The sequence below is a fragment of the Staphylococcus sp. TCBT05 genome (genome assembly GCF_055179755.1).
In genome coordinates this window covers 519043-634385 of the sequence record NZ_JBUQDQ010000038.1, presented here as the reverse complement: position 1 = coordinate 634385, position 115343 = coordinate 519043, and the positions used below count along the sequence as shown (strand labels likewise).

Here is a 115343-nt window from a genome sequence, read left to right as displayed (position 1 = left end):
TTATATAAATTGATATGGGAAAGGTTTGTAGCTAGTCAAATGGCACCTGCCATTTTAGATACAGTAGCTTTGGATTTAACACAAAATAATATTAAGTTCAGAGCTAATGGACAGACGATTAAGTTCAAAGGTTTTATGACATTATATGTCGAAGCTAAAGATGACGAAGAGAATGGTAAAGAAAATAAATTGCCGAATATTGATGAAGGTGAGAAAGTAACAGCAACAAATATTGAACCTTCTCAACATTTTACCCAACCACCACCACGTTATACTGAAGCACGTCTTGTTAAAACATTAGAAGAATTAAAAATAGGTAGACCATCCACATATGCACCAACAATTGACACAATTCAAAAAAGAAATTACGTCAAAAATGAAAGTAAGCGATTTGTACCAACTGAATTAGGTGAAATTGTGCATGAACAAGTCAAAGATTATTTCCCTGAAATTATTGATGTCGATTTCACTGTAAACATGGAAACTTTACTTGATAAAGTAGCAGAAGGTGACATTGCATGGAAAAAGGTTATATCTGATTTTTACAATAGCTTTAAACAAGATGTTGAACGTGCAGAAGAAGAAATGGAAAAAATAGAAATTAAAGATGAGCCTGCTGGTGAAGATTGTGAAGTATGCGGTTCACCAATGGTAATTAAAATGGGACGTTATGGTAAATTTATGGCGTGTTCAAATTTCCCAGATTGTCGTAATACCAAAGCAATCATTAAGTCAATCGGCGTGAAATGCCCAAAATGTAATGAAGGGGACGTCGTGGAAAGAAAGTCTAAGAAAAACAGACTGTTTTATGGTTGTTCTAAATATCCAGAATGTGACTTCATAAGTTGGGATAAACCAGTTGGACGTGCATGTCCAAAATGTGAACACTATCTTGTTGAGAAGAAACAAGGTAGAAAGAGTCAGGTTGTCTGCTCAAACTGTGATTACAAAGAAGAAGAACAAAAGTAAAAGTAATTAAATTAGTATGTTCATAATAGCGCCTTATTAGCGCAAAATAAAAATTATAATAACAGCAACTTACGGCACATATTTTAAAAAGTGGTAATCAGTTTTTATAATATATGATATACGTGTCGTAGTTGCTATTTTAATGTATTGGAGGATTTATCATGACTCAAACGGTAAATGTAGTTGGAGCAGGGTTAGCAGGATCAGAGGCAGCATACCAACTCGCACAAAGAGGTATTAAAGTGAATTTAATAGAGATGAGACCGGTTAAACAAACACCTGCACATCACACGGATAAATTTGCAGAATTAGTTTGTTCCAATTCACTGCGAGGTAATGCCTTAACAAATGCTGTGGGCGTTTTAAAGGAAGAGATGAGAAGATTAGATTCGTTAATCATCAGTGCTGCCGATAAAGCGCGAGTACCTGCAGGTGGTGCATTAGCGGTTGATAGACATGACTTTGCAGGTTATGTTACAGAAACTTTAAAAAATCATCCTAATGTGACTGTATTGAATGAAGAGGTTGATGGTATACCTGATGGCTACACAATTATTGCTACTGGACCACTAACTACGAGTAATCTAGCACAAGAAATTGTAGATGTTACTGGTAAAGATCAACTTTATTTCTATGATGCAGCAGCACCGATAATCGAAAAAGATAGTATCGATATGAATAAAGTCTATTTAAAATCACGTTATGATAAAGGAGAGGCGGCATACCTTAATTGTCCAATGACAGAAGAAGAATTTGATAGATTTTATGAAGCGGTATTGGCAGCTGAAGTTGCTCCAGTTAATGAATTTGAAAAGGAAAAATATTTTGAAGGTTGTATGCCATTTGAAGTGATGGCAGAACGAGGTAGAAAAACGTTATTATTCGGACCGATGAAACCAGTTGGACTAGAAGATCCAAAGACAGGGAAACGTCCATTTGCTGTAGTACAATTACGTCAAGATGATGCAGCTGGTACGCTATATAATATTGTAGGTTTTCAAACGCATTTAAAATGGGGTGCCCAAAAAGACGTGATACGTCTTATACCTGGTTTAGAAAATGTAGATATCGTAAGATACGGTGTTATGCATAGAAATACCTTTATTAATTCACCTGACGTTTTAACAGAGACTTATGAATTAAAAGGAAGAGAATCACTTTATTTTGCAGGACAAATGACAGGTGTTGAAGGTTATGTTGAAAGTGCTGCAAGTGGACTTGTAGCAGGTATTAACTTAGCTCATAAATTACAAGGTAAAGGCGAAGTTATTTTCCCAAGAGAAACTATGATTGGTAGTATGGCATATTATATTTCTCATGCTAAAAATGAAAAGAATTTCCAACCTATGAATGCTAACTTTGGTTTATTGCCATCTCTTGAAAATAGAATTAAAGATAAAAAAGAACGTTACGAAAAGTTAGCTAATAGAGCATTATCATTCTTAGATAATTACAAACAAACCTTATAATAATAAATTTACAACGTTTGTTTCCGAAAATTTAGAAAATTTACCACAACTTAATAGTTATTTTTCGCAGTCCCCTTCCACAATATGCTAGAATACTTATTGATGGAGGGGTTTTTATTGGAAGAAATCCAAACAGCATACCTGTATATGTTGAAAGTTGAGAGACAATTTTCAGAACATACTTTAAAGTCATATCACGATGACTTAGAACAGTTTAATGCATTTTTATCTCAAGAATATTTAAATTTAGCAACCTTTGAATATAAGGATGCAAGAAATTATTTGAGTTTTTTATATTCAAAAGGCTTGAAAAGAACGACAGTTTCCCGTAAAATTTCTACGCTGAGAAGTTTTTACGAATATTGGATGACTCAAGATGATCAAGTAACTAATCCGTTCGTACAGCTCGTACATCCAAAAAAGGAACAATACTTACCACATTTTTTCTATGAAGCGGAAATGGATGCGCTATTTGATACAGTTGAAAGGGATGCCAAAAAAGGATTGCGAGATCGTGTAATCTTAGAACTGTTATATGCAACTGGCATAAGGGTGTCGGAATTAGTTAATATTCAAATGTCTGACTTAGATATGAATTTACCCGGAGTTAAGGTGTTAGGGAAAGGCAGTAAGGAAAGATTTATTCCTTTTGGCGAATTTTGTAAACAAAGTATTGAACGATATTTAGAAAGCTATAAACCTAAGGTAAATGCAAATCACAATTATTTGTTAGTAAATATGAGCGGTGCGCCTATAACAGAGCGTGGCGTTCGTTATGTGTTGAATGATGTTGTCAAACGAACGGCAGGCGTGACAGAAATTCACCCTCATAAATTGCGGCATACATTTGCAACGCATATGTTAAATCAAGGCGCCGATTTAAGAACAGTTCAATCACTGTTAGGGCATGTAAATCTTTCGACTACAGGTCGCTATACACATGTGACAAATGATCAGTTGAGAAAAGTTTATTTAAATGCACATCCACGTGCAAAAAAGGAGAATTAAATTATGAGTACATCTATACATGCAACAACTATATATGCTGTGAAACATAATGGTCATTCTGCGATGGCAGGTGATGGTCAGGTAACACTTGGGGAACAAGTAATTATGAAAAATACTGCTAGAAAAGTGCGACGTTTATACAACGATAAAGTGTTAGCTGGTTTTGCAGGAAGCGTTGCGGATGCCTTCACTTTATTTGAAAAATTTGAAACAAAGCTTCAACAATTTGGAGGTAATTTGGAAAGAGCTGCTGTAGAGCTTGCTCAAGAATGGAGAGGCGATAAACAATTACGTCAACTTGAAGCGATGCTTATCGTTATGGATCAAGAATCATTACTAGTTGTAAGTGGAACAGGGGAAGTCATTGCACCAGATGATGACTTAATTGCAATTGGTTCAGGTGGTAATTATGCATTGAGCGCAGGAAGAGCACTGAAACGCCATGCAACACATTTATCTGCAAAGGAAATGGCATATGAAAGTCTGAAAGTTGCTTCTGACATTTGTGTGTTTACCAATGATCATATTATCGTCGAGGAATTATAAATTAGAATGACAGAATAGTTTAAATATAGTAATAAAAATGTATAAAATATTTGAAATCGGATAAAGTATAAGCAATTGCTTGTATAGCGATAAGGCATTTAATTATTGTTTTTTAATTATTATGCATAAATGGAGGTTATACAGATATGGACACGAATGGTATTAAACTAACACCAAAAGATATCGTTTCAAGTCTGAATGAATATATTGTCGGACAAGAAGATGCAAAACGTAAAGTCGCAGTTGCGCTTAGAAATAGATATCGCAGAAGCTTGCTCTCTGAAGAAGAAAAGCAAGAGATTGCACCTAAAAATATTTTAATGATTGGTCCAACAGGTGTTGGGAAGACAGAAATTGCTAGAAGAATGGCAAAAATTGTAGGTGCGCCTTTCATCAAAGTGGAAGCTACTAAATTTACAGAAGTAGGCTACGTTGGTCGTGATGTTGAAAGCATGGTTAGAGATTTAGTTGATGTAGCAGTACGTTTAGTAAAGGAACAAAAAAAATTACTTGTTGAAGATGAAGCTAGAGAGAAAGCAAACGAAAAACTGGTTAAGTTGTTAGTACCTAGTATGAAGAAAAAAGCGAACCAAAATAACAACCCGTTGGAATCATTATTTGGAGGGGCAATGCCTAACTTCGGACAGAATAGTGACGAAGAGGAAGAAGCCCCAACTGAAGAAATTAAAACTAAACGCTCTGAAATCAAACAACAATTATTAAATGGGCAACTAGAAGAGGAAAAAGTTCGCATTAAAGTTGAGCAAGACCCAGGAGCTATGGGTATGTTAGGTACAAACCAAAATCAACAAATGCAAGATATGATGAACCAATTATTGCCTAAGAAAAAGGTAGAGCGAGAAGTGCCAGTAAAAACTGCGAGAAAAATATTAGCAGATGAATTTGCAGATGAATTGATCGATCAAGAATCAGCAAACCAAGAAGCAATTGAACTAGCAGAACAAATGGGCATTATCTTTATTGATGAAATAGACAAAGTTGCCACAAATAATCAAAATTCTGGTCAAGATGTGTCAAGACAAGGCGTTCAAAGAGATATCTTACCAATTCTTGAAGGTAGCATGATTCAAACGAAATATGGTACTGTAAGTACGGAACATATGCTGTTTATTGGTGCTGGTGCATTCCATGTTGCTAAGCCAAGTGATTTAATTCCTGAGTTGCAAGGTCGTTTTCCAATTCGTGTTGAATTAGAAAGTCTTTCAGTAGAAGATTTTGTTAGCATATTAACAGAGCCTAAATTATCACTTATCAAACAATATGAAGCATTGTTACAAACAGAAGATGTGACGGTGAACTTTACTGACGAAGCGATTCAGCGTTTAGCTGAAATTGCATTCCAAGTCAATCAAGATACGGATAATATCGGTGCACGTCGACTACACACGATTTTAGAGAAAATGCTTGAAGATTTATCGTTTGAAGCACCAAATATGCCGAATGCTGTGGTTGATATTACACCACAATATGTCGATGATAAATTGAAAACAATCTCAACAAATAAAGATTTAAGTGCATTTATTTTATAATATAAATTACAAAGGAGTAAGAATATGAGCTTATTATCGAAAACTAGAGAATTAAACACACTTTTGCAAAAGCATAAAGGAATTGCCGTTGATTTCAAAGATATGGCGCAAACGATTAGTAGTGTAACGGTAACAAATGTATTTATCGTTTCAAGAAAAGGGAAAATTTTAGGATCAAGCTTAAACGAATTATTAAAAAATGAACGTATTATTCAAATGCTTGAAAATCGTCATATCCCAAGTGAGTATACAGACCAATTAATGGACGTAAAGGAAACACAATCTAATATTGACATTGAAAATGTACTCACAGTATTCCCACCTGAAAATAAAGATCTATTTACTGATAGTCGTACGACAATCTTCCCAATTCTAGGTGGTGGGGAACGTTTAGGTACTTTAGTATTAGGTAGAGTTCAAGATGATTTCTCTGAAAATGACCTAGTATTAGGTGAATATGCTGCAACAGTAATCGGTATGGAAATTTTAAGAGAAAAGCATAATGAAGTTGAAAAAGAAGCTCGAGATAAAGCTGCAATTAGCATGGCTATCAACTCATTATCATATTCTGAAAGTGAAGCAATCGAGCATATTTTTGAAGAGTTAGGCGGAAAAGAAGGCCTACTTATTGCTTCTAAAGTTGCAGATCGTGTTGGCATTACAAGATCAGTTATTGTTAATGCATTACGTAAATTAGAAAGTGCGGGCGTTATAGAGTCACGTTCACTCGGTATGAAAGGTACTTTCATTAAAGTTAAAAAAGATAAGTTCTTAGACGAATTAGATCGTTTTAAATAAAAAGAATTTAATGTTGTATATAAAAAAAGAACGTGAGAATTGACTAGGTTGAACGCGTGTTATAAATTTCGTTCATTGTTATAACACGTTCTTTTTTTATGTCATAATTCAACTAATGAAATAGTTGCTTTATAAATACAAATGTGATATATTTATTCACGGCTATAAAGCCAATACACACATAAGAAGTGAAAGTATAAACGGTGCGATAATTCATTATCGTGTTTGTATGAGCTTTTTATGGAGGTAGAAAACCAATAGGAGGAATTTAATCATGGCAGTAATTTCAATGAAACAATTGCTAGAAGCAGGTGTTCACTTCGGTCACCAAACACGCCGTTGGAACCCAAAAATGAAAAGATATATCTTCACTGAGAGAAACGGTATTTACATTATCGACTTACAAAAAACAGTGAAAAAAGTAGAAGAAGCTTATAACTTCATCAAACAAATTTCTGAAGATGGCGGTAAAGTTTTATTCGTTGGTACGAAGAAACAAGCTCAAGAATCAGTTAAAGCTGAAGCTGAGCGTTCTGGTCAATTCTACGTTAACCAAAGATGGTTGGGTGGAATCTTAACTAACTATAAAACAATCTCTAAACGTATTAAACGTATCTCTGAAATTGAAAAAATGGAAGAAGATGGCCTATTCGAAGTATTACCTAAAAAAGAAGTTGTAGAACTTAAAAAAGAATATGACCGTTTAATTAAATTCTTAGGCGGAATTCGTGATATGAAATCAATGCCTCAAGCATTATTCGTTGTTGATCCTCGTAAAGAGCGCAACGCAATTGCTGAAGCACGTAAATTAAACATCCCAATCGTAGGTATCGTGGATACTAACTGTGATCCTGATGAAATTGATTACGTTATCCCTGCTAACGATGATGCTATCCGTGCCGTTAAGTTATTAACTGGTAAAATGGCAGATGCAATCTTAGAAGGTCAACAAGGTGTATCAAATGAAGAAGTAGCAGCTGAACAAAACATTGATTTAGAAGAATCTAAAGAAGCTACTGAAGCAGAAACAACTGAAGAAGACACTTCTGTTGAATCAAACTAAGAATAATGTAAAATGGGTGATAAGATAAATAGGCTTATCACCTTTTTTTAAGATAAATTTATTAAAATTCATTAATAATGGAGGAATATGAAATGGCAATTTCAGCTAAACTTGTAAAAGAATTACGTGAAAAAACTGGCGCTGGTATGATGGACTGTAAAAAAGCGTTAACAGAAACTGATGGAGATATTGATAAAGCAGTTGACTACCTACGTGAAAAAGGTATTGCAAAAGCAGCTAAAAAATCTGATCGTATTGCAGCAGAAGGTCTAGTACATGTTGAGGAGAAAGGAAACGAAGCAGCAATCGTTGAAATCAACTCAGAAACTGACTTCGTTGCACGTAACGAAGGTTTCCAAAACTTAGTTAAAGAAATTGCTATCCAAGTATTAGAATCTAAAGCTGATTCAGTTGAAGCATTATTAGAAACTACTTTACCAAGTGGTGAAACAGTAGACCAACGTATGAAAGAAGCAATTTCTACAATCGGTGAGAAATTAAGCATTCGTCGTTTTGCTGTGAGAACAAAAACTGACAACGATTCATTCGGTTCATACTTACACATGGGTGGACGTATCGGTGTATTAACAGTAGTAGAAGGTTCTACTGATGCTGAAGCAGCAAAAGATGTAGCAATGCACATTGCGGCAATCAATCCTAAATATGTTTCATCTGAACAAGTAAGTGAAGATGAAATTGCTCACGAAAGAGAAGTATTAAAACAACAAGCATTAAATGAAGGTAAACCAGAAAATATCGTTGAAAAAATGGTAGAAGGTCGTTTACGTAAATATTTACAAGAAATTTGTGCAGTTGACCAAAACTTTGTAAAAGATCCTGATCAAACAGTTGAAGCTTTCTTAAAATCTAAAGGTGGAAAACTTGTTGACTTCGTACGTTATGAAGTAGGCGAAGGAATGGAAAAACGCGAAGAAAACTTTGCTGACGAAGTTAAAGGACAAATGAAATAATTTTTCATAGCTTGAACAAGAAAGAAGACACCTTTTGTGCTCCATATGAAAGATTTACTTTTGTATTGGAAGACCTATTGTGTCTTCTTTACTTGTATCAATTACATATTTTTACAATAGAGAGGATAAGACAATGGCTCAAACTTCTAAATACAAACGTGTTGTTTTAAAATTAAGTGGCGAAGCACTAGCAGGTGAGGATGGTTTTGGAATTAATCCAATCATTATAAAAAGTGTTGCTGAACAAGTGGCAGAAGTTGCTAAGATGGATTGCGAAATTGCAGTCATCGTTGGTGGCGGCAATATTTGGAGAGGTAAGACAGGTAGTGACCTCGGTATGGATCGTGGTACAGCGGATTATATGGGTATGTTAGCTACTGTAATGAATGCATTAGCATTACAAGACAGTTTAGAGCAACTAGAATGTGATACGCGCGTTTTAACTTCAATTGAAATGAAACAAGTAGCAGAACCATACATTCGACGCCGTGCAATCAGACATTTAGAGAAAAAACGTGTTGTAATTTTCGCAGCTGGAATAGGTAATCCATACTTTTCTACTGACACAACTGCAGCTTTACGTGCAGCGGAAGTTGAAGCTGATGTTATCTTGATGGGTAAAAATAACGTTGATGGCGTTTATTCTGCAGATCCTAAAGTAGATTCAAGCGCGGTCAAATATGAACACCTTACTCATATTCAAATGTTACAAGAAGGTTTACAAGTAATGGACTCAACAGCATCATCATTCTGTATGGATAATAATATTCCATTAAATGTATTTTCAATTACAGAAGAAGGTAATATTAAACGTGCTGTAATGGGCGAAAAAATAGGAACTTTAATTACAAAATAATTAGGAGTGTATGACAATGAGTGACATTCTTCAAGACACAAAGTCAAAAATGAAAAAATCTATTGATAATCTATCAAGAGAATTAGCTAATATCAGTGCAGGTAGAGCCAATTCTAATTTATTAAACGGAGTAACAGTTGATTATTATGGTGCACCTACACCAGTTCAACAATTAGCAAGCATCAATGTGCCAGAAGCACGTTTATTAGTGATTTCTCCATATGACAAGTCTTCTGTTGCTGATATTGAAAAAGCAATTAATGCTGCAAATCTTGGTGTTAATCCTTCAAGTGATGGTGAAGTAATTCGTATTAGTGTACCAGCATTAACTGAGGAGCGTCGTAAAGAATTAGTTAAAGACGTTAAAAAAATCGGTGAAAATGCTAAAGTTGCAATTAGAAATGTTCGCCGTGATTCTAATGACGAACTTAAAAAACAACAAAAAGATGGCGACATCACTGAGGATGATTTAAGATCTCAAACAGAGGATGTTCAAAAGTTAACTGACGATTCTATTAAACAAGTAGATGAACTATTAGACGAAAAAGAAAAAGATATAATGTCAGTATAAACATGGTAAGAATGCATTTATTCTAAGTTATGAGCATATTGCGTAAGCATGTCATCATAATTATTATAGCAATGCATAATTTTATCTGAACTGTATCAAATAGGACTTTGGTACAGTTTTTTTATTTGTTTATTCAACGTGCTTATCTATTATGATAAAATGGTAGATAAATGTATCGTGAACCTATTATAATAAACAGAGAGACGCAAGCTCGGAGGAAATACCATGTTTAAAAAGTTAAATAAACAGAAAAAGAAACAATCACAGCAATTAAATTCTGAAATAGACTTACATAATATACCAGAACATGTTGCAATCATAATGGACGGAAATGGTCGATGGGCAAAAAAAAGAAAGTTACCTCGCATCAAGGGTCATTATCAAGGTATGCAAACAGTTAAAGAAATTACTAGAGAAGCTAGTGATTTAGGTATTAAATACTTAACGTTATATGCGTTTTCTACAGAAAATTGGTCTAGACCTAAAAGTGAAGTTAACTATATCATGAATTTACCTGTTAATTTCTTGAAAACATTTTTACCAGAATTGATTGAAAAAAATGTAAAAGTTGAAACAATTGGTTTTATGGAACACTTGCCAGATTCAACATTAAAAGCTATCAATAAAGCGATTGAAGAAACGAAAGACAACACCGGCTTACGTTTAATCTTTGCATTGAACTATGGCGGTCGTGCAGAAATTGTGCAGAGTATGAAAACAATATTCGATGAATTATCTAATGAGGGACTTACAAGTGATTCGATTAATGAAGCAATGATAGAAAAACACCTAATGACACATCGTTATCCAGATCCGGAATTGCTAATTAGAACTTCAGGAGAGCAAAGAATTAGTAATTTCCTAATTTGGCAAGCATCATATAGTGAATTTATTTTCAATGAAAAATTGTGGCCCGACTTCGACAAAGAAGAGTTAATAAATTGTATTAAAATTTATCAATCACGCCAACGTCGATTTGGCGGGGTTATAGATAGTTAGGAGAAAAGTATGAAAGTTAGAACTTTAACAGCAATTATTGCGCTGATCATTTTCCTTCCAATTTTATTAAAAGGTGGATTTAGTTTAATTTTATTTTCATATTTACTTGCTTTTATCGGTTTAAAAGAATTGCTAAATATGAATATGATTAAGTTCTTATCAATTCCAGGTATAATAAGTGCATTAGGTGTGCTTATTATTATGTTGCCACAAGATGCTGGTACATGGGTTAATGATTTACAACTTAAATCATTAATTGCAATGAGTTTCATTCTATTAAGTTATACAGTATTGTCGAAAAATAGATTTAGTTTTATGGACGCAGCCTTCTGTTTAATGTCAATTGCATATGTTGGTATTGGATTTATGTACTTATATGAAACACGATCAGAAGGTATACATTACATATTATTTGCCTTTTTAGTGGTATGGTTAACTGATACAGGAGCATATATCTTTGGTCGCCTAATGGGTAAACATAAGCTGTGGCCTGTAATTAGTCCTAATAAGACAATCGAAGGTTTTATTGGTGGTTTGATTTGTAGTTTAATTGTTCCATTAATTATGATTATGTTTGTGGACTTTGATATTGCGACATGGTTATTATTAATTCTTACAGTGATACTAAGTATGTTTGGTCAGTTAGGTGATTTAGTTGAATCTGGATTTAAACGTCACTTTGGTGTGAAAGATTCCGGCCGAATTTTACCTGGTCACGGTGGTATTCTCGATAGATTTGATAGCTTTATGTTTGTATTACCATTATTAAATATTTTCCTTATTCAAATGTAAGTTTAAATTATAGATTTACACGTAAAATAGATATATCTTTTACAGGAGTTAATGAATAATGGATCCTAATTTCTAAGTAATTAGGTGAAATTGTTTCTTAACTCCTTTTCACAAGGTTAGAAAATCTATGTTAAAAATTAGATCATATCGAATTGGTATAGTTATGTGTAACGTAAAGTAGAGTTGTGTTATACTTTTATAATCTTGAGTAATGCTTAAGAAACAATAATATGTAATTAAATGTTTAAAGATGGTAACAACGTCACAATAATTAATTTATATCGAAAAATATGAGGTGTATTGAATTGAGTTTTCTAGTAACAATAATATCTTTTATCATCGTATTTGGTGTACTGGTTTCCGTTCATGAATATGGACATATGTTCTTTGCCAAAAGAGCAGGAATTATGTGCCCCGAATTTGCTATTGGTATGGGTCCCAAAATATTTAGTTTCAGAAAGAATGAAACGTTATATACAATTCGACTATTGCCAGTTGGTGGTTATGTTCGAATGGCGGGTGATGGTTTAGAAGAATCACCTGTACAACCTGGAATGCATGTTAAAATCAAAGTGAATGATAATAACGAAATAACGCATATCATATTAGACGATCAACATAAATTCCAACAAATCGAAGCAATTGAAGTAAAGCAATGTGATTTTAGTGAAGGCTTATACATTGAAGGTGTCACAGCTCATGATCAAGAACGTCACCATTATCAAATCGCTAAAAAAGCTTTCTTTGTGGAAAATGGTAGCTTGATTCAAATTGCACCTAAAGATCGTCAATTCACATATAAAAAGCCTTACCAAAAGTTTTTAACTTTATTTGCAGGTCCATTATTTAATTTTTTACTTACTTTAGTTATTTTTATCGGACTGGCTTATTATCAAGGTACGCCTACAAATAGTATAGATAAAGTTTTTGATCATACACCTGCCCAACAAGCAGGGTTACAATCTGGTGATAAAATCACTAAAATAGCCAACTATGATATCAAAAATAAAGATGATATAGATAAAGCGATGGCCAATGTGAAAGATCAGAAAACAAAGGTTACGGTAGAACGCGATGGGAAAGAGAAATCGGTTGAAGTTAAGCCTAAAAAAGTAGAACAAAAAATGACGAAAACACAGTCTGAGACAAAATATATACTTGGCTATCAACCTGGAACCGAACATTCGCTATTTAAACCAATTGTCTCTGGTATTGAAAGAACAATATTTGCAGGTAAATTAATCTTTACTGCAATTTTAAGTATGATTGCCAGTATTTTCACGGGTCAATTTTCATTTGATATGTTAAATGGTCCTGTGGGTATATATCACAATGTGGATTCAGTTGTAAAAACTGGTATTATAAATTTAATTTCGTGGACTGCATTATTGAGTGTTAACTTAGGTTTAATGAATTTACTACCTATTCCTGCACTTGATGGTGGCCGAATTTTATTTGTAATTTACGAAGCAATTTTTAGAAAGCCAGTTAATAAAAAGGCAGAAACAACAATTATTGCAATTGGTGCGGTATTTGTATTGATAATTATGGTCTTAGTGACTTGGAATGATATCCAACGCTATTTCTTATAATGTAGATTAGAGAGGAGCAAACAAAGTAATGAGACAATCAAAAGTATTTATACCAACGATGAAAGAAGTTCCTTCTGGTGCTGAAGCACTAAGCCATCGTTTATTATTAAAAGCGGGGTTAATTAAACAAAGTACAAGTGGTATTTATAGCTATTTACCACTAGCAGCAAGAGTATTAAATAATATAGAAAGTATTGTTCGAGAAGAAATGGAACGTATCGATGCAGTGGAAATCTTAATGCCTGCATTACAACAAGCAGAACTTTGGGAAGAGTCTGGACGCTGGGATGCATACGGTCCTGAACTTATGCGTTTACAAGATCGTAATGGACGAGGATTTGCATTAGGTCCAACACACGAAGAAGTTGTTACATCAATTGTTAGAGATGAATTGAAATCTTATAAGCAATTACCATTGACGTTATTCCAAATTCAATCGAAATTTAGAGACGAAAAGCGCCCACGCTTTGGATTATTACGTGGACGTGAATTTATCATGAAAGATGCATATTCATTCCATGCAGATGAAGCATCTTTAGATGAATCATATAATGATATGTATGATGCTTATGGTCGTATATTTAAACGTGTTGGTATCAATGCACGTCCAGTAGTGGCTGACTCTGGTGCAATTGGTGGTAGTCATACACATGAATTTATGGCATTAAGTGAAATCGGTGAAGATACGATTGTCTATAGTGAACAAAGTGACTATGCCGCAAATATTGAAAAAGCTGAAGTTGTTTATGTACCAAATGAAAAACATGATGAAATTCAACCGTTATCAAAAATTGAAACGCCAAACATTCATACAGCAAAAGAGTTGGCAGACTTTCTTGAGAAACCATTAGATGAAATTACTAAATCTATGGTATTTAAAGTTGATGGTGAATTTATCATGGTCTTGGTACGTGGTCACCATGAAATTAATGATATTAAATTAAAGGCTTATTTTGAGACAGACAATATTGAATTAGCTACAGAAGCTGAAATTGTTAATTTATTGGGGGCAAAACCAGGTTCATTAGGACCAGTTACTGATAAAGAAATTAAAGTTTACGCAGATAACTATATCCAAGATTTAAATAATATTGTTGTTGGTGCAAACGAAGATGGTTACCACCTATTGAATGCAAATTTAGATCGTGACTTTAATGTTACTGCTTTTGGAGATTTCAGATTTATATTAGAAGGTGAAGCATTAGCGGACGGATCTGGTGCTGCTAAATTCGCAGAAGGTATTGAGGTAGGACAAGTCTTTAAATTAGGTACCAAGTATTCAGAGTCAATGAATGCTACGTTTTTAGATAATCAAGGTAAAGCAAAACCATTATTAATGGGTTGTTATGGTATTGGTGTATCAAGAACGTTAAGTGCTATCGTTGAACAAAATAACGACGAAAATGGTATTATTTGGCCAAAATCAGTTACTCCATTTGATTTACATTTGATTACGATTAATCCAAAGAAAGATGATCAGCGTGAATTAGGTGATGATTTATATACACAATTAGCTGAACATTTCGACGTGTTGTATGATGATCGTAAAGAACGCGCAGGTGTTAAATTTAACGACGCAGATTTAATTGGATTACCAATTAGAGTCGTTGTCGGTAAAAATGCTGCCGAAGGTATTGTTGAAGTTAAACGTAGAGACAATGGTGAAAGCGAAGAGATACATGTGAATGATTTAATTAATTATGTGAATGAGTTATATACGAAACTTTAATTAAATTATTTGGCATATTAATAAGTCAATTTAACCGTTTATATGATAGAGAAATTAGAATTAAAATGCACGATTAAATAGCATTAGATTTTAAAACATATAATAAATCAAATTGTTATAAGGCATAGAAATGAGCGTACAGATCTGAATTGAGACGCTAATTTATGATTAGCTCAACACAAGAAATGCATAATAGGGAGTGGACTAAGAAATCTGATATACCCAGAGATTTCGATTCCACTCTCTTTTCTATGAATTACTATGTTTCATACTATGCATTGCGCCACTTTTATGAATTGTGGGAATTTTTAAAAGTGATGCATTTATATATTAGAAATATAGGTAAATGCGTTATAATATAGAGAATGATAAAAAATACATACACCGTCATTGAGAGAAAAATAAAAACAGTGTAATACAAAGTAAGGTGGTAATCGTCATGGCAATGACAAATCAGGAAAAATTCAAAGTCTTAGCTGATCAAATTAAGATTGCGAATCAGTTAGATTCAGAATTTCTTGAGCAAAGTGAATTAAATCGAGTTGATGTATCGACGGCAGATCGTTCTTGGATATTTCAAATTACATTCCCGTACTTTTTATCTATAGAAAACTATTTATTATTTATTAATGCCATTCAAGAAGAATTTAAATCTATAGCTAAAGTAAGTTGTAACTTTACTATTCAAAATAAAGCAAATCAAGATGAGTATGCGATTAAATATTTTAGTTATTGTATTGATCAAACTAAGTTATCACCAAAAGTTAAAGGACAATTGAAGCAAAAGAAATTGATTATGTCTGGTGATGTCTTGAAGGTCATGTGTCAAAATGATGTTGAGCGTAACCATTTTGATAAGGCATGTAACGGTAGTTTGATTAAAGCGTATCAGCAATGTGGTTTTGATATCAGCGGTATTATCTTTGAAACAGATAGTGTTGGTACTGAAGATGATTTGGCTTCACTCGAGGCACATATTCAACAAGAAGATGAGCAAAGTGCGCGTGAAGCAACAGAAAAATTAGAAAAAATGAAAGCTGAAAAGGCAAAACAACAAGACAACAATGAAAGTAATGTAACGAAATGTCAAATTGGTAAACCAATTCAAATTGAAAATGTTCGTTCTATAGAATCAATAGTCGAAGAAGAATTCAAAGTAGCTGTTGAAGGTGTTATCTTTGATATTAACTTAAAAGAATTGAAGAGTGGTCGTCATATCGTAGAACTAAAGGTAACTGACTACACAGATTCATTAGTACTAAAAATGTTTACACGTAAAAATAAAGATGATTTAGATCATTTTAAAGCATTGAGTGTCGGAAAATGGGTTCGTGCACAAGGAAGAATTGAAGAGGATACATTCGTACGTGATCTAGTGATGATGATGTCGGATATTGAAGAAATTAAAAAGAATCCAAAGCAAGATAAAGCTGAGGATAAAAGAGTTGAATTCCATTTACATACATCAATGAGCCAAATGGATGGTATTCCTAATATCTCTGCATATGTAGAGCAAGCTGCAAAATGGGGACATAAAGCAATTGCTGTAACAGATCATAATGTTGTTCAAGCATTTCCAGACGCTCATAATGCCGCAGAAAAAAACGGCATTAAAATGATTTATGGTATGGAAGGCATGCTCGTTGACGACGGTGTTCCTATTGCTTATAAACCATTTGATTGTGACTTGAAATCTGCTACATATGTTGTATTTGACGTGGAAACAACAGGGCTATCAAACCAATATGATAAAATCATTGAACTTGCTGCAGTTAAAGTCAAAGATGGCGAAATTATTGATAAATTTGAACGTTTCAGTAATCCACATGAAAGATTATCAGAAACAATTATCAATCTAACGCATATTACGGATGATATGTTAATAGATGCACCTGAAATTGAAGAAGTACTCACAGAATTTAAAGCATGGGTTGGAGATGCAATATTTGTAGCTCATAACGCTTCATTTGATATGGGCTTCATTGATACAGGATATGAACATGTTGGTTTAGGTGAGTCAACTAATGGTGTAATTGATACCTTAGAGTTATCACGTACGATTAATACAGAATATGGTAAACATGGCTTGAATTTCTTGGCTAAAAAGTATGGCGTTGAACTGACACAACACCATAGAGCCATTTATGATACAGAAGCAACGGCTTATATCTTCATTAAAATGTTAAAGCAATTAGAGGAATTAGGTGTTAATAACCATAAAGATATTAATCAGTCACTCTCCAATGAAGATGCATATAAAAGAGCGCGACCAAACCATGTAACACTTATTGTACAAAACCAACAAGGTTTGAAAAATCTCTTTAAAATCGTTAGTGAATCATTGGTCCATTATTACTATAGAACGCCAAGAATTCCACGTTCGTTGCTAGACGAATATCGTGAAGGAATACTTGTTGGTTCTGCTTGTGACGAAGGTGAAGTATTTACTGCGGTAATGCAAAAGGATCAATCTCAAGTAGAGAGAATTGCGAAATATTATGATTTTATTGAAGTACAACCACCAGCATTGTACCAAGATTTAATTGATAGAGAATTGGTTAGAGACAACGAAACGCTACACGAAATTTATCAACGTTTATTACAAGCTGGTCAAACAAACCAAATTCCAGTCATCGCTACAGGCAATGCGCATTATCTATTTGAACATGATAGTATTGCTCGAAAAATATTGATTGCATCACAGCCTGGGAATCCACTAAATCGATCTACGTTACCTGAAGCACATTTTAGAACAACAGATGAAATGCTCGATGAACTACATTTCCTAGGTGAAGAGACAGCATATGAGATTGTTGTGAAAAATACGAATGAATTAGCTGATCGTATCGAACGTGTAGTTCCGATTAAAGATGAATTATATACACCACGTATGGATGGAGCCAATGAAGAAATACGTGAACTAAGTTATTCTAATGCTAAAAAACTTTACGGTGAAGACCTACCACAAATTGTTATTGATAGGCTCGAAAAAGAATTGGCAAGTATTATCGGTAATGGTTTCGCAGTAATTTATTTGATTTCGCAACGCTTGGTAAAAAAATCATTAGATGACGGTTATTTAGTTGGTTCACGTGGTTCGGTTGGATCTAGTTTTGTTGCGACAATGACCGAAATTACAGAAGTAAATCCATTGCCGCCACACTATATTTGCCCTCAATGTAAGGAAAGTGAATTCTTTGATGATGGTTCTGTAGGTTCAGGGTTTGATTTACCGGATAAAAAATGTCCACACTGTGATTGTGATTTAATTAAAGAGGGACAAGACATACCTTTCGAAACGTTCTTAGGATTTAAAGGTGATAAAGTACCTGATATTGACTTGAACTTTAGTGGTGAATATCAACCAGAAGCACACAATTATACCAAAGTATTATTTGGTGAAGATAAAGTATTCCGTGCAGGTACAATTGGTACTGTTGCTGAAAAAACTGCCTTCGGATTTGTAAAAGGTTATTTAAACGACCAAGGAATTCACAAACGAGGCGCCGAAGTAGACCGATTAGTTAAAGGTTGTACAGGTGTTAAAAGGACAACTGGGCAACATCCAGGTGGTATTATTGTTGTACCAGATTATATGGATATTTATGACTTTACACCGGTTCAATTCCCAGCAGATGATCAATCATCATCATGGATGACGACGCACTTTGATTTCCATTCTATTCATGATAATGTATTGAAACTTGATATCCTTGGACACGATGATCCTACAATGATAAGAATGCTTCAAGATTTATCTGGTATTGATCCTAAGACGATTCCAGTTGATGATAAAGAAACGATGGGAATATTTAGCTCACCAGATCCTTTAGGTGTAACTGCTGATGATATTCTGTGTAAGACGGGAACATTCGGGGTGCCAGAATTTGGTACTGGATTTGTTCGACAAATGCTTGAGGACACGAAGCCGACTAGTTTTTCAGAATTAGTAAGAATTTCAGGTCTGTCCCATGGTACGGATGTATGGTTAGGTAATGCACAAGACTTAATACGCTCAGGCACATGTGATTTATCTAGTGTTATCTGTTGTCGTGACGATATTATGGTTTATCTAATGTATAACGGCTTAGAGCCTTCGCTTGCCTTCAAGACTATGGAATTTGTCCGAAAAGGTAAGGGTCTAACAGATGATATGGTTGAAGCTATGGTGGATAATGAAGTGCCAGATTGGTATTTAGATTCATGTAGAAAGATTAAATACATGTTCCCGAAAGCACATGCTGCTGCATATGTTTTGATGGCTGTTCGTATAGCATACTTTAAAGTACATCACCCATTGTATTATTATGCAAGTTACTTTACAGTGAGAGCGTCAGATTTTGATTTAATAACAATGATTAAAGATAAAGTTAGCATCCGTAACACTGTTAAAGATATGTATTCACGTTATATGGATTTAGCTAAAAAGGAAAAAGATACCTTAACTGTATTAGAAATAATGAATGAAATGGCACAAAGAGGCTATAGAATGCAACCAATCAGTTTAGAGAAAAGTAAAGCATTTGAATTTATTATTGAAGGTGACACATTAATTCCACCATTCATTTCGGTTCCAGGCTTAGGTGAAAACGTTGCTCAAAGAATTGTGGAAGCTAGAGATGAAGGACCATTTTTATCTAAAGAAGATTTAAACAAAAAGGCCGGATTATCACAAAAAGTTATTGATTACCTAGATGAATTGGGTTCTTTACCAAATTTACCCGATAAAGCGCAATTATCTATATTTGATATGTAAGCAGGAATCACTTAACATAATGTTGTGTCCACTTTTTCAAAAGTAAAAGAATTGAATAATTATGTAAAAGTAAATAAAGCGTCTAAATTTAACACAAATGCCATGTCATATTGTCATCACGGGATTGTGATTATGTAGTTATTTGTCTACATGAATAACATATGATATAATAATAGTGCTTAAAAAATTAGACTCAGGCAGAAAGAGTGGGCATAATACCCGCTCTTTTCTATTTGCCAAAAAAGGAGGTCAGCATGAGTAAAATAACTGAGCAAGTTGAAGCAATTATTCAGCCAGTGCTTGACGACTTAAATTTTGAATTAGTTGAAGTTGAGTTTACTAAAGAAGGAAAAGACCATTTCTTAAGAGTTTCAATCGATAAAGATGGTGGCGTGGACTTGAATGACTGTGCATTAGCATCTGAAAAGATTAGTGAAGTAATGGACCAAGAAGATCCTATTCAAGAAATGTATTATCTTGATGTGGCATCACCTGGTGCTGAAAGACCAATCAAAAAAGAAAAAGATTATCAAAACGCTATTTCTAAACCGGTATTTGTTTCTTTATATGCACCTATTGAAGGCGAAAAGGAATGGCTAGGTATTTTACAATCAGTTGATGATGAAACTATTGTTATGGAAGTAAAGGAAAAATCTAAAAAGAAACAAGTTAAAATTCCAAGAAGTAAAATCGCTAAAGCACGTCATGCTGTAATGATTTAACGTGATTAGGAGGATAAATCGTGTCAAGTAATGAACTATTATTAGCTACTGAATATTTAGAAAAAGAAAAAAAAATCCCTAGAGAAGTATTAATCGACGCAATTGAAGCAGCTTTAATTACTGCTTATAAGAAAAATTATGATAGTGCGAGAAGCGTTCGTGTTGAATTAAATATGGACCAAGGCACATTTAAAGTGATTGCACGTAAAGATGTAGTAGAAGAAGTCTTTGATGATAGAGACGAAATCGATTTAAGTACTGCATTGGTTAAGAACCCAGCTTACGAAGTCGGTGATATTTATGAAGAGGATGTTACACCAAGTGACTTTGGCCGTGTGGGCGCACAAGCTGCGAAACAAGCAGTAATGCAACGTTTACGTGATGCTGAACGCGAAATTTTATACGATGAATTTATCGACAAAGAAGACGATATTGTTACTGGACTTATCGATAGAGTAGATCATCGTTATGTTTATGTAAATTTAGGACGTACAGAAGCTGTGTTATCTGAAGCTGAAAGAAGCCCTAATGAAAGTTATATTCCAAATGAAAGAATTCGTGTTTATGTTAATAAAGTGGAACAAACAACGAAAGGGCCACAAATTTATGTATCACGAAGTCATCCAGGTTTGTTAAAACGTTTGTTTGAACAAGAAGTACCAGAAATCTTCGATGGCACAGTTATTGTCAAATCAGTTGCACGTGAAGCAGGCGACCGTTCTAAAATTAGTGTGCATTCTGATAATCCAGACATCGATGCAGTTGGCGCATGTGTGGGTTCAAAGGGTGCTCGTGTTGAAGCGGTTGTAGAAGAACTTGGTGGAGAAAAAATTGACATCGTTCAATGGGATGAAGACCCGAAAGTATTCGTGAAAAATGCTTTAAGTCCTTCACAAGTATTACAAGTTATCGTTGATGAAGAAAATCAATCAACTGTTGTTGTTGTACCTGATTACCAATTATCATTAGCAATTGGTAAACGTGGTCAAAATGCTAGATTAGCTGCAAAATTAACAGGTTGGAAGATCGATATTAAATCAGAATCAGATGCTAGAGAAGCAGGTGTTTATCCAGTAGCTGAAACAAAAGCACAACCAGTTGAGGATACAGAAGACATTGAATTGGAAGAATCAATTTCTGAAATAACTGAAGCACCAGAAAATTCAGAAACAGATAAAGACGCTGAATAATTAATTGGAGTGATCGCTTTATGAAAAAGAAAAAAATTCCAATGCGTAAATGTATACTTTCGAATGAGATGTTTCCTAAAAATGACATGATTCGTGTAGTAATTAACAAAGAAGGCGAAATATTTGCTGATGCAACTGGCAAGAAACAGGGTCGCGGTGCATATGTATCTAAAGATGTTAAATCAGTTGAACAAGCACAAGAAAAAGGTATCCTAGAAAAATATTTCAAAGCCGATGCAGAAACTTTAGATCCAGTTTATAAAGAAATTATACGTCTTATATATCGCGAAGAGATTCCTAAATGAACAAAGACCAAATAATAAATTTTTTAGGCTTAGCAATGCGTGCTGGAAAAGTTAAAACAGGTGAATCAGTTATTTTAAATGACTTGAAAAAGAACAAATTAAAATTCGTGATTGTCGCATCAGATGCTTCTGAAAACACTACAAAGGTGATTAAGAATAAATGCGACAGCAATCGTGTGCCTATGCGCATTTTTGCTTCACGAGTTGAACTAGGACAAGCATTAGGAAAATCAGAAAGAGTCAACATAGGAATTACCGATCAAGGTTTTGCTAAGAAATTATTGTCAATGATAGATGAATATAGTAAGGAGTGACTATATGAGTAAACAAAGAATTTACGAATATGCAAAAGAGTTAAATATAAAAAGTAAAGACATTATAGATGAATTAAAGAAAATGAACGTTGAGGTTTCAAATCATATGCAAGCTTTGGAAGCTGATCAAATTAAAGAATTAGATAAAAAATTCAAAGCAAGCCAATCAACTGATTCAAAGAAATCACAACCAAAATCAAATCAAAAACCAGCACCTAAAAATAACAACAAGAAAAATAATAAAGGCAACAACAAGAATAATAAAGGTAACAACAAAAATAACAAGAAACAACCAAAACAAGAAGAACCTAAAGAAACTCCTTCAAAAATTACTTATCAAGATGGAATTACAGTTGGTGAATTAGCAGACAAATTAAATGTTGATTCATCAGGTATCATTAAAAAGTTATTCTTATTGGGGATCATGGCAAATATCAACCAATCATTAGACGATGAAACATTAGAATTAATCGTTGATGATTATGGCGTTGAAATTGAAAAAGAAGTTGTGATAGATGAAGAGGATTTATCTGTATACTTCGATGATCCATCTGAAGATGAACAAGCAGTAGAAAGACCAGCTGTTGTCACTATTATGGGTCACGTAGACCACGGTAAAACAACATTATTAGATTCTATAAGAAATACAAAAGTAACTGCTGGTGAAGCAGGTGGAATTACACAACATATCGGTGCTTATCAAATCGTCAATGACGGTAAGAAGATTACATTCTTAGACACACCTGGTCACGCAGCATTTACAACTATGCGTGCGCGTGGAGCACAAGTTACAGATATTACTATCTTAGTTGTTGCAGCAGATGATGGTGTTATGCCACAAACAATCGAAGCCATTAATCATGCTAAAGAAGCAGATGTACCAACAATCGTAGCTGTGAATAAGATTGACAAACCAACTTCAAACCCAGACCGCGTTATGCAAGAATTAACTGAATATGGTTTAATTCCAGAAGACTGGGGTGGCGATACAATCTTTGTACCACTTTCTGCTTTAAGTGGAGAAGGTATCGATGATTTATTAGAAATGATTGTCTTGACTTCTGAAGTACAAGAATTAAAAGCAAATCCTAGTCAACGTGCTGTGGGTACAGTTATTGAAGCTGAATTAGATAAATCTAGAGGTCCAGCTGCGTCATTATTAGTACAAAACGGTACACTAAACGTTGGTGATCCAGTCGTTGTAGGTAATACGTATGGTAGAATTCGTGCAATGGTTAATGACTTAGGTCAACGCATTAAGACTGCTGGTCCATCTACACCTGTTGAAATTACTGGTATCAACGATGTTCCTCAAGCTGGGGATAGATTCGTTGTATTTAAAGATGAAAAACAAGCACGTAGAATAGGCGAAGCACGTCACGAATCTAATGTGTTACAACAACGTCAAGAGAGTAAAAGCGTTTCATTAGATAACTTGTTTGAACAAATGAAACAAGGTGAAATGAAAGACTTAAATGTGATTATTAAAGGTGATGTTCAAGGTTCTGTTGAAGCATTGGCAGCGTCATTAATGAAGATTGATGTTGAAGGTGTAAATGTACGTATAATTCACACTGCAGTTGGTGCAATCAATGAATCAGATGTAACATTGGCTAATGCATCAAATGGTATTATCATTGGTTTTAATGTGAGACCTGATACTGGTGCAAAACGTGCGGCCGAAGCTGAAGGTGTAGATATGCGTTTACACCGTGTTATTTATAACGTTATCGAAGAAATTGAATCAGCTATGAAAGGTATGCTTGATCCTGAATACGAAGAACAAGTTATCGGACAAGCAGAAGTTAGACAAACATTTAAAGTGTCTAAAGTTGGTACTATCGCAGGTAGTTATGTTATAGATGGTAAAATAACTCGTAATGCTGGTGTGCGCGTGATTAGAGACGGTATCGTACAATTTGAAGGTGAATTGGATACATTGAAACGTTTTAAAGATGACGCAAAAGAAGTTGCACAAGGTTACGAATGTGGTATTACAATTGAAAAGTATAATGACCTTAAAGAAGGCGATATTATCGAGGCCTTTGAAATGGTTGAAATTAAAAGATAATTGAGTGATTTTTAGATTTATAAAAATATATGATTAAATAGATAAGTAGTAATCCATTTAAGAGAAATGGATTACTACTTTTTTTGTTTTATAATCGTATTGTTGGCTCGCGTTCCTAGGGGCCAGCTTCAGCCTGTAGTCTTCAGCATGTCCTGTTCCCTCAGGAGTCTCGCCAACAATACGAGTTCAATAAATTAAGCAATAAAAGGGCGATACCATTGCCTTTAATTAAAAAGTTCAAAAATGATATCTAATGCATTCAAACTTTGTATATTATAGATTGTTGGCTCGCGTTCCTAGGGGCCAGCTTCAGCCTGTAGTCTTCAGCATGTCCTGTTCCCTCAGGAGTCTCGCCAACAATACGAGTTCAATAAATTAAGCAATAAAAAGGGGATACCATTACCATTGTCAAATGATCTTTTTCTAGCTGCAAAACTCACTTTACTGTACTAAAGATATAACTAGATGATATAATTATATTTATTATAAAATTTATTTAGTAAAAATTATAAAATCATTTATTTATTAACGGTTTTTATTTCGGAATTCATGTAATAACTATTAATTAATAATATGAGCTATACCTTTCATGGATATCACAAAAGGTATAATACACTTATAAAATTACTATGAATAAAAATAAATGATTTAATCATTAGTTTTACGGAAGACGATTTTTCTATCTCAAATAAGTTAACCTTCAAAGAATCTGCATTTTAAATTTCTTTAATCATTCTTAAATTTATTTTATTATCTGTATTATTCTTCAAAAGTTTCTATCTTTAACAATATTGAATCACTTTATTAATATTACTCATTTATACTTCCTATATTAATTAATCAAAATACAAGTCACATTATTTTTAGCACATCATATTTCGGCATTGTTACTGGAGATGCATATGAAGTTTTCTAAATAATATTAATAATAAACCAGACCATTTTTATAGCAAAGTAAGTATATATATAATGAATATTTATAAACTATATTGATTAGGAAAATTATAGTTAGAGATGATTGAAAAATAAAGATATGATAAAATATTAATCGTTTTCGTATTAATAGGCAAAGATTAGTTAATTTATATATAGAAAATTTACTTTTTTTATAAGACGGACACTTACTGTCCAGTTACTTATTTATAATACTATTAAGAGGAGGTTATACCATATGAGCAGATATTTAAATGAAATCAATGAATTTTGGCAACAATATTTAGAACAATATGATGCCGTGTATGATGACCATACGTTAAATCAAATTATCGAAAATAATGATCGAACAGCCTTCATACATCCACAAGATTTATTATATTTAAAGCAGCATTTCGGTGAAGATTTTGCTGAAATACCAAGGTTCAAAAAGATGATAGACTTTGCAAATGGTATAATTTCAATTAATAAAGATAGAAGAAAAGTAATTTCGAATGAAAATTTAATTAATCCGGCGATGGCCAGACCATTTTTCGGCAATCCTGAGAAAGCAGATATCGTTATATTAAAAAAGCATCCTGAAAAAGATTTTAATAGTTATAATACTAATCTTTCTAATGATACGGCTATAGAATATAGAAAGCGTATTGTCTTAGATATCCAAGGTAAGTTAACGTTCAATAATGAAAAACTATTCCTACCTTATATTGATAAGCATAGATGGTTTGTAAAATTTCTATACAGTAATTCGTCTATGTTGAAGCAATTTAATATTGACCCGAACAGAGTCATGGTATTGAATTTCTTTCCTTATCAAGCTGGCCATAGTGCAGGTATACCACGTGATTTTTTAACATTAAACCATATATTACCGTCTCAAAGGGAAAATTTTAATTTGCTGTTGAAAATGATAGAGGATAGTAAAGAGAGAATATATATTTGCAGTGAAGAAGAATTATTTATTTCTATTTTCAAAAACTTTACTGATGAAAAACTTTGTACTTATATCAAGGAAAACTTATTTGTTTTGGCATCTAAACAAAATAGAAGAATAACGACAGGTAATCTATTAAGCTATAAAGAGCATAAATTGCGCTTACGTAAAAAAGAAGAACTCACCAAGCCTGAATACTATAGATGGAATAGACAACAAAAAGAAGCACGTGAAGGTGGGGCGTCAGATTTTAATAAACGTATTCGCAATTTACAACGCACACTACAACAACAATAACTTGAAGTATATACCCCTAATGTTGGATGAAAATGCTAACTCTTAGGGGTTTCATTTTTGTTAAAAAAATAAAAAAGTGGTCAGAATGTTAATTAGGACAGATTGCTTGAAAATTAATGGTATTTATTGAATAGCTGTTTTAATTTAGTTTTGAAGGCATCAACATAAATTTGAGGTTTTAAAATAGTTATTTCACTGGCATATTTATAAGCAAGTTGTAAACATTCTTGTTGTGAAATTATAATGTTAGCAATGACGCCATTTTCAACATTTTGTGTATGTGCCACTATAAATTGTTTATGTATCTCATTCCAAATAGAAGTACTAAAGTGCAGTTTGACAGGTTCTATTTTATTAATAATATCTAAATGGAATTGATCATTTAAAGGAGTAACGTCTCTAACATTAGCTAAATTCACACAGGTGATTTCTCCGTGATAATAATAAGTAAACCAATGATGTCTATCATAATAGCGTGTATAAATGGGTATGACCTTTATTTGCTGTTGATTATTGATTGATAAAGAAATAAATTCATAGTTTTCAATAGCAATTTGAATTTTGAAAATGAGTTGAGATTCAACTTTTACTTTGTTGAGTTTAAATTGATTTAATAATTTATTAGAAAGCATTTTTTCAGCCATATTAATGTTGGCATTTAACCCTCTAATTAGGTTATAAGTATCTTCATGAATGATAGGTGTCAATGTTTTCATTCTAAACACTAGATTTAATAATCGATTACTTTCAAATTTATATTTATCAATTTTTAAACGGTGTTGTTCGATGTTTTTATCATAAATAATCGTACCACCTAAACCTTGCCATTCAGCATCTTCATATATAAAGTGATTTAAATCACTGATATCTCGTTGGATGGTACGTAAATTAACATTTAATGCCTCTGCTAGCGCTTCTTTATTTAATGTTTTGCCATTTAAAAAACGTGTGTAGATATATAATAAACGTTCAGGTTTTTCCAAATTGCACGCTCCTAATAATTTTTGTAATAAGCATTTAAAATGTTCATTAGTTTTACATTATACCATTTGTTATATATAATGCGTAACACTTTTTTATTATAAATTTATTATGTAAAAGGCAAGCTACTCTGTAACAAAAAGTGATATAAAATAAACACTTAGGCATAAAAACTAAACGTTCAGGCAATATAAAATGTAACAAATAACATTTTATTTCATATTCGTTTCAAAAATTAACAGTTAGGAATAAAAAACATGCCTAACTGTTAAAATAATTTCGCACTTTATAATTCCGCGCAACTTAAATTGATATGTGTTATTTGTCAATCTGAATTTATAAAGTGATAATATTTGTTTGACGTTATGAAATAAACTATCATATAATCGCTAAGTAAGGATGACGCCAATTACAAAATAAACAAACCGTTGTGAGGTGAAATGAATATGAATATGAGAGCAGAACGTGTCGGAGAGCAAATGAAACAAGAGATAATGGATATTGCTAACAACAAAGTCAAAGATCCAAGAATTGGGTTTTTAACTATAACTGATGTGCAATTAACAAATGATTTATCTATTGCAACTGTATATCTTACGGTGCTTGGTAGCAAACGTGAAATCGACGATACATTCAAAGGACTAGAAAAAGCTAAAGGCTTTATAAAATCTGAATTAGGATCACGAATGCGATTACGAATTGTTCCAGAGTTAAACTTTGAATACGATGAGTCGATTGATTATGGTAATAAAATAGAGAGAATGATTCAAGACTTGCATAAAAAAGATAAATAGTAAATACTACTGAAGCAAAATTGAAATGTAATTTTGTTTCAGTTTTTTTATGCTCTACAAAAAGCTGTTACATGTTAGAATATATGATGATTGTATTATGTAATATTGAAGGTGGCGAAATAAATGTATAACGGTATTTTACCTGTTTATAAAGAGCGTGGTTTAACAAGTCACGATGTCGTATTTAAATTAAGGAAAATATTAAAGACAAAAAAAGTAGGTCATACTGGAACATTAGACCCGGAAGTAGATGGGGTATTACCAGTATGTATCGGCAATGCGACAAAGGTCAGTGACTATATTATGGATATGGGAAAATCATATCAAGCAACAGTGTATCTTGGTAAAAGTACAACAACAGAAGATCAAACAGGTGAAACATTAGCGGTTGCTGAGGTTACAACTTCTGATATTAATACAAGTATAATAGATGACGTATTACAGCGATTTCATGGTGAAATTAAGCAAATTCCACCTATGTATTCTTCTGTCAAAGTTAATGGTAAGAAGTTATACGAATATGCCCGTAAAAATATTGAAGTTGAAAGACCAGAACGTACAGTGAATATTAAGGATATACAGCGTACTTCGGATTTGACCTTTGACCAAGATGGATGTCAATTTGATATCTTTGTGACTTGTGGGAAAGGTACATATATTAGAACGCTTGCGACTGATATTGGAAAGGAAGTCAATATACCAGCACATATGTCTCAATTGACTAGAGTTGATAGTGGTGGCTTTGCATTAAAAGATAGTTATAAATTGCATGAAATTGCTCAATTAGTTGAGCAAGAGACGTTACAAGCTAAATTATTTCCTATAGAATATGGGTTAAAAGGTTTACAGCAAATTGTTATTACTGAAGCTGCTATGCAACAGAAGATTTTGAATGGTCAAAAATTTAATAAGCGACTATTTGATGTAGAAATAGCGAATCAGGTTGCAATGATTAATGCGACTGATAAAAAGGTATTAGCAATTTATGAACCACATCCTGAAAAGCAAGATGAAATAAAACCTAAAAAGGTCTTTAACTAAAGGAGAATAGACATGAAAGTGATTGAAGTAGCACATCCAATTCAAGAAAAACAATATATACAAGAAGATGTTGCAATGGCTTTTGGCTTTTTTGATGGCATGCATAAGGGACATGCAAAGGTCTTCGATACATTATCACAAATAGCTGAAGAGAAAAATTTGAAAAAGGCTGTAATGACATTTGACCCTCATCCATCAGTTGTACTTAATCCAGAGTTAAAACGTACAGATTATTTAACACCAATTCAAGATAAAGTTGAAATTCTTGAAACATTTGGTATAGATTACTGTATCGTAATTAATTTTTCATCAAAATTCGCAGATGTTACTGCCGAATCCTTTATAGAAGATTATATTATCAAAAATCATGTTAAAGAAGTTGTTGCCGGATTTGATTTTACTTTTGGTAAATTTGGAAAAGGGAATATGTTAATTTTAGATGAAATGTCAGAATTTAATACAACCACTGTGAGTAAACAAGAAATTGAATCTGAGAAAATTTCCACAACAGCAATTCGCAAGGCTTTAAAATCCGGTGATTTACAAAAAGCAAATGAAGAATTAGGCTATCGTTTTCGAATTAAAGGGACAGTCGTACAAGGTGAAAAGCGTGGTAGAACAATTGGGTTCCCAACTGCTAATGTTCAACCGAGTGATGATTACGTCTTGCCTAAAAATGGTGTCTATGCAGTAAGCATGGAAATTGGGTCGGATCATAAAGTATATCGTGGTGTAGCCAATGTAGGCGTTAAACCTACATTTCATGATCCATCTGTAGCACAAGTGGTTATTGAAGTTAACATCTTTGATTTCAACGATGATATATACGGAGAAAGAGTAACTGTATTTTGGCATCATTTTTTACGCCCTGAGATCAAATTTGATGGTATCGATCCTCTTGTGGAACAGATGAACAAAGATAAAGAAAAAGCGAAATACTTATTAGCGGTTGATTTTGGAGACGATATATCATATAATATTTAAGTCTAATGTGTAGAGCACATTAAAGCACCTTTATCTTGGCTAGTTCGAAACTCCGACGATTAGCTCGGATTGAGGCGTATAACAATAAAAGGAGGAAATTGACAATGGCAATTTCACAAGAAAGAAAAAATGAATTAATTAAAGAATACCGCACACACGAAGCTGACACTGGTTCACCAGAAGTTCAAATCGCTGTATTAACTGCGGAAATTAGTGCATTAAACGATCACTTACGTACACACAAAAAAGACCACCATTCACGTCGTGGTTTATTAAAAATGGTAGGTCGTCGTAGACACTTACTTAACTATTTACGTAACAAAGATATTCAACGTTACCGTGAATTAATTAAATCATTAGGTATCCGTCGTTAATCTTTTGACGTTTATTGATAGGGAAAGAACCTTAAAGGTCCTTTCCCTTTTTTATAATTAATATAATGATAATCTAAAATAAGATACTAATATTAAATTTATAGTAGAAATGATATGATAGACTTATTAGAAATATGAGAGGAGATTCGTAATGTCTCAAGAGAAAAAAGTTTTCAAGACTGAGTGGGCTAATCGTTCTTTAACGATTGAAACAGGACAACTTGCCAAACAAGCGAATGGCGCAGTGCTTGTTCGTTATGGCGATACTGTAGTACTTTCTACAGCAGTAGCATCAAAGGAACCACGTGATGGTGACTTCTTCCCACTTATGGTAAATTATGAAGAAAAAATGTATGCAGCAGGTAAAATACCAGGTGGATTTAAGAAACGTGAGGGTCGTCCAAGTGATGAAGCTACACTAACAGCACGTTTGATCGATAGACCGATACGTCCATTATTTCCGAAAGGTTATAAATATGATGTGCAAATTATGAATACTGTATTAAGTGCGGATCCAGATTGTTCACCTGAAATGGCTGCAATGATAGGTTCATCAATGGCATTAAGTGTATCTGACATTCCTTTCCAAGGACCTATCGCAGGTGTCAACGTAGGCTATATTGATGGAGAATACATTATTAATCCAACAGTTGAACAAAAGGAAATCTCTAGATTAGATTTAGAAGTTGCTGGTCATAAAGATGCAGTAAACATGGTTGAAGCGGGCGCGAGCGAAATAACTGAAGAAGAAATGTTAGAAGCAATCTTCTTTGGTCACAAGGAGATCCAACGTCTAGTTGATTTCCAACAAGAAATCGTTAATCATATTCAACCTGAAAAGAAAACATTTGTACCTGTTGAAAAAGATGAATCACTCATCGAACAAGTAAAACAATTAACTGAGGCTAACGGATTGAAGGATACTGTGTTAACTTTTGATAAGCAGCAACGTGACATCAATTTAGATGCATTGAAAGAAAAAGTTGCAAGTGAATTTATCGATGAAGCAGATCCAGAGAATGAAACATTAATTAAAGAAGTATACAGTATTTTGAATGATCTTGTAAAAGAAGAAGTAAGACGTTTGATTGCTGACGAAAAAATTCGTCCAGATGGTCGTAAAACGGATGAAATTAGACCGCTTGATTCAGAGGTTGGTTTATTGCCAAGAACGCACGGTTCAGGTCTATTTACAAGAGGTCAAACTCAAGCGTTATCTGTCGTTACATTAGGTTCATTAAGTGAATATCAAATACTTGATGGTTTAGGAGAAGAAGAACAAAAACGCTTTATGCACCACTATAACTTCCCTAACTATTCAGTTGGTGAAACAGGTCCTGTTCGTTCTCCAGGACGTCGTGAAATTGGTCACGGTGCATTAGGTGAACGTGCATTAAGTCACATTATACCTGATACACAAGATTTCCCATATACAGTACGTGTGGTAAGTGAAGTGTTAGAATCAAATGGTTCTTCTTCACAAGCTTCAATTTGTGGGTCAACGCTTGCATTAATGGATGCTGGTGTACCAATCAAAGCGCCGGTAGCTGGTATTGCTATGGGACTTGTAACTCGTGAAGATAGTTATACTATTTTGACAGATATCCAAGGTATGGAAGATGCTTTAGGCGATATGGACTTTAAAGTTGCAGGAACTGCTGAAGGTATTACGGCTATTCAAATGGACATTAAAATTGATGGTTTAACTAAAGAAATTATTCAAGAAGCATTGGCACAAGCAAAAGAAGGTCGCTTAGCAATCTTGGATCATATGCTACAAACTATTGACACACCACGCAATGAGTTAAGCATGTATGCACCTAAAGTGGTTACAATGCAAATTAAGCCAGAAAAAATCAGAGATGTCATCGGTCCTGGTGGTAAGAAGATCAATGAAATCATCGATGCAACAGGAGTAAAACTTGATATTGAACAAGATGGCTCAATCGTCATCGGTGCTGTAGATAAAGAAGCAATCGACAAAGCACGTAGTATTATTGAAGATATTACACGTGAAGCTGAAGTTGGCCAAGTCTATGACGGCAAAGTTAAGCGTATTGAAAAATATGGTGCGTTTGTAGAATTGTTCCCTGGTAAAGATGCATTAGTTCATATTTCTCAAATTGCGAATGAACGTATCGATAAAGTGGAAGATGTCTTGAAAGTTGGAGACACATTTAAAATTAAAGTAACAGAAATTGATAAGCAAGGTCGTGTCAATGCTTCACATAAAGCATTGTTATCAGAAGAATCTTAAGCTTAAATATTAGCATGATTTTGAAACTAGTTGTGATTAGGAATATAGTTGACGGGAAATCCGTTTGATTATGTTTCTAATCAATAAAGCTGGTTTCTTTTTTTTTAGCGAAAGAATGACATCACAACATGTCTAATTAAATTGTACTATGTCATAAAATCTGTAGGTACACGTTACTCAAAATGATATCAGTTGATATATTCTAGTTAGTGTTAAAGCATGTAAACCTTACTTTAATAGTGTACATCAAGCTTGTTTTAACTTATAATAAATTATGAGTTTATATATGGTCGGGGATATTCAAATAGGAGGTAACATTTTGAGTTTAATAAAGAAAAATAATAATAACATTCGTATTATTCCTCTTGGCGGAGTCGGAGAAATAGCGAAAAATATGTATATCGTTGAAGTAGACGATGAGATGTTTATGTTAGATGCAGGATTGATGTTCCCAGAGGATGAAATGCTGGGCGTAGATATAGTAATTCCTGACATTCAATACGTAATTGAAAATAAAGACAAGTTGAAAGGGATCTTCTTAACACATGGACATGAGCATGCGATTGGTGCAGTTACATATGTGCTTGAACAAGTTGATGCACCTGTATACGGTTCGAAGTTAACGATCGGCTTAGTCAAAGAGAATATGAAGGCAAGAAATGTCAACAAGAAAGTTAGATATTACACTGTAAACAATGAATCTATCATGCGTTTCAAAGGTGTAAACATAACGTTTTTCAACACGACACACAGTATCCCAGATAGTTTAGGCGTTTGTATTCATACATCATACGGTGCAATTGTTTATACGGGTGAATTTAAATTCGACCAAAGTTTACACGGACATTATGCACCAGACTTAAAGAAAATGACGGAAATTGGAGAATCAGGTGTATTTGCATTGATTAGTGATTCTACTGAAGCTGAGAAGCCAGGTTATAATACGCCTGAAAATGTAATTGAATCTCATATGTATGATGCATTTACTAAAGTTAAAGGGCGTTTAATTGTTTCGTGTTATGCATCAAACTTTATTAGAATTCAACAAGTGTTGAACATTGCAAGCAAATTAAATAGAAAGGTTTCTTTCTTGGGACGTTCTCTAGAAAGTTCATTTAATATTGCACGTAAAATGGGTTATTTCGATATACCTAAAGACTTATTAATACCTATTAATGAAGTTGAAAACTACCCTAAAAACGAAGTGATTATAATTGCTACTGGTATGCAAGGTGAACCTGTGGAAGCATTAAATCAAATGGCATTGAAGAAGCATAAAATAATGAATATTGAACCAGGAGATTCAGTGTTCTTGGCAATTACGGCATCTGCAAATATGGAAGTCATTGTAGGAAATACACTTAATGAATTAGTGCGAGCTGGTGCAGAAATTATTCCAAATAATAAAAAGATACATGCATCAAGTCATGGATGTATGGAAGAATTAAAAATGATGATTAACATTATGAAACCAGAGTATTTCTTACCAGTTAATGGCGAGTTTAAAATGCAAATTGCACATGCTAAATTAGCTAATGAGGCAGGCGTTCAACCTGAAAAGATTTTCTTAGTTGAAAAAGGCGATGTTGTTAACTTCAATGGTGAAGAAATGATTCTAAATGAAAAAGTCAATTCTGGTAATGTATTGATTGACGGAATTGGTGTCGGTGATGTAGGTAATATCGTGTTACGTGACCGTCATCTCTTAGCTGAAGATGGTATCTTTATCGCTGTAGTAACACTTGATCCTAAGAATAGACGAATTGCAGCTGGTCCTGAAATCCAATCTCGAGGCTTTGTTTATGTGCGAGAAAGCGAAGCGCTATTGAATGAAGCTGAAGAAAAAGTAAGAGAGATTGTAGAATTAGGTTTACAAGAGAAAAGAATAGAATGGTCTGATATCAAACAAAACATGAGAGACCAAATTAGTAAACTGTTATTCGAAAATACAAAACGTCGTCCAATGATTATTCCAGTTATTTCTGAAATTTAATAGAATTGAACAAAACAAAGAGGTTAAGACAAACGCTTAGGTTAACATTTTAAAAGTCGATTGCTGTCATTAGTTGTGATTTAATATGAATCCATGATTAATAAGACGCAACCTTTAAAGCTAGCAGAAGCGGAATAAGTCTTTGCCTCTTTTGTGTTATCATATTGATGTAATAAGTTAATGTTTTGAGTTATAGAATGGAGAAAAGGTACTGTTAGATATGTATGAGTTTTAAAGTAATACATATCATATTCAAACTTACATAAATAGACGAAATTAGAGTTGAAAAGAAGGTGTGAAATTTGGCACAAACGAAAAAGAGAACGACAACTAAGAAAAAATCAACAAATACTAGAAATAATAAAAGTCGCCAGAAAAAGAAACAGACAGATAGTCCGTTAAGATATATTTTAGCTATTGCAATCTTTATATTAGTAGGATTAGGAGCCTTTCAATTAGGTATTGTAGGAACGATGATAGACAGTTTCTTTAATTATTTATTTGGAACTAGTCGATTTCTTACTTATATATTAGTATTAATTGCTACGGTGTATATGACATATTATAAAGCATTACCTAAAACTAGAAGAACAGTAGGCGCTGTAGTGTTACAATTCGCCTTGCTATTCTTAATGCACATCATTTTTTATTTTACAAATCACACTAAGGCGCAACGAGAGCCAGTATTATCGTTTGTATATAAATCATATGAACATACACATTTCCCTAATTTTGGGGGAGGGTTAATTGGTCATTATTTATTAGCATTATTTAACCCATTAATTTCAATAGTCGGCGTGATAATCATTACATTATTACTTATTGCTTCAAGTATTATTTTATTGTTAAAGCAAAAGCACAGAGATGTTTCTAAAATGATGTTTGAACAATTGAAAAGTAAAAGTAAAGACGCATCTGCCAATATGCATGAAAAAAGAAAACAAAATAAAATTAAAAAAGACGCAAAAGCTAGAGTGAAAGCAGAAAGAAAAGCTGAGCAAGAAAAACAGTTGGAGTTAGAAGAACCAATGAAAGACGTAAGTAACTTCCCTGAAGTACAAGATTCAGAGTCAGCATCGAATCAAGCAGATATTCCAATCTATGGTCATAGTGAAAGTGATGAAACAAGTACATTGAGCAGAACGAAGAAACGCTCAAAACGTGTATTTGATCAAGATAATAATCAAAGTGATCAATCAGGAGTACAGAACTCAGAAAATCAATCACATGAAGATGTTCATTCGGATCATGAAAGTGACCATGATAATACTTCGGACAATAGCGGTTCGATTTCTGAAGCAGGAGAAGTAGAAAATGAAGCATATAAAATACCACCATTAACATTGTTGAATCAACCTGCAAAGCAACAATCAACTTCAAAAGCGGAAGTACAGAAAAAAGGTCAATTACTAGAAACAACATTGAAAAACTTTGGAGTTGATGCTAGAGTCACTCAAATCAAGATTGGGCCAGCAGTAACACAATACGAAATTCAGCCAGCTCAAGGTGTAAAGGTAAGTAAAATCGTTAATTTGCATAATGATATTGCCCTTGCATTAGCAGCAAAGGATGTACGTATTGAAGCCCCTATACCTGGACGTTCTGCTGTGGGTATTGAGGTTCCTAATGATAAGATTTCACTTGTATCTCTAAAAGAAGTATTAGATGAAAAATTCCCTGCCAAAAACAAATTGGAAGTTGGATTAGGAAGAGATATTTCTGGAAGTCCGATAACAGTTGAATTAAATAAAATGCCACATTTATTAGTTGCAGGTTCGACAGGTAGTGGTAAATCAGTATGTATCAATGGCATTATTACAAGTATCTTACTTAACGCGAAACCCCACGAAGTAAAACTTATGTTAATTGATCCAAAAATGGTAGAATTAAATGTATATAATGGCATACCACATCTATTAATTCCAGTAGTTACTAATCCTCATAAGGCATCTCAAGCATTAGAAAAGGTTGTGGCTGAAATGGAACGTCGTTACGATTTATTCCAGCACAGTTCAACAAGAAATATTGAAGGCTATAATGAAATGATTCGTAAACAGAATAAAGAATTAGATGAAAAGCAGTCAGAGTTGCCATATATTGTCGTTATAGTAGATGAATTAGCGGATTTAATGATGGTAGCAGGTAAAGAAGTGGAAAATGCAATTCAACGTATCACACAGATGGCCCGTGCTGCTGGTATACATCTAATTATTGCGACTCAACGTCCTTCGGTTGATGTCATCACAGGGTTGATCAAGAATAATATACCAACTCGAATTGCATTTGCAGTGAGCTCACAAACCGATTCAAGAACGATTATTGATAGTGGCGGTGCTGACAAACTTCTTGGAAAAGGGGATATGTTATATGTAGCCAATGGTGGGTCAACGAGAACACGTGTACAAGGTGCTTTCTTAAGTGATCAAGAAGTACAAGAAGTCGTTAACTATGTTGTAGAACAACAAAAGGCGAATTATGTTAAAGAAATGGAACCTGATGCGCCAGTGGATAAAGCTGATATGAAGAGTGAGGATGCACTTTACGATGAAGCATATTTATTCGTTTTAGAACAACAAAAGGCAAGTACATCGTTACTACAGAGACAGTTTAGAATCGGATATAACAGAGCTTCTAGATTGATGGATGATTTAGAGCGTAATCAAGTAATCGGACCACAAAAAGGTAGTAAACCTAGACAAATTCTTGTGGATTTAGATAGTGATGAGGTGTAAATATGGAACTTACTTCAGTTTATAAAGTCAAAGAATGGTTAATACAGCAAATTAAATCAGGTGATTTTCAATATGGTGAGCAGTTACCAAGTCACCTTGCTATAGCAAGAAAGCTAAATGTGAAAACAGACGATGTTTATGATGCTATTGATGAACTCATTACTGAACAAGTGTTATCAAATAATTTAGAGGAAGGTGCGAGTGTTAAATCACAGCACCCATTCCTTTATCCATTAGGTGAGTTAGTTAGTATCAGTAAAATGATTCGAGCAAAAGGTTATGAACCTGGAACAGAATTCATTAGTTTTGATGAAAAGCCTTCAACTTCGTTAGATGCGACAACTTTAAATTTACCTGAAAAGGATTATGTCACAATCATCGAACGTATTCGAACGGCAGATAAACAACCAGTTGTTTACTGTTTAGACAAGGTGCCGACACGACTACTAACATGTGCTCAATATCAAAATAGTAATGAGTCATTATTAGAAGCCATCGAACTCAATTCATCGACAAAGATAGCATATGCTGAAACAGAAATAGAGTCGATAAGTTATGAACCGCATATTTCGGATGTATTAGATGCATCACCACATGAAGGTTTAATGTTATTAAAGCTCGTGCACTATGATCAAGATGAAAAACCAATATTTTATTCTTTTAATTATTTCAAAAGTAGTTTAGTTAAATTCAAAACGGTTAGAAATAGATTATAATAACAAAATTATGAAAGTGAGGCATGACAATTTGAATAAAAACACACGACAAAATGATTTACATATCAAAGTAATGCCAACGTCTAAATTTAAGACAACCACCATTACGTTAAAGTTTATGGCACCACTAGATAATGAAACCATGACAGCAAGGTCAGTACTAAGTAAATTATTAGTGAGAGCAACTAAAAAATGGCCGACGGATAAAGACTTTAATCGTCATTTGTCTAATTTATATGGTGCATATGTTAATAGTTTCGTTACAAAATTTAAAGATAAACATGTAATTACCATATCTTTAGAACTCGTAAATGAACGTTACTTAAAGGATCAAACACCTCTTTTTGAAAAGGGATTACAACTACTAAAGGAAATTGTTTGGAATCCTCTCGTAAATGACAATCAGTTCAATGAGAACTTTGTAGCACAAGAAAAAACATTATTAGCCAAGAAATTAGAAGCTATGGTCGATAATAAATCACAGATATCATTTTTAAATTTATTAAAGCATATGTTTGGAGATCACCCATACAGACATCTTGCAACTGGTCAAGTTTCATATATTAACAACATAACACCGGAAACCTTATACCATACATATCAATCTATGTTATCTGACGACTTTTGTGCCGTTTATGTAGTCGGTAATGTGGATGAAACAACAGTAAAATCTCAAATAGACACATATTTTAATATTCAAACAGTACCATTTGAACTTACTACTGTGACACCAATGTTAACGAATCATGAGTTGCCTCAGACAATCCTTGAAGAAGATGACGTAGACCAAGCTAAGTTAAATATGGGCTTTAAACTGCCAACAGTATATGGAGAAGCAGATTATTTTGCAGTGGTTGTATTTAACATTATGTTTGGAGGCGACCCTTCTTCAGTACTTTTCAATGAAGTCCGTGAAAAACAAAGTTTAGCGTATTCGATTCATTCTCAAATTGATGGTAAAAATGGATATATGTTTGTATTAAGTGGTGTTTCGAGTGATAAATATGAAGTTGCAAAAGATACCATTATTGAAGAATTTAATAAAATCCAAGCAGGTCAATTTGATGATAGTAAATTGGCATTAGCCAAAAAGGTTATCGTTTCACAAAGACAAGAGTCACAAGATAGAGCAAAGAGTATTATTGAGATTTTAAATAATAATATTTTATTAAATGAGGATTTAACCGAAGATATGTATATTGAAGGAATAGAGCATGTTACAAGAGAAGATGTCATCAAGGTTGCACAAGCAACAGTGCTCGATACGATATATATATTGACGAAAGGAGGTAGTGAATCGTGAAGGAAACATACTATGATCAAATAGATGAGCGGGTCTTTGAAGCAGAATTAGAAAATGGTTTGAAGGTATTTATTATTCCAAAAGCAGGATTCCAAAAGACCTTTGTCACATATACTACTCAATTTGGATCGTTAGATAATAAGTTTAAGCCTCATGGCAGTGATACATATGTAACAGTACCAGACGGTGTGGCGCACTTTTTAGAACATAAATTATTTGAAAATGAAGAAGAAGATTTGTTTACTGCATTTGCAGAAGATAATGCACAAGTTAATGCCTTTACGAGTTTCGACCGTACAAGTTACTTGTTTAGTGCGACTGATAACGTGGATCGCAATATTAAACGATTATTGACTATGGTAGAGACACCTTACTTTACAAAGGAAACTGTTGATAAGGAAAAAGGCATTATTGCTGAAGAAATTAAAATGTATCAAGAACAGCCAGGATATAAATTAATGTTTAACACGCTAAAAGCAATGTATCAAACACATCCAATTCGTGTCGATATTGCAGGTAGTGTTGAAAGTATTTATCAAATTACTAAAGATGATTTATATCTTTGCTATGAAACATTTTATCATCCGTCAAATATGGTGCTATTCGTTGTTGGAGATGTAGATCCTGAGCATATTTATCGTGTCGTAGCTGAACATGAGGATATGAGAGATAAAGAGTATCAACCTGAAATAGTGAGAGATCCTCTGATTGAACAAGAGAAAGTAAGTGAATCGGTTGTAACTGAGACAATGAAATTACAATCACCACGACTAATGCTTGGATTTAAAAATAAGGTTCCACAGAATGAACCATCAGAGACATACGTACGTCGTGACCTTGAAATGACACTCTTTTTCGAGATGGTATTCGGTGAAGAGACAGATTTTTATCAAACGTTACTCAATCAAGATTTAATTGACGAGACATTTGGATATCAATTTGTACTTGAACCTACATACAGTTTCTCTATCGTGACAAGTGCAACACAAAAACCAGATGAATTAAAAGCATTATTACTTACCGAATTAGAGCATAAGTTAGGTAATATTGAGGATAATGATGCATTTGAATTATTGAAGAAACAATTTATAGGAGAATTTATTTCAGGATTAAATTCTCCAGAGTATATAGCAAATCAATATACAAAACTTCACTTTGAAGGTGTCAGTCTATTTGATTTATTAGACATAGTAGAAAGTATTACTTTGGAAAGTGTGAATGAAACAGCGAAGACTTGTCTGAATCTAGAACAGATGGTCGACAGTCGACTGGAGATGAAATAATACATGAAAGCATTAGTGATTGGTGGCTCTGGGTCAATTGGTACAGCGATTACTGAACGCCTATTGTCTGATGGCTATGAAGTTATTGTTCACTACAATCAAGCTGATTTATCATCATTACAAGAGCACTATCAAGGACAAGCAGTACAATTTGTACAATGTGATTTAAGTAAAGTAGACAATTTAGATGAATATTTTTATTTTGTTCAAAATTTAGACTGTTTGATATACACCAGTGGGCAAGCTTTATACGGTATGTTACAAGATATGACAGATGCGATGATTGATGAAAGTTATACGTTACATCTTCGTCAACTCATGCGTATTTGTCGATACTTTATTGATCAATTGAGACAAAGTATAAACGGTCGCATTGTTGTAGTCTCATCCATTTGGGGTGAAACTGGTGCGAGTTTAGAATCGGTTTATTCCGCAATGAAAGCTGGACAAATCGGTTTTGTTAAAGCGCTGAGTCAAGAATTGGCCTTAAGCACTGTTACAGTTAATGCGATTGCACCTGGCTTTGTCAGTGGGCGCATGACACAAGTATTTGATGATGATACATTAACAGAAATGGTTGAATCATTGCCACAACAGCGTTTGATTGACCCTCAAGAAATTGCGCATACATGTAGTTATCTTTGTCATCCTTATGCCAAGAGCATCACGGGTACTGTTCAAAAAGTTAATGGAGCTTGGTATTTATAAATTTAAATACTGTTGAAAAAACAATCCAACTCATGTACATTCAGTGCTATAATGTGATTACAATAAATGATAAAGTAACAAATGAATAGCTCTATATTTATAATAAATTTTAATTTATTGTTTTTACTAGACGTTTATTTTTATCAAAGCTATTATAAATAATAACTGTTGTTTTGAAACGAAGGGGTGTTTATTTCATGGCAGTCGCTACTAGAAAAGAATGGTATTTAGAATATGAGATAACAATGAACCGTGCTGGATTATTAGGTGATATTTCAAGTTTACTTGGTATGATGGGGATTAGTATTGTCACTATTAACGGTATTGAAGAAAGTAGACGTGGTTTACTTATCAAGACTGATAGTTTAGAAAAGGTAAATCGCTTTGAAAACATTGTAATGGAAATTGATGATATTTCGATTACTAAATTGAGAAAGCCAGAACTGCGTGATCGTTTAGCTGTCCGTCATGGTAGATACATAGAGCAAGATGCCGATGACAAGAAGACATTTCGTTTTGAACGTGAAGACTTAGGGTTACTTGTCGATTTTATGGCTGAATTATTTAAAGAAGATGGTCATAAATTAATTGGTATAAGGGGTATGCCAAGGGTAGGAAAGACAGAATCTATCGTTGCAGCAAGTGTCTGTGCACATAAAAGATGGTTGTTTATCAGTTCTACTTTAATCAAGCAAACTGTGAGAAGTTCGTTGATTAAAGGTGAATATGACTCAGACCATGTCTATATTATTGACGGTGCAGTTACAGCACGTGAATCAAGTCAAAAGCACCAGGATCTTGTGAAGGAAGTAATGAGTTTGCCGGCTATTAAGGTAGTTGAGCATCCAGATTTATTTGTTGAAACAAGTGATTACGAAATGAAAGATTTTGATTATATTATTGAATTAAGAGAAAATAAAAATCAAGAAATCCATTATGAAGAAATGAAAAAACAAACAGTTAAAAGTAAAAACAATTTAGACTTTAGCGATGATGGTTTTGGTGGCGGTTTTGGCTTTTTTGAATAATCAAATTAATTACATTTTATTAAAGGAGGCTTTACAACTTTGAATTCAATAGGTCAAACTTTAAAAGGTCGCCGAGAGCGTTTAGGTATGACATTAAATGAATTAGAGTCTCGTACACAAATTAAAAGAAAAACACTGACATTGATTGAAAATAATGATTTTGCTTCACTGAAAAATCAAAACTATGCTGAAGGCTTTATTATAAAGTATGCTAAGGCAGTGAATATCGATTCGGATCAACTTATTGAAGCACACAAAGAAGAAATTCCCAATGCGGATTATGATTTGGATCAAGTCATTGCGGCTTTTTCAGGTGAGCATAAACCAACATATAGAAGTAAAGATAAAGAACCACTACAACTTGCTGTAGTCGTTAGTTTTATAGTTATTGTTACAGCTATACTGTGGGTATTAGCAGTATTATTCTTGTAGATGAATTTAAGTTATAAATAGAAATGAGGCATTTTATATGAATATACCGAATTGGATAACCGTTTTTAGAGTTATACTAATTCCAGTGTTTATGGTATTTGCATTAGCAGATTTTGGTTTTGGTAAAGTTTCTTTTATCGGTGGAAATGATATTAGAATTGAATTATTGATTAGTGGTGTTATTTTTATCATTGCATCGTTGAGTGACTTTGTAGATGGTTATCTTGCTAGAAAGTGGGAGTTAGTTACCAATATGGGTAAATTTCTAGACCCATTAGCAGATAAATTACTAGTGTCGAGCGCATTAATAGCATTGGTACAAATTGATTTAACAAACTCGGTTGTAGCAATTATCATCATTGCACGTGAATTTGCAGTCACAGGTTTAAGATTATTGCAAATTGAGCAAGGATTTGTCAGTGCTGCTGGACAATTAGGAAAAATCAAAACGGCCGTTACAATGGTAGCAATTGTTTGGATATTATTAGGCGATCCACTTGCAAATTGGATTGGTTTTTCACTAGGTCAAACATTATTATATATCGGTGTATTCTTTACAATCTTATCTGGAATTGAATATTTCTATAAAGGTAGAGATGTGTTTAAAGCTAAATAATGTCGAAATGCTGTCGAAAGCATTTAAAAGTTACTAAAGTCAGATAAATCATCTGACTTTTTTTGATTTGAAAAGACTAACCATACTTTTTTATCAATTAAAAACGAAATATTTCGTTTTTGCTTGTACTTCGTTTTATAATTTAACTATGTTAAATATAGTGTAGCTTGTATGAAGGAGGAGTTTTCTTGAATATATCAATAATCGCAGTGGGTTCTGAATTATTATTAGGACAAATTGCTAATACCAATGGTCAATATCTATCACAATTATTAAATGGGATTGGTCACAGTGTGGTGGAACATGCAGTTATTGGTGATAACCCGGAACGTTTAAAACGTGTATTCAATACAGCACTAGACAACAATGATGCAGTGATTCTAACTGGTGGTTTAGGTCCTACAAAGGATGATTTGACAAAGCATACAGTTGCGGAGGTGCTTGGTCGTGAATTAGTAACAGATAGTGCTGCTTTAGAAGATATTGAACAGTATTTTATCAAGCAAAACGTTGAAATGACGCCTAATAATCGTCAACAAGCACTTGTAATAGAAGGGGCAGAAGTGTTAGAAAATAAATTTGGCATGGCGCCAGGTATGTTAGTTAGACATAAGGATAAGAAAGTGATTCTACTCCCTGGGCCACCAAAAGAAATGCAACCTATGGCTAAAAATGAACTATTGCCATATTTATTAGATGGCGAACAAATTATCTTCTCAGAATTACTGCGTTTCGCTGGTATCGGTGAATCTAAAGTTGAAACAGAATTATTAGATTTAATCGATAATCAAACAAATCCTACAATAGCACCTTTAGCAGGTACTCATGAAGTGAATATCAGACTAACTGCAAATGGTGAAACAGTTGAAAACTGTAAAGCTTTGATTGATCCAATTAAAACAGAGATTCTAAAGAGAATTGGTGATTTCTATTATGGTTCTGACGATATTAAGTTAGAACAAGCATTGATGCAAAATATCGAACGTACATTTGCGATATATGATGGTGTTACTGATGGAGATTTATATTCTCGTTTAAAAGATTTTGACCAAGAAGATCGCTTATTAGGCATGTTGCCACATAATAACCAATTTATAAGTAATGACTTGGATATTGAGAGACAATTATCAATTTCAACGAATATTGTAAAGGATTTATATAAATCTGAAGTTGCAATATCATTACTATATAATAAAGATACGGTGTATTTAGGCGTTCTTAAGGAAGGCAAATTGTCTGTACAACATTTTAAAATGATACAACAACGCAATTTACTTAAACACCGAACACAAAATTATGTATTAATTAGATTGTTAAATCGTTTAAAATCCCAATAAATCAATATTTATCTTTATTTTTGAACAGTACGTGTGTTCTATATTAGACAAAACGAACAGTATTTTTAGCGAACAAATATTCGCAAAATGCTTGCACTAAAATAAAAATACATGTATAGTATGGGTAAGATAATTTTCAGAGACAAAACTCATTTAGGAGGTCCAGCATTGGATAACGATCGTCAAAAAGCTTTAGATACAGTAATTAAAAATATGGAGAAGTCATTTGGTAAAGGCGCAGTAATGAAACTTGGTGACAATAAAGCACGTAAAGTTTCAAGTGTTTCAAGTGGCTCAGTCACATTAGATAATGCTTTAGGAGTAGGTGGTTACCCTAAAGGTAGAATTGTAGAAATATATGGACCAGAAAGTTCTGGTAAGACTACTGTAGCATTGCATGCTATTGCTGAAGTACAAAAAAATGGTGGTGTAGCTGCATTTATCGATGCAGAACATGCGCTAGATCCAGTGTATGCTGAAGCATTAGGAGTAGATATCCAAAATTTATACTTATCACAACCGGACCATGGTGAACAAGGGCTAGAAATTGCAGAAGCATTCGTTCGTAGTGGTGCAGTAGATATTGTAGTTGTCGATTCGGTAGCCGCTTTAACACCTAAAGCAGAGATAGAAGGAGAAATGGGTGACACGCATGTCGGTTTACAAGCACGACTTATGTCACAAGCGTTACGTAAATTGTCAGGTGCCATTTCTAAATCAAATACGACGGCAATTTTCATCAACCAGATTCGTGAAAAGGTCGGCGTTATGTTTGGTAACCCTGAAACTACACCTGGTGGAAGAGCACTGAAATTCTATAGTTCAGTTCGTTTAGAAGTTAGACGTGCAGAACAATTGAAACAAGGTCAAGAAATTGTTGGTAATAGAACTAAGATTAAAGTTGTTAAGAACAAAGTAGCACCACCTTTCAGAATTGCAGAAGTTGATATTATGTATGGTAAAGGTATTTCTAAAGAAGGTGAATTAATCGACTTAGGCGTTGAGAACGAAATCGTTGATAAATCAGGTGCTTGGTATTCATATAATGGAGAACGCATGGGGCAAGGTAAAGAAAATGTTAAGACTTACCTTATGGAAAATCCAGCAGTTAAGAATGAAATCAATCAAAAGTTACGTGAAACTTTAGGTATATTTGATGGTGATGTCGAAGAGAGTGAAGAAGAACAACCAACTTCACTATTTGAAGATGAATAAGTTGAACTTAGTGCATACATGCAAATATTTTTAAAGCACGTGTCATATCCCGAGATTAGCAGATATCTAATCTCGGGATATTTTTATAAAAAGCTTTCAAATTGAGTGTCTAACGTTTGAATACGGTACTAATTATACTGAAAGTAGTAAAATAATAATTTAAATTTATGTGAAAAATTTTATTCTGATTTTCCATAAAATAAGGCGAATCGTGTGTTATCAACACCTATAGTAAATAAAGTGTAAAAGAGAGGTCTCTAATATTGAATTTATGTAGGTGGAAACCTTGACACTTCTTGTCTTTAAACCGTACAATTACATTGTATGATTCTTATATAACTTCATATAATCATATTGAATTTGATATACAGAGCAAAATCCTAGAAAAAAGGGGGTGTTTGTGTGAATTTATTAGGCCTCCTACTCGTTTTGCTAGGTATTATTCTCGGAGTTGTTGTAGGGTATATTATAGCCCGTAATTTATTGCATCAAAAGCAATTACAAGCAAGACAAACTGCCGAAGATATTGTCGAACAAGGTAAAAAAGAAGCAGATAATATCAAGAAGGAAAAGCTCCTTGAAGCTAAAGAAGAAAATCAAATCTTAAAAGAACAAAGTGAAAATGAACTTCGTGAAAGACGTGGTGATCTTCAAAGGCAAGAAGCCCGACTTCTTCAAAAAGAAGAAAACTTAGAGCGAAAATCTGATCTATTAGACAAAAAAGATGAGATTTTAGAGCAAAAAGAATCTAAACTTGAAGAAAGACAACAACAAGTAGATGCAAAAGAGAGTAGTGTTCAAACGTTAATAAATAAGCATGAACAAGAATTAGAACGCATCTCTGGTCTCTCTCAAGAAGAAGCAGCACAAGAACAACTTCAAAGAGTAGAAGATGAATTGTCACAAGATATTGCAATACTTGTTAAGGAAAAAGAGAAAGAAGCAAAAGAAGCAGTCGATAAAAATGCTAAAGAATTATTAGCAACAACTGTTCAACGTTTAGCTGCGGAACATACTTCCGAGTCAACAGTATCAGTTGTTAATTTACCGAATGATGAAATGAAAGGTCGAATCATTGGTCGTGAAGGAAGGAATATCAGAACGTTAGAAACGTTAACTGGTATTGACTTAATTATAGATGACACGCCAGAGGCAGTTATACTTTCTGGTTTTGACCCAATTAGACGTGAAATTGCTAGAACAGCATTAGTAAATCTTGTTTCAGATGGACGTATCCATCCTGGAAGAATTGAAGATATGGTAGATAAAGCTCGAAAAGAAGTAGACGATATTATTAGAGATGCTGGGGAACAAGCTACATTTGAAATAAATGTACATAATATGCATCCAGATTTAGTAAAAATCTTAGGTCGTTTACAGTATCGTACAAGCTATGGACAAAATGTACTAAAACATTCAGTTGAAGTTGCTCATTTAGCAGGTATGCTAGCAGCAGAATTGGGTGAAGATGTTACATTAGCTAAACGTGCTGGTCTACTTCATGACGTTGGTAAAGCGATTGACCATGAAGTTGAAGGTAGCCATGTTGAAATAGGAGTTGAATTAGCTAAGAAATATGCTGAAAGTGAAACAGTTATTAATGCAATTCATTCCCACCATGGTGATGTTGAACCTACTTCAATAATTTCTATTTTGGTTGCAGCAGCGGATGCATTATCTGCCGCTAGACCTGGAGCTCGTAAAGAGACATTAGAAAATTATATAAGAAGATTAGAAAGACTTGAAACATTATCAGAAAGTTATGATGGTGTTGAAAAAGCATTTGCTATCCAAGCTGGTAGAGAGATTCGAGTTATTGTATCGCCAGATACTATCGACGACTTAAAATCACACCGCTTAGCAAGAGATATTAAAAACCAAATTGAAGATGAACTTCAATATCCTGGTCATATAAAAGTGACAGTTGTTCGAGAGACTAGAGCAATTGAATATGCAAAATAACGTTCTAGATATTTAATGAATTCTAGAACTTAGTTAAAGCCTATCCATGATTTTGGATAGGCTTTAACTTTTTATAATGTTAGTAGTTATGAAAACAATAAAAGCTATCCTCAAATATTTGAGGATAGCTTTTATTGTTGAAGTATAGCTTGGATATAAATAAATTATCTTCAATTAGCAATTAATAAGTACTAAGTTAATTCTAAATCTGCTGCTTTAATTTCTTTTAAAACTTCAGCTGTGTCGTAACAGTTTGTTGAAATGTTAGAATGTCTTTCGGCTAATCGATAGGCATTTACATAGAGTTCTAAACTGTCTTTAGCGATATCTTCTGGATTGTCACTTTTTGATGGATTTGCTGTAACTACTAAGTCAGCAAATTTTTGTGGATCAATATTTATTGACATTTATAAATTACAACTCCTATATCTAGTTAAATTAATGTTACAGTACATTATTTACCACGTCATATCACTTTAAAACTTAGAAAATTGAATATATTTTTCACATTCACTTTTCATAATAAAAAAATTACATTAAACTATCAGTAAGAGAGGATGAACTGTTAATGAGAATACTTTTTATTGGGGATATTGTTGGTAAGGTAGGAAGAGATGCTATTAAAACATATTTACCGAAGTTAAAGCAAACACATCGCCCAACGGTTACAATAGTGAATGCAGAAAATGCTGCACACGGAAAAGGTTTAACCGAGAAAATTTATAAAGAACTATTAAGAGAAGGCGTAGATTTCATGACAATGGGTAATCACACCTATGGTCAAAGACAAATTTATGATTTTATAGATGATGCTAAGCGCATGGTACGCCCAGCTAACTTCCCGGATGCAGCACCTGGTGTCGGTATGCGATTCATTCAAATAAATGAGTTGAAATTAGCAATAATTAACTTACAAGGTCGTGCATTTATGCAAGATATTGATGATCCGTTTACCAAAGCAGATGAATTAATTGCACAAGCGAAACAAGAAACAGATTATATCTTTGTAGATTTTCATGCAGAAACAACATCTGAGAAAAATGCTATGGGCTGGTATTTAGATAACAGAGCAAGTGCAGTTGTTGGTACACATACACATATACAGACTTCTGACGAGAGAATTTTGCCTGGAGGTACAGGATACATTACCGATGTTGGAATGACAGGGTATTATGATGGCATTTTAGGAATTAATCGTGCTGAAGTGATTAATCGATTTTTAACGAGTCTGCCACAACGACATGTTGTACCTGATGAAGGTAGAAGTGTGTTGTCTGGTGTTATTATCGACTTAAATAAAGAAGGTAAAACGACACATATTGAACGCGTATTAATTAATGATGATCACCCTTTTTAAGCTATCGTCCATTAGTATGATTTTTAAAATGTTCCACTCTTTACATAGTAAAAGGGTGGTTCATTTTGATATGATGAAAGATGAATTATTAATACCACTAGGAGGCAAGATGATATGAAATCACAAGTATCATGGAAAGTGGGCGGTCAACAAGGTGAAGGTATAGAATCGACTGGGGAAATCTTCGCTACTGCTATGAACCGTAAAGGATACTACTTATATGGCTATCGTCATTTTTCAAGTAGAATTAAAGGCGGCCACACAAATAATAAAATAAGAGTATCAACAACACCTGTACATGCAATTAGTGACGATCTAGATATATTAGTTGCATTTGATCAAGAAACGATTGAATTAAATCATCATGAGATGAGATCTGATAGTGTCATTATCGCTGATAGTAAGGCGAAACCACAAAAGCCTGAAGACTGCAAAGCTGAGATGATAGATTTACCATTAACTGCAACTGCAAAGGAATTAGGTACGGCTCTAATGAAAAATATGGTTGCGATAGGTGCAACGTGTGCAGTTATGGATTTAGAATTAAGTGATTTCGAGAGTTTAATCACGAACATGTTTACGAAAAAAGGTGAAAAAGTAGTTGAAATGAATATCGAAGCCTTAAAAGAAGGCTATCGATTGATGAGCGAACAACTTGAACATATCACTGGAGACTTTGTATTAGAACCTACAAACCATAATCCTCATTTATATATGATTGGTAATGATGCAATAGGTTTAGGCGCATTATCAGCTGGTTCTAGATTTATGGCTGCATATCCAATCACACCTGCTTCTGAAATTATGGAGTATATGATTGAGAATTTACCAAAAGTAGGCGGAACTGTAGTACAAACAGAGGATGAGATTGCAGCAGCAAATATGGCTATCGGTTCAAACTATGCGGGAGTACGTGCATTTACGGCAAGTGCTGGACCTGGACTGTCGTTGATGATGGAAGCAATTGGTCTTTCTGGAATGACAGAAACGCCATTTGTTGTGATTAATACACAACGTGGAGGACCTTCAACTGGTTTGCCAACGAAGCAAGAGCAATCAGACTTAATGCAGATGATTTATGGTACACATGGCGATATACCTAAGATTGTTGTAGCACCTACAGATGCTGAAGATGCATTTTACCTAACTATGGAGGCCTTTAATTTAGCCGAGATGTACCAATGTCCAGTTATTGTATTAAGTGATTTACAATTATCTTTAGGTAAACAAACTGTCGATCAATTGGACTATAATCGCATTGAGATTAAACGTGGCGCAATTGTCCAGTCTGATATTGAAAGAGAAGAAGATGACAAATCTTATTTCAAGCGTTATGCACTTACGGAATCAGGCGTATCACCAAGACCGTTACCAGGAGTTAAAGGTGGTATACATCATGTGACTGGTGTTGAACACAATGAAGAAGGTAAGCCAAGTGAAGCAGCAGATAATCGTAATCAACAAATGGATAAGCGTATGCGCAAAGTTGAACATTTATTAATTAATGAGCCCGTTGAAGCGGATGTTGTTCATGATACTGCAGATATATTATATATTGGATTTATCTCAACTAAAGGTGCCATTCAAGAAGGTAAGGATAGACTAGAAGAACAAGGTGTAAAAGTGAATCATGTTCAAATTAGACAATTACATCCATTCCCTAAAGAAACACTACAGCAAGAAATAGATAAAGTGTCGAAAGTTGTAGTAGTTGAACATAATTACCAAGGCCAACTAGCAAATATTATAAAAATGAATGTAAATTTAGGTGATAAATTAATTAATCAGACTAAATATGATGGCACGCCATTTTTACCTAAAGAAATAGAACAAAAAGGATTAGAAATTGCCGAAGAGTTAAAGGAGTTGGTGTAAGTGGCAACATTTAAAGATTTCAGAAATAATGTTAAACCCAATTGGTGTCCGGGATGTGGAGATTTCTCTGTTCAAGCTGCTATTCAAAAGGCAGCAGCTAATGTAGGCTTGGAGCCTGAAGAAGTAGCTATTATCACTGGTATAGGTTGTTCTGGACGCTTATCAGGCTACATAAATTCCTATGGTGTGCATGGAATTCATGGTAGAGCCTTACCGCTTGCACAAGGTGTTAAAATGGCTAATAAAGATTTAACAGTTATCGCTTCAGGTGGTGATGGAGACGGTTACGCCATCGGTATGGGACACACAATACATGCCTTACGTAGAAATATGAATATGACATATATTGTAATGGATAATCAAATTTATGGTCTGACTAAAGGCCAAACATCGCCATCTTCAGCGCAAGGCTTTGTCACGAAATCAACACCAAAAGGGAATATAGAACAAAATGTAGCACCATTAGAACTTGCTTTGTCATCTGGAGCTACATTTGTTGCCCAAGGTTTCTCTAGTGATATTAAAGCTCTGACGAAAATGATTGAAGATGCAATAAATCATGATGGCTTTTCATTTGTGAATGTTTTCTCACCATGCGTAACTTATAATAAAGTGAACACATATGATTGGTTTAAGGAAAACTTAACTGATATCGCAGACATAGATGGATATGATTTTACAGATAAAACAATGGCAACACAAAAGGTGCTAGAATACAATTCACTAGTTAAGGGTATTGTCTATCAAGACACAGATACGCCATCATTTGAGTCTCAAATTGATGAAATGTCTAATGAAGCATTAGCAAAACAAGATATTCATTTGGATGAAACTCAATTTAATGAATTAACGAAACAATTTGTGTAATCGAAGGACTTTTAAATATTTTTATAGCTGATATAATTCAAGTGTCAAAGATACTGTGTTATATCAGCTTTTTTTAATAAATATGGAAATTAAAATAAGGAGTATATGATGGTAGATAAATATAGGACTATGGGAGAATTATTAACCAAAACTAAGCAAGGTGATGATTGGGATATCGTAACAAGAGAGGCAACAAAACCAGTTATTATAACTGCAGTGCATGGAGGGGCAATCGAACGTGGTACATCAGAATTGGCTGATTGCCTAAGTGATTTAGGTGATTATAAATATTACACATTTAAAGGTGTTAGAAAAAACAAAAACCATGAATTACATGTAACTTCGCGTCACTTTGACGAACCAAAATTACATCAAATGATTGAGGATAGTCAATTTGCAGTTTCAATACATGGTTGCATGGGCGATAAGTCAGAAGTTTATATTGGTGGACGTGACCTAGAATTAATTGCATCCATCAAAAATGAATTAGCAGACATTAATATTATAGTGAAAGATGCACCAAGTCATATATCTGGATTTCATAGAGATAACTTTGTTAACTGTTGTAAGCGGGAGGCAGGCGTGCAACTTGAATTGACAGTTGCATTGAGAAAAAGCCTGTTTAAAAATCGTAAATTCACTTTATCAGCTCGTGAAGATAAAAATAATTGGGATGATTTGATGTATCAATTCTCGGAAGCAATACATAACGCGTTGACACGTTGTAAAGTAAGTTAAGTACCATCATTCAAATGTATACTGTGAATATGTCAGTTGAAAAAGCTAACGATTACTATTTATTTGATGAATAATTTGTTAAAATGAAATGAATTGATATTCCGAATGAAGGGCTAGTGATAGATATGCATGATACATTAATGAGCGTTCAAATTATTCCAAAGACACCAAACGGTGAAGACGTGATTCCATATGTTGATGAAGCGATTAAAGTGATTGATGATTCTGGGTTAGCATATCGTGTAGGACCTTTAGAAACAACAGTACAAGGCGAGATGAATGAGTGCCTCATTTTAATACAAAAGTTAAATGAACGTATGGTCGAATTAGAAGTACCTAGCACCATTTGTCAGGTTAAATTTTATCATGTTCCAGAAGGTATAACGATTGAAACTTTAACTGGTAAATATGATGAATTATAGTGCTTTGCCGGTTCAACTTAATGTTGTTGGATCGGTTTGTTATCTTAAACGGCATTTTGCACTTTAGTGCTAAATTTAATATAATGAAGAGATGATTATATATTGAACTTAGAACGGTAATGCAATGAGTAGCATTGTTGGTTAATTTTAATTTTGTTCTTAGTTTATATGATATAGAGAGGATTTTGTAAAGTGAATGAAGAACAAAGAAAAAGTACTTCGATAGATATTTTAGCTGAACGTGATAAAAAAGCTAAAGACTATAGTAAGTATTTCGAGCATGTATATCAGCCGCCAAGTTTAAAAGAGGCACGTAAACGTGGGAAAGAAGAAATTAATTATAATAGAGACTTTCAAATAGATGAAAAATATCGCAATATGGGTCAAGGAAAGACATTCTTGATTAAAACATATGGTTGCCAAATGAATGCACATGATACAGAAGTGATGGCGGGTATTTTAGAGGCATTGGGTTATAAACCAATCGAAGATATTAATAAAGCAGATGTGATTTTAATAAATACTTGTGCCATTCGTGAAAATGCTGAAAACAGAGTGTTTAGCGAAATTGGAAACTTAAAGCATTTGAAAAAGGAAAAGCCTGAAACGGTAATTGGTGTTTGTGGCTGTATGTCACAAGAAGAATCAGTAGTGAATAAAATATTGAAGTCATATCAAAATGTAGATATGATTTTTGGTACACATAATATTCATCGCTTACCTGAAATATTAGAGGAAGCATATTTATCGAAAGCAATGGTAGTAGAAGTATGGTCTAAAGAAGGCGATGTCATTGAAAATCTACCGAAAGTACGTGAAGGTAATATTAAGGCATGGGTTAATATCATGTATGGCTGTGATAAATTTTGTACATATTGTATCGTGCCATTTACGCGAGGTAAAGAGCGTAGTAGAAGACCCGAAGATATTATCGAAGAAGTACGTGGTCTTGCACGAGAAGGTTATCAAGAAATCACTCTACTAGGTCAGAATGTTAACTCATATGGTAAGGACATTGATAGCTTAGAATATGGATTAGGGGATTTACTAGAGGATATTTCACGTATTGATATTCCACGAGTAAGATTTACTACGAGTCATCCGTGGGATTTTACAGATCGTATGATTGAAGTTATTGCAAATGGTGGTAACATCGTGCCACATATTCATTTACCAGTGCAATCAGGAAATAATGCAGTGTTGAAAATAATGGGACGTAAATACACACGTGAAAGTTATTTAGATTTAGTCGATAGAATTAAAACACAGATACCAAATGTAGCATTAACTACAGATATTATCGTGGGTTATCCAAACGAAACAGAAGCTCAATTTGAAGAAACATTAACCTTATATGATGAAGTTGAATTTGAGCACGCGTATACTTATATTTATTCACAAAGGGATGGTACACCAGCTGCTAAAATGCAAGATAATGTACCGATGGATGTAAAGAAAGATAGACTACAACGTTTAAATCAGAAAGTATCACAGTATTCTGAAGCGGCAATGAAACCATATGAAGGCCAAACAGTAGAGGTATTGTGCGAAGGTGCAAGTAAAAAGGATGATACTGTATTAGCAGGTTATACTGCTAAGAATAAATTAGTTAACTTTAAAGCGCCAAAGGACATGATAGGTAAAATAGTTGAAGTTCAAATCGATGAAGCGAAGCAGTATTCATTGAATGGTACATTTATTCGTGAAAGTGGAAAAGCTGTGGTGACACCTTAATGTATAATAAAGATGAAATTTTAGCTGAAGCTGATAGAATAAGTGAGCATATTAAAGACTTAGATATCGTAAAGGAATATCATCGTGTAGAACAACAAATTCATAATAATAAACAAATTGAACAGAAAATGAAAGATTTAAAAAAGAATCAAAAACAATCTGTCAATTTACAAAATTATGGAAAGACGGAAGCATTGAAACAATCTGAAGGAAAGATTCAAGAAATTGAACAAAATATTAACATTTTACCAATTGTTGAAGAATTTAAAGAGTCTCAAGCAGAGGCGAATGATTTACTACAAATGTTAATCAGTACAATGTCAGATCGACTAAATGAACATAATGAAGATAATAACAATACGTAATTGTATTTTTCAGGAAAGGGGAGCGATGAATGAAGACACAAAAATTGACGTTAACTGCTATATTAATTGCGCTCAATGTCGTATTAAGTAGTATTATTGTCATTCCTTTGGGACCAGTAAAGGCAGCGCCAATACAACATTTAGTAAACGTGTTATGTGCAGTATTAGTAGGACCATGGTTTGGTTTAGCACAAGCCTTTATTTCATCAGTAATTCGCATTATTTTTGGTACAGGTAGTTTCTTTGCCTTTCCTGGAAGTATGGTTGGTGTATTGCTTGCTAGTGCCTTTTATCATTATCGTAAACATATCTTTATGGCTGCGGTGGGTGAAGTAATTGGTACTGGAATCATTGGTAGTGTAATGTGTATTCCACTAGCAGCTATTTTAGGATTTGCTGATTTTGCAGTTAAACCATTGATGCTTATGTTTTTAGTATCTAGTATAATTGGTGCAATTATCAGTTATATCATTTTAATGATTTTAAAGAAAAAAGGGATATTAAAGAAATTTTTCAATAAAGATTAACTAAGATTGAGATTTAAAATAACTGTGTTTTTCACTTTAAGTATCTGTATTTTTGGACGCTTGAAGTGGGCATAAAAGTTATTTTATCTCAATCTTTTTTATATTTCATAGCTGGAAAGCCATAATTTAAAATTTCATAATTATGTGGATGCAACCATTTTTTATTAAATGAGCGTAGTAATAAAAGTTATGTTAAAATTTAAGAGTTAAAAGGATAAATAAAGTACGTTAGGAATATAGCTAAAAATCGTATATAGCTATTGTCCACAAGTGAGTAAACGCAATTGTACTGACATTCATATTTAGTTCTATAGTTGAACAATGTGAAGTGTTTTATGCGTATAACGATAAAATGAACAAACAAAAGAATTTGTAGAAGGATAGTGAAGTAACAATATGACGAACCAAACGCCAATGATGCAACAATATTTAAAAATAAAATCTGAATATCAAGATTGTTTATTATTTTTTAGATTAGGCGATTTCTATGAAATGTTCTTTGAAGACGCAAAAGAAGCGTCTAGAGTATTAGAAATAACATTAACTAAACGCGATGCTAAAAAAGAGAATCCGATTCCAATGTGTGGTGTACCATATCATTCTGCTGATGGTTATATCGAAACTTTAATAAATAATGGTTATAAAGTCGCTATTTGTGAACAAATGGAAGATCCTAAGCAGACAAAGGGCATGGTTCATCGTGATGTAGTACGCATCGTGACGCCCGGTACGGTTATGGATCAAGGCGGGGTAGATGAAAAGCAAAATAATTATATTTTGAGCTTTATTAAATTAGAAGGCATCTATGCATTAAGCTATTGTGATGTTTCAACTGGGGAACTAAAAGTTACACACTTTGAAGACGAAGCAACATTAATCAATGAAATTACGACTATTAATCCTAATGAGATTGTAGTAAATCAAAAACTGGATCCAGAATTACGTCGCCAAATCAGCTTGACGACGGAAACAATTACATTAAGAGAAGCAATTTCTGATGCACAGTATGCTGTTAATGAAATGACAGAACGACATTTGTTTAATGCTACACAGTTATTGCTAGACTATATTCACCATACACAAAAAAGAGATTTATCCCATATTGAGACAGTCATTAAGTATGAAGCCGTAGATTTTATGAAAATGGATTTTTATGCTAAAAGAAACCTTGAGTTAACAGAAAGCATTAGATTGAAATCCAAAAAAGGAACGTTACTATGGTTAATGGATGAAACAAAGACGCCAATGGGAGCACGAAGATTAAAGCAATGGATAGATAGACCTTTAATTCATCAACAAAACATTGAAAATAGATTGAATATCGTTGAACAATTTATCAATCATTTTATCGAACGTGATACACTCAGAAATTATTTGAATCAAGTCTATGATATAGAACGATTAGTAGGCCGCGTGAGCTATGGTAATGTCAATGCACGTGATTTAATTCAACTCAAACATTCTATTTCTGAAATACCTAATATCAAAACATTAATAACTGGTTTAAATGATAACTTAGCCACACAATTCCAAGCTTTAGAACCACTAGATGAATTACTGGCATTACTCGAAGATAGTCTTGTAGAAGAACCACCTATTTCTATCAAAGATGGTGGGTTATTTAAAGCAGGTTTTAATCAAGATTTAGATAGTTATCAATCAGCGTCAAAAAATGGAAAAACATGGTTAGCTGAATTACAAACTAAAGAAAGACAACGTACTGGAATTAAATCATTAAAAATAAGTTTCAATAAAGTTTTTGGTTATTTCATAGAAATTACACGTGCCAATTTACAAGGTTTTGATCCTAATGCTTTCGGCTATCAACGCAAACAAACATTATCTAATGCAGAGCGTTTTATTACTGACGAATTGAAAGAAAAAGAAGATATTATTCTAGGGGCAGAAGATAAAGCAATTGAATTAGAGTATCAATTATTTGTGCAATTAAGAGAACAAGTGAAACGTTATACTGAAAGATTACAACGTCAAGCTAAAATCATTTCAGAAATTGATTGTCTCCAAAGCTTTGCAGAAATTGCCCAAAAATATAACTATACTCGACCGCACTTTAGTAAAGATAAGACGCTTGAATTAACAAATTCACGTCATCCAGTTGTGGAACGTGTTATGGATTATAATGATTATGTACCAAATGATTGTGAATTAAATGAAGCGGCGTATATATATTTAATTACTGGGCCAAATATGTCCGGTAAATCGACCTATATGCGACAAGTAGCAATTATAAGTATAATGGCACAAATGGGTGCTTATGTACCTTGTGATCAAGCTGTACTACCTATTTTCGACCAAATATTTACTCGAATTGGTGCAGCAGATGATTTGGTTTCTGGGAAAAGTACCTTTATGGTAGAAATGTTAGAAGCACAAAAAGCTTTAGCTCATGCAACAGCAGATAGTTTAATTATTTTTGATGAAATTGGTCGTGGGACATCAACTTATGATGGTTTAGCATTAGCACAAGCAATGATTGAATATGTGGCAAATACCTCACATGCAAAAACATTATTCTCGACGCATTATCATGAATTAACTGCGCTTGATCAAACTTTACCTTGTTTGAAAAATGTGCATGTAGCTGCCAATGAATATAAAGGTGAGTTAATCTTCTTACATAAAGTAAAAGAAGGTGCTGTAGACGATAGTTATGGTATTCAAGTTGCTAAATTGGCTAATCTACCAGATGCAGTAATTTCTAGGGCGCAAGTTATTTTAGATGCATTTGAAAAAAGTGACCAACTGCACGATAACCAAGTTGTAGTGAATAAGGTGGAAGTGTTAGATGAATCTTCACATAGCGCAGATGATGCGACAAATCAAGATTCAATGGAAGAAACTGTGTCATCAGATCAATCTCACGCTATTTTCGAAACAAATGTGTCGAATCAACACCCAGAGGATGACATAGCGAGAGATAATAAAGCTGATGCCACACAACAATTTGAACAGGCGGCATTTGAACTATTTGATGCACCAGTTGAACAAAGTGAGATTGAACAAGAGATAAAAGCACTAAACTTATCAAATATGACGCCTATTGACGCTTTAGTTAAACTAAGTGAATTACAAAAACAGTTAAAGTAGAGGTGAAGTCAAATGGGTAAAATTAAGGAATTACAGACATCGTTAGCAAATAAAATTGCAGCCGGAGAAGTGGTAGAACGACCAGGTTCTGTTGTAAAGGAATTACTTGAAAATGCAATCGATGCCCAAGCGACTGAAATCAATATTGAAGTTGAGCAATCTGGAGTCGCTTCAATTCGAGTAGTAGACAATGGTACTGGTATTGAGGCAGATGATTTCGATTTAGTATTTCATCGTCATGCTACGAGTAAATTAGACGACGATGAAGATTTATTCCATATACGTACATTAGGATTTAGAGGTGAGGCATTAGCGAGTATATCCTCTGTTGCGAAAGTAACATTAAAATCATGTACTGATAATGCAGAAGGTCAGGAAATTTATGTTGAAAATGGAGCCATCTTAGAACAGAAACCTGCAAAAGCAAAACGAGGTACTGATATTTTAGTTGAATCACTTTTCTATAATACGCCGGCACGTTTAAAATATATTAAAAGTTTATATACAGAGCTAGGTAAAATTACTGATATTGTTAATAGAATGGCAATGAGTCACCCTGATATTAGAATTTCATTAGTATCAGACGGCAAGACGATTATTAAAACCAATGGTTCTGGAAGAACAAATGAAGTCATGGCTGAAATATATGGTATGAAAGTTGCCAAAGATTTGGTTCAAATTACCGGGGATACGAGTGATTATCATATTGAAGGATTTGTAGCTAAACCAGAACATTCTAGAAGTAATAAACACTATATTTCCATTTTTATAAACGGAAGGTATATAAAGAATTTTTTATTAAATAAAGCAATTGTAGAAGGATATCACACGCTTTTAACAATTGGCCGTTATCCTATCTGTTACATTAACATTGAAATGGATCCTATTTTAGTTGATGTTAACGTGCATCCGACAAAATTAGAGGTAAGATTATCTAAAGAGGATCAATTGTATGCACTCATTGTTGAAAAGATACAAGAGGCATTTAAGGATCGCATTTTAATACCGAAAAACGATATGACGAAATTCACTAAAAAAAATAAGGTATTAAGTCAGTTTGAACAACAAAAAATGGATTTTGAACAAAGACAACAGCGCCATCTTACAAACGATCCAAAGTCTACTACGAATGTCAGTGGCAATGAAAAATACACCCAATCACACCCAGACGAATCAATTGTAGATCAACAGAGTACAGCAAATATTGAACATGGTGAGCAAGCAATAACAAAAGATGATTTATATTCTACGCACAATAATGATTCAATGATTGGACAGCAACAGTATCAATCAGGTTATGCTCAGTATGACAGTTATAATCATGCTGAAGATATCGTAGATTCAGATTATATTCGAAGTCAAAGAGATGTGCTCAATGCAATGGATAATACAGATGAGGAGAAAGCTGTTGATTATTCAGACACAGAACAGCAAACATATAGAGAAAGTACTACAACTGCTGAAGAACAACAGGATATAAAAGGGAGTGTTAGTGAGACACCAAGCCGTCGTGTTCCATACATGGAAATTGTTGGTCAGGTACATGGGACATATATTATTGCTCAAAATGAAAATGGTATGTTTATGATAGATCAACATGCTGCACAAGAACGTATTAAATACGAATACTTTAGAGATAAAATTGGAGAAGTGACAAATGAAGTTCAAAACTTACTGATTCCATTAACTTTCCATTTTTCAAAAGATGAACTAATGATTATTGATCAACATAAAGATGAACTAGAGAAAGTAGGCGTCCACCTTGAACCTTTCGGAGGCCATGATTATATTGTTGATAGTTATCCTGTTTGGTTCCCACCAGAAGAAGCAGAAGAAATTATAAAAGATATGATTGAATATGTATTAGAGCATAAAACAGTTTCAGTGAAAAAAATACGTGAAGAAGCAGCCATCATGATGAGTTGTAAAAAATCAATCAAAGCAAATCATTACTTAAAAAATAATGAAATGGCAGATTTAGTTAACCAACTTAGAGAAACGGAAGATCCATTTACTTGTCCTCATGGACGCCCGATTATTATTAATTTTTCAAACTATGAAATAGAACGATTATTCAAAAGGATTATGTAGGAGGTTAGTGGCTTGAAACCACATATTTTACCAGCAATTCGTTCGATGAAAGACTTAGAAAAGCTGACAAAAACAGATTATAAAGAATGTGTATTGTTAGATACACATATTGGTCATTTGAAGAGTATTATGGATCTATTGAAAAAGAATAAAATTGAAACTTATATCCATATTGATTTAATCAAAGGTATGAGTCATGATGAATTTGCATGTGAATATTTAATCCAGCATTATCATCCGAAAGGTATTGTATCTACCAAGACAAAGGTAATTAATAAGGCCAAAGCATTAAATACTACAACTGTATTTAGAGTGTTTATACTAGATAGTCAAGCATTATCGAGAAGTATTGATTTGATTAAGCGCGTTGAACCTGATTATGTTGAGGTCTTACCTGGTGTTGCCACCAAAGCAATTCAAATTATTAACGAAGAAACGAATACACAAGTCATTGCGGGTGGATTAATTAACGATGTAGATGAGGTTAATGTTGCAGTGGAGCACGGTGCTAAATATATTACTACGAGTGATAGAGATTTATGGTAGTTATAGATATATTAAAAAAATTATATAAGAATTAAGTTGACGGTTATAGCAATAATATTGTAATTATGCAATTATTATCGCTATAACCGTTTTTAAATTAGTAATTAAATTAAAAGTGGAGGTGATTATATGATTAAACCATCACGACTTAAATCAGGTGATACCGTTGCAATTGTCTCATTGTCATCAGGTATAGCGGGTGATTATCAATATATTTGGAGAACCTTACAGGGTATAAATAACTTAAAACAAATATTTGGCTTGCAAGTTAAATTGATGCCTAATGCACTGAAAGGTAGTCGATATTTAAAAGAACATCCTGAAGCCAGAGCTGCAGATTTAAATGAGGCATTGGTTGATCCTGAAATCAAAGGTATTATTAATTGTATTGGTGGGGATGATGCACATACGATAATTCCATTTATTAATAGTCAAAATATTAAAAAATATCCTAAAATATTTAGTGGTTATTCTGAGACAACTTCACTTCATTTATTATTCTATAAAATGGGTATAGTGAGTTATTACGGTCCAGCACTTCTAACAGACTTTGCCGAAAATGGAACGATGGATGAATATACAATTCAACATATCAAACACTGTTGGTTTGAAACGCATGATTCACACAATATTTATCCAGCAAAATACATTAGAACGAACAGTGGTGATTGGGGAAGTGCTAAGGGCAAAATGAGAAGGGGGATAATGCCGAATCATAATTATGAAGTGTTAAACGGTAACGGCACAGCAAGAGGTAAATTATTTGGTGGTAATTTAGAAACTTTATTAAAAGTGGTTAATGACGATATTTACCCAATTGTAGAACGACTAAGGGGTACAATTTTATTTCTTGAAACATCTGAAATAGAGCCGTCACTTGAAATGATAACTAAAGCAATAAACGTAATACTTACCGATGAGGTGCTTGCAGCCATTGAAGGAATTATAATAGGTAAACCATATCTCAATCGCAATTATGAATGTTATAAAAATGCATTTATTAAACGAATCAAACAAAGTAATAATCAAGATATTCCAATTTTATACAATTTATCATTTGGCCATAATGAACCGAAAATGATACTACCTTATGGATTGTATGGTGAAATCGATTGCAAAAACAAAATATTTAAATTATTGGAGTCTACTGTATCCCGTAACTAATTGTGTCAAATTAGTTACAAAATTTAGTTGACAACGCTTACAAAATAAGTGTAATATAAAGTTAAGTTAATAATTAGAACAGAGATGGGAGATTTCTACAGTACTTAGACCGGTGGTTCACAACTGGAAACTATTGTAGAAGTCTCTTTGTCTTTTTAGGAGGAATCTCAATGAATGTATATTTTGCTGAATTTTTGGGAACAGCAATACTAATCTTGTTTGGGGGTGGCGTTTGTGCAAACGTTAACTTAAAGCGAAGTAATGGTAATGGTGCTGATTGGATCGTCATTGCTGCAGGTTGGGGGCTTGCGGTAACGATGGGTGCTTATGCAGTTGGAAATATTTCTGGTGCACACTTAAATCCAGCAGTAACACTTGCATTTGCCATGGATGGCGCATTAAGTTGGTCTATGGTACCAGGTTATATCATTTGTCAAATTCTAGGTGGTATTTTTGGTGGCGTTTTAGTTTGGTTAACTTATTTAGCACATTGGAAAGTTACAGAGGATAAAGGAGCTAAATTAGGCGTATTTTCTACTGCTCCTGCAATTAAGAACTATTTAGCAAACTTTATCAGTGAAATTATCGGAACAGCAATCTTAACTTTAGCATTATTATATATTGGTATGAACAAAATAGCTGACGGTTTAAATCCTTTAATCGTTGGTGGCTTAATCATTGCTATCGGTTTAAGTTTAGGTGGTCCTACAGGTTATGCGATCAACCCTGCTCGTGACTTAGGTCCACGTATTGCGCACGCAATTTTACCAATTGCCGGTAAAGGAAAATCAAATTGGGGATATGCAATTGTACCAGTTCTTGGTCCTATTACTGGTGGTATGATGGGTGCTGTTATTTATAGATTATTCTATAAAGGTGCTTTTGATGCGATGTCTGTTGTTGCAATTGTCTTATTAATTGTTACAATTGTTCTTGGACTAGTATTAAATAAAGGTAAAGATGCAAAAGGCATTGAATCTATTTATTAAAAGTTTTAAATTTGTCCTGTTTATATTTATTGATATAGACAGGTCTTATGTTGCAAATTTTTAAAAGTTTGAGCTAAACCGTTGTGGGTATTGGGTAATAATGTGTAACTTTGAGATGAAGTCATAAACATATTTAGCATATATTCAGACAACAATAAAGATTAACAAGGGAGCGTTACATTATGGAAAAATATATTTTATCAATTGACCAAGGAACTACAAGTTCACGCGCAATTCTATTCAATAAAGATGGAGAAATTAAAGGTGTTGCACAAAGAGAATTCAAACAACATTTTCCTAAGTCTGGTTGGGTTGAACACGATGCTAACGAGATTTGGACATCTGTATTAGCTGTAATGGCAGAGGTATTAAACGAACAAAATGTTGGCGCAGATCAAATTGCTGGTATTGGTATTACCAACCAACGTGAAACGACAGTTGTTTGGGATAAAAATACTGGTCGCCCTGTGTACCACGCTATCGTTTGGCAATCACGTCAAACGCAAGGTATTTGTCAAGAATTAAAAGAACAAGGTTTAGAAAGCAAATTCAGAGAGAAAACTGGATTATTATTAGATCCTTACTTTGCAGGAACTAAAGTTAAATGGATTTTAGATAACGTTGAAGGTGCTAGAGATAAAGCAGAGAATGGTGATTTATTATTCGGTACAATCGATTCTTGGTTAGTATGGAAATTATCTGGTGGAAAAGCACATATCACAGATTACACAAATGCGAGCAGAACATTAATTTATAATATTCATGATTTAGAATGGGATAAAGAATTGCTAGAAATTCTTGAAATTCCTGAATCAATGTTACCTGATGTTAAAGCTTCAAGTGATGTTTATGCCAATACAATTGATTACCACTTCTTCGGTCAAGAAGTTCCAATCGCTGGTATTGCAGGTGACCAACAAGCAGCACTATTCGGTCAAGCTTGCTTTAACCGTGGTGATGTAAAAAATACTTACGGAACTGGTGGTTTCATGTTAATGAACACAGGTGAAGAAGCTGTAGCTTCTGAAAGTGGTTTGTTAACAACGATTGCTTATGGCTTAGATGGCAAGGTGAATTATGCTTTAGAAGGATCAATCTTTGTTTCTGGTTCAGCAATTCAATGGTTGAGAGATGGTTTGAGAATGATAAATTCTGCACCTCAATCAGAAAACTATGCTGAACGTGTAGAGTCATCAGAAGGTGTCTATGTAGTACCAGCATTCGTTGGTCTAGGTACACCATACTGGGATGCAGATGCACGTGGTGCAATCTTTGGTTTAACACGCGGTACTGAAAAAGAACATTTTATTCGTGCGACTTTAGAATCTCTTTGCTATCAAACACGTGATGTTTTAGAAGCTATGGAAAAAGATTCAGATATAGAAGTTAACAATTTACGTGTTGATGGTGGCGCAGTTAAAAATAACTTCATCATGCAATTCCAATCTGACTTACTTAATGTAGGTGTTGAACGTCCTGAAATTAATGAAACAACTGCACTTGGTGCTGCTTATCTAGCTGGACTTGCTGTAGGTTTCTGGGATAGTAAAGACGAAATTGCAAATCGTTGGAAACTTGAAAAAGAATTCAAACCAGACATGGAAGAAAAAGAAAGAGAAAAACTTTACAAAGGTTGGAAAAAAGCAGTAGAAGCTACTCAAGTATTTAAATTAGATGAAGAATAAAAAATTAGACGTATTGTAGTTATTTATGCTACAATGTGGGTAAGTTAATAATATCAAGATGAGAAATGAGAGATTCTGTTCGTACAATTTATATATGTATGGGATAGGTCTCTCTTTTTTTATTATCTATAGGAGGCGCTAGGTTTATGAGTTTATCAACATTGAAAAGAGAACAGATTACAAAAGATTTAAAAAATGACTCTTATGATGTAGTCATCATTGGTGGCGGAATCACAGGAGCAGGTATAGCATTAGACGCAAGTGAAAGAGGTATGAAAGTAGCTCTTGTTGAAATGCAAGACTTTGCACAAGGTACAAGCTCACGTTCAACTAAATTAGTACATGGTGGTTTACGTTATTTAAAACAATTACAAGTAGGCGTTGTTGCTGAAACTGGTCGTGAACGCGCTATCGTTTACGAAAATGGTCCACACGTTACAACTCCAGAACGTATGTTATTACCAATGCACAAAGGTGGCACATTCGGTAAGTTCACAACTTCAATCGGTTTAACAATGTATGATACTTTAGCAGGCGTAAAAAAATCAGAACGTAAAAAAATGTTAAATTCAAAACAAACACTTGAAAAAGAACCACTTGTTAAAAAAGATGGTCTTAAAGGTGGCGGCACATATGTTGAATATAGAACAGATGATGCGCGTTTAACAATTGAAGTTATGAAACGTGCCGTTGAAAAAGGTGCTACAGTTATTAATCATACAAAATCTGTACACTTCACTTATGACTCAAATGAAAAAGTAAATGGAATTCATGTTGAAGATCAAATCACTGGTGAAACTTACCCAATTAAAGCTAAAAAAGTGATTAATGCGAGTGGTCCATGGGTTGATGAAGTACGTAGTGGTGATTACGCTAGAAATAACAAACAATTACGTTTAACTAAAGGTGTACACATTGTTATTGATCAATCTAAATTCCCATTAGGTCAAGCAGTGTATTTCGACACTGAAAAAGACGGTCGTATGATCTTTGCTATTCCACGTGAAGGTAAAGCATATGTAGGAACTACAGATACTTTCTACAACAATGACAAAACAACACCACTTGCAACACAAGAAGATAGAGATTACTTAATCGATGCGATTAACTACATGTTCCCAGATGTAGATGTTAAAGATGAAGATATTGAATCATCATGGGCAGGTATTCGTCCATTAATTTTAGAAGAAGGCAAAGACCCTTCTGAAATTTCAAGAAAAGATGAAGTTTGGGAAGGTAAATCTGGTCTATTAACAATTGCTGGTGGTAAATTAACTGGTTACCGTCACATGGCACTTGAAATTGTAGACTTATTATCAAAACGCTTGAAATCAGAATACGGTTTGAAATTCAAACCTTGTGCAACTAAAAACTTAACAATCTCAGGTGGAGATGTTGGTGGTAGTCAAAACTTCGAAAACTTTATTAATCAAAAGGTAGAAGAAGCAAAAGCTTACCAAATTGATGAAGCAACTGCACGTCACTTTGCTTCAAAATACGGTTCAAATGCTGAAGAATTATTTAAAATTGCACAAACAGCACAATACCAAGAATCAGGTTTACCATTAGATATTTATACTGAGTTAATCTACTCAATTCAAAATGAAATGGTTTATCGTCCAACTGACTTCTTTGTACGTCGTACTGGTAAACTTTACTTCAAAATTGATGACGTTATTAATTATAAAGACCAAGTGATAAGTGTAATGGCTGGATTATTAGGTTATTCTACTGTTCAACAACAACTTTATACTAAAGAATTGAATGTTGCTTTAGAAGAAGCACAAACAGGTAATGAACAACCAGCTGAAAAAGAATAATAAAGTATTATCATTCTTATAAAAGCACTATTGTTTTATAACTGAGTTAAAGAGAGACCTATCAGAATTATAGAAATTCTGGTAGGTCTCTTGTGTTATTTATGATAAATGCGTTAATGGTTTTTCATTTATAAATCATCATTTGCGAAAGTAAAGGCTGGTGTTGTTCTAAACTACAGTGAAAATAATAAATTGTATAGCTGTAGATATGAGTTGATTATAAAAAAATTATGTTAACTAAATAAAGCTTATAAGTAGATATGCTCAAAATATAATATGATAATAATGTTGTTTGCTATTTGATAGTGGTTTCGTAAGAGGGTATATTATTTAATAAAGACTATTTTAAAACTTTCATGGTTTGGAGGCAGATTATGAATTTAAAAGAATTTAAAATCACAGTTTCTGACGGGAAAATGATTGATGTGAAATTAGATAAAGCTAAGCAACAAACAATTGGTGTAATACATTTGTTTCATAGTATGGCAGATTATATGGATAGATATGACCGCTTAGTCGCTTCTTTAAATCAACAAGGTTATGATGTGCTCAGACATAACCATAGAGGTCATGGTATAGGTATTGCAGATAATGAGCGTGGACATTTTGATTCAATTGAACAGCTTGCAGAAGATGCTTATGAAATTGCTCAGACTGTTTGTACAAATTATAATAATATACCTTATATTGTTATTGGTCATTCAATGGGATCGATTGTGGCTCGTGTATTTTCCGAAAAATACCCTTTATCATTACAAGGGCTCATCCTAACGGGAACATTGCAGCATAATAAGGGGATGGGTTTATTATTATCCTCATTATTAAAATTAATCACGATTATTTGTGGTAAACGACGTAAATTGAAGTGGTTAAACAATTTAATGAATCGTACATTCAATAAGAAAATCGATGCGCAACAAACAGAATTTGATTGGATTTCAAGTACAGATTCAGAAGTTGAAGCATATAATAACGATCCTAATGCAGGCTATTTAGTATCAAATCAAATAATTTATGATACAATGCGACAAGCAAGACGCACGAGTAAAATAAAAAATATTAAGCAAATGAATCAAAATTTACCAGTGTTATTAATCTCAGGCAAAGAGGATGCATTAGGTAATTACGGAGAAGGCATTCGTCAGTTAGGAAAATATTATAAAAAGGGCGGATTAAATCATGTGACAGTCCAATTGTATAAATTCAAGAGAAATGAAATTTTATTTGAAGAAGGTTATACACAAACATGGCAACATATGTATGAATGGATTGAAAAGCAGATTTTGAAAAAGTATGACAATACAAAGTAAAATAAAAAGAGAGAGTGAATATTAGTGGTAAATACTAAACCATTTATCATCGTTTTAGTCGGTCCAACAGCAGTTGGTAAGACTGAATTTAGTATTGAATTGGCAAAGCAATTTAATGGTGAAATTATTAGCGGTGATTCAATGCAAGTGTACAGACATATGGATATCGGGACTGCTAAAATATCAAGCGATGAAATGGAAGGCATCCCACATCATATGATAGACATATTAAATCCAGATGAAGCATTTTCAGCATATGAGTTTAAAAGCAGAGCTGAAAAATTAATTACAGAAATTACAGAACGTGGCAAGACTCCAATTATCGCAGGGGGAACGGGATTATATATTCAATCATTGATTCATAACTATGCATTTGAAGATGAAGAAACAATTTCAGAAACAGATAACAAGCGTGTACAAGAAAAAATGGCAAGTTTAGAGCCACTGTCAAATGAAGCACTACATGACTACTTAGCTGAATTTGATCCTGAATCTGCTATAGCTATTCATCCAAATAATAGAAAAAGAGTAGTTAGAGCGATTGAATATTACCAAAAAACAAAAAAACTTTTAAGTTCACGTAAGAAAAATGCGCAATATACAGAAAATTATGATACATTATTACTAGGGATAGAAATGTCGCGTCAAACATTATATAATAGAATTAATAACCGAGTTGATATAATGTTGGAACGCGGGTTAATAGATGAGGTGAAGTATCTTGTCGAACAGGGATACGAATCATGTCAAAGCATGCAAGCGATTGGTTATAAAGAGATTGTACCAGTCATACATAATGAAATGACGATAGAATTAGCTACGGAAAAATTAAAGCAACACTCAAGAAATTATGCTAAGCGGCAAATGACATGGTTTAAAAATAAACTAGATGTCATCTGGTTAGACAAAGAAGCACTCACACTTTCATCAATGTTACGAAAGGTTTCAGCCCAAATAAATAAAAGGAGTACATAACATGAATACAACAGAAAACATCCAAGACAAATTCCTAGGGCAATTTAAATCTGAAGAAACAAAAGTTATTGTTTTTTTAGTAAATGGATTCCAAATGAAAGGTACGATTGTTGATTTTGATAAATATCTGGTATGTTTATTATCTCAAGGTAAAGAACATATGATATACAAACATGCAATTAGTACATTCACAATTGATGATTCAGAAGAGTAGTTTTTAATGATTTAACCGATTGGACCGATGTTATCTATCAATAGATGATGTAGGGATTAAATCCAATACATAATGAATAAGCTTTTAAACTGTCGGTAAAGTAATAACTTGTCGGCAGTTTTTTGTCGCTGTATATGTATGCCAATGTGTTGCGCTTACGTGAAATACCAATGTTGGAATAAATATCGATAAACGAACAGTGATTATATAATTAAATTGAACTAAGTAACGGATCTATTGCACATTGACTACTACAGCATTGATAAAACACATTTCTCTAAAACATAAAAAAACATCGACAATGCTTTATATGAAATAGCAATTGTCGATGCTTAGCTTGAGATGTGTTGCTCAAATGATTATTTAATTTATAATAAAGCTTCGATATCAGACTCAATTTGGTCTGGCTTCTTTTGTGGTGAAAATCGCTTAACCACATTACCTTCTTTATCCACTAAAAACTTAGTGAAATTCCATTTGATTTTTTCATTAAAAAAACCATTCTGTTCAGATGTTAAATATTTAAATAATGGGTGTTGATTTTCACCTTTAACATCTAATTTTTCATGCATTGGGAAAGAAACACCATAGTTGATTTTGCAAAATTGTGTTGCTTCTTCACCTGTGCCTGGTTCTTGTCCGCCAAATTGATTGCATGGAAAGCCAAGAACTTCAAATGGTTGATCGTTGTACTTCTGATACAACGCTTCAAGACCTTCAAATTGAGGCGTAAATCCACATTCACTGGCAGTGTTTACAATTAACATTACTTTGCCTTTATAATCTGCTAATTTATATGATTCGCCGTTTGGTTTTTGTACTTCTATATCGTAAATCGTCATATTTATTCACCTCTTAGTTTTAATTTAACACAATTTGTCTCTATAGTCTTTATATACACACTATGATAGAATAGCAAAGAAAACTTTGAAAAGAGGTGCATGTAATGACACAGCAATCGTTACACAAGACAGAAGAACAATTAGAAACTGTCGTGTTAGTTGGTGTACATGCTCAAACAGATGATGAATTTAATTTTACGTCAACGATGGAGGAATTAGCATCTTTATCTGAGACATGTCAACTCGATGTTCAAGCGCAATTTACTCAAAATAAACAACATTTCGATCATAAATACTATGTTGGTAAAGGTAAACTAGAAGAAATTAAAGATTATGTAGAATTCCATGATATAGATGTGGTTGTAACAAATGATGAATTAACTACTGCGCAATCGAAATCATTAAATGGTCAACTTAATGTGAAAATTATTGATCGAACGCAATTGATTTTAGAGATATTTGCATTAAGAGCCCGTAGCAAGGAAGGTAAGCTACAGGTAGAATTAGCTCAGTTGGATTATTTAATGCCTAGATTACAAGGGCATGGCCGTAGTTTGTCTAGATTGGGCGGTGGAATTGGGACAAGAGGTCCTGGTGAAACAAAATTAGAAATGGACAGACGTCATATTAGAACACGTATGAATGAAATCAAACATCAATTAAATACTGTAGTTGAACATCGGGAACGCTATAGAAATAAACGTGAACAGAACGCAGTATTTCAAGTTGCTTTAGTTGGATATACCAATGCTGGAAAGTCTTCGTGGTTTAATAAATTAGCACATGAATCTACTTATGAGAAAGACTTATTATTCGCTACACTAGATCCTAAGACACGACAAATAAAGATTAATAACGGCTTTAATTTAATTATTTCAGATACAGTGGGCTTTATTCAAAAGCTACCAACTACACTGATTGCAGCATTTAAATCAACTTTAGAAGAAGCGAAAGATGCCGATTTATTATTACATGTTGTAGATAGTAGTCATCCTGAATATCGTGGTCAAATGGATACTGTGAATCAAATTGTAGATGATTTAGATATGGCTCATATTCCACAAGCTATTATATTTAATAAAAGAGATCTAAATCATGATATCGCACCGACAACCAATTTACCCTCCGTTTATGTATCAACTCAATATTCCAATGATATTGATGCTGTTAAACAATTATTATTTGATCAAATTAAGCAGATACTTAGTTATTATGAGGAACATGTTGCTAGTACAGATGCCCATCGTTTGTACTTTCTGAAACAACACACACTGGTAACTGAATTGAACTTTAATGAAGACACTGCTAAATATGAGATTAAAGGTTATAAAAAAGAATAAAGGAAGTAATTATAAATGAACGATATGACACAATTGATAGATGAAGTGGAATCTACGTTAAAGCCGTATTTTACAGAAATAGAAAAAACAGCATATTTAAACCAAGAGAAAGTCTTAGATGCCTTTCATGCGGTCAAAGCATCTGAAAGTGACTTGCAAGGCACAACTGGCTATGGATATGATGATATAGGTAGAGATCATTTAGAAGAAATTTATGCACATGCTTTTAAAGCCGAAGACGCTTTGGTAAGACCCCAAATCATTTCCGGTACCCATGCCATTACTTTGGCCTTACAAAGTACATTGAAATATGGAGATGAGTTATTATATATTACCGGTAATCCATATGACACTTTATTAGAAGTCATTGGCATCAATGGCAATGGCATCGAAAGCTTACAAGAGCATGGAGTAAGTTATAACAAAGTTGATTTAAAGGGAAATGAAATTGATATTGATCATGTATTACATGCAATCAAGCCGAACACTAAAGTTGTTGCTATCCAACGTTCTAAGGGATATGATCAAAGACCATCCATTAATCTAGCTACAATAGAACGTGCAATTTCAGCAATTAAATCCGCGCATCCTGATATTATTATATTTGTAGATAACTGCTATGGTGAGTTTGTAGAATTAAAGGAACCAATTGAATGTGGTGCAGATTTAATAGCGGGTTCATTAATTAAAAATCCAGGTGGTGGACTTGCTAAAATCGGTGGTTATATTGCTGGTCGAAAGGATTTAATTGAGCGTTGTGGCTATCGTTTAACTGCTCCAGGTATAGGTAAAGAGGCAGGCGCTTCGCTGTATTCATTACAAGAAATGTATCAAGGTTTCTTTTTAGCACCTCATGTAGTGAGTCAAAGTTTAAAAGGCGCATTGTTTACTAGTTTATTACTAGAAAAGTTAAATATGCGTACAAAACCTGCCTTTCACGAACCTAGAACAGATTTAATTCAAACTGTCGAATTTGATACAAAAGAACAAATGATACAGTTTTGCCAAAGCATCCAACACGCATCTCCAATCAATGCACACTTTAGTCCTGAACCTGCTTATATGCCTGGCTATGAAGATGATGTAATTATGGCTGCGGGGACCTTTATACAAGGCTCTTCTATTGAATTATCTGCAGACGGACCAATCAGACCGCCATACGAAGCCTATGTTCAAGGTGGATTAACATATGAACATGTTAAATTAGCAGTTACACGAGCTGCACAATCATTAAAAGCTAATCAATTAATTTAAATTATATTAATCATACAAGACGTTAAATGATTCATTGAAAGAAATCATTTAGCGTTTTTTTTAGTGTTGTATTTAAAAAATCCAAAATAATTTTAAAGAATATTCGGAAAAATGATTAACAATAGATTAATGGATGTACATAAACCCATTCATTTCGGGGTTTAGCACATCATGTAAGAAAACCTGACATATCTTTGTATTTGTCTGATAATTGTGCTAAATTAATAACAAGTTCAAAAATAGAGGTGATTGGATTGAAGTCAAATGATACTTTACGACGTAATATGCCTGTCTTCTCTATGAGTGTTGTTACGAAGTTGAGCGAGTTAACCGCAAGACAAATTCGTTATTATGAAACACATGAACTGATTAAACCGCAACGTACGGAAGGAAATAAGCGATTATTTTCATTGAATGATTTGGAACGATTGCTTGAAATTAAAAGTCTTATAGAAAAAGGCTTCAATATTAAAGGGATCAAACAAATTATTCATGATGATCAAGCACACCTTTCTGATGAAGAACAAGAAACTAGAAAACAAATGATAGTTGATGCTACACAGAAACCACAACGAGAAGCAATTCCGATAAACCGTGGGGATTTATCACGTTTTATCAAATAATTTTACTGGAGGACATTAACAATGCCAAAACGTTCATTTACTAAAGAAGACATTCATAAGTTTGCCAAGGAAGAAAATGTAAGATACTTACGTTTACAATTCACAGATATTTTAGGTGTAATCAAAAACGTTGAAGTACCTGTTAGTCAATTAGAAAAAGTATTAGATAACGAGATGATGTTTGACGGATCTTCAATCGAAGGTTTCGTACGTATCGAAGAATCAGATATGTATTTATATCCTGACTTAGACACTTGGGTAATCTTCCCATGGACTGCAGGTCAAGGTAAAGTAGCTCGACTAATTTGTGATGTATATAAAACAGACGGTACACCATTCGAAGGTGACCCACGTGCTAACTTGAAACGTGTATTAAAAGACATGGAAGAATTAGGCTTTACAGATATTAATTTAGGGCCAGAACCAGAATTCTTCTTATTCAAATTAGATGAAAAAGGTGAACCAACATTAGAATTAAATGATGATGGTGGATACTTCGACCTTGCCCCTACTGATTTAGGTGAGAACTGTCGTCGTGATATCGTATTAGAATTAGAAGACATGGGCTTTGATATCGAAGCAAGTCACCATGAAGTTGCTCCAGGACAACATGAAATTGACTTTAAATATGCTGATGCAATTACAGCATGTGATAATATCCAAACATTTAAACTTGTTGTAAAAACAATTGCTCGCCAACATAACTTACATGCAACATTCATGCCAAAACCATTATTTGGTGTAAACGGTAGCGGTATGCACTTTAACGTATCTTTATTTAAAGGTAAAGAAAATGCATTCTACGATCCTAATGGTGATATGCAAATGACAAAAGATGCATTCCACTTTGTTGCAGGTATCCTTAAAAATGCACGTGGTTTCACTGGCGTATGTAACCCATTAGTTAACTCTTATAAGCGTTTAGTGCCAGGTTATGAAGCACCATGTTACATTGCATGGAGTGGTAAAAACCGTTCACCATTAATTCGTGTACCATCTTCTCGTGGTTTATCTACACGTGTTGAAGTACGCTCAGTTGACCCAGCTGCGAACCCATACTTAGCTTTAGCTGCAATCTTAAAAGCTGGTTTAGATGGTATTGAAAACAAATTAGAAGTACCAGAACCAGTTAACCAAAATATCTACGAAATGAATCGTGAGGAACGTGAAGCAGTAGGTATTCAAGATTTACCATCAACATTATACACTGCAATTAAAGCAATGAAAGAAAATCAACCAATTAAAGATGCTTTAGGTAATCACATTTATAACCAATTTATTAATTCTAAATCTATCGAGTGGGATTACTACAGAACACAAGTATCTGAATGGGAAAGAGAACAATATATTAAACAATACTAGGTGCTAGACAAAGGGGTATAACACTAGGTATATAAGCAATCCTGTTATTCTTTATGAATATTAGGGTTGCTTTTTTTTGCACCCACTTTTATTTTATTGAACGATTTGGGTGCAGTTTAGGTATTATTTGGGGAGAATTTTTAAATATTATAAAGCAATGAATGAATAAAGCTATCATACAGTGAATATGAATCGAATTCATCTTCAAGGATTGTCTCAATGAGATCATCAATATATCTAGATATAGCGTTTGTGGTCATAATCACTGAAGATTACCCTAGTTTATGTTTGCTTGTGTCATGTTAATGATTATATACATAATCGCCCATGTTGAATTCGCTTCTTAAGATGTATTAAATAATTTACAAATGGCCATATGGATGCGACGTATTTTTACGAGACACATGAGGGAGTATGATGCGTGACGAGACCGAGATCGAACTAGCTCGCTAGGGAAGTGAGCAATATATTATTTTAAATTAAAAAGAAGCACTCAGATGAATTAAATCATCTGAATGCTTTATTTCTAGAATTTACGTCCTAGACTCGTGTCATGTTTTATACTTGTGTATTTACTTTTTATTGCGTTTATTCACAATGCCTTGAATAATTACGATAATAAACCCTACAAAAATGCCCATAAAAATTGCTAATACAGCCGCAACAAGTGGAGGTAAGTCAAATTGAAATTGTAAGACAAGTCCGATGATTATCGCTACAATGATGGCGATTGTAGAAATCATATTTTCTTTAAACATACTCAAATACGTTCACTCCTAACATGGGTATTATAGCATGTTATAGACATTGAGTTAAATTAAATAAATAACTTTGTTAATATAATTGTGAAATATTTCCTTTCAAGTGGGGTGAATTTCTAAAAGTCACCTTAGATAATAAAAATGATTCTTGACGCTATTGAATAAATTATATATGATGATTTGGACAAAGTTTAAGAAGTGGGTGCAACTATGAAATCAACAAAAGCATTAACCGGTATTATTGCGATAGTCATTGTTATCGGTGTTTTATTTTTCCAATTTATTAATCACAGTGGTCCATTTCAAAATAGTGGTTCAGACACAACTTCTGGTCCAAGTAAAACTGAAAAAGTACATGTCGATCGAGTAGTGGATGGAGATACATTGGTAGGTAGTAATGAGCAAGAACAGAATATTAAAATTCGACTAATTGGAATAGATACACCGGAAACAGTTAAACCAAATACACCGGTCCAACCATATGGTAAAGAAGCTTCGGATTATTCAAAGAAGCACTTAACGAACAAGGATGTCTATTTAGAATATGATAAAGAGCCAGAAGACCAATACGGACGAAAATTAGCCTATGTTTGGTTAGATAAAAAGACAATGTTTAATGAAGAATTAGTGAAAAAAGGCTTGGCTCGTGAAAAATATTTTGCGCCTAATGGCAAATATAGAAATGTTTTTAAGCAAGCTGAACATCAAGCTAAACAAGATAAATTAAATATTTGGAGTTAGATTATCTACTTAGTGGAAAAAACATAGCATCATTTTGAAACGTCATCATAAATTTCCTTTGAATAGACAAGGTGTACTGAAATATGTATTAATTATTTTAAATGAAACACAAAAAAACGAGTTATAAAACAACAACTTTAAACTGTTGTGATTATAACTCGTTTTTATATTAATTAATGAAAACGTTCGACTAATTTGTCATATTGTTCTTTAGTAATGGACTCGCTTGCATTGCTAAGTGTATCACCGATGACGTCTTTTAATGAAGATTTAGATGAAACAGTTTCAGTATAATCTTCTCTTACATTAGGTCCATCTATAATATTTACACTTCCATCTGTAAAGTAAACTAAACCAATGTTTTTAATATGATGATTTAATCTCTCTGCAATTCTAGTTTCTAATTCCTTTGTATTCTTTGCAGTTTGTTCAAAAGGATCATAACTATAAAAGTCGTAAATTACAGAATTATTTTTTACACGTTCTATAAAAGTGTATGAACCTGTACGTGTCGTGTTAAATTGACTGTGATATTGTTGTGCAATATAGCGTCCCACAGTTTGATGTACTGAGGATTCATTATTAGTTGAAATCTCTGTTTCAGAATCAATATCAAAGTGATAAAACGTTTTTTGTTTCCAGTTTTTCACATTAATGTTGAACACGCCTTTGTCAGTGATCACGATATAATCAAATGCTCTCGCATATTCGAATAAAGGGTGTTTAACAGCAAGATTACCAGTTGCGATAATATCATAGGCTTTGATAGTACCGGCTGTTTTGTATTGTTCAAGAATATCTTTCAAGTTTTGTTTTGCCTTTCTTAAGTCGTGGTGGTTCGAATCATTATTACCATCAAAGTGCAACATTTGATTTTTTAACTGAGTATTTTCACGAGTAACAGAACTAATTTTAGTTACTAATTGTTCTTTAGAATACTTTTCAGTTTCTAATTTTTGTTGCATATTTTTTTGATTTATAATCATCACAATAATGAGCAAAATAACAATTACAAGTAAAATGAATGTTAGTAGCATGATTATCATCCTAATCTTTATTAATATTTGAAATTACAGTTTATTTTACTCTTTTATACACTGTTGTACAAATTCGACCTGTTAAACTGTAGCTATATATAGATTATATTCGTATTAACAGTTGTTTATCAATGGTATTCATGGATTTAACTTAAATTAAACGATAATTTAATGGAGAATTTATAAAATGAATGACTTTTTATAGTATTTTAACTATTATTACATGATTTTATATGATTTGTAATTGAATTTAAGTAGTTTCGCAAAGCAGCGTTTGGTTTATGCAATGAATAGAAACATATAGTTTTAGTAGCATATATTATTTTTGGTAGACCTAGTTCGATGTTTAAGTAGTAGAATAATGTTTTTTAGTAGTTGCTAAAATATGCAATAATTGAAAGGGAATGTAACATATAGTACAAAAATATATTTAATGAGAGGTTCAACGCATTTCTGGATAAATAGTACTGAATTTTAATAAGCGTTTAGTTTACACAAAGTTGTATAAATAGATATAATAAAGTATGTGTGAAATTATTAATTTTGGGGGATTATTTTTTGAGTGCATTGAAAAGCTATCTAAACGAACTAGTTGAACGTATAAATCATAACGATATAATTGCGTTTGATAATCATCCCGTATCATTTAAAATAATAGACCAATTGTATTTTTCTAATAAAAAAATATCAGTTATTACTTATTCAACTGATATTATCAAATATGTATCTAAATATACGGATTTTAATATTATATTACCGAATGGTACTGTTAATAGTGCTTTTCATATCATTACAGGAACAGATGTTATTGATTCTTATTCAAAATATAAAATTAATTATTACTTTCTACGTGTTCCTTATATTTATGAAGAAGATTTATATCAAGATATAACAGAAATTGCTGAATTACAACGTGTACTTAAGCAAAATAGTGAGTATAGTTTTGTTATTAATAGACCACAATTTTTAGATCATACGCCTGGGCATCGCTATATAAAAATTGGTCAATTTTAAAAAAATATATGAGTTTATTATATTTGAAGTAGAATGCATTGAAAAATAACTAGACAAATTATATAATGTATTTCAATGGAAACGCTTACTTCAAGAGGAGGTGCCTGTTTGGACAAACACGTAAAAGCATTGGTAAGCCAAATAAATAGTAAAGTTGGCAATTTAATTAAATATAACGGAGAAGTTGCAAAGCAGCTTTTTATGAGAGATGAATTCAACCTATGCTGTAAGGTAGATATCAGTGTTGAAAGAAAGTATTTGGCAGAAGTGTTAAAGCATATCCCAGAAACTTATACTGTTAAGTTATATGATGACCATACATCGACAACGAATTATACTGAAATAGAATTTGCAGAGGTAACGCATGCCAACATTTATAAAGCAGATGATTTAATTATGACTGTGATTGTATATGATGTTGAAAATGACGAATGGATGTTTAGATGGAATCATAATATTAGGCTACCTGAAAAAAATATCTACTTCCATTCGATTAAATGGGATGTCGATTACATTAAACCGGAAATTGTCTTAATGTATGAATTATTGGATCCAATAGATTACCAACAAATTCCTAACTATAAAAGTGTAATAGATTCTTTAAGCTATTATCAATTTGTAATGTTGAGATTAGTAGTTGGTGATGAACGTATCAACCAAGCTCTAATTTCAGAGAAATCAGCAATGTAAAACCCACAAATCACAAGTAGGTCAACGTAACAGTTGAACAAAGTGATTTGTGGGTTTGTTTTTTTATACCTTTAGATATTCGCCATTATAGCAATACTCATATGTTGACTTAACTGCTTTTTCAGCATCAGCAACATCGATTCCAAACATAATTGAAATTTCAGAAGCACCTTGGTTCATCATTTTTAAGTTTATATTTGCTTCAGCAAGTGCATGTGTAATTGTATTGGCAGTACCTACAATACGGTGCATGCCTTCGCCTACAATCATAAGAATTGCAAGATTGTGTTCGACGTTTAATTCATCGACATCACATTTTTCTCTAATATCATTTAATACTTGTTCTTCTCTGTTTTGTATCTCTTTTGAGCGCATAATAATACTAATACTATCAATTCCAGAAGGCATGTGGTCAAATGAAATTCCATAATCTTCAAGCACGCCTAATATTTTTCGAGTAAAACCGATTTGTCTGTTCATTAAATATTTCTTGATATTTAACACAGTAAAGTCTTTGTCACAACTAATGCCACTGACTATATTTGAAGAATTAATTTCTCGGTCATGACGAATATAAGTACCTGTATCATCTGGACGATTTGTGTTTTTAATTACCACTGGTATGCGGTCTTTGTGTAATGGTTGTAATGCTTCATCGTGGAACACACCAAATCCTGCATAAGATAATTCACGCATTTCACGGTAAGTAATCTCATCAATCACTTCTGGATTTTTTACTATTGTTGGATTAGCTCTAAAAATACCTGAAACATCTGTGAAGTTTTCATATAAGTCAGCACGAACACCACGAGCAACGATTGCACCAGTGATATCAGATCCACCACGTGGGAAGGTCACAACATAACCTTGACGAGAAATACCAAAGAAACCTGGAACAATTAATTTTTCATCGTATTCTCTAAGGCTATAGAGTGCTTCATAAGATTGATCTAAAATTTGAGCATTCTGAGGTAAATCTGTGACAGTAATACCCGCTTCACCAGGTGATACATAACGTGTTGGTATACCTTGGCTATTGTTATATTCAGCTATGAGTTGGGCATTAAAGTTCTCACCACATGAAAGTAACGCATCTAATAAACGAGCAGGTTTTTCCTTTAATGTGGCAATATATGTTTCTAAAGTTTCATCAATTGTTGATAACAGTGAATCTGTCATTTCAAGTTCTAAAATAATATCAGCATAACGCTGAATAATTTCTTCTTTCTTTGCTTGATAATCTAATCCGGCAATAACCTTTTCGTAAAGTCGAATTAGTAAATCCGTTGTTTTTACATCGTCTGCATGTCTTTTTCCGGGTGCTGAAACGACGATAATCTTTCTGTCTGAGTCAGAGTTTACTATATTTAATACTTTCTTTATTTGTTCTGCATTTGAAACAGAACTTCCTCCAAATTTCGCTACTTTCATAATGAGCTACAACCTTTCTAAAAAATCAGAAAATTTTGTTTAGTTTTTATCACGAGAGTGATAGTATAGATATACGGTTTTTATTTTCAACCTTTACAAAAATAATGAATGAATTTATACTATACCATATTCTAGTATTTTTCAACTGTACAATTGTATTTTTTGAATGAACAATCGGAGGAATGAAATGATGAAGGAATTAAATGTAGCCCTGCTCGGTTTAGGTACTGTAGGTTCAGGTGTAGTGAAAATAATTGAAGAAAATAGAGAACAAATTAAAGAAACAATGGACAAAGATATCAACATTAGACATATCTTAGTTCGTGATAAATCTAGATCGAGACCCATTAACGTATCGAATTATCATCTAACAGAAGATGTAGATGAAATTTTAAATGATGACTCTATAGACATTATCGTTGAGGTTATGGGTGGCGTTGAACCGACAGTAGATTGGTTAAAACGTGCATTAAGTCAGAAAAAGCATGTTATTACTGCCAATAAAGACTTATTAGCTGTGCATTTAAATGTGTTAGAAGATTTAGCACAAGAAAATGACGTAGCATTAAAATATGAAGCAAGTGTTGCAGGCGGTATTCCAATCGTTAATGCGATTAATAATGGTTTGAATGCAAATAATATAACTAAATTTATGGGTATTTTAAATGGAACATCTAACTTTATTTTAAGTAAAATGACGCGTGAGAATACATCGTTTGAAGATGCGTTGGATGAAGCGCAAAGATTAGGGTTTGCCGAAGCAGATCCTACAGATGACGTGGAAGGTGTAGATGCCGCAAGAAAGGTAGTCATTACTTCTTATTTAACTTTTAACCAAGTGATTAATTTATCAGATGTTGATAGACACGGTATTAGCGATGTTGAACTTGCTGATATTAAGGCAGCAGAAGCACTAGGTTATAAGATTAAATTAATTGGTAAAGGTACTTATGAGCAAGGTAAAGTTAATGCTTCAGTAGCACCAACACTTATTAGTACTGCACACCAATTATCTGCAGTTGAAGATGAATTCAACGCAATTTATGTTATTGGTGATGCTGTTGGAGAGACGATGTTTTATGGTAAGGGAGCTGGTAGTTTAGCAACTGGAAGTGCAGTTGTGAGTGACTTGCTTAACGTTACCTTGCATTTTGAGTCTAATCTGCATACATTACCACCACATTTTGAATTGAAGACGGAACAAACGAAAGAATTAATGGATAGCGATGATACAGTATCGTTTAAAGAAAAAGAAAGTTATTATGTTGTCATTCAGACAGATGGTGAGGAACCGAGTAAGGTTGAAGCTTTAATTAAAGCGGAGTTACCTTTCCATAAATCATTAGCCGTTACTGAAAGAGATGCCAGAACGGTTGGTTTGATTGTAGTAGGCTTAGATGAGTCTCCTGAATCGGCAATTACAGAGGCAGGATATGTTGTAAATAAAATTTATCCAGTAGAAGGGGTTTAATAGAAATGGAAAAATGGCAAGGTTTAGTGAAGGAATTTGAAGCGTTTTTACCTGTAAATGAAAATACACCACAATTAACTTTAAATGAAGGACATACACCTTTAATTTATTGTGAAAATTTATCTGAAATGTTAGGCATTGAATTACATGTAAAATACGAAGGAGCTAATCCAACGGGCTCTTTTAAAGACAGAGGTATGGTAATGGCGATGGCCAAAGCTAAAGAAGAAGGTAAGAAAATTGTTATCTGTGCGTCGACAGGTAATACTTCTGCATCTGCTGCAGCATATGCTGCTCGTGCAGGGTTGAAGGCAATTGTCGTAATACCTGAAGGTAAAATTGCGCTTGGTAAATTATCTCAAGCCGTGATGTATGGTGCTGAAATTGTTTCTATCGAAGGTAACTTTGATGAAGCATTAGAGATTGTTAAGGAAGTAGCGGAAAACGGTGAAATTGCCTTAGTAAACTCTGTAAATCCATATAGAATCGAAGGTCAAAAAACAAGCGCCTTTGAAGTCATTCAACAATTAGGAGGAGAAGCTCCTGATATCTTGTCCATTCCTGTTGGTAATGCAGGTAATATTACAGCATATTGGAAAGGGTTCAAAGAGTATCACGATAAAAATCAAACACAATTACCTCATATGTTTGGATTCCAAGCTGAAGGTGCATCACCAATTGTACAGAACAAAGTGGTTAAGAATCCAGATACAGTAGCTACGGCTATTAGAATTGGTAACCCAGCAAGCTGGGACAAAGCTAATAATGCTTTAAGTGAATCAGATGGTCTAATTGATAGCGTAACAGACGAAGAAATTTTAGAAGCATATCAATTGATGGCAAGTAAAGAAGGTGTCTTTAGTGAACCGGCAAGTAATGCATCTATAGCAGGTTTGATAAAATTACACCGTGCTGGCAAGTTACCACAAGGTAAAAAGGTGGTTGCTGTATTAACTGGTAATGGTCTGAAAGATCCAGACACTGCAATTTCATTATTGGATAATCCAATCAAACCGTTGCCTAACGATAGAGAAAGCATCTTAGATTATATCAAAGGAGCGCTCTAACATGAGTGACATGTTGCATTTGAAAATACCGGCATCTACAGCTAATTTAGGTGTCGGTTTTGATTCTATAGGTATGGCATTAAATAAATTTTTATATTTAGATGTAAAGAAGAACGACAGCGATGTGTGGACGTTTAATCACGTCGGACCAAATGTAGAAGATTTGCCAACAGACAATAGACATTATATTTATCAAATTGCTCAAAGAGTTGCACGTAAATATGATGTTAAATTACCTGGTTTAGATATAGAAATGCGAAGCGAAATCCCTTTAGCAAGAGGTTTAGGGAGTTCTGCATCAGCATTAGTTGGTGCATTATATATTGCTAATTATTTTGGTGATATTGAATTATCAAAATATGAATTACTACAATTAGCTACTGAAATCGAAGGTCATCCTGATAATGTGGCACCAACAATCTATGGAGGCTTGGTATTAGGTTACTTTAATCCTGAGACAAAGGTGACAGATGTATCATATATTGATCCACCACGTGTGGATATCATTATTACTATTCCATCTTATGAACTACGTACAGATGATTCAAGAAATACATTACCGGAAACATTTTCACATAAAAAGGCAGTTCAAAATAGTGCGATTAGTAACACAATGATTAGTGCATTGATACAACATAACTATGAGTTGGCAGGAAAAATGATGGAACAAGATGGTTTTCATGAACCATTCAGACAACATTTAATACCTGAGTTTAAAGAAATTAAAGCGATTGCGAAACAACATAACGCCTATGCGACTGTAATCAGTGGTGCAGGTCCAACCGTATTAACATTAGTTGCTCCAGAACGGAGTGGCGAACTCGTTAGAGAACTTAAAGGAACATTTATGGATTGTCGATCGGAGTTAGTGACAATTAATGAAAGTGGAGTTGTGTCGAAAATTCTGTACCAACGCCGTTAAATTATTGTAGTATAATGTTAAGGTGTTGAAAGGAGATACAAACATGAGTAAATATAAGATGATTGTTATGGACATGGATGACACTTTAATGAATCCAGATAATGAGGTTAGTCCAGAAACTGAACGTTATTTAATTGACATTCAGCAGCAAGGATATCATGTTGTCTTGGCTTCAGGACGTCCTACAGAAGGGATGCTACCTGTTGCAAAGCAACTCAAGTTAGATCAATATGATAGTTATGTAATAAGCTATAATGGTGGTAAGACAATTGCTGTTAAAGATGAACATGTTGAAGTGAGTAAGAGTGTAACTAAGGCAGATTTTGATGCAATTGTTGATTTCTGTAGAGAACACAAATTGTTTGTTTTAACATATCATGAAGGATTTATTATATATGAAGGTGACCACGAATATATGAATATAGAGTCTGAATTGACAGGTTTGCCGATGAAACGGGTCGATGATATCAAAGCATATATTCAAGCTGATGTACCTAAAGTAATGGGTGTAGATTATGTTCCGAATATTACAAGTTTAAACATTGAATTAGCTGGTCATTTTAATGAGGAAGTAGACGTTACAACAAGTAAGCCGTACTTTTTAGAATTTATGGCTAGAGATGTTTCGAAAGGAAATGCATTAGCTGCATTTTGTGAAAAGCTCAATATTGACTTGTCTGAAGTTATTGCATTTGGTGATAGTTCAAATGATATTTCAATGCTTAACGTCGTCGGACATGCAGTAGCAATGGGTAATGCTAATGAAGCAGTTAAAGCAGTTGCTGACGAAATTACTTTAAGTAATGGCGAGGATGGTATTCCTCACGCTTTAAAAGCATTGCTTGATTCTTGATTAGATTGATATATATAATTCAAAAGTGTCTATGACATAAATGCCTAGCACTAAGCCCATCAAAGATTTTTGGTCTTTGATGGGCTTGTAATTTATATCAATATTGCTCGCTTACCTAGGGGGATGGGGCGAGCCTTGGTCTCAACACTCATCCTACACCCTTAGGCGTCTCGCAAACAATTCGTAGTTCATATATATGTTATTACTACAAAAAATAAGACACTTACTTATAATTTAATAAATTCCACTAAACTAAATTAATATAGCAGCTTATCTATAAAAATTAAAACATGCCTCAGTTTACTCTACAAATGGATTGATCAAGTCACTTTTTATTAATTTCTGAACACAGCTGATAACTCAGTATTTATTGATGATACTAAGATAGAAGCAAATGCAAATATAAAAAACTATCAGAGTAAGTTAACTCTGATAGATAATTTCTGAAGTGAAAGAATTATTTTGCTGTATGTGTCCACTCGTGTTTGCCTCTATGCCTTTTAACATGTGCATACACATTATCCGCAGCATAATCTAAATTTGTATATACTGTGATAGAGAATGCAGATTGATTATCCTCAAACGATTCTTCTAAAAAGACATCTTTAAGATGTTCAAAAAGACTTTCCATTTGTGAATGTTCTAAGCTACCATACTCTCTTAAAGTTCGTTTAAGCAATTGATTATTCTTTTCTTCAAGTGATTGCACAACAATAACGAAACGCTCTTCAGTTTCTAAAATATCATCAAATAAATTTGTTTGCCCAATCATAGTTTTCACCTCAATATAACCAATATTGTTAATTATATTATACTATACTTTTTAAGCACTGAAAATATTCAACTCTTATGTGTTAAGCATTGATTTTACTCGAATAAACAAATACGTATATATGTATAATTCTAACTGTTTTTGTAATATGTTTTTCATTAATTAAAGTGGCAAAGTAAAAGCACTGATTATATACCAGTGCTTTTACAATTAATGTTCTTTAGTTGTATTTAATTCAACGTCTTCTAGTTTCACTATTTTTGTTTTTCTAATTACTTTATGTGATAAATAAACAATTGCTAGAATAATGATTGGTGCAATGTTTCGTATAACAGAGCCATAATCGCCTGCCATTAAAGCACCAAAGGAATTTCCGAAAAATAGGAATAGCAATGCAATTATTACAATGATTGGTCCTAATGGATATAACGCTGCTTTATATGGTAATACATCTTCTGCACGTTTGTTTTGTTTTTTTATTGCAGAACGTAATCTGATTTGAGCGACAATACTTGATGCCCATATTACGATAACTAATGAACCGATAATATTGAGCAGTGAGAAGACAATATCTGATTTAAATTGCGCTAATACAATTACTACTAACACGATTACAAATGTTGTACAAATAGAAATAATAGGTAGTTTCGTCGTTTTGTTTAATTTTGCAAAAAACTTCGGTGCTTGTTTATCTTCTGCCATTGAAAATAACATACGACTTGTTGTATATATTCCAGAATTTGCAGCAGACAGTAACGATGTTAGGATAACTGCATTGATCACAGATGCAGCAAAAGCAATACCTACACGATCAAATACTATTGTGAATGGACTTTGAGTCACAGATTCATGTTTGTTTAATAGTAGAGGATCGCTGTAAGGAATAATTGCGGCAATAACAGCAATAGATAAAACGTAAAATAGCAATATTCTCCAGAATACTTGTCTAATAGCTTTTGGCATTGACTTATGCGGGTTCGATGATTCACCTGCAGTTACAGCTACCATCTCAGTACCACCAACTGAAAAACCAGCGATGAGTAACACGGCTAAGAAACCTGAAATGCCACCGACAAATGGCGCTTCACCTGTTGTATAATGTTCAAACCCATAATATTTACCACCTAAAATGCCAAATATTGTTAGTACACCTATTACTATAAAGATAATAATTGTAAGTACTTTAATTAAAGATAACCAAAATTCTGTTTCACCAAATGCTTTTACTGTAAAAATATTCAGTACAAATAGTAAACAAAGAAACAAAATACTCCAAGTAACAGGGCTGAAAAAGTGAAATACTTCCCAATAATCTAATACGCTTGATGCAATAATGATGTCAACACTCGTTACTAATACCCACATCACCCAATATAACCATCCCATTGTAAAGCCGAGGGAACTGTCTACAAATCGTGTAGCGTAAGAACTAAATGATCCTGATACAGGATAAAATGTAGCTAGTTCTCCGATTGAAGACATTAAGAAATATAGCATGACACCAATGATTAAATAAGCTAGAATCGCGCCGCCTGGACCAGCTTGTGATACAACATTACCTGTAGCGACAAAGAGTCCAGTGCCAATCGCACCACCTATTGCAATCATTGAAATATGTCGAGAGTTGAGACCACGTTTCATATTGTTTTGTCCCATATTAAAATCTCCTATAATCTATAAAAATTTATATACCTTACATTTTAATGCTTTTAATGACTACAATCAATGCATTTTTTGAGAGTTGGAGCGATAAAATTTTAAATATTCAGAAATATTTCATATTATAAGAAGTAACATAATTGCTTTTCGTATGTGTATACTTTAAAATTAGTGCTAGATAATAATAATTATTATTTACTATTTGTGAGGGGGAAACATTATGAGCAATAAAAGAAATTTAACTAGTCTTTTTGGTGCACCGGTTTCAGATAGAGAAAATAGTATGACTGCTGGACCTCGAGGACCATTGTTGATGCAAGATTGGTATTTTTTAGAACAAATGGCTCATTTTGACAGAGAAGTAATTCCGGAACGACGAATGCATGCTAAAGGTTCTGGTGCGTTTGGTACTTTTACAGTAACAAATGATATTACGCAATATACATCTGCTAGTATTTTTTCAGAAGTAGGGAAGCAAACAGAGATGTTCGCGCGTTTTTCAACTGTTGCAGGGGAACGGGGCGCAGCGGATGCTGAAAGAGATATTCGAGGATTTGCGTTAAAATTTTACACAGATGAAGGTAACTGGGACTTAGTAGGTAACAATACACCGGTATTCTTCTTTAGAGATCCTAAATTATTTGCGAGCTTAAATCATGCTGTAAAAAGAGATCCAAGAACAAATATGCGTAGTGCGCAAAATAACTGGGATTTCTGGACATCATTACCTGAAGCGTTACATCAAGTAACAATTTTAATGACTGACCGTGGTATTCCAAACGGCTATAGACATATGCATGGTTTCGGTTCACATACGTACTCAATGTATAATGATAAAGGAGAACGTGTGTGGGTTAAATTCCACCATAGAACGCAACAAGGTATTGAAAACTTACAACCAGATGAAGCGGCGAAAATCATTGCTGATGATAGAGAATCATCTCAACGTGACTTGTTTGAAGCAATTGAAAACAAAAACTTCCCAAAATGGAAAATGTATATTCAAGTAATGACTGAAGAACAAGCGAAAAATCATAAAGACAATCCTTTTGATTTAACAAAAGTATGGTATAAAGGTGATTATCCACTTATAGAAGTTGGTGAGTTTGAGTTAAATCGTAACCCAGATAATTACTTCCAAGATGTAGAACAAGCAGCATTTGCACCGACAAATATTGTTCCAGGTATAGATTTTTCTCCAGATAAAATGTTACAAGGTCGTATATTCTCTTATGGTGATGCTCAACGTTATAGACTTGGCGTCAATCACTGGCAAATACCAGTAAACCAACCAAAAGGTGTTGGAGTTGAAAATATTTGCCCATTCAGCCGAGATGGTCAAATGCGTATCTTAGATAATAACCAAGGTGGAGGAACACACTATTATCCTAATAGTGATGGAAGTTTTGAGGATCAACCTGAATTTAAAAAACCTGGCCTAGAAGTCGAAGGTGAAGCTTATGAATATAATTATCGCGAAGATGATGATAATTACTTCGAACAACCAGGTAGATTGTTTAGATTACAATCAAAAGAGCAACAACAACGCATTTTTGAAAATACTGCCAATGAGATGCAGGGTACAACATTAGAAGTTCAACACCGTCACATCCGTCATTGCTACAAAGCTGATACAGAGTATGGTAAAGGTGTAGCGAATGCGTTAGGTATTGATATTAATGATGTTGATTTAGAAGTGGCAGACTAGTTTGCTACTATATAAACTAAAAAGAAGTCACGCATGTTTAACATGTGTGACTTCTTTTTTAATTTGTCGTATTTAAAAAAGTAATTTTAACAACAGAATGTTATTTAGTTTCGCGGTGTACAGTATATTTATTTAATCTTGGGCTGTACTTTTTAAGTTCAATACGCTCTGGATTCGTACGTTTGTTTTTAGTGGTGATATAGTTACGATCTCCACATTCTGTACAAGCTAAAGTAATATTTACGCGCAAAATAAACACCTCTTTCTTAATAGGAATTGTTACGTTTTAAAATTCTAGCATACATTTATGACGATTTCAAATTTAATGTTGTTATAAAGGACTACATTAATTATAGAAGATATACGATATGATGTCATATCTCTAACTTTAAAGATAATTTTTTTCAACAAAAATAAAATAAATGATTTGCGTAAATAAAAGAATATGTTACGATATAAAACGTAATGATTACGATTTGAAGAGAAAGGTAGAGATAAAATGGCAAAAAAATCTAAAATAGTAAAAGAGCAAAAGCGAGAAGAACTTGTAAATAAATATTTTGAGTTAAGAAAAGAGTTGAAAGCGAAAGGTGACTATGAAGCATTGCGTAAATTACCCAGAGATAGTTCACCGACGCGTTTAACAAGACGTTGTAAAGTGACAGGTCGACCAAGAGGCGTTTATAGAAAATTTGAGATGTCTCGTATTGCATTTAGAGAGCATGCATATAAAGGTCAAATACCTGGTGTGAAGAAATCAAGTTGGTAATTTTCAAACTCCGACTATAGTCCATTTACATTTAGTATAAAACATTGTATATTATCTAATGGTAAAGATGAATAAATAGTTATTGTTCGGGAATTAAGTAAAATGTAATAGATTTTACGTTGTAATAGAATGGAATAGTTATAAAAATCTTACCAATGTACAAGTGTTATATAAAAAATGTTAGGGGTTTGTTTTATTATGAAAATATTCGATTATGAAGATATCCAACTTATACCAAATAAATGTATTGTAGAAAGTCGTTCAGAATGTGACACAACGATTGAATTTGGTCCAAGAAGTTTTAAATTACCTGTTGTACCTGCAAATATGCAAACAGTCATGAATGAATCATTAGCAGAATGGTTTGCTAAAAATGATTATTTCTATATTATGCATCGTTTTGATGAAGCTGCACGTATTCCATTTATTAAAAGAATGCATGAACAGCAACTATTTGCATCAATTTCTGTTGGTGTAAAAGCCGGCGAATTTGATTTTGTAAAGCAATTAGCTAGCGAAGAAATTATTCCTGAATATATTACAATCGATATTGCACACGGTCACTCAGAATCAGTGATTAAAATGATAAAACATATTAAAGCACATATTCCTCAGTCATTTGTAATTGCTGGTAACGTTGGTACGCCAGAAGGTGTTCGTGAATTAGAGAATGCAGGAGCAGATGCTACTAAAGTTGGTATTGGTCCAGGTAGAGTATGTATAACTAAAATCAAAACTGGATTTGGTACTGGCGGATGGCAACTTGCAGCTTTAAATCAATGCAGTAAAGCAGCTAGAAAACCAATCATAGCAGATGGTGGTATTAGAACTCATGGAGATATTGCAAAATCAATGAGATTTGGTGCTTCAATGGTAATGATAGGTTCATTATTTGCTGCACATGAAGAATCACCAGGTGAAACGGTTGAGTTAGATGGCAAGTTGTATAAAGAATATTTTGGTAGTGCATCTGAATTCCAAAAAGGTGAACATAAAAACGTTGAAGGTAAGAAAATGTTTGTTGAACATAAAGGTGCATTACTCGATACACTTATAGAAATGCAACAAGACTTACAAAGTTCAATCTCTTATGCAGGTGGTAAAGATATTAATTCATTAAGAAAAGTAGATTATGTAATCGTACGTAATTCAATTTTCAATGGAGATCGCGACTAAACTATAGTAGGTGTAAAAAATTAGAAAATTAATAGGATATATCGTTGTTATATTATTAATTGTATTAGTGATACCTGTTAAAGAATTTAAGCCGGTCGTTGGATTTGAACAACAATTTAAGTCTAAAGTAGCCAGTTGGACTTCAGGAACAACGACATCAAATAAGCCATTAAAAGCACCTAGCAAACAAGCTTTTGCAGTAAATAATATTCAAATGAATATGGATAAGTCTACTGTTACTGAAAAGTTAGGGAAACCCAAACGTATAACCACTAATGAATATGGTACAAAATGGTACACTTACTATTCTGATGACTATAGATCGTTTGTAATGGTAAGTTATATTGATAATAAAGTAAACGGGCTGTATAGCAATCAAAACGTAATCTCATCAAAAAGCAAAATAAAATATGGAACACCAAAATCTACTGTTCGTGATAGATTAGGAACGCCGATAACTGAAATTAGAAAAGGTCATACAAATTATGAAATTAAAGATGACGAGTATGATACTTTCCATGATGATCAAATATATACAACAGCTTTTTATGATAAACATAGTGATAATAATTTAACTGCCATATTACAAGTGAGTGAGAGAATGGAATCACGATTGCAGCAACAATATGGAGCGCCGTCAGATGAATTAGCACACAGCTTTGAACTACAAAATTTTGATTTGGTTAATGCTGAAAGAGTACAACATGAACTGCCGACACTAAAATATTCTGAAAGCATTTCTGATACAGCGAGAAAGCATAGTGAAGATATGGCTAATAAGAATTATTTTGATCATACTGACTTGGAAGGTAATTCACCATTTGATCGATTAGAAGCATATGGACATGATTTTAGTGCAGCAGGAGAAAACTTAGCATATGGTCAAACGAGCAGTATATATGCGCATCAAGGACTAATGAATTCACTCGGTCATCGGAAAAATATTCTGAAACGAGACTTCAATACACTTGGCGTAGGTGTTGAATTTAATAATAATAGACAACCATATTGGACAGAAAATTATACAGGATAATGTTTGATTTTCTTGTTTAAAGGGTATCCTTTAACTTGTAGAGGATGAGTTAGTTATGACAACAAAAAAAACAGATAAAACAGATGATATACTAGAAAAAATTAAAGAAGTCTTAGAGAAAAAAGACGAGAAATAAGAGGTTAAGCATTATGCTTAACCTCTTATTTTTATTGATATATAACTGTAACCAATAAAAGTTATATCTATCTACATTTCACGGAAAAGACCGACCACTTTACCTAACACAGAAACTTGTTCTAAATATATTGGATCCATAGAACTGTTCTCAGGTTGTAAACGATAACGCGCTTTTTCTTTATAGAAACGTTTGACAGTTGCTTCATTTTCTTCGGTCATAGCAACGATAATATCACCGTTTTCTGCAATAGTTTGGCTACGAACAATTACTTTGTCTCCATCTAATATACCTGCTTCAATCATACTATCTCCAACGACATTTAAAATGAAGATATCACTATTATGAGTAGAAGTAAAATGCTCTGGAAGTGGAAAATATTCTTCGACATTTTCTACAGCAGTTATTGGAATACCTGCTGTAACTTTACCTATAACGGGAACATGAATTGTTTCTTCCATGTTCACAGGTTCGCCAATAGATTCACTTACTATTTCAATTGCTCTTGGCTTCGTTGGGTCTCGTTTAATATAGCCCTTTTCTTCAAGTCGTGATAGGTGTCCATGCACTGTAGAACTAGAAGCAAGGCCTACAGCTTCACCAATCTCTCTAACACTTGGAGGATAGCCTTTTGATTGAACAGTTTGCTTGATATATTCAAAAATTTCATTTTGTCGTTTCGTTAATTCTCTCATAATTTAGGCACTCCCTAGCTTTAATTTAGTTACATTATAGCATGGGCTAACAATTTTTACAAACGTTTGTTCGTTTTGCTATTGACTAAGAACAGATGTTCTGATAAATTGTTAATACAAACAAATGTTCTAGGAGTGGAAATTATGATTAAATTATATAAATCGCAAGTTAAGACGTATCTAATGGTATTAGTTGCTACAATGTTATTATGTACTATATTTATATTAACGGCACATCATAGTGATGGGACAGAACAAACGTACGAAATGACTGATCATAATGTTACTGAAAATATTAATCAAGATAAAGAAAAAGCACAAAGTGATCATCAAGACAGCGAACAAAGCGAACATCAAGTTACACCACTTATAGCTGCCGTAAACTAATCAATTTATTTGGGATGAACAAGTTAATAGAATAAATGGGATAAAATAAGCGAAACTATTTAGTTTCGCTTATTTTTTTGTTATATTCTTTTATATTAATGATAACGGAGGTTTATTATGGGAAACATTGATGGCGTAGACTTGGATAGAATTAATGAGCTCGCAAAGAAGAAAAAGACAGAAGGCTTAACTCAAGCCGAAGCTAAAGAACAATCCAAGCTAAGAAAAGCATACTTAGACTCATTTAGAGAGAAATTTAAACAACAATTAGAAAGCACACGAGTAATTGACCCTGAAGGTAATGACGTTACTCCAGAAAAAGTAAAAAATATTTTAGATTCAAAAAATAATCAAGGCAAATAGCAATTCAATTTTTTGTTAATTTTCTGTTAAATCATGTATAATAAGAATTAAACTAGCTAGAAGAAAGGAAGTCATTTTAAGATGAATAATCAAAAAGATCAATTAGCGATAGATACAATTAGAGCTTTGAGTATCGACGCAGTTGAACAAGCAAACTCAGGTCACCCAGGTTTACCAATGGGCGCAGCACCAATGGCATATACGCTTTGGACTCGTCATTTAAACTTTAATCCCCAATCAAAAGATTTCTTTGACAGAGATCGATTTGTATTATCAGCCGGTCATGGCTCAGCTTTACTTTATAGTTTATTACATGTTTCTGGTAGTTTAGAATTGGAAGAATTAAAACAATTTAGACAATGGGGTTCAAAAACACCAGGTCATCCAGAATATAGACATACTGATGGTGTAGAAGTAACAACTGGCCCACTTGGACAAGGGTTTGCAATGTCAGTAGGTTTTGCAATGGCTGAGAAACATCTAGCAGGTAAGTTTAATAAAGAAGATGCTAAAGTTGTTGATCATTATACTTATGTACTTGCTTCAGATGGAGATTTAATGGAAGGTATTTCACATGAAGCTGCTTCATTAGCAGGTCACAATCAATTAGATAAATTAATAGTATTATATGATTCAAATGATATCTCATTAGATGGAGATTTAAACAAGGCTTTCTCTGAAGATGTTAAAGGTAGATTTGAAGCATATGGTTGGAAACATATCTTAGTTAAAGAAGGCAATGACATCGATGCAATTGATAAAGCTATCGAAGAAGCTAAAGCACAAGATGTTCCTACTATTATTGAAATAAAAACAATTATTGGTTATGGTTCACCTAATAAACAAGCAACACATGGTGTGCACGGTGCACCTTTAGGTGAAGATGAAAGAAAATTAACTTTCGAACAATATGGCTTAGACCCAGACCAACGTTTCAACGTACCTCAAGAAGTTTATGAAATATTCCAACAAAGTATGTTAAAACGTGCAAACGAAAAAGAAGAAGCTTGGGAAAAACTAGTTGAAGACTATACTTCTAAATATCCAGAATTAGCTGAAGAATTCAAATTAGCTATTAGTGGTAAGTTACCAGTGGACTACAAAGAAGCGTTACCTGAATTTGAAGCTGGACACAGTGGTGCGTCACGTGCTGATTCTGGTGAAGTTATTCAAGCAATTAGTAAATCAGTACCTTCATTCTTTGGTGGTTCAGCCGATTTAGCTGGTTCAAACAAATCTAATGTTAAAGATGCAAGTGACTTTAACAAAGAAACACCAGAAGGTAAAAATATTTGGTTCGGTGTACGTGAATTTGCAATGGGTGCTGCAGTTAATGGTATGGCAGCGCATGGTGGATTACATCCATACGGTGCAACGTTCTTCGTATTTAGTGACTACTTGAAACCAGCATTAAGATTATCATCAATCATGGGCTTAAATTCAACATTCATCTTTACACATGATTCAATTGCTGTAGGTGAAGATGGTCCAACACATGAACCAATTGAACAATTAGCAGGTTTACGTGCGATTCCTAACATGAACGTGATTCGTCCAGCTGATGGTAATGAAACACGTGTTGCTTGGGAAGTAGCATTAGAATCAGAAGGCACACCAACTTCATTAGTATTGACTCGTCAAAACCTTACTGCTATGGACCTTCCTAAAGAAACAGTTGAAGAAGGTGTACGTAAAGGTGGTTATGTAGTATTTGAGTCTGACAAAGACGCAGAATATTTATTATTAGCAACTGGTTCAGAAGTAAACTTAGCTATCGAAGCTGCTAATGATTTAGAAGCACAAGGTAAAGGTGTACGTGTTGTTTCTATGCCGAACTGGAATGCATTTGATCAACAATCAGCTGAATATAAAGAGTCAGTATTACCAGCAGCAATCACTAAACGTGTTGCAATTGAAATGGGCTCTTCTCTTGGTTGGCATAAATATGTAGGTACTGAAGGTAAAGTCATTGGTATTGATGGCTTTGGTGCAAGTGCCCCTGGAGATTTAGTAGTTGAAAAATATGGCTTCACTAAAGAAAATGTTCTTAACCAAGTTCAATCACTTTAATAATTACTAAATTTGACAGTTAACACTAAGTGGTATGGGAGCTATTGTCCCATACCACTTTTTAGTTATTAGAGATGCTTATCCCATGTTTACAAATTGATTCTGTAATTGATATAATACTTTAGGTTAGGGCAATTATAAAATTCAGGTTCTCTTGAAATAGAGTACTAATTTTAGTAAAATGCATTAGGATAGGAAAGTGGGTGAAACAATGGTAACTTGGTTAGCAATTTTATTAATCGTGTTAGCACTTATACTTGGTTTAGTGGGTGGATTTTTCCTTGCAAGAAAATATATGATGGATTATCTTAAAAAGAACCCACCAATTAATGAAGAAATGCTACGTATGATGATGATGCAAATGGGTCAAAAACCATCTCAAAAGAAAATAAATCAAATGATGACAATGATGAATAAAAATCAAGAAGACGCTATGAAGAAAAAGAAATAGCGCGTCATTAAAGGGCTGAAGGTTACTTGTAAAAAAGTAACTTTTGGCTCTTTTTTTGTTCGTGGTACCATAGTGGTACCAAAAAATTTTTTCAACGCGTATATTTCTTTAAGTTTTATCTAAAATTTCTGTTACTTCACTTTCAATGTTCGAGTATAAATGTCCGTAGATGTTCGCTGTTGTCAGTATATCTTCATGTCCTAAATGTATAGATAGGTTGTACATAGTTCACATTTATCATTAATTGACTTATGAATGAATACTTAATAAAAGCTATATATTATGTACTTATGACAGAAAGTATAAATGTAACAACAATAAGCACAATCATTTTAATATGTTATAAACAAATTGTTTTATGGAAAATCTGAAATGTTATCACGTTTATCATTTGAAACGTTTTTAATGAATTTATCATCTTCAAACAATAATATATAGGAATAGTTTGGAATTATTGTATGCCAATTTGGAAATGTTTTTTAAATATTCAGAAAATATTTTGATTCAGAAAATCTTTTTGCTATAATGTTTAAACATAAGGGAGGTAGTAATAAGTGAAAGATGCCTATGAAATGGAAGATAAGGAAGTATTAGACCGTCTTGCCAATGTGCACATTAACTTTCCTGATGAGCAAGCATTTAAGAAATACCACAATGCTATGCAAATTCATGATATGAATTATTTAAGATTTACATTGAATAACGCATACTCTGCTTGTGACAATAAACAAGCATTGTAGATAAAAGCGATTTAAGTCTGAATGAACTTACACTTATTGCAAACCAAGTGCTTATAATGCATTTGGTTTGTTTTTTTCGTGCTGAAAATGAGTCTTAAGTTATTTATATAGAAAATTAATGGGTATTTTAAACTATTTGGAATATGACAGAATTTTGAATTGAGATAAAACAACTGATAAAATCAAAATTTAATGATATACTGACCAAGTAATAAATCATCTTGTATAAACTTAAAGAAGGTGTCAACGTGTTATATTTAATCTTTTCTATTTTATTTGCATTTTTGATGGGAATTGCTGTCATTATAATCAGAATGAAAGCTCAACAATTTCCAGTAAATGAAAAGAAAATTATATTACCGCCATTTTTTATGGCTACAGGAGCATTAATGTATGTAGTGCCCTATTTTAGACTGACAGGATTAGAAATTATTGAATGTATTGTGTTGGGCGTATTATTTTCTACGATATTGATGTGGACTTCTAGATTTGAAACACATGGTAGTGAAATATATATGAAACGTTCTAAGGCTTTCCCAATTATACTTATATCATTGTTATTGGTTCGTACATTAATTAAGATATTTATTAGTAATAAGATTGATCCAGGTGAAATTGCAGGTATGTTTTTCTTATTAGCTTTTTGTATGATAGTTCCATGGCGCTTAGCGATGTTATATAAATATAGGAAAGTTAAACAAACACTAATTCAATAGTTCGTATGCCGTTTATCTCGTGGATAAACGGTTTTTTTATAGACTTGCGATAGCTTTCAAAATATATTATGATATATACGAACAAACGTTCTTATAAGGGGTGTAAATATGAAGATTATACATACTGCTGACTGGCATCTTGGCAGAATAATCAATGGCAAATCATTATTAGAGGATCAAGCATATATATTAGAGCAATTTATCGATGAAATGGAGCAGCAGCAGCCTGATGTCATCGTTATAGCGGGCGATTTATATGATACAAGCTATCCGAATAAAGAAGCGATATTGCTATTGGAACATACGATTAGACGACTTAATTTGGATATGGGGATCGCAGTTATTATGATAAGTGGTAATCATGATAGTAAAGAACGTTTGCATTATGGGTCAACTTGGTTTGAAAAATCAAATTTATTTATACGAACAAGTTTAGATGATATCAATAAACCAATTACTATAGCTAATGTTGATTTTTATACTTTGCCATTTGCAACAGTTAACGAAGTGCAGCAATTCTTTGATGACGATAGTCTGGAAACTCATCAACAATGCTTAGCAAAATCATTATCCTACATAAATCAATCACTAAATAAAGAGAAACTAAATATTTTAATTGGTCATTTAACAGTTCAAGGTGGTTTACGTTCTGAGTCAGAGCGTCCTTTAACTATTGGAACGGTTGAATCTGTTGAGGCTGATAGCTTTAAGCAATTTGATAGAGTGTTGTTAGGACATTTACATCATCCTTTTAGTATTGAATCGGATTACATAAGTTATAGCGGTTCATTATTACAATATTCATTTTCAGAGGTGAATCAACCTAAAGGTTATAAGTGTCTTGAAATTATTGACGGTGCAATTGTAAAGGAACAATTTATAAAAATGCAGCCATTAAGAAAGTTAGAAGTAGTAAGTGGTGATTATGAAGATGCTATACAAGAAAGGTTAAATGTTAATAATAAAGATAATTATTTACATTTTAAATTAAAGCACATGTCTCATGTAAATGATCCGATGATGCATTTAAAACAGGTTTACCCTAACACTTTAGCATTAACGAATGAAACGTTTGACTTCAATACGCCGCTTTATGAAAGAAATGAAGAGATACAAAAGTTAAATGATGAGGAAATCATCTCTCGATTTTATGAATATATAACTGATGAAGGATTAACTGAAACACAAAATACTAAACTTGAAGCAGTATTAAATGACATGCTTGAAGGGGGTTCGACAAAATGAGACCATTGACATTAAAATTAAATAATTTCGGTCCTTTTTTGCAAGAAACCATTGATTTTGATAATGTTCGTAACAATCAATTGTTTTTAATTAGTGGAAAGACGGGTTCCGGTAAGACAATGATCTTTGATGCTATGGTATATGCTTTATTTGGTGAGGCATCAACAAATGATAGACAAGAAGGCGATTTAAGAAGTCACTTTGCAGATGGTAAGTCACCCATGTCTGTAGAATTTGAATTTAAATTGAAGGAAGCAAAGTTTAAAATAGTGAGACAAGGCGCATTTGTCAAAGAAGGTAATAAAAATAAAACCCTTGGTCAATTAGCTGTCTATCAGTTAGAAGATGATGTATATTCATTGAGAGAAAGTAAAATTATCCAAGGGAATAATTTTATTAAAGAATTGTTAGGTGTGAATGCTGAACAGTTTAGACAGTTATTTATTTTACCTCAAGGTGAATTTAAGCGATTCTTACTTTCAAGAAGTAAAGAAAAGCAATCAATTTTAAGGACACTTTTTAACAGTGAACGCTTTGAACAAATTCAAAAAAGATTGATAGATGAGGTCTCAGAAGTTCGAACTTTAATTGAGAAACGATATAATAGTTTGGAAAATAATTGGCAAGATATTAATGCATTTGAAGACGATCTATTGAATCAATATAAATTAATTAGCTCAAGACAAACAAATAGAGTACTTGAAGCGCTTCCTGAATTTACTGATAAAGGCCAGTCAATACAACAAGGACTTATAGAGGATAAAGCTAAGCAGGAATCAGCAGTTCGAACAATTAAGGACAATTTAGAGTTAAATTTAAAATTAGAAAAAGATCTAGTTATGTTAGATCAAAAACAACAAGAATTAGAAAATCTTAAGCAGAGGCAACAAGATATTTCGGAAAAAACACAATTATTAAATGATTTAAATGAAGTAAAGCCACTAGTTAATTTAATTGAATCACAAGAAAAACAACATAGTAAAAAAGAACAATTATTTAAAAATATCGATGATAAATCAATGTTGATTGCTAAAATACAAGACCGTTTAGATAAACAAAAAGACGATTTATCTAATTGTAAGAAAGGTCAACCTGAAATAGATAGTAAAAGAAAATTTTTAGAAAAATGTAGTTTGTTTTATGAAAAGAAAGACAAATACCAACAAGCATATACTCAGTTAACGGAAACGACAGTAGCACTAGAACGCAAAATTGAACAACATCAACTTAAACAAGAAGAAGTTGCAACTTTAATTGAACAATTGAATCATCGTAAACCGAATTATGCAAAGGTAGATACTATATCTACATCAATATTTGAACTTAATATGAAAATAAAGGAATTAAAGAATAATGAAATACATAAATTAGAATACGATAGATTAGTTGCTAAAAAAGAAAGTTATGCGCAACAATTGATGGGAAAACAAAGTGAAATTAAAGAACTGGAACAAGCATTACAACAAATCGACAAAACGAATTTAGATTTAAATAATAAACAAGAGCTTATTGCGACTATTCAAGCTGCCGTTCAATCTGGTGATACGTGTCCGGTTTGTGGTAAAGAGGTAGACAGTCTAGAGCAACGTATTGATTTTGATGAATTAACAAACAGACATCAGAGGTTAGCTGATATTGAGCAAGAAAAATCACAACAAATTGAATTACGAATAAAGTTAGAAAGTGATTTAAATGCCATAGAGGAGCAATTGAGCAAATATGATAAAGCTGTATTAGAGGATACGGATTATAAATCTTTAGAGCAAGAATTGTTTGTAAAACAACAAGATAAAGTTGCATTAGTAGAAGAAAATAAACAAATTGAACAACTTCAAGAGCAACTATCAAAAGCACAAGAACGTTTGCATCATTTAGAATTAGAGCAAAAATCCATTAAACATCAAGTTGAAACACATGAAATTGCAATTAATGATTTCGAAGTAACGACACAATATAATAATGTGGAAGATTTTGTAACAATCTATAAAGAAAATTTAGATAGTGTAAATGCACATGATGTGCGTGTTAAAGATTTAGAATCAAGTATCCAACAAGACAAGACGAATTTAACATTAGAAACTAATAATAAATCCTACATGCAACAAAGTGTGAATGAATTAAATGATGAGATTAATACATTAGATAACAAAATCAATGAAGAAATGGCAAAGTTAGGTTTTTCAACGTTCAATGAAGTGCAAGAAAAGATATCCAAAATACCTGAAAAAGAACAATTAGAGGTTGAAATTGAACAATATAATAAAGCTAAACAAACTTTAGAATTAGCAATTGCAGAGTTTAGCTCTTTGACTCGTGATAAAGAATTGCAAGATATAGATCGTCTTCGTGAACAATATGAAAATGAGCAGCAAAAGTTTGATTTGGTTGCAAGTGAATTGAGTAAACATGAATATAAAATGGAATTTAATGCACAGAAAATCAATGAAATTGAAAAGATTATAAACCAATTAGAAGAAGAATTAAAAGAGCAACAAGAAATATTCCAACTATCTGAAATATTATCTGGGCAAAATAATTTGAAATTAACTTTAGAGAATTATGTGCTCATTCATTATTTGGAAAGAATTTTAGCGCAAGCAAATCAGCGTTTATCACTAATGACAGGCCAACGTTATCGACTATCCAGAAGGCAACAAGTATCGAAAGGTTATAGTGGTTTAGAAATTGAAGTGTTTGATACGTATTCAAATCAAACTAGACATATAACTTCATTATCTGGTGGAGAAACATTCCAGGCATCCCTAGCACTAGCGCTTGGATTAAGTGAAGTTGTTCAAGAAGAATCCGGTGGTATTACGTTAGAATCAATGTTTGTAGATGAAGGTTTTGGTACTTTGGATCAAGAAACATTAGAAACAGCACTTGATACTTTAATGAGTTTAAAATCAACGGGACGTATGGTTGGAATTATTTCGCATGTTAGTGAATTGAAGCAACGTATTCCACTCATATTAGAAGTGCAATCAGACAATTATCAAAGTATTACAAAATTTAAACAACAATAATAATTATCATAAAATTAAATTAATATTGAAACGTGGCGAACCTTTTGTAATGCTCACCAATGGTTTGCTTATTTCATAAATAAAAAACCCCAGTAAATGCGCTTTAGCATTTACTGGGGTGTTTGCTAGAAACATTGCTCTAGACTTGTACATAAGCTTCACATTTATGAGAAATTTATGTAGTAGCAAAATATAAATTAATTTTGTTCACGTAATAAATCACGGATTTCAGTAAGCAATACTGTGTTTTCTTCGATTTCTTCCTCTTCTTCTTTTCTCATCAATGTGTTTGCAATTTTCACGAAAATGAATAAAGCAAAAGCAATAATAATGAAGTCGATGATAGATTGAACGAACATACCGTATTTAATACCCATGAATGACCAACTTTTAGCAAAATCAACTGTACCAAAGATCAAACCAATTAATGGCATAATAATGTATGTAACTAAAGCGGTAACGATTTTGTTGAATGCTGCCCCCATAACTACGGCAACTGCTAAATCTAGTACATTTCCTTTTAAAGCAAACTCTTTAAATTCTTTTAACATTTTATTAACCTCACTTATTTTTTAAAACATAAAAATTATTATACAAGATAAATTTAAAATAGAACATACTTTTTTTAGTTGAATTTGATAATAATACATGTGTTTGTTATTCTAATAAATGATGAAACTAATGTAGATTTATTATGTTGTTTAAAATTCTACATTAGTTTTTGCAATTAAATATGACTAGAAAGGGAGTAATTATTTATGAATTCTTCTGAAAAACATGCAAATGGTAGGAAGATTTCTCCGGTTTTTATCTATAGTGCTATAATTGTCGCAATTGTTGTACTTATTGGTGCGATTTTACCAGAACAGTTTGATACAATTACGAACAATATTAAACTATGGATAACTGAAAAACTTGGTTGGTACTACTTAATTCTTACAACGTTTATCGTCTTCTTTTGTATCTTCTTAATTTTCAGCCCAATCGGGAAATTGAAATTAGGAAAGCCAAATGATAAACCAGAATTCAACACTGTATCATGGTTTGCGATGTTATTCAGTGCTGGGATGGGAATTGGTCTTGTATTCTATGGTGCTGCTGAACCTATGGCAGACTTTGCATCACCACCAAATGCAGATCCAAAAACAACAGCAGCTTACACTGAAGCATTGCGTTCTACATTCTTCCACTGGGGATTCCATGCATGGGCTATTTATGGTGTAGTTGCCTTAGCCTTAGCATATGCTCAGTTTAGAAAAGGTGAGGCAGGACTAATTTCAAGAACATTGCGTCCTTTATTAGGGAACAAAGTAGAAGGTCCAATTGGGACAATCATTGATGTATTAGCCGTATTTGCAACGGTTGTCGGTGTTGCCGTATCTTTAGGAATGGGTGCACTTCAAATCAATGGTGGACTTAACTACTTATTTGGAATTCCAAATAATGTTTGGGTTCAAGCGATTATTATTGTTGTTGTAACAATTTTATTTATAATGAGTGCTTGGTCAGGACTAAGTAAAGGTATTCAATATTTAAGTAATTTAAATATTTCGTTAGGTGCAATCTTAATGATTGCTGTATTAATTATAGGACCAACTGTACTTATTTTGAATATGATGACAAGTTCAACAGGTAGCTTATTGAATTCATTCTTATTAAATACATTTGATACAGCTGCACAAAATCCACAAAAACGTGAATGGATGTCTAGCTGGACACTTTACTATTGGGGTTGGTGGTTAAGCTGGAGCCCATTCGTAGGTATATTCATAGCACGTGTATCAAAAGGACGTTCAATAAGAGAATTTATTGCTGGTGTATTATTAGTGCCAGCATTAGTAAGTTTTGTTTGGTTCAGTGTGTTTGGGGTATTAGGTATTGAAACTGGTAAGAAACACCCTGAATTATTCAAGATGACTGCTGAAACACAATTGTTTGGTGTGTTTAATCATATTCCATTGGGAATGGTATTATCTATTATTGCATTAGTATTAATAGCATCATTCTTTATCACATCAGCCGATTCAGCAACATTTGTACTAGGTATGCAAACAACTTATGGTTCATTAGAGCCTTCTAATGTTGTAAAAGTGACTTGGGGAATTGCACAATCACTTATTGCATTTGTACTACTATTCGCTGGTGGTGGCGACGGTGCTAAAGCATTAAACGCAATTCAAAGTGCTGCTATTATAAGTGCCTTGCCATTCTCCTTTGTAGTAATTATGATGATGATTTCATTCTATAAGGATGCAAATAAAGAACGTAAATTCTTAGGATTGACGTTGACACCTAATAAACACCGTCTTCAAGAATATGTTCAACATCAACAAGATGATTTTGAAGACGATATTATACATCGTCGTAGCTCTATTAGAGAACAAGAAAAATCTGAACAATAATTTATATTAATTTAATTTTCCCTCATTTTAAATTGTTATAAATAGCGGGCATTAATTGTTACGCATTTATAACCTTTTAAATGGGGGATTTTAATTTTTAATATACATACTAATAAAATTAAACAAGGACAAAGCTTCTGAAGAAAAGTGATAATGATTCTCAATTGATAAAAATAACTTATTACACCAACGTTTCAACATAAGCATAACTTATACATGCTGATTGAAAATTCAAAACTAAATTATGAGGTTTTCTAACTTTATCCAGTTGTTTTAAATTACATATAATTATACAATTTAAGTAACGGCATATATTAATAAAAACTTTCAGGGGGGATTTATATGGCTTCAAATATTAAGCAACAAGCTAAAAAGACGTTTGACCTTAATGGTAAAACGTACACGTATTATGATTTGAACACTTTAGAAGAACAAGGTTTTACTAAAGTATCGAAATTGCCATATTCAATTAGAGTATTATTAGAATCAGTATTGAGACAAGAAGACGGATTTGTTATTACAGATGAACACATTAAAGCATTATCTGAATTTACAGAAGGTGCTGATGGTGAAGTTCCATTTAAGCCATCTCGTGTTATCTTACAAGACTTCACAGGTGTTCCTGCTGTTGTTGACTTGGCTTCATTACGTAAAGCGATGAATGACGTAGGTGGAGATTTAAACAAAATTAATCCAGAAGTACCAGTTGATTTAGTTATCGACCACTCAGTACAAGTAGATAGTTATGCCAACCCAGATGCATTAGAACGAAATATGAAATTAGAATTTGAACGTAACTATGAACGTTACCAATTCTTAAATTGGGCTACGAAAGCGTTTAATAACTATAGCGCCGTACCACCAGCAACAGGTATCGTACACCAAGTTAACTTAGAGTACTTGGCAAATGTTGTACATGCTCGTGAAGTTGATGGCGAAACAGTTACATTCCCAGACACATTAGTGGGTACTGACTCACATACGACAATGATTAACGGTCTAGGCGTATTAGGATGGGGTGTAGGTGGTATTGAAGCCGAAGCAGGTATGCTTGGTCAACCATCATATTTCCCAATTCCAGAAGTAGTTGGGGTTAGACTTTCAAATGCATTACCACAAGGTTCAACTGCAACTGACTTAGCATTACGTGTTACTCAAGAATTACGTAAAAAAGGTGTAGTTGGTAAATTTGTTGAATTCTTCGGACCAGGGGTACAACATTTACCTTTAGCTGACCGTGCAACAATTGCAAATATGGCACCTGAGTATGGTGCGACTTGTGGTTTCTTCCCAGTTGATGAAGAAGCATTAAAATATTTAAGACTAACAGGTCGTGCAGACGATCAAATCGATTTAGTTAAAAAATATTTAGAAGAAAATAGTATGTTCTTTACTGTAGATAAAGATGAACCTGAATATACAGATGTAGTTGAATTAGATTTATCAACTGTTGAAGCTTCATTATCAGGTCCTAAACGTCCACAAGATTTAATTTTCTTAAGCGACATGAAGAAAGAATTCGAAAAATCAGTTACTGCTCCAGCTGGTAACCAAGGTCATGGATTCGATGAAAGTGAATTTGATAAGAAAGCAACTATTAACTTTAAAGATGGTTCGACTTCAGAAATGAAAACAGGTGACATTGCGATTGCTGCAATCACATCATGTACGAATACATCAAACCCTTACGTTATGTTAGGTGCGGGTCTTGTTGCCAAGAAAGCAATCGAAAAAGGCTTAAAAGTACCTGAATATGTAAAAACTTCATTGGCGCCAGGTTCTAAGGTTGTAACAGGTTATTTAAGAGATGCTGGTTTACAAACATACTTAGATGAATTAGGTTTCAATTTAGTAGGTTATGGTTGTACAACATGTATCGGTAACTCTGGTCCATTGCTTGAAGAAATTGAAAAAGCAATTGCTGACGAAGATTTACTTGTTACTTCAGTACTTTCTGGTAACCGTAACTTTGAAGGACGTATCCATCCATTAGTAAAAGCTAACTATTTAGCATCTCCACAATTAGTTGTTGCCTATGCGTTAGCTGGTACAGTAGATATTGATTTACAAAATGAACCACTTGGTAAAGGTAAAGATGGAGAAGATGTATATCTTAATGATATCTGGCCAACAATTAAAGAGGTTGCTGACACTGTAGATAGTGTTGTTACTCCAGCTTTATTTAAAGAAGAATATGAAACGGTTTATAACAATAACGAAATGTGGAATGAAATTGATGTTACTGATAAACCATTATATGACTTTGATCCTGAATCAACATATATTCAAAATCCATCATTCTTCCAAAACTTATCAAAAGAGCCAGGTAAAATTGAACCATTAAATCAATTACGTGTAATGGGTAAATTTGGTGATTCAGTAACAACTGACCATATTTCTCCAGCAGGTGCTATCGGTAAAGATACGCCGGCAGGTAAATATTTATTAGAGCATAATGTACCAATTCGTGAATTTAACTCTTATGGTTCTCGTCGTGGTAACCATGAAGTAATGGTACGTGGTACTTTTGCAAACATTCGAATTAAAAACCAATTAGCACCAGGTACAGAAGGTGGATATACAACATATTGGCCAACTGGTGAACAAATGTCTATCTTTGATGCAGCAATGAAATACCGTGAAGATGGTACTGGATTAGTTGTATTAGCAGGTAATGACTACGGTATGGGTTCTTCACGTGACTGGGCAGCAAAAGGTACTAATTTATTGGGTGTTAAAACAGTAATTGCACAAAGTTATGAAAGAATTCACCGTTCTAACTTAGTAATGATGGGTGTATTACCTTTACAATTCCAAGAAGGCGAATCTGCAGATAGTTTAGGTATCGATGGTACTGAAATTATTTCAGTTGACGTTAACGAAGATGTAAAACCACATGACTTAGTTAAAGTTCAAGCTAAGAAAGAAAATGGCAAAGTAATTGAATTCGAAGCAATTGCTCGCTTCGATTCAAATGTAGAATTAGATTATTACCGTAACGGTGGTATCTTACAATTAGTATTGAGAAATAAATTAGCTCAATAATGAATAATTAGTGAGTGAAAATGATTTGTATCAAGCTGTATTAGCAATATGCTAGTACAGCTTGTTTATGTTACCATTGTCATATATGAACAATTGAAAAGAGGATATCGAGAAATGATTTATAGTATAACTGAAATAGAATCACGCTACCAAGAAACGGATCAAATGGGTGTGATTTATCATGGGAATTATCCGACATGGTTTGAAGTTGCGCGTACGGATTATATTAGTAAGTTAGGGTTTAGTTATAAAGAAATGGAAGATTCAGGTGTAATCTCTCCTGTTACAGATATTGAAATCAAGTATATTAAGTCAATTACTTATCCTGAAAAGGTGAAAATCAAAACCTGGGTTGAAAAATATACAAGATTGCGTTCAAAGTATCGGTATGAAATATATAATGAAGCAGGGGAATTAGCAACGACGGGATCAACTGTATTGACGTGTATTACAAAGTCAGACTTTAAACCAGTCCGTTTAGATAAGGCATTCCCAGATTGGCATAATACATATCAAAGTATAGAAGGCCGAAATAAAGCGGGAGAATCACTTGAGATTTGATTTGAATTAAACAGCGAACATGACCAACATAATATAATAATTTAAAAGATGGCCGTTCATCATATATGAGCGACCATCTTTTATATAAATTGCAAAATAATTTGCATTAAAATGTATACTTGAATGAGTGTTGCAATGACGTTTGAACTCAATGAAAGTAGATTATAAATATTATTGAACTCAACTAAACATCAACATGCTTTAGAATTCAACTCAAATATCATCATTACTTATTGCTTAGAATATGAGATTTCATCAATGCCATCATTTACATCAATGAATAAATTGTCATCTTGGAAATACCATAAGTCTTTTTCTGCAATTACGACATTTAAACCTTGGTAATTATTCTCATATCCAATCTCTAAGTCATTTTTACGATCAACACTAAATGCAGGACTAAATCCTTGTTTCAACTGGAATTCTCCACCATAACGAACGAAGAATTGTAAGACTTTATCATCTTCTGGTAAATCTAGTTCTTCTTTAAACCAAGATACAGCATTGTCTGAAAGTTCTATACCCATAATTAAAGTCTCCTTTCGGTTCACAAGTGGTTCACTTATGACAATTAGTTACTAATTTTTAAATTAGTATTATATTCATTACCCAATTTGGATAATGTTAAAAGCAGTATAACATAATTTTTCGATTAATTTTCTAATAAACGCTTTGTTTTAGCTAATTTTACTAAAAATCATGCTAATGACCTATATAAATAGTATAATAGAATAATGTAGAAAAAGATGTTAAGACATAAGGGTTAATATAATAAAAAAACTGAAGATAATTATACCTTCAGCTCTGATAAAAATTTATTCCCTTTTTAATTGTAACGTGGTTTTTGTAATAGTTACATCCATTTAATCTTAGGTTCTTCGCCTTTAAATATTCTAACAATATTTGAACGGTGTCTGATTATAAGTAATACTCCAACGCCGATACTAACCACAAACAAGATGTAGTCTCTAATGACTAGCGCGCCAATGACACAACAAATTGATGCAATGATACTTGATAGCGATACATACTTTGTTAAATACAAGATTCCAAAGAAAATTGCTGCTAATATTAATAATAAGACAGGATTGATACCAAGTATCACACCAGCACTTGTAGCTACTGCTTTGCCACCTTTAAATCCTAAGTATACCGGATAAACATGGCCTAGAATTGCAAATGTTCCAACAATTAGACCGTTTGTGAAGAATGTGCTAATTGCACCATCTGCGTGTACAGGTAACCATAAAGGAAAGAAAACGACAATAAATCCTTTGAAAATATCTAAGAAAGTAACTAAGAATCCAGCTGGCTTTCCTAATACTCTAAAGCTATTTGTCGCGCCAGTGTTACCACTACCAAATTGTCTAATATCTTTTTTGAAAAATAATTTTCCTATTACATAGCCACTTGGAAAAGCACCAATAAGGTAACTTAGTATTAACATGATTATTATCATCATATTCAATTACACATCCTTTAATGACATTAAAAACATTTTATCACATAAGAGGACCTTTAGACGAATAAAAATTAAAAAGAAATGAATAAACATTTAAATATTCATTTGGTGCTTGCATTTTATCTAGATTTATATAAAAATAACTATTGTATAGTTTTAATAACGAACGTACGTTTGTAGGAGGGCGAAACGATTGGCAATGAATAAACAAAATAATTACTCGGATGATTCCATACAGGTTCTTGAGGGATTAGAGGCCGTTAGAAAAAGACCTGGGATGTATATTGGTTCTACCGATAAACGTGGTTTACATCATTTGGTGTATGAAGTTGTCGATAATTCCGTCGATGAAGTATTAAACGGTTTTGGAAATGAAATCGCAGTTACAATAAACAAAGATGAGAGTATTACAATTGAGGATAATGGACGAGGTATGCCAACAGGAATTCACGCATCAGGTAAACCAACTGTTGAAGTTATCTTCACTGTACTTCATGCAGGTGGTAAATTTGGACAAGGTGGATACAAAACTTCTGGTGGTTTACATGGTGTAGGTGCGTCAGTAGTAAATGCATTGAGTGAATGGTTAGAGGTTGAAATTCATCGAGATGGTATGATCTATCAACAAAGTTTTAAAAATGGAGGTATACCCGCATCAGGATTAGTGAAAAAGGGCAAGACTAAAAAAACAGGTACGAAAGTAACCTTTAAACCCGACGGAGAGATATTTAAAACATCAACGTCATTTAATTACGAAACATTAAGTGAACGTTTACAGGAATCAGCATTTTTACTTAAGAATTTAAAAATACAACTTAAAGATTTACGCGCTGGTAAAGAACGTGAAGATGTTTATCACTATGAAGAAGGTATTAAAGAATTTGTTGCATACGTTAATGAGGGAAAAGAAATATTACATGACGTGGCATTATTTAGTGGTACAGCAAATAATATTGAAGTTGAAGTTGCGTTTCAATACAACGATCAATATTCAGAGAGTATATTGAGCTTTGTTAATAATGTGCGTACTAAAGACGGAGGTACACATGAAGTTGGTTTCAAGACTGCAATGACACGTGTGTTTAATGAATATGCACGTCGAATTAATGAATTGAAAGCAAAGGATAAGAATTTAGATGGTAATGACATTCGAGAAGGTTTAACAGCAATTATTTCAATTCGAATACCTGAAGAACTGCTCCAATTCGAAGGACAAACAAAGTCTAAATTAGGTACAAATGAAGCTAGAAGTGCCGTTGATTCAGTTGTGGCAGAAAAACTACCATACTACCTTGAGGAAAAAGGGCAACTTTCTAAAGCGTTAGTTAAGAAGGCTGTTAAGGCACAACAAGCTCGTGAAGCTGCACGTAAAGCAAGAGAAGATGCACGTTCAGGAAAGAAAAATAAACGTAAAGACACGTTGTTATCTGGGAAGCTAACGCCGGCCCAAAGTAAAAATACTGAGAAAAAAGAACTGTATTTAGTTGAGGGTGATTCTGCTGGTGGATCTGCAAAATTAGGTAGAGATCGAAAATACCAAGCTATCTTACCATTAAGAGGTAAAGTGATAAATACAGAAAAAGCTAGACTGGAAGATATTTTCAAAAATGAAGAGATTAATACGATCATTCATACCATAGGCGCAGGTGTAGGAAATGAATTTAAGATTGAGGATAGCAATTACAATCGCGTTATTATTATGACTGATGCCGATACAGATGGTGCGCATATTCAGGTATTATTACTTACTTTCTTCTTTAAATATATGAAACCGTTAGTTGAAGCGGGGAGAGTATTTATTGCATTACCTCCATTATATAAATTGGAAAAAGGTAAAGGCGCTTCGAAGAAAGTTGAATATGCATGGACGGATGAAGAATTAGAAAAGCTACAAAAGAAACTTGGTAAAGGATTTATGTTACAACGATACAAAGGTCTTGGTGAAATGAATGCCGATCAACTTTGGGAAACAACAATGAATCCTGAAACAAGAACTTTGATCAGAGTGCAAGTGGACGATGAATTACGTTCATCTAAACGTGTGACAACGTTGATGGGTGATAAAGTTGCGCCACGTCGTGAATGGATTGAAAAGCATGTTGAATTTGGACTTCAAGAAGATCAAAGTATATTAGATAATAATGAAATTCAAATTTTAGAACAGGAAAATCCTAATGAGGAGGAAGTAAATTGAGTGAAATAATCCAAGATTTATCACTTGAAGATGTTATTGGAGATCGATTTGGTAGATATAGTAAATACATCATTCAAGAGCGTGCTTTGCCAGACGTAAGAGATGGACTCAAACCTGTTCAAAGACGTATTTTATATGCAATGTTTTCAAGCGGAAATACATTTGATAAAAATTTCCGAAAAAGTGCCAAGACGGTCGGTGACGTAATTGGACAATTTCACCCGCATGGTGACACATCCGTTTACGATGCAATGGTGCGATTGAGCCAAGATTGGAAATTACGCCATGTATTAATAGAAATGCAAGGTAATAATGGTAGTATCGACAATGATCCAGCAGCAGCAATGCGTTATACTGAGGCTAAGTTGAGTCGTATTTCTGAGGAATTACTTAGAGACATTAATAAAGAAACCGTACCATTTATGCCGAACTATGATGATACAACGATGGAACCAATGGTGTTACCTGCAAGATTACCGAATTTGTTGATTAACGGCAGTACTGGTATTTCATCTGGTTACGCGACGGATATACCACCTCATAATTTGGGTGAAGTCATTCAAGCGACATTAAAGTATATTGATAATCCAGATATTACAGTAAGCCAGTTAATGAAATATGTTAAAGGTCCAGACTTCCCAACAGGTGGCATTATTCAAGGGATTGATGGAATTAAAAAGGCATATGAATCTGGTAAAGGTAAAATCATTGTCCGTTCTAAAGTTGATGTTGAAGAACTTAGAAATGGACGTAAAGAATTAATTGTTACTGAAATACCTTATGAAGTGAATAAGAGTGCATTGGTTAAGAAAATGGATGAATTACGTGCCGACAAAAAAGTAGATGGCATTGTTGAGGTACGTGATGAAACAGATAGAACGGGTTTACGTATTGCAATTGAATTGAAGAAAGATGTAAATAGTGAAGCTGTAGCTAACTATTTATACAAAAATACTGATCTTCAAGTTGCTTATAACTTTAATATGGTTGCAATAAGTGAAGGCAGACCTAAGTTAATGGGCATTCGTGAAATTATTGATAGTTATTTAAATCATCAAATTGATGTGGTGACAAAACGTACACGCTTTGAATTAGATCATGCTGAAAGCCGTATGCATATTGTAGAAGGTTTAATGAAAGCTTTATCAATATTAGATGAAGTGATTCAATTAATTCGTAATTCTAAAAATAAAAAGGATGCGAAGGAAAACTTAGTTGATAAATATGCTTTTACTGAAGCACAAGCTGAAGCAATCGTTACATTACAATTGTATAGATTGACCAATACCGATATTGTACAACTTCAGGATGAACATGATGAGTTAAAGGCATTAATTGATAGACTGAAAAATATTTTAGATAATCATGATGCATTATTAACAGTTATTAAAGAAGAGCTAACAGATATTCGCAAACGTTTTAAACAAGAACGTCTTTCTAAAATTGAAGCTGAAATTACAGAAATTAAGATTGATAAAGAAGTGATGATTCCTAGTGAGACTGTAGTAATGAGTATTACGAAGCATGGCTACATTAAACGTACATCTTTACGTAGTTTCAACGCAAGTGGTATAGATGAGATTGGTGTTAAAGATGGAGACGCATTGTTAAAACAACAAGAAATGAATACACTTGATACGGTCTTAGTATTTACAAACAAAGGACGATATTTATTCATTCCGGTTCATAAACTAGCTGACATTAAATGGAAAGACTTAGGCCAACATGTATCGCAAATTGTTCCAATCGATGAAGGCGAATATGTTATTGATATTTATGGTGAAAGTGATTTTAAACCTGAAGCGTATTATATTTTAGCTACTAAAAATGGCATGATTAAGAAAAGTAATGTGTCTATGTTTAAAACGTCGCGCTATAATAAACCTTTAGTTGCTATGAAGTTAAAGGATAATGATGAAATTATTGACGTAATGCGTATTTCTAAAACACAGTTACTGACAGTGATTACCAATAAAGGTATGTCATTAACATACAGTAGTGAAGAGTTGTCAGATACTGGGCTCAGAGCAGCTGGCGTGAAATCAATCAACTTGAAAAATGAAGATTTCGTTGTGTTAACACAAATTATTTCTGAACCAAATACTATTCTAATGGCAACACAACGTGGATCATTAAAACGAATAAGCTTCAAGATATTACAAGAAGCTAAACGTGCACAACGCGGTATTACGTTATTGAAAGAACTTAAAAAGGCGCCACATCGTATCGTTGCTGCTAAAGTAGTGAGCCCTGAAGATAAGAACTACACGATTTATTCTTCTAAAGATCAAGAAACAGGGTTAATTTCAGATATTCATTTATCTGAACAATATACGAATGGTAGTTTTATCGTAGATGTTACTGACTTCGGCGAGGTCGAAGGATTAGATTTAAAATAAAATTAAAAAAATTGTTAGTAAATTCTTCTATAGAATGATAAAATAATGACATATGCAATATAATTGAACCCAAGAGATTTATGGTTAGTTATAGATATCAAATGGAATGATTCGATTCTATTTATTGTCTATTAACTTTGCAAGTATATTATCGCTTTTAAAAGAGATAATACGGCTTGTGATAATACTATAAATCTCTTGATTTTATTATGAATTTTAAATAGTAGATTTGAGGGATAAAAGTGAGAGATTTTGATGGTTTAATTCCGGATTGGTTTAAAGATTTCGTCCAAGTCGGTAATGATTTGATTTGGTCTCAGTACCTAATTGGGTTACTGATAACTGCCGGTATTTTCTTTACAATTGGGTCTAAGTTTGTTCAGTTGAGATGGATTCCTGAAATGTTTCGTGCCATTGGTGAGAAACCTGAAACTTTAGATAATGGCAAGAAAGGTATCGCACCATTCCAAGCATTTGCAATTAGTGCAGCTTCTCGTGTTGGTACCGGTAATATAGCAGGTGTGGCTACAGCGATTGTTTTAGGTGGACCTGGCGCAGTGTTTTGGATGTGGATTATCGCCTTCATTGGTGCAGCAAGTGCCTTTATTGAAGCAACATTAGCACAGGTATATAAAGTGCCTGACGAAGATGGTGGTTTCCGTGGTGGACCAGCTTATTACATAACAAAAGGACTAAATCAAAAATGGTTGGGTATTGTATTTGCGGTATTGATTACAGTTACATTTGCTTTCGTATTTAATACAGTTCAATCTAATACAATAGCAGAATCATTAAAAACACAGTACAATGTGAGTCCAGTCATTACAGGTATTATATTAGCAATTTTAACGGCTGTTATAATCTTTGGTGGTGTAAGAAGTATTGCTACGATGTCATCTGTTATCGTTCCAATTATGGCAATACTTTACATCTTTACAGTTATTGTAA

General features: G+C 33.4%; 97 protein-coding genes and 2 pseudogenes (2 of these 99 only partly in view). 86 read left to right on the top strand and 13 right to left on the bottom strand.

What is annotated here, in order from left to right; genetic code table 11:
* From topA to ACY191_RS10020, 21 genes are all read left to right on the top strand, one after another.
* Window positions 1-969 carry the 3' end of a type I DNA topoisomerase gene (gene topA, locus ACY191_RS10120; RefSeq protein WP_042738862.1) on the top strand. The gene continues 1098 nt to the left of window position 1, outside the view, so the window shows 969 of its 2067 coding nt (coding positions 1099-2067); the start codon falls outside the window, past its left edge; the stop codon is at window positions 967-969.
* 161 nt (window positions 970-1130) lie between these two features.
* A complete protein-coding gene (gene trmFO, locus ACY191_RS10115; RefSeq protein ID WP_107513135.1) occupies window positions 1131-2438 on the top strand; it encodes an FADH(2)-oxidizing methylenetetrahydrofolate--tRNA-(uracil(54)-C(5))-methyltransferase TrmFO in 1308 nt (435 codons plus the stop codon).
* Between the two features lie 117 nt (window positions 2439-2555).
* Window positions 2556-3446 (top strand): tyrosine recombinase XerC, encoded by an 891-nt coding sequence (gene xerC, locus ACY191_RS10110; RefSeq protein ID WP_042738860.1) that lies wholly within the window; start codon window positions 2556-2558, stop codon window positions 3444-3446.
* 3 nt (window positions 3447-3449) lie between these two features.
* Window positions 3450-3992, top strand: a complete 543-nt coding sequence (hslV, locus tag ACY191_RS10105) for an ATP-dependent protease subunit HslV (RefSeq protein WP_042738859.1) — start codon at window positions 3450-3452, stop codon at window positions 3990-3992.
* A 146-nt stretch (window positions 3993-4138) separates the two neighbouring features.
* On the top strand, window positions 4139-5542 hold the full coding sequence (gene hslU / locus ACY191_RS10100) for an ATP-dependent protease ATPase subunit HslU (protein ID WP_042738858.1): 1404 nt from the start codon (window positions 4139-4141) through the stop codon (window positions 5540-5542).
* 24 nt (window positions 5543-5566) lie between these two features.
* Window positions 5567-6340 carry a GTP-sensing pleiotropic transcriptional regulator CodY gene (gene codY / locus ACY191_RS10095; protein WP_042738857.1) on the top strand — a complete coding sequence of 258 codons (774 nt, stop codon included), beginning with the start codon at window positions 5567-5569 and terminating at the stop codon, window positions 6338-6340.
* A 274-nt stretch (window positions 6341-6614) separates the two neighbouring features.
* Window positions 6615-7403: a 30S ribosomal protein S2 gene (gene rpsB, locus ACY191_RS10090; RefSeq protein ID WP_042738856.1), complete on the top strand. Its 789-nt coding sequence runs from the start codon at window positions 6615-6617 to the stop codon at window positions 7401-7403.
* Between the two features lie 92 nt (window positions 7404-7495).
* A complete protein-coding gene (gene tsf / locus ACY191_RS10085; RefSeq protein WP_042738855.1) occupies window positions 7496-8374 on the top strand; it encodes a translation elongation factor Ts in 879 nt (292 codons plus the stop codon).
* Between the two features lie 133 nt (window positions 8375-8507).
* Window positions 8508-9230 (top strand): UMP kinase, encoded by a 723-nt coding sequence (pyrH, locus tag ACY191_RS10080; protein WP_042738854.1) that lies wholly within the window; start codon window positions 8508-8510, stop codon window positions 9228-9230.
* A 16-nt stretch (window positions 9231-9246) separates the two neighbouring features.
* Window positions 9247-9801 (top strand): ribosome recycling factor, encoded by a 555-nt coding sequence (frr, locus tag ACY191_RS10075; protein ID WP_042738853.1) that lies wholly within the window; start codon window positions 9247-9249, stop codon window positions 9799-9801.
* Between the two features lie 225 nt (window positions 9802-10026).
* On the top strand, window positions 10027-10800 hold the full coding sequence (locus ACY191_RS10070) for an isoprenyl transferase (RefSeq protein WP_042738852.1): 774 nt from the start codon (window positions 10027-10029) through the stop codon (window positions 10798-10800).
* Between the two features lie 9 nt (window positions 10801-10809).
* Window positions 10810-11592, top strand: a complete 783-nt coding sequence (locus ACY191_RS10065) for a phosphatidate cytidylyltransferase (protein ID WP_042738851.1) — start codon at window positions 10810-10812, stop codon at window positions 11590-11592.
* Between the two features lie 305 nt (window positions 11593-11897).
* Window positions 11898-13184, top strand: coding sequence for an RIP metalloprotease RseP (gene rseP / locus ACY191_RS10060; protein ID WP_042738850.1), 1287 nt, complete (start codon window positions 11898-11900; stop codon window positions 13182-13184).
* Between the two features lie 28 nt (window positions 13185-13212).
* A complete protein-coding gene (locus ACY191_RS10055) occupies window positions 13213-14913 on the top strand; it encodes a proline--tRNA ligase (protein ID WP_107527422.1) in 1701 nt (566 codons plus the stop codon).
* 439 nt (window positions 14914-15352) lie between these two features.
* Complete coding sequence (locus ACY191_RS10050; protein ID WP_042738848.1) at window positions 15353-19669, top strand: PolC-type DNA polymerase III; 4317 nt, start codon at window positions 15353-15355, stop codon at window positions 19667-19669.
* A 254-nt stretch (window positions 19670-19923) separates the two neighbouring features.
* Window positions 19924-20391, top strand: coding sequence for a ribosome maturation factor RimP (rimP, locus tag ACY191_RS10045; protein ID WP_042738847.1), 468 nt, complete (start codon window positions 19924-19926; stop codon window positions 20389-20391).
* A gap of 20 nt (window positions 20392-20411) precedes the next feature.
* Window positions 20412-21581: a transcription termination factor NusA gene (gene nusA, locus ACY191_RS10040; RefSeq protein ID WP_107512724.1), complete on the top strand. Its 1170-nt coding sequence runs from the start codon at window positions 20412-20414 to the stop codon at window positions 21579-21581.
* Window positions 21582-21601: 20 nt separating this feature from the next.
* Window positions 21602-21886 (top strand): RNase P modulator RnpM, encoded by a 285-nt coding sequence (gene rnpM / locus ACY191_RS10035; protein ID WP_042738845.1) that lies wholly within the window; start codon window positions 21602-21604, stop codon window positions 21884-21886.
* On the top strand, window positions 21883-22200 hold the full coding sequence (locus ACY191_RS10030; RefSeq protein ID WP_042738844.1) for a L7Ae/L30e/S12e/Gadd45 family ribosomal protein: 318 nt from the start codon (window positions 21883-21885) through the stop codon (window positions 22198-22200). Before rnpM ends, ACY191_RS10030 begins: the two co-directional genes overlap by 4 nt.
* Before the next feature lie 4 nt (window positions 22201-22204).
* Entirely contained in the window at window positions 22205-24271 is a 2067-nt protein-coding gene (infB, locus tag ACY191_RS10025; RefSeq protein WP_042738843.1) for a translation initiation factor IF-2, read from the top strand.
* Window positions 24272-25442: 1171 nt separating this feature from the next.
* Window positions 25443-26435 carry a hypothetical protein gene (locus ACY191_RS10020; RefSeq protein WP_229367151.1) on the top strand — a complete coding sequence of 331 codons (993 nt, stop codon included), beginning with the start codon at window positions 25443-25445 and terminating at the stop codon, window positions 26433-26435.
* A 113-nt stretch (window positions 26436-26548) separates the two neighbouring features.
* Here ACY191_RS10020 and ACY191_RS10015 read toward each other — a convergent pair whose 3' ends face one another.
* Window positions 26549-27418 carry an HTH domain-containing protein gene (locus tag ACY191_RS10015; protein ID WP_042738841.1) on the bottom strand — a complete coding sequence of 290 codons (870 nt, stop codon included), beginning with the start codon at window positions 27416-27418 and terminating at the stop codon, window positions 26549-26551.
* 444 nt (window positions 27419-27862) lie between these two features.
* Here ACY191_RS10015 and rbfA point away from each other — a divergent pair, with 444 nt between their 5' ends.
* From rbfA to rny, 18 genes and pseudogenes are all read left to right on the top strand, one after another.
* Window positions 27863-28210, top strand: coding sequence for a 30S ribosome-binding factor RbfA (gene rbfA, locus ACY191_RS10010; protein WP_042738840.1), 348 nt, complete (start codon window positions 27863-27865; stop codon window positions 28208-28210).
* 123 nt (window positions 28211-28333) lie between these two features.
* Window positions 28334-29251: a tRNA pseudouridine(55) synthase TruB gene (truB, locus tag ACY191_RS10005; RefSeq protein WP_229367152.1), complete on the top strand. Its 918-nt coding sequence runs from the start codon at window positions 28334-28336 to the stop codon at window positions 29249-29251.
* Between the two features lie 12 nt (window positions 29252-29263).
* A complete protein-coding gene (locus ACY191_RS10000) occupies window positions 29264-30235 on the top strand; it encodes a bifunctional riboflavin kinase/FAD synthetase (protein ID WP_107512627.1) in 972 nt (323 codons plus the stop codon).
* A gap of 104 nt (window positions 30236-30339) precedes the next feature.
* The gene (rpsO, locus tag ACY191_RS09995) at window positions 30340-30609 is read left to right on the top strand and encodes a 30S ribosomal protein S15 (RefSeq protein WP_042738837.1); all 270 of its coding nucleotides are present in this window, start codon (window positions 30340-30342) and stop codon (window positions 30607-30609) included.
* Between the two features lie 151 nt (window positions 30610-30760).
* Window positions 30761-32866 (top strand): polyribonucleotide nucleotidyltransferase, encoded by a 2106-nt coding sequence (gene pnp / locus ACY191_RS09990; RefSeq protein WP_229367153.1) that lies wholly within the window; start codon window positions 30761-30763, stop codon window positions 32864-32866.
* 319 nt (window positions 32867-33185) lie between these two features.
* Complete coding sequence (gene rnjB, locus ACY191_RS09985; RefSeq protein WP_042738835.1) at window positions 33186-34859, top strand: ribonuclease J2; 1674 nt, start codon at window positions 33186-33188, stop codon at window positions 34857-34859.
* Between the two features lie 302 nt (window positions 34860-35161).
* Window positions 35162-36031, top strand: a pseudogene (locus ACY191_RS09980) (DNA translocase FtsK 4TM domain-containing protein); the annotation flags it as partial.
* Window positions 36032-36136: 105 nt separating this feature from the next.
* Window positions 36137-37591: pseudogene (locus ACY191_RS09975) on the top strand (DNA translocase FtsK); the annotation flags it as partial.
* Between the two features lie 2 nt (window positions 37592-37593).
* Complete coding sequence (locus tag ACY191_RS09970) at window positions 37594-38307, top strand: GntR family transcriptional regulator (RefSeq protein WP_042738833.1); 714 nt, start codon at window positions 37594-37596, stop codon at window positions 38305-38307.
* Window positions 38308-38317: 10 nt separating this feature from the next.
* Entirely contained in the window at window positions 38318-39610 is a 1293-nt protein-coding gene (gene yfmF / locus ACY191_RS09965; protein ID WP_107641901.1) for an EF-P 5-aminopentanol modification-associated protein YfmF, read from the top strand.
* Window positions 39607-40893: an EF-P 5-aminopentanol modification-associated protein YfmH gene (gene yfmH, locus ACY191_RS09960; protein ID WP_107512623.1), complete on the top strand. Its 1287-nt coding sequence runs from the start codon at window positions 39607-39609 to the stop codon at window positions 40891-40893. The genes yfmF and yfmH overlap by 4 nt, the downstream gene beginning before the upstream one ends.
* A 3-nt stretch (window positions 40894-40896) precedes the next feature.
* A complete protein-coding gene (gene ymfI / locus ACY191_RS09955; RefSeq protein WP_107527218.1) occupies window positions 40897-41601 on the top strand; it encodes an elongation factor P 5-aminopentanone reductase in 705 nt (234 codons plus the stop codon).
* A 197-nt stretch (window positions 41602-41798) separates the two neighbouring features.
* The gene (locus ACY191_RS09950; RefSeq protein WP_042738829.1) at window positions 41799-42629 is read left to right on the top strand and encodes a DUF3388 domain-containing protein; all 831 of its coding nucleotides are present in this window, start codon (window positions 41799-41801) and stop codon (window positions 42627-42629) included.
* 39 nt (window positions 42630-42668) lie between these two features.
* The gene (locus tag ACY191_RS09945) at window positions 42669-43061 is read left to right on the top strand and encodes a helix-turn-helix domain-containing protein (RefSeq protein ID WP_042738828.1); all 393 of its coding nucleotides are present in this window, start codon (window positions 42669-42671) and stop codon (window positions 43059-43061) included.
* 37 nt (window positions 43062-43098) lie between these two features.
* Entirely contained in the window at window positions 43099-43677 is a 579-nt protein-coding gene (pgsA, locus tag ACY191_RS09940) for a CDP-diacylglycerol--glycerol-3-phosphate 3-phosphatidyltransferase (RefSeq protein WP_042738827.1), read from the top strand.
* A gap of 188 nt (window positions 43678-43865) precedes the next feature.
* Window positions 43866-45014, top strand: a complete 1149-nt coding sequence (locus ACY191_RS09935) for a CinA family nicotinamide mononucleotide deamidase-related protein (RefSeq protein WP_229367155.1) — start codon at window positions 43866-43868, stop codon at window positions 45012-45014.
* A 168-nt stretch (window positions 45015-45182) separates the two neighbouring features.
* Window positions 45183-46229, top strand: coding sequence for a recombinase RecA (recA, locus tag ACY191_RS09930; RefSeq protein WP_042738825.1), 1047 nt, complete (start codon window positions 45183-45185; stop codon window positions 46227-46229).
* A gap of 402 nt (window positions 46230-46631) precedes the next feature.
* Window positions 46632-48191, top strand: a complete 1560-nt coding sequence (gene rny, locus ACY191_RS09925) for a ribonuclease Y (RefSeq protein ID WP_107512619.1) — start codon at window positions 46632-46634, stop codon at window positions 48189-48191.
* A gap of 191 nt (window positions 48192-48382) precedes the next feature.
* Here the strand turns inward: rny and ACY191_RS09920 are convergent, their stop codons facing one another.
* Window positions 48383-48598, bottom strand: a complete 216-nt coding sequence (locus ACY191_RS09920) for a hypothetical protein (protein ID WP_042738823.1) — start codon at window positions 48596-48598, stop codon at window positions 48383-48385.
* Between the two features lie 161 nt (window positions 48599-48759).
* Between ACY191_RS09920 and ACY191_RS09915 the strand changes: the two genes are divergently transcribed.
* The 18 genes from ACY191_RS09915 (at window position 48760) to hfq (ending at window position 69978) form a co-directional block, all read left to right on the top strand.
* Window positions 48760-49548, top strand: a complete 789-nt coding sequence (locus tag ACY191_RS09915; protein ID WP_042738822.1) for a TIGR00282 family metallophosphoesterase — start codon at window positions 48760-48762, stop codon at window positions 49546-49548.
* Window positions 49549-49662: 114 nt separating this feature from the next.
* The gene (locus tag ACY191_RS09910; protein WP_042738821.1) at window positions 49663-51423 is read left to right on the top strand and encodes a 2-oxoacid:acceptor oxidoreductase subunit alpha; all 1761 of its coding nucleotides are present in this window, start codon (window positions 49663-49665) and stop codon (window positions 51421-51423) included.
* Entirely contained in the window at window positions 51424-52290 is an 867-nt protein-coding gene (locus tag ACY191_RS09905) for a 2-oxoacid:ferredoxin oxidoreductase subunit beta (protein ID WP_042738820.1), read from the top strand.
* A gap of 108 nt (window positions 52291-52398) precedes the next feature.
* Window positions 52399-53028, top strand: coding sequence for a poly-gamma-glutamate hydrolase family protein (locus ACY191_RS09900; RefSeq protein ID WP_107512784.1), 630 nt, complete (start codon window positions 52399-52401; stop codon window positions 53026-53028).
* Between the two features lie 125 nt (window positions 53029-53153).
* Complete coding sequence (locus ACY191_RS09895) at window positions 53154-53450, top strand: thiamine-binding protein (RefSeq protein ID WP_042738818.1); 297 nt, start codon at window positions 53154-53156, stop codon at window positions 53448-53450.
* Window positions 53451-53642: 192 nt separating this feature from the next.
* Window positions 53643-55184 carry a tRNA (N6-isopentenyl adenosine(37)-C2)-methylthiotransferase MiaB gene (miaB, locus tag ACY191_RS09890; protein ID WP_229367156.1) on the top strand — a complete coding sequence of 514 codons (1542 nt, stop codon included), beginning with the start codon at window positions 53643-53645 and terminating at the stop codon, window positions 55182-55184.
* The gene (locus tag ACY191_RS09885) at window positions 55184-55549 is read left to right on the top strand and encodes a YlbF/YmcA family competence regulator (RefSeq protein WP_042738816.1); all 366 of its coding nucleotides are present in this window, start codon (window positions 55184-55186) and stop codon (window positions 55547-55549) included. Before miaB ends, ACY191_RS09885 begins: the two co-directional genes overlap by 1 nt.
* Before the next feature lie 29 nt (window positions 55550-55578).
* A complete protein-coding gene (thiW, locus tag ACY191_RS09880) occupies window positions 55579-56076 on the top strand; it encodes an energy coupling factor transporter S component ThiW (RefSeq protein ID WP_042738815.1) in 498 nt (165 codons plus the stop codon).
* A gap of 396 nt (window positions 56077-56472) precedes the next feature.
* The gene (gene mutS / locus ACY191_RS09875; RefSeq protein ID WP_229367157.1) at window positions 56473-59184 is read left to right on the top strand and encodes a DNA mismatch repair protein MutS; all 2712 of its coding nucleotides are present in this window, start codon (window positions 56473-56475) and stop codon (window positions 59182-59184) included.
* A gap of 12 nt (window positions 59185-59196) precedes the next feature.
* Window positions 59197-61275 carry a DNA mismatch repair endonuclease MutL gene (mutL, locus tag ACY191_RS09870; protein WP_232165205.1) on the top strand — a complete coding sequence of 693 codons (2079 nt, stop codon included), beginning with the start codon at window positions 59197-59199 and terminating at the stop codon, window positions 61273-61275.
* A 12-nt stretch (window positions 61276-61287) separates the two neighbouring features.
* Window positions 61288-61821, top strand: a complete 534-nt coding sequence (locus ACY191_RS09865) for a glycerol-3-phosphate responsive antiterminator (protein WP_042738812.1) — start codon at window positions 61288-61290, stop codon at window positions 61819-61821.
* 129 nt (window positions 61822-61950) lie between these two features.
* Window positions 61951-62985, top strand: coding sequence for a S66 family peptidase (locus ACY191_RS09860; RefSeq protein ID WP_463270017.1), 1035 nt, complete (start codon window positions 61951-61953; stop codon window positions 62983-62985).
* A gap of 170 nt (window positions 62986-63155) precedes the next feature.
* The gene (locus ACY191_RS09855; protein WP_042738810.1) at window positions 63156-63974 is read left to right on the top strand and encodes an MIP/aquaporin family protein; all 819 of its coding nucleotides are present in this window, start codon (window positions 63156-63158) and stop codon (window positions 63972-63974) included.
* Between the two features lie 182 nt (window positions 63975-64156).
* Entirely contained in the window at window positions 64157-65659 is a 1503-nt protein-coding gene (glpK, locus tag ACY191_RS09850) for a glycerol kinase GlpK (protein WP_042738809.1), read from the top strand.
* A 146-nt stretch (window positions 65660-65805) separates the two neighbouring features.
* Window positions 65806-67479, top strand: a complete 1674-nt coding sequence (locus tag ACY191_RS09845) for a glycerol-3-phosphate dehydrogenase/oxidase (protein ID WP_042738808.1) — start codon at window positions 65806-65808, stop codon at window positions 67477-67479.
* Between the two features lie 374 nt (window positions 67480-67853).
* On the top strand, window positions 67854-68789 hold the full coding sequence (locus ACY191_RS09840; protein WP_229367160.1) for an alpha/beta fold hydrolase: 936 nt from the start codon (window positions 67854-67856) through the stop codon (window positions 68787-68789).
* A 24-nt stretch (window positions 68790-68813) separates the two neighbouring features.
* The gene (miaA, locus tag ACY191_RS09835; RefSeq protein WP_229367161.1) at window positions 68814-69764 is read left to right on the top strand and encodes a tRNA (adenosine(37)-N6)-dimethylallyltransferase MiaA; all 951 of its coding nucleotides are present in this window, start codon (window positions 68814-68816) and stop codon (window positions 69762-69764) included.
* Window position 69765: 1 nt separating this feature from the next.
* The gene (gene hfq / locus ACY191_RS09830; protein ID WP_229367162.1) at window positions 69766-69978 is read left to right on the top strand and encodes an RNA chaperone Hfq; all 213 of its coding nucleotides are present in this window, start codon (window positions 69766-69768) and stop codon (window positions 69976-69978) included.
* Window positions 69979-70346: 368 nt separating this feature from the next.
* Here the strand turns inward: hfq and ACY191_RS09825 are convergent, their stop codons facing one another.
* Window positions 70347-70820: a glutathione peroxidase gene (locus ACY191_RS09825; RefSeq protein ID WP_042738804.1), complete on the bottom strand. Its 474-nt coding sequence runs from the start codon at window positions 70818-70820 to the stop codon at window positions 70347-70349.
* Between the two features lie 104 nt (window positions 70821-70924).
* Between ACY191_RS09825 and hflX the strand changes: the two genes are divergently transcribed.
* From hflX to glnA, 4 genes are all read left to right on the top strand, one after another.
* Entirely contained in the window at window positions 70925-72160 is a 1236-nt protein-coding gene (gene hflX / locus ACY191_RS09820; RefSeq protein ID WP_229367163.1) for a GTPase HflX, read from the top strand.
* Window positions 72161-72175: 15 nt separating this feature from the next.
* Window positions 72176-73414 carry a methionine gamma-lyase family protein gene (locus ACY191_RS09815; protein WP_042738802.1) on the top strand — a complete coding sequence of 413 codons (1239 nt, stop codon included), beginning with the start codon at window positions 72176-72178 and terminating at the stop codon, window positions 73412-73414.
* Window positions 73415-73668: 254 nt separating this feature from the next.
* Window positions 73669-74037 carry a MerR family transcriptional regulator gene (locus tag ACY191_RS09810; RefSeq protein ID WP_162846345.1) on the top strand — a complete coding sequence of 123 codons (369 nt, stop codon included), beginning with the start codon at window positions 73669-73671 and terminating at the stop codon, window positions 74035-74037.
* A gap of 21 nt (window positions 74038-74058) precedes the next feature.
* Window positions 74059-75399: a type I glutamate--ammonia ligase gene (glnA, locus tag ACY191_RS09805; protein ID WP_042738801.1), complete on the top strand. Its 1341-nt coding sequence runs from the start codon at window positions 74059-74061 to the stop codon at window positions 75397-75399.
* Window positions 75400-75971: 572 nt separating this feature from the next.
* On the opposite strand, the gene ACY191_RS09800 is transcribed toward glnA, so the two are convergent.
* Window positions 75972-76163, bottom strand: a complete 192-nt coding sequence (locus ACY191_RS09800) for a hypothetical protein (protein WP_042738800.1) — start codon at window positions 76161-76163, stop codon at window positions 75972-75974.
* A gap of 207 nt (window positions 76164-76370) precedes the next feature.
* Here ACY191_RS09800 and nucI point away from each other — a divergent pair, with 207 nt between their 5' ends.
* Window positions 76371-76901 (top strand): thermonuclease NucI, encoded by a 531-nt coding sequence (gene nucI, locus ACY191_RS09795; RefSeq protein WP_107512968.1) that lies wholly within the window; start codon window positions 76371-76373, stop codon window positions 76899-76901.
* Window positions 76902-77074: 173 nt separating this feature from the next.
* On the opposite strand, the gene ACY191_RS09790 is transcribed toward nucI, so the two are convergent.
* Window positions 77075-77938, bottom strand: coding sequence for a hypothetical protein (locus ACY191_RS09790; protein ID WP_463270016.1), 864 nt, complete (start codon window positions 77936-77938; stop codon window positions 77075-77077).
* Window positions 77939-78496: 558 nt separating this feature from the next.
* Here ACY191_RS09790 and ACY191_RS09785 point away from each other — a divergent pair.
* Both ACY191_RS09785 and ACY191_RS09780 read left to right on the top strand, forming a co-directional pair.
* Window positions 78497-78952: a sugar phosphate isomerase family gene (locus tag ACY191_RS09785; protein WP_042738797.1), complete on the top strand. Its 456-nt coding sequence runs from the start codon at window positions 78497-78499 to the stop codon at window positions 78950-78952.
* A 75-nt stretch (window positions 78953-79027) separates the two neighbouring features.
* Entirely contained in the window at window positions 79028-79642 is a 615-nt protein-coding gene (locus ACY191_RS09780; protein WP_042738796.1) for a hypothetical protein, read from the top strand.
* A gap of 63 nt (window positions 79643-79705) precedes the next feature.
* On the opposite strand, the gene ACY191_RS09775 is transcribed toward ACY191_RS09780, so the two are convergent.
* Window positions 79706-81073, bottom strand: a complete 1368-nt coding sequence (locus ACY191_RS09775) for an aspartate kinase (RefSeq protein WP_042738795.1) — start codon at window positions 81071-81073, stop codon at window positions 79706-79708.
* Window positions 81074-81263: 190 nt separating this feature from the next.
* Between ACY191_RS09775 and ACY191_RS09770 the strand changes: the two genes are divergently transcribed.
* From ACY191_RS09770 to ACY191_RS09755, 4 genes are read left to right on the top strand one after another with little or no spacing between them, the layout of a single operon-like run.
* Entirely contained in the window at window positions 81264-82544 is a 1281-nt protein-coding gene (locus ACY191_RS09770) for a homoserine dehydrogenase (protein WP_042739031.1), read from the top strand.
* A gap of 5 nt (window positions 82545-82549) precedes the next feature.
* Window positions 82550-83611 carry a threonine synthase gene (thrC, locus tag ACY191_RS09765; RefSeq protein ID WP_042738794.1) on the top strand — a complete coding sequence of 354 codons (1062 nt, stop codon included), beginning with the start codon at window positions 82550-82552 and terminating at the stop codon, window positions 83609-83611.
* A gap of 1 nt (window position 83612) precedes the next feature.
* Window positions 83613-84533, top strand: a complete 921-nt coding sequence (thrB, locus tag ACY191_RS09760; protein WP_042738793.1) for a homoserine kinase — start codon at window positions 83613-83615, stop codon at window positions 84531-84533.
* A gap of 43 nt (window positions 84534-84576) precedes the next feature.
* Entirely contained in the window at window positions 84577-85386 is an 810-nt protein-coding gene (locus tag ACY191_RS09755) for a Cof-type HAD-IIB family hydrolase (RefSeq protein WP_042738792.1), read from the top strand.
* Between the two features lie 457 nt (window positions 85387-85843).
* Here ACY191_RS09755 and ACY191_RS09750 read toward each other — a convergent pair whose 3' ends face one another.
* Both ACY191_RS09750 and ACY191_RS09745 read right to left on the bottom strand, forming a co-directional pair.
* Window positions 85844-86158 (bottom strand): hypothetical protein, encoded by a 315-nt coding sequence (locus ACY191_RS09750; protein WP_042738791.1) that lies wholly within the window; start codon window positions 86156-86158, stop codon window positions 85844-85846.
* Between the two features lie 210 nt (window positions 86159-86368).
* Window positions 86369-87814 carry an amino acid permease gene (locus ACY191_RS09745; RefSeq protein WP_229367165.1) on the bottom strand — a complete coding sequence of 482 codons (1446 nt, stop codon included), beginning with the start codon at window positions 87812-87814 and terminating at the stop codon, window positions 86369-86371.
* A gap of 223 nt (window positions 87815-88037) precedes the next feature.
* Here ACY191_RS09745 and ACY191_RS09740 point away from each other — a divergent pair, with 223 nt between their 5' ends.
* Window positions 88038-89525, top strand: coding sequence for a catalase (locus tag ACY191_RS09740; protein ID WP_042738787.1), 1488 nt, complete (start codon window positions 88038-88040; stop codon window positions 89523-89525).
* Between the two features lie 100 nt (window positions 89526-89625).
* Here the strand turns inward: ACY191_RS09740 and rpmG are convergent, their stop codons facing one another.
* The gene (gene rpmG, locus ACY191_RS09735) at window positions 89626-89775 is read right to left on the bottom strand and encodes a 50S ribosomal protein L33 (RefSeq protein ID WP_042738786.1); all 150 of its coding nucleotides are present in this window, start codon (window positions 89773-89775) and stop codon (window positions 89626-89628) included.
* Window positions 89776-90024: 249 nt separating this feature from the next.
* Here rpmG and rpsN point away from each other — a divergent pair, with 249 nt between their 5' ends.
* The 3 genes from rpsN (at window position 90025) to ACY191_RS09720 (ending at window position 92503) form a co-directional block, all read left to right on the top strand.
* The gene (gene rpsN, locus ACY191_RS09730; RefSeq protein ID WP_042738785.1) at window positions 90025-90294 is read left to right on the top strand and encodes a 30S ribosomal protein S14; all 270 of its coding nucleotides are present in this window, start codon (window positions 90025-90027) and stop codon (window positions 90292-90294) included.
* A 198-nt stretch (window positions 90295-90492) separates the two neighbouring features.
* On the top strand, window positions 90493-91470 hold the full coding sequence (guaC, locus tag ACY191_RS09725) for a GMP reductase (RefSeq protein ID WP_042738784.1): 978 nt from the start codon (window positions 90493-90495) through the stop codon (window positions 91468-91470).
* 67 nt (window positions 91471-91537) lie between these two features.
* A complete protein-coding gene (locus tag ACY191_RS09720) occupies window positions 91538-92503 on the top strand; it encodes a CAP domain-containing protein (protein ID WP_463270015.1) in 966 nt (321 codons plus the stop codon).
* Window positions 92504-92710: 207 nt separating this feature from the next.
* Here the strand turns inward: ACY191_RS09720 and lexA are convergent, their stop codons facing one another.
* Window positions 92711-93334 (bottom strand): transcriptional repressor LexA, encoded by a 624-nt coding sequence (gene lexA, locus ACY191_RS09715; RefSeq protein ID WP_042738782.1) that lies wholly within the window; start codon window positions 93332-93334, stop codon window positions 92711-92713.
* Window positions 93335-93478: 144 nt separating this feature from the next.
* Here lexA and sosA point away from each other — a divergent pair, with 144 nt between their 5' ends.
* The 8 genes from sosA (at window position 93479) to sbcC (ending at window position 102332) form a co-directional block, all read left to right on the top strand.
* A complete protein-coding gene (gene sosA, locus ACY191_RS09710) occupies window positions 93479-93721 on the top strand; it encodes a DNA damage-induced cell division inhibitor SosA (RefSeq protein ID WP_119625390.1) in 243 nt (80 codons plus the stop codon).
* 117 nt (window positions 93722-93838) lie between these two features.
* A complete protein-coding gene (locus ACY191_RS09705; protein WP_229367166.1) occupies window positions 93839-94084 on the top strand; it encodes a DUF896 domain-containing protein in 246 nt (81 codons plus the stop codon).
* A gap of 81 nt (window positions 94085-94165) precedes the next feature.
* Window positions 94166-96154: a transketolase gene (tkt, locus tag ACY191_RS09700; RefSeq protein ID WP_229367167.1), complete on the top strand. Its 1989-nt coding sequence runs from the start codon at window positions 94166-94168 to the stop codon at window positions 96152-96154.
* A 211-nt stretch (window positions 96155-96365) separates the two neighbouring features.
* Entirely contained in the window at window positions 96366-96605 is a 240-nt protein-coding gene (locus ACY191_RS09695; RefSeq protein WP_042738778.1) for a YneF family protein, read from the top strand.
* A 554-nt stretch (window positions 96606-97159) separates the two neighbouring features.
* Window positions 97160-97345, top strand: a complete 186-nt coding sequence (locus ACY191_RS09690; RefSeq protein WP_042738777.1) for a hypothetical protein — start codon at window positions 97160-97162, stop codon at window positions 97343-97345.
* 248 nt (window positions 97346-97593) lie between these two features.
* Window positions 97594-98061, top strand: a complete 468-nt coding sequence (locus tag ACY191_RS09685; RefSeq protein ID WP_229367168.1) for a CcdC family protein — start codon at window positions 97594-97596, stop codon at window positions 98059-98061.
* A gap of 108 nt (window positions 98062-98169) precedes the next feature.
* Window positions 98170-99306, top strand: coding sequence for an exonuclease subunit SbcD (gene sbcD / locus ACY191_RS09680; RefSeq protein WP_229367169.1), 1137 nt, complete (start codon window positions 98170-98172; stop codon window positions 99304-99306).
* A complete protein-coding gene (sbcC, locus tag ACY191_RS09675; RefSeq protein ID WP_229367170.1) occupies window positions 99303-102332 on the top strand; it encodes an exonuclease subunit SbcC in 3030 nt (1009 codons plus the stop codon). Before sbcD ends, sbcC begins: the two co-directional genes overlap by 4 nt.
* A gap of 197 nt (window positions 102333-102529) precedes the next feature.
* Here sbcC and mscL read toward each other — a convergent pair whose 3' ends face one another.
* Window positions 102530-102883, bottom strand: a complete 354-nt coding sequence (gene mscL, locus ACY191_RS09670; RefSeq protein ID WP_229367171.1) for a large conductance mechanosensitive channel protein MscL — start codon at window positions 102881-102883, stop codon at window positions 102530-102532.
* A gap of 207 nt (window positions 102884-103090) precedes the next feature.
* Here mscL and ACY191_RS09665 point away from each other — a divergent pair, with 207 nt between their 5' ends.
* The 3 genes from ACY191_RS09665 to menI all read left to right on the top strand — a co-directional run bounded on the left by ACY191_RS09665 (window position 103091) and on the right by menI (window position 108340).
* Window positions 103091-104734, top strand: a complete 1644-nt coding sequence (locus tag ACY191_RS09665) for a glycine betaine uptake BCCT transporter (RefSeq protein ID WP_042738772.1) — start codon at window positions 103091-103093, stop codon at window positions 104732-104734.
* A gap of 342 nt (window positions 104735-105076) precedes the next feature.
* A complete protein-coding gene (gene acnA / locus ACY191_RS09660; protein WP_042738771.1) occupies window positions 105077-107779 on the top strand; it encodes an aconitate hydratase AcnA in 2703 nt (900 codons plus the stop codon).
* A 114-nt stretch (window positions 107780-107893) separates the two neighbouring features.
* Complete coding sequence (gene menI / locus ACY191_RS09655) at window positions 107894-108340, top strand: 1,4-dihydroxy-2-naphthoyl-CoA hydrolase MenI (protein WP_042738770.1); 447 nt, start codon at window positions 107894-107896, stop codon at window positions 108338-108340.
* Between the two features lie 230 nt (window positions 108341-108570).
* Here menI and ACY191_RS09650 read toward each other — a convergent pair whose 3' ends face one another.
* Window positions 108571-108867, bottom strand: a complete 297-nt coding sequence (locus ACY191_RS09650) for a HesB/YadR/YfhF family protein (RefSeq protein WP_042738769.1) — start codon at window positions 108865-108867, stop codon at window positions 108571-108573.
* 326 nt (window positions 108868-109193) lie between these two features.
* Window positions 109194-109802 carry a glycerol-3-phosphate 1-O-acyltransferase PlsY gene (plsY, locus tag ACY191_RS09645; protein WP_463270014.1) on the bottom strand — a complete coding sequence of 203 codons (609 nt, stop codon included), beginning with the start codon at window positions 109800-109802 and terminating at the stop codon, window positions 109194-109196.
* A gap of 199 nt (window positions 109803-110001) precedes the next feature.
* On the opposite strand from plsY, the gene parE reads away from it, so the two are divergent.
* From parE to alsT, 3 genes are all read left to right on the top strand, one after another.
* Window positions 110002-111996, top strand: a complete 1995-nt coding sequence (parE, locus tag ACY191_RS09640; RefSeq protein ID WP_107512369.1) for a DNA topoisomerase IV subunit B — start codon at window positions 110002-110004, stop codon at window positions 111994-111996.
* The gene (gene parC / locus ACY191_RS09635; protein ID WP_229367172.1) at window positions 111993-114395 is read left to right on the top strand and encodes a DNA topoisomerase IV subunit A; all 2403 of its coding nucleotides are present in this window, start codon (window positions 111993-111995) and stop codon (window positions 114393-114395) included. Before parE ends, parC begins: the two co-directional genes overlap by 4 nt.
* A 242-nt stretch (window positions 114396-114637) precedes the next feature.
* Window positions 114638-115343, top strand: the 5' portion of a protein-coding gene (gene alsT, locus ACY191_RS09630) for a glutamine transporter AlsT (RefSeq protein WP_042738765.1). The gene runs 737 nt beyond the window's last position; 706 of the gene's 1443 nt are visible here — the first part of the coding sequence; it begins with the start codon at window positions 114638-114640; its stop codon lies off the right edge, out of view.

What these genes read in the sequence shown, in the direction of transcription:
- trmFO (WP_107513135.1), top strand. Translation starts at nt 1,131, where the DNA reads ATGACTCAAACGGTAAATGTAGTTGGAGCAGGGTTAGCAGGATCAGAG.
- hslV (WP_042738859.1), top strand. Translation starts at nt 3,450, where the DNA reads ATGAGTACATCTATACATGCAACAACTATATATGCTGTGAAACATAAT.
- hslU (WP_042738858.1), top strand. Translation starts at nt 4,139, where the DNA reads ATGGACACGAATGGTATTAAACTAACACCAAAAGATATCGTTTCAAGT.
- codY (WP_042738857.1), top strand. Translation starts at nt 5,567, where the DNA reads ATGAGCTTATTATCGAAAACTAGAGAATTAAACACACTTTTGCAAAAG.
- rpsB (WP_042738856.1), top strand. Translation starts at nt 6,615, where the DNA reads ATGGCAGTAATTTCAATGAAACAATTGCTAGAAGCAGGTGTTCACTTC.
- tsf (WP_042738855.1), top strand. Translation starts at nt 7,496, where the DNA reads ATGGCAATTTCAGCTAAACTTGTAAAAGAATTACGTGAAAAAACTGGC.
- pyrH (WP_042738854.1), top strand. Translation starts at nt 8,508, where the DNA reads ATGGCTCAAACTTCTAAATACAAACGTGTTGTTTTAAAATTAAGTGGC.
- frr (WP_042738853.1), top strand. Translation starts at nt 9,247, where the DNA reads ATGAGTGACATTCTTCAAGACACAAAGTCAAAAATGAAAAAATCTATT.
- ACY191_RS10070 (WP_042738852.1), top strand. Translation starts at nt 10,027, where the DNA reads ATGTTTAAAAAGTTAAATAAACAGAAAAAGAAACAATCACAGCAATTA.
- ACY191_RS10065 (WP_042738851.1), top strand. Translation starts at nt 10,810, where the DNA reads ATGAAAGTTAGAACTTTAACAGCAATTATTGCGCTGATCATTTTCCTT.
- ACY191_RS10055 (WP_107527422.1), top strand. Translation starts at nt 13,213, where the DNA reads ATGAGACAATCAAAAGTATTTATACCAACGATGAAAGAAGTTCCTTCT.
- ACY191_RS10050 (WP_042738848.1), top strand. Translation starts at nt 15,353, where the DNA reads ATGGCAATGACAAATCAGGAAAAATTCAAAGTCTTAGCTGATCAAATT.
- rimP (WP_042738847.1), top strand. Translation starts at nt 19,924, where the DNA reads ATGAGTAAAATAACTGAGCAAGTTGAAGCAATTATTCAGCCAGTGCTT.
- rnpM (WP_042738845.1), top strand. Translation starts at nt 21,602, where the DNA reads ATGAAAAAGAAAAAAATTCCAATGCGTAAATGTATACTTTCGAATGAG.
- ACY191_RS10030 (WP_042738844.1), top strand. Translation starts at nt 21,883, where the DNA reads ATGAACAAAGACCAAATAATAAATTTTTTAGGCTTAGCAATGCGTGCT.
- infB (WP_042738843.1), top strand. Translation starts at nt 22,205, where the DNA reads ATGAGTAAACAAAGAATTTACGAATATGCAAAAGAGTTAAATATAAAA.
- ACY191_RS10020 (WP_229367151.1), top strand. Translation starts at nt 25,443, where the DNA reads ATGAGCAGATATTTAAATGAAATCAATGAATTTTGGCAACAATATTTA.
- rbfA (WP_042738840.1), top strand. Translation starts at nt 27,863, where the DNA reads ATGAATATGAGAGCAGAACGTGTCGGAGAGCAAATGAAACAAGAGATA.
- truB (WP_229367152.1), top strand. Translation starts at nt 28,334, where the DNA reads ATGTATAACGGTATTTTACCTGTTTATAAAGAGCGTGGTTTAACAAGT.
- ACY191_RS10000 (WP_107512627.1), top strand. Translation starts at nt 29,264, where the DNA reads ATGAAAGTGATTGAAGTAGCACATCCAATTCAAGAAAAACAATATATA.
- rpsO (WP_042738837.1), top strand. Translation starts at nt 30,340, where the DNA reads ATGGCAATTTCACAAGAAAGAAAAAATGAATTAATTAAAGAATACCGC.
- pnp (WP_229367153.1), top strand. Translation starts at nt 30,761, where the DNA reads ATGTCTCAAGAGAAAAAAGTTTTCAAGACTGAGTGGGCTAATCGTTCT.
- ACY191_RS09970 (WP_042738833.1), top strand. Translation starts at nt 37,594, where the DNA reads ATGGAACTTACTTCAGTTTATAAAGTCAAAGAATGGTTAATACAGCAA.
- yfmF (WP_107641901.1), top strand. Translation starts at nt 38,318, where the DNA reads ATGAAAGTGAGGCATGACAATTTGAATAAAAACACACGACAAAATGAT.
- ymfI (WP_107527218.1), top strand. Translation starts at nt 40,897, where the DNA reads ATGAAAGCATTAGTGATTGGTGGCTCTGGGTCAATTGGTACAGCGATT.
- ACY191_RS09950 (WP_042738829.1), top strand. Translation starts at nt 41,799, where the DNA reads ATGGCAGTCGCTACTAGAAAAGAATGGTATTTAGAATATGAGATAACA.
- pgsA (WP_042738827.1), top strand. Translation starts at nt 43,099, where the DNA reads ATGAATATACCGAATTGGATAACCGTTTTTAGAGTTATACTAATTCCA.
- ACY191_RS09920 (WP_042738823.1), bottom strand. Translation starts at nt 48,598, where the DNA reads ATGTCAATAAATATTGATCCACAAAAATTTGCTGACTTAGTAGTTACA.
- ACY191_RS09915 (WP_042738822.1), top strand. Translation starts at nt 48,760, where the DNA reads ATGAGAATACTTTTTATTGGGGATATTGTTGGTAAGGTAGGAAGAGAT.
- ACY191_RS09910 (WP_042738821.1), top strand. Translation starts at nt 49,663, where the DNA reads ATGAAATCACAAGTATCATGGAAAGTGGGCGGTCAACAAGGTGAAGGT.
- ACY191_RS09900 (WP_107512784.1), top strand. Translation starts at nt 52,399, where the DNA reads ATGGTAGATAAATATAGGACTATGGGAGAATTATTAACCAAAACTAAG.
- ACY191_RS09895 (WP_042738818.1), top strand. Translation starts at nt 53,154, where the DNA reads ATGCATGATACATTAATGAGCGTTCAAATTATTCCAAAGACACCAAAC.
- ACY191_RS09885 (WP_042738816.1), top strand. Translation starts at nt 55,184, where the DNA reads ATGTATAATAAAGATGAAATTTTAGCTGAAGCTGATAGAATAAGTGAG.
- thiW (WP_042738815.1), top strand. Translation starts at nt 55,579, where the DNA reads ATGAAGACACAAAAATTGACGTTAACTGCTATATTAATTGCGCTCAAT.
- mutS (WP_229367157.1), top strand. Translation starts at nt 56,473, where the DNA reads ATGACGAACCAAACGCCAATGATGCAACAATATTTAAAAATAAAATCT.
- mutL (WP_232165205.1), top strand. Translation starts at nt 59,197, where the DNA reads ATGGGTAAAATTAAGGAATTACAGACATCGTTAGCAAATAAAATTGCA.
- ACY191_RS09860 (WP_463270017.1), top strand. Translation starts at nt 61,951, where the DNA reads ATGATTAAACCATCACGACTTAAATCAGGTGATACCGTTGCAATTGTC.
- ACY191_RS09855 (WP_042738810.1), top strand. Translation starts at nt 63,156, where the DNA reads ATGAATGTATATTTTGCTGAATTTTTGGGAACAGCAATACTAATCTTG.
- glpK (WP_042738809.1), top strand. Translation starts at nt 64,157, where the DNA reads ATGGAAAAATATATTTTATCAATTGACCAAGGAACTACAAGTTCACGC.
- ACY191_RS09845 (WP_042738808.1), top strand. Translation starts at nt 65,806, where the DNA reads ATGAGTTTATCAACATTGAAAAGAGAACAGATTACAAAAGATTTAAAA.
- ACY191_RS09840 (WP_229367160.1), top strand. Translation starts at nt 67,854, where the DNA reads ATGAATTTAAAAGAATTTAAAATCACAGTTTCTGACGGGAAAATGATT.
- hfq (WP_229367162.1), top strand. Translation starts at nt 69,766, where the DNA reads ATGAATACAACAGAAAACATCCAAGACAAATTCCTAGGGCAATTTAAA.
- ACY191_RS09825 (WP_042738804.1), bottom strand. Translation starts at nt 70,820, where the DNA reads ATGACGATTTACGATATAGAAGTACAAAAACCAAACGGCGAATCATAT.
- hflX (WP_229367163.1), top strand. Translation starts at nt 70,925, where the DNA reads ATGACACAGCAATCGTTACACAAGACAGAAGAACAATTAGAAACTGTC.
- ACY191_RS09815 (WP_042738802.1), top strand. Translation starts at nt 72,176, where the DNA reads ATGAACGATATGACACAATTGATAGATGAAGTGGAATCTACGTTAAAG.
- glnA (WP_042738801.1), top strand. Translation starts at nt 74,059, where the DNA reads ATGCCAAAACGTTCATTTACTAAAGAAGACATTCATAAGTTTGCCAAG.
- nucI (WP_107512968.1), top strand. Translation starts at nt 76,371, where the DNA reads ATGAAATCAACAAAAGCATTAACCGGTATTATTGCGATAGTCATTGTT.
- ACY191_RS09790 (WP_463270016.1), bottom strand. Translation starts at nt 77,938, where the DNA reads ATGCTACTAACATTCATTTTACTTGTAATTGTTATTTTGCTCATTATT.
- ACY191_RS09780 (WP_042738796.1), top strand. Translation starts at nt 79,028, where the DNA reads ATGGAAACGCTTACTTCAAGAGGAGGTGCCTGTTTGGACAAACACGTA.
- ACY191_RS09775 (WP_042738795.1), bottom strand. Translation starts at nt 81,073, where the DNA reads ATGAAAGTAGCGAAATTTGGAGGAAGTTCTGTTTCAAATGCAGAACAA.
- ACY191_RS09770 (WP_042739031.1), top strand. Translation starts at nt 81,264, where the DNA reads ATGAAGGAATTAAATGTAGCCCTGCTCGGTTTAGGTACTGTAGGTTCA.
- thrC (WP_042738794.1), top strand. Translation starts at nt 82,550, where the DNA reads ATGGAAAAATGGCAAGGTTTAGTGAAGGAATTTGAAGCGTTTTTACCT.
- thrB (WP_042738793.1), top strand. Translation starts at nt 83,613, where the DNA reads ATGAGTGACATGTTGCATTTGAAAATACCGGCATCTACAGCTAATTTA.
- ACY191_RS09755 (WP_042738792.1), top strand. Translation starts at nt 84,577, where the DNA reads ATGAGTAAATATAAGATGATTGTTATGGACATGGATGACACTTTAATG.
- ACY191_RS09750 (WP_042738791.1), bottom strand. Translation starts at nt 86,158, where the DNA reads ATGATTGGGCAAACAAATTTATTTGATGATATTTTAGAAACTGAAGAG.
- ACY191_RS09745 (WP_229367165.1), bottom strand. Translation starts at nt 87,814, where the DNA reads ATGGGACAAAACAATATGAAACGTGGTCTCAACTCTCGACATATTTCA.
- ACY191_RS09740 (WP_042738787.1), top strand. Translation starts at nt 88,038, where the DNA reads ATGAGCAATAAAAGAAATTTAACTAGTCTTTTTGGTGCACCGGTTTCA.
- rpsN (WP_042738785.1), top strand. Translation starts at nt 90,025, where the DNA reads ATGGCAAAAAAATCTAAAATAGTAAAAGAGCAAAAGCGAGAAGAACTT.
- guaC (WP_042738784.1), top strand. Translation starts at nt 90,493, where the DNA reads ATGAAAATATTCGATTATGAAGATATCCAACTTATACCAAATAAATGT.
- lexA (WP_042738782.1), bottom strand. Translation starts at nt 93,334, where the DNA reads ATGAGAGAATTAACGAAACGACAAAATGAAATTTTTGAATATATCAAG.
- sosA (WP_119625390.1), top strand. Translation starts at nt 93,479, where the DNA reads ATGATTAAATTATATAAATCGCAAGTTAAGACGTATCTAATGGTATTA.
- ACY191_RS09705 (WP_229367166.1), top strand. Translation starts at nt 93,839, where the DNA reads ATGGGAAACATTGATGGCGTAGACTTGGATAGAATTAATGAGCTCGCA.
- tkt (WP_229367167.1), top strand. Translation starts at nt 94,166, where the DNA reads ATGAATAATCAAAAAGATCAATTAGCGATAGATACAATTAGAGCTTTG.
- ACY191_RS09695 (WP_042738778.1), top strand. Translation starts at nt 96,366, where the DNA reads ATGGTAACTTGGTTAGCAATTTTATTAATCGTGTTAGCACTTATACTT.
- sbcD (WP_229367169.1), top strand. Translation starts at nt 98,170, where the DNA reads ATGAAGATTATACATACTGCTGACTGGCATCTTGGCAGAATAATCAAT.
- sbcC (WP_229367170.1), top strand. Translation starts at nt 99,303, where the DNA reads ATGAGACCATTGACATTAAAATTAAATAATTTCGGTCCTTTTTTGCAA.
- mscL (WP_229367171.1), bottom strand. Translation starts at nt 102,883, where the DNA reads ATGTTAAAAGAATTTAAAGAGTTTGCTTTAAAAGGAAATGTACTAGAT.
- ACY191_RS09665 (WP_042738772.1), top strand. Translation starts at nt 103,091, where the DNA reads ATGAATTCTTCTGAAAAACATGCAAATGGTAGGAAGATTTCTCCGGTT.
- acnA (WP_042738771.1), top strand. Translation starts at nt 105,077, where the DNA reads ATGGCTTCAAATATTAAGCAACAAGCTAAAAAGACGTTTGACCTTAAT.
- menI (WP_042738770.1), top strand. Translation starts at nt 107,894, where the DNA reads ATGATTTATAGTATAACTGAAATAGAATCACGCTACCAAGAAACGGAT.
- ACY191_RS09650 (WP_042738769.1), bottom strand. Translation starts at nt 108,867, where the DNA reads ATGGGTATAGAACTTTCAGACAATGCTGTATCTTGGTTTAAAGAAGAA.
- plsY (WP_463270014.1), bottom strand. Translation starts at nt 109,802, where the DNA reads ATGATGATAATAATCATGTTAATACTAAGTTACCTTATTGGTGCTTTT.
- parE (WP_107512369.1), top strand. Translation starts at nt 110,002, where the DNA reads ATGAATAAACAAAATAATTACTCGGATGATTCCATACAGGTTCTTGAG.